Annotated in this window: 85 protein-coding genes and 3 tRNA genes; 30 read left to right on the forward strand and 58 right to left on the reverse strand. The window is 63.9% G+C overall.

All coding sequences use genetic code 11. The features are described from left to right. Positions 1-223 (forward strand): integrase core domain-containing protein (locus tag ACQ4WP_RS20765; RefSeq protein ID WP_436523939.1); only part of this gene is annotated, 223 nt, incomplete at its 5' end. Between the two features lie 49 nt (positions 224-272). Here the strand turns inward: ACQ4WP_RS20765 and ACQ4WP_RS20770 are convergent. The 7 genes from ACQ4WP_RS20770 to ybiB form a co-directional block, all read right to left on the reverse strand. Beyond that, positions 273-351 (reverse strand) — tRNA-Ile (locus ACQ4WP_RS20770). Between the two features lie 108 nt (positions 352-459). After that, positions 460-2,700 carry an RNA polymerase sigma factor RpoD gene (rpoD, locus tag ACQ4WP_RS20775; protein WP_436523941.1) on the reverse strand — a complete coding sequence of 747 codons (2,241 nt, stop codon included), beginning with the start codon at positions 2,698-2,700 and terminating at the stop codon, positions 460-462. Positions 2,701-3,164: 464 nt separating this feature from the next. Continuing rightward, a complete protein-coding gene (gene dnaG / locus ACQ4WP_RS20780; protein ID WP_436523943.1) occupies positions 3,165-4,961 on the reverse strand; it encodes a DNA primase in 1,797 nt (598 codons plus the stop codon). Between the two features lie 130 nt (positions 4,962-5,091). Next, positions 5,092-5,544, reverse strand: coding sequence for a GatB/YqeY domain-containing protein (locus tag ACQ4WP_RS20785; protein WP_436523945.1), 453 nt, complete (start codon positions 5,542-5,544; stop codon positions 5,092-5,094). Between the two features lie 195 nt (positions 5,545-5,739). Next, a complete protein-coding gene (gene rpsU, locus ACQ4WP_RS20790; RefSeq protein ID WP_008451879.1) occupies positions 5,740-5,952 on the reverse strand; it encodes a 30S ribosomal protein S21 in 213 nt (70 codons plus the stop codon). A gap of 163 nt (positions 5,953-6,115) precedes the next feature. Continuing rightward, entirely contained in the window at positions 6,116-7,330 is a 1,215-nt protein-coding gene (locus ACQ4WP_RS20795; protein ID WP_436523947.1) for a BaiN/RdsA family NAD(P)/FAD-dependent oxidoreductase, read from the reverse strand. A gap of 56 nt (positions 7,331-7,386) precedes the next feature. Further along, entirely contained in the window at positions 7,387-8,379 is a 993-nt protein-coding gene (gene ybiB / locus ACQ4WP_RS20800) for a DNA-binding protein YbiB (RefSeq protein ID WP_436523949.1), read from the reverse strand. A gap of 158 nt (positions 8,380-8,537) precedes the next feature. Between ybiB and ACQ4WP_RS20805 the strand changes: the two genes are divergently transcribed. Further along, on the forward strand, positions 8,538-9,215 hold the full coding sequence (locus ACQ4WP_RS20805) for a hypothetical protein (RefSeq protein WP_436523951.1): 678 nt from the start codon (positions 8,538-8,540) through the stop codon (positions 9,213-9,215). Between the two features lie 145 nt (positions 9,216-9,360). Continuing rightward, a complete protein-coding gene (locus ACQ4WP_RS20810) occupies positions 9,361-10,422 on the forward strand; it encodes a 3-deoxy-7-phosphoheptulonate synthase (protein WP_353660118.1) in 1,062 nt (353 codons plus the stop codon). A 56-nt stretch (positions 10,423-10,478) separates the two neighbouring features. Here ACQ4WP_RS20810 and ACQ4WP_RS20815 read toward each other — a convergent pair whose 3' ends face one another. Continuing rightward, complete coding sequence (locus ACQ4WP_RS20815) at positions 10,479-10,886, reverse strand: nitrite reductase (NAD(P)H) small subunit (protein WP_436523953.1); 408 nt, start codon at positions 10,884-10,886, stop codon at positions 10,479-10,481. Between the two features lie 210 nt (positions 10,887-11,096). On the opposite strand from ACQ4WP_RS20815, the gene tsaD reads away from it, so the two are divergent. Next, complete coding sequence (gene tsaD, locus ACQ4WP_RS20820; protein ID WP_436523955.1) at positions 11,097-12,137, forward strand: tRNA (adenosine(37)-N6)-threonylcarbamoyltransferase complex transferase subunit TsaD; 1,041 nt, start codon at positions 11,097-11,099, stop codon at positions 12,135-12,137. A 60-nt stretch (positions 12,138-12,197) separates the two neighbouring features. Here the strand turns inward: tsaD and eutC are convergent, their stop codons facing one another. The 21 genes from eutC to ybaK all read right to left on the reverse strand — a co-directional run bounded on the left by eutC (position 12,198) and on the right by ybaK (position 33,347). Beyond that, entirely contained in the window at positions 12,198-12,971 is a 774-nt protein-coding gene (gene eutC, locus ACQ4WP_RS20825; protein ID WP_436523957.1) for an ethanolamine ammonia-lyase subunit EutC, read from the reverse strand. A 9-nt stretch (positions 12,972-12,980) separates the two neighbouring features. Continuing rightward, positions 12,981-14,369, reverse strand: a complete 1,389-nt coding sequence (locus ACQ4WP_RS20830; RefSeq protein ID WP_436523959.1) for an ethanolamine ammonia-lyase subunit EutB — start codon at positions 14,367-14,369, stop codon at positions 12,981-12,983. 44 nt (positions 14,370-14,413) lie between these two features. Next, positions 14,414-15,877: a TIGR01777 family oxidoreductase gene (locus ACQ4WP_RS20835; protein WP_436523961.1), complete on the reverse strand. Its 1,464-nt coding sequence runs from the start codon at positions 15,875-15,877 to the stop codon at positions 14,414-14,416. Continuing rightward, positions 15,874-16,518, reverse strand: coding sequence for a DUF4166 domain-containing protein (locus ACQ4WP_RS20840; RefSeq protein WP_436523963.1), 645 nt, complete (start codon positions 16,516-16,518; stop codon positions 15,874-15,876). Before ACQ4WP_RS20840 ends, ACQ4WP_RS20835 begins: the two co-directional genes overlap by 4 nt. Beyond that, positions 16,515-17,069 carry a GbsR/MarR family transcriptional regulator gene (locus ACQ4WP_RS20845; protein ID WP_436523965.1) on the reverse strand — a complete coding sequence of 185 codons (555 nt, stop codon included), beginning with the start codon at positions 17,067-17,069 and terminating at the stop codon, positions 16,515-16,517. Before ACQ4WP_RS20845 ends, ACQ4WP_RS20840 begins: the two co-directional genes overlap by 4 nt. Positions 17,070-17,136: 67 nt before the next feature. After that, on the reverse strand, positions 17,137-18,252 hold the full coding sequence (locus ACQ4WP_RS20850) for a fatty acid desaturase family protein (RefSeq protein ID WP_436523967.1): 1,116 nt from the start codon (positions 18,250-18,252) through the stop codon (positions 17,137-17,139). Beyond that, entirely contained in the window at positions 18,249-19,364 is a 1,116-nt protein-coding gene (locus tag ACQ4WP_RS20855; protein WP_436523969.1) for a sterol desaturase family protein, read from the reverse strand. Before ACQ4WP_RS20855 ends, ACQ4WP_RS20850 begins: the two co-directional genes overlap by 4 nt. Beyond that, positions 19,361-19,984, reverse strand: coding sequence for a phosphatase PAP2 family protein (locus ACQ4WP_RS20860; RefSeq protein WP_436523971.1), 624 nt, complete (start codon positions 19,982-19,984; stop codon positions 19,361-19,363). Before ACQ4WP_RS20860 ends, ACQ4WP_RS20855 begins: the two co-directional genes overlap by 4 nt. Before the next feature lie 11 nt (positions 19,985-19,995). After that, a complete protein-coding gene (locus tag ACQ4WP_RS20865) occupies positions 19,996-21,300 on the reverse strand; it encodes a F390 synthetase-related protein (RefSeq protein WP_436523973.1) in 1,305 nt (434 codons plus the stop codon). Next, positions 21,297-22,127, reverse strand: a complete 831-nt coding sequence (locus ACQ4WP_RS20870; RefSeq protein ID WP_436523975.1) for an MBL fold metallo-hydrolase — start codon at positions 22,125-22,127, stop codon at positions 21,297-21,299. The genes ACQ4WP_RS20865 and ACQ4WP_RS20870 overlap by 4 nt, the downstream gene beginning before the upstream one ends. Continuing rightward, the gene (locus tag ACQ4WP_RS20875; protein WP_436523977.1) at positions 22,120-23,157 is read right to left on the reverse strand and encodes an NAD-dependent epimerase/dehydratase family protein; all 1,038 of its coding nucleotides are present in this window, start codon (positions 23,155-23,157) and stop codon (positions 22,120-22,122) included. The genes ACQ4WP_RS20870 and ACQ4WP_RS20875 overlap by 8 nt, the downstream gene beginning before the upstream one ends. A 10-nt stretch (positions 23,158-23,167) precedes the next feature. Next, positions 23,168-24,148: a 3-oxoacyl-[acyl-carrier-protein] synthase III C-terminal domain-containing protein gene (locus ACQ4WP_RS20880; RefSeq protein ID WP_436523979.1), complete on the reverse strand. Its 981-nt coding sequence runs from the start codon at positions 24,146-24,148 to the stop codon at positions 23,168-23,170. 39 nt (positions 24,149-24,187) lie between these two features. Next, positions 24,188-25,096, reverse strand: a complete 909-nt coding sequence (locus ACQ4WP_RS20885; protein ID WP_436523981.1) for an ion transporter — start codon at positions 25,094-25,096, stop codon at positions 24,188-24,190. Between the two features lie 69 nt (positions 25,097-25,165). Further along, complete coding sequence (locus ACQ4WP_RS20890; protein WP_436523982.1) at positions 25,166-26,890, reverse strand: cation:proton antiporter domain-containing protein; 1,725 nt, start codon at positions 26,888-26,890, stop codon at positions 25,166-25,168. Positions 26,891-27,031: 141 nt separating this feature from the next. Further along, positions 27,032-28,276 carry a metal-dependent hydrolase gene (locus tag ACQ4WP_RS20895; RefSeq protein ID WP_436523983.1) on the reverse strand — a complete coding sequence of 415 codons (1,245 nt, stop codon included), beginning with the start codon at positions 28,274-28,276 and terminating at the stop codon, positions 27,032-27,034. A 62-nt stretch (positions 28,277-28,338) separates the two neighbouring features. After that, complete coding sequence (locus ACQ4WP_RS20900) at positions 28,339-29,994, reverse strand: GDYXXLXY domain-containing protein (RefSeq protein ID WP_436523984.1); 1,656 nt, start codon at positions 29,992-29,994, stop codon at positions 28,339-28,341. Next, complete coding sequence (locus tag ACQ4WP_RS20905) at positions 29,991-30,950, reverse strand: DUF2157 domain-containing protein (RefSeq protein WP_436523985.1); 960 nt, start codon at positions 30,948-30,950, stop codon at positions 29,991-29,993. The genes ACQ4WP_RS20900 and ACQ4WP_RS20905 overlap by 4 nt, the downstream gene beginning before the upstream one ends. A gap of 41 nt (positions 30,951-30,991) precedes the next feature. Beyond that, a complete protein-coding gene (locus ACQ4WP_RS20910) occupies positions 30,992-31,282 on the reverse strand; it encodes a DUF427 domain-containing protein (protein ID WP_436523987.1) in 291 nt (96 codons plus the stop codon). Positions 31,283-31,352: 70 nt separating this feature from the next. Beyond that, positions 31,353-32,024 (reverse strand): DsbA family oxidoreductase, encoded by a 672-nt coding sequence (locus ACQ4WP_RS20915; RefSeq protein ID WP_436523989.1) that lies wholly within the window; start codon positions 32,022-32,024, stop codon positions 31,353-31,355. A gap of 89 nt (positions 32,025-32,113) precedes the next feature. Beyond that, on the reverse strand, positions 32,114-32,758 hold the full coding sequence (plsY, locus tag ACQ4WP_RS20920) for a glycerol-3-phosphate 1-O-acyltransferase PlsY (RefSeq protein WP_436523991.1): 645 nt from the start codon (positions 32,756-32,758) through the stop codon (positions 32,114-32,116). Between the two features lie 97 nt (positions 32,759-32,855). Beyond that, the gene (gene ybaK, locus ACQ4WP_RS20925) at positions 32,856-33,347 is read right to left on the reverse strand and encodes a Cys-tRNA(Pro) deacylase (protein WP_436523993.1); all 492 of its coding nucleotides are present in this window, start codon (positions 33,345-33,347) and stop codon (positions 32,856-32,858) included. Positions 33,348-33,384: 37 nt separating this feature from the next. Between ybaK and ACQ4WP_RS20930 the strand changes: the two genes are divergently transcribed. After that, positions 33,385-34,371, forward strand: coding sequence for an endonuclease/exonuclease/phosphatase family protein (locus ACQ4WP_RS20930; protein WP_436523995.1), 987 nt, complete (start codon positions 33,385-33,387; stop codon positions 34,369-34,371). An 8-nt stretch (positions 34,372-34,379) separates the two neighbouring features. Here ACQ4WP_RS20930 and ACQ4WP_RS20935 read toward each other — a convergent pair whose 3' ends face one another. Further along, complete coding sequence (locus tag ACQ4WP_RS20935; RefSeq protein WP_436523997.1) at positions 34,380-36,902, reverse strand: sensor domain-containing protein; 2,523 nt, start codon at positions 36,900-36,902, stop codon at positions 34,380-34,382. A 394-nt stretch (positions 36,903-37,296) separates the two neighbouring features. Between ACQ4WP_RS20935 and ACQ4WP_RS20940 the strand changes: the two genes are divergently transcribed. From ACQ4WP_RS20940 to ACQ4WP_RS20955, 4 genes are all read left to right on the forward strand, one after another. Then, positions 37,297-38,529, forward strand: coding sequence for an efflux RND transporter periplasmic adaptor subunit (locus ACQ4WP_RS20940; protein WP_436523999.1), 1,233 nt, complete (start codon positions 37,297-37,299; stop codon positions 38,527-38,529). A gap of 3 nt (positions 38,530-38,532) precedes the next feature. After that, entirely contained in the window at positions 38,533-41,649 is a 3,117-nt protein-coding gene (locus ACQ4WP_RS20945; protein WP_436524001.1) for an efflux RND transporter permease subunit, read from the forward strand. A gap of 366 nt (positions 41,650-42,015) precedes the next feature. After that, positions 42,016-42,735: an MgtC/SapB family protein gene (locus tag ACQ4WP_RS20950; protein ID WP_436524094.1), complete on the forward strand. Its 720-nt coding sequence runs from the start codon at positions 42,016-42,018 to the stop codon at positions 42,733-42,735. Further along, positions 42,735-43,046, forward strand: coding sequence for a hypothetical protein (locus ACQ4WP_RS20955; RefSeq protein ID WP_436524002.1), 312 nt, complete (start codon positions 42,735-42,737; stop codon positions 43,044-43,046). The genes ACQ4WP_RS20950 and ACQ4WP_RS20955 overlap by 1 nt, the downstream gene beginning before the upstream one ends. Here the strand turns inward: ACQ4WP_RS20955 and ACQ4WP_RS20960 are convergent. Together ACQ4WP_RS20960 and ACQ4WP_RS20965 are read right to left on the reverse strand one after the other, a co-directional pair. Beyond that, entirely contained in the window at positions 43,038-44,435 is a 1,398-nt protein-coding gene (locus ACQ4WP_RS20960) for a sensor histidine kinase (RefSeq protein ID WP_436524004.1), read from the reverse strand. The two genes, ACQ4WP_RS20955 and ACQ4WP_RS20960, sit on opposite strands and share 9 nt — an antisense overlap. Next, a complete protein-coding gene (locus ACQ4WP_RS20965; RefSeq protein ID WP_436524005.1) occupies positions 44,428-45,108 on the reverse strand; it encodes a response regulator transcription factor in 681 nt (226 codons plus the stop codon). The genes ACQ4WP_RS20960 and ACQ4WP_RS20965 overlap by 8 nt, the downstream gene beginning before the upstream one ends. Positions 45,109-45,344: 236 nt before the next feature. Between ACQ4WP_RS20965 and ACQ4WP_RS20970 the strand changes: the two genes are divergently transcribed. The 3 genes from ACQ4WP_RS20970 to ACQ4WP_RS20980 are packed head-to-tail and all read left to right on the forward strand — an operon-like array spanning position 45,345 to position 50,830. Then, entirely contained in the window at positions 45,345-46,469 is a 1,125-nt protein-coding gene (locus tag ACQ4WP_RS20970) for an efflux RND transporter periplasmic adaptor subunit (protein ID WP_436524007.1), read from the forward strand. Further along, on the forward strand, positions 46,462-49,566 hold the full coding sequence (locus tag ACQ4WP_RS20975) for an efflux RND transporter permease subunit (RefSeq protein WP_436524009.1): 3,105 nt from the start codon (positions 46,462-46,464) through the stop codon (positions 49,564-49,566). The genes ACQ4WP_RS20970 and ACQ4WP_RS20975 overlap by 8 nt, the downstream gene beginning before the upstream one ends. Continuing rightward, positions 49,553-50,830 (forward strand): TolC family protein, encoded by a 1,278-nt coding sequence (locus tag ACQ4WP_RS20980; protein ID WP_436524010.1) that lies wholly within the window; start codon positions 49,553-49,555, stop codon positions 50,828-50,830. The genes ACQ4WP_RS20975 and ACQ4WP_RS20980 overlap by 14 nt, the downstream gene beginning before the upstream one ends. A 76-nt stretch (positions 50,831-50,906) precedes the next feature. Here ACQ4WP_RS20980 and ACQ4WP_RS20985 read toward each other — a convergent pair whose 3' ends face one another. The 6 genes from ACQ4WP_RS20985 to ACQ4WP_RS21010 all read right to left on the reverse strand — a co-directional run bounded on the left by ACQ4WP_RS20985 (position 50,907) and on the right by ACQ4WP_RS21010 (position 55,974). Then, positions 50,907-51,095, reverse strand: coding sequence for a hypothetical protein (locus ACQ4WP_RS20985; protein WP_436524012.1), 189 nt, complete (start codon positions 51,093-51,095; stop codon positions 50,907-50,909). An 80-nt stretch (positions 51,096-51,175) separates the two neighbouring features. Then, entirely contained in the window at positions 51,176-52,093 is a 918-nt protein-coding gene (gene xerD / locus ACQ4WP_RS20990; protein WP_436524014.1) for a site-specific tyrosine recombinase XerD, read from the reverse strand. After that, on the reverse strand, positions 52,090-52,590 hold the full coding sequence (locus ACQ4WP_RS20995) for a methylated-DNA--[protein]-cysteine S-methyltransferase (RefSeq protein ID WP_436524016.1): 501 nt from the start codon (positions 52,588-52,590) through the stop codon (positions 52,090-52,092). The genes xerD and ACQ4WP_RS20995 overlap by 4 nt, the downstream gene beginning before the upstream one ends. Before the next feature lie 424 nt (positions 52,591-53,014). Next, positions 53,015-54,295, reverse strand: a complete 1,281-nt coding sequence (locus ACQ4WP_RS21000; protein ID WP_436524017.1) for a TRAP transporter large permease — start codon at positions 54,293-54,295, stop codon at positions 53,015-53,017. Beyond that, entirely contained in the window at positions 54,292-54,864 is a 573-nt protein-coding gene (locus ACQ4WP_RS21005; protein ID WP_436524019.1) for a TRAP transporter small permease, read from the reverse strand. Before ACQ4WP_RS21005 ends, ACQ4WP_RS21000 begins: the two co-directional genes overlap by 4 nt. Positions 54,865-54,981: 117 nt before the next feature. After that, positions 54,982-55,974, reverse strand: coding sequence for a TRAP transporter substrate-binding protein (locus ACQ4WP_RS21010; RefSeq protein ID WP_436524096.1), 993 nt, complete (start codon positions 55,972-55,974; stop codon positions 54,982-54,984). Positions 55,975-56,110: 136 nt separating this feature from the next. Between ACQ4WP_RS21010 and ACQ4WP_RS21015 the strand changes: the two genes are divergently transcribed. Together ACQ4WP_RS21015 and ACQ4WP_RS21020 are read left to right on the forward strand one after the other, a co-directional pair. After that, on the forward strand, positions 56,111-58,123 hold the full coding sequence (locus ACQ4WP_RS21015) for a sensor histidine kinase (protein ID WP_436524021.1): 2,013 nt from the start codon (positions 56,111-56,113) through the stop codon (positions 58,121-58,123). 39 nt (positions 58,124-58,162) lie between these two features. Continuing rightward, on the forward strand, positions 58,163-58,747 hold the full coding sequence (locus ACQ4WP_RS21020; RefSeq protein ID WP_436524022.1) for a response regulator transcription factor: 585 nt from the start codon (positions 58,163-58,165) through the stop codon (positions 58,745-58,747). Between the two features lie 97 nt (positions 58,748-58,844). On the opposite strand, the gene ACQ4WP_RS21025 is transcribed toward ACQ4WP_RS21020, so the two are convergent. Further along, positions 58,845-59,672, reverse strand: a complete 828-nt coding sequence (locus ACQ4WP_RS21025; RefSeq protein ID WP_436524024.1) for a siderophore-interacting protein — start codon at positions 59,670-59,672, stop codon at positions 58,845-58,847. A 22-nt stretch (positions 59,673-59,694) separates the two neighbouring features. After that, positions 59,695-60,243 (reverse strand): PadR family transcriptional regulator, encoded by a 549-nt coding sequence (locus ACQ4WP_RS21030; protein WP_436524026.1) that lies wholly within the window; start codon positions 60,241-60,243, stop codon positions 59,695-59,697. 221 nt (positions 60,244-60,464) lie between these two features. Here ACQ4WP_RS21030 and ACQ4WP_RS21035 point away from each other — a divergent pair, with 221 nt between their 5' ends. Continuing rightward, on the forward strand, positions 60,465-60,842 hold the full coding sequence (locus ACQ4WP_RS21035) for a DUF3052 family protein (protein ID WP_436524028.1): 378 nt from the start codon (positions 60,465-60,467) through the stop codon (positions 60,840-60,842). A 7-nt stretch (positions 60,843-60,849) separates the two neighbouring features. Here the strand turns inward: ACQ4WP_RS21035 and queG are convergent, their stop codons facing one another. Further along, a complete protein-coding gene (queG, locus tag ACQ4WP_RS21040) occupies positions 60,850-61,941 on the reverse strand; it encodes a tRNA epoxyqueuosine(34) reductase QueG (protein ID WP_436524030.1) in 1,092 nt (363 codons plus the stop codon). A gap of 88 nt (positions 61,942-62,029) precedes the next feature. Between queG and tsaE the strand changes: the two genes are divergently transcribed. Genes tsaE through ACQ4WP_RS21055 form a run of 3 tightly spaced genes read left to right on the forward strand, consistent with a single transcriptional unit; the run spans position 62,030 to position 64,730 of the window. Continuing rightward, entirely contained in the window at positions 62,030-62,518 is a 489-nt protein-coding gene (gene tsaE, locus ACQ4WP_RS21045) for a tRNA (adenosine(37)-N6)-threonylcarbamoyltransferase complex ATPase subunit type 1 TsaE (RefSeq protein ID WP_436524032.1), read from the forward strand. Beyond that, complete coding sequence (locus tag ACQ4WP_RS21050; protein WP_436524034.1) at positions 62,482-63,879, forward strand: N-acetylmuramoyl-L-alanine amidase; 1,398 nt, start codon at positions 62,482-62,484, stop codon at positions 63,877-63,879. The genes tsaE and ACQ4WP_RS21050 overlap by 37 nt, the downstream gene beginning before the upstream one ends. Positions 63,880-63,893: 14 nt before the next feature. Further along, complete coding sequence (locus tag ACQ4WP_RS21055; protein WP_436524036.1) at positions 63,894-64,730, forward strand: D-hexose-6-phosphate mutarotase; 837 nt, start codon at positions 63,894-63,896, stop codon at positions 64,728-64,730. On the opposite strand, the gene ACQ4WP_RS21060 is transcribed toward ACQ4WP_RS21055, so the two are convergent. Beyond that, positions 64,727-65,635, reverse strand: a complete 909-nt coding sequence (locus ACQ4WP_RS21060; protein WP_436524038.1) for a carbonic anhydrase — start codon at positions 65,633-65,635, stop codon at positions 64,727-64,729. The genes ACQ4WP_RS21055 and ACQ4WP_RS21060 overlap by 4 nt on opposite strands. On the opposite strand from ACQ4WP_RS21060, the gene ACQ4WP_RS21065 reads away from it, so the two are divergent. Continuing rightward, positions 65,634-65,837 carry a hypothetical protein gene (locus tag ACQ4WP_RS21065; RefSeq protein ID WP_436524040.1) on the forward strand — a complete coding sequence of 68 codons (204 nt, stop codon included), beginning with the start codon at positions 65,634-65,636 and terminating at the stop codon, positions 65,835-65,837. The genes ACQ4WP_RS21060 and ACQ4WP_RS21065 overlap by 2 nt on opposite strands. A gap of 99 nt (positions 65,838-65,936) precedes the next feature. On the opposite strand, the gene ACQ4WP_RS21070 is transcribed toward ACQ4WP_RS21065, so the two are convergent. Then, the gene (locus ACQ4WP_RS21070) at positions 65,937-66,587 is read right to left on the reverse strand and encodes a VTT domain-containing protein (protein WP_426072108.1); all 651 of its coding nucleotides are present in this window, start codon (positions 66,585-66,587) and stop codon (positions 65,937-65,939) included. Positions 66,588-66,856: 269 nt separating this feature from the next. Between ACQ4WP_RS21070 and ACQ4WP_RS21075 the strand changes: the two genes are divergently transcribed. From ACQ4WP_RS21075 to ACQ4WP_RS21115, 9 genes are all read left to right on the forward strand, one after another. After that, positions 66,857-67,795 (forward strand): peptidylprolyl isomerase, encoded by a 939-nt coding sequence (locus ACQ4WP_RS21075; protein ID WP_436524046.1) that lies wholly within the window; start codon positions 66,857-66,859, stop codon positions 67,793-67,795. Between the two features lie 100 nt (positions 67,796-67,895). After that, positions 67,896-69,803 carry a DNA mismatch repair endonuclease MutL gene (gene mutL / locus ACQ4WP_RS21080; protein ID WP_436524048.1) on the forward strand — a complete coding sequence of 636 codons (1,908 nt, stop codon included), beginning with the start codon at positions 67,896-67,898 and terminating at the stop codon, positions 69,801-69,803. A 126-nt stretch (positions 69,804-69,929) separates the two neighbouring features. Further along, entirely contained in the window at positions 69,930-70,877 is a 948-nt protein-coding gene (miaA, locus tag ACQ4WP_RS21085) for a tRNA (adenosine(37)-N6)-dimethylallyltransferase MiaA (protein ID WP_436524050.1), read from the forward strand. Between the two features lie 240 nt (positions 70,878-71,117). Beyond that, a tRNA-Met gene (locus tag ACQ4WP_RS21090) sits at positions 71,118-71,194 on the forward strand. Between the two features lie 61 nt (positions 71,195-71,255). Continuing rightward, a tRNA-Met gene (locus tag ACQ4WP_RS21095) sits at positions 71,256-71,332 on the forward strand. Between the two features lie 181 nt (positions 71,333-71,513). Next, positions 71,514-72,041, forward strand: a complete 528-nt coding sequence (locus ACQ4WP_RS21100; protein WP_436524052.1) for a sigma-70 family RNA polymerase sigma factor — start codon at positions 71,514-71,516, stop codon at positions 72,039-72,041. Continuing rightward, positions 72,038-73,042, forward strand: a complete 1,005-nt coding sequence (locus ACQ4WP_RS21105; RefSeq protein ID WP_436524054.1) for a FecR family protein — start codon at positions 72,038-72,040, stop codon at positions 73,040-73,042. The genes ACQ4WP_RS21100 and ACQ4WP_RS21105 overlap by 4 nt, the downstream gene beginning before the upstream one ends. An 82-nt stretch (positions 73,043-73,124) precedes the next feature. Continuing rightward, a complete protein-coding gene (locus ACQ4WP_RS21110; RefSeq protein ID WP_436524056.1) occupies positions 73,125-75,605 on the forward strand; it encodes a TonB-dependent siderophore receptor in 2,481 nt (826 codons plus the stop codon). Positions 75,606-75,687: 82 nt separating this feature from the next. Beyond that, entirely contained in the window at positions 75,688-77,247 is a 1,560-nt protein-coding gene (locus tag ACQ4WP_RS21115; RefSeq protein ID WP_436524058.1) for a histidine-type phosphatase, read from the forward strand. A 56-nt stretch (positions 77,248-77,303) separates the two neighbouring features. Here ACQ4WP_RS21115 and ACQ4WP_RS21120 read toward each other — a convergent pair whose 3' ends face one another. The 7 genes from ACQ4WP_RS21120 to ACQ4WP_RS21150 form a co-directional block, all read right to left on the reverse strand. Further along, a complete protein-coding gene (locus ACQ4WP_RS21120; protein WP_436524060.1) occupies positions 77,304-78,602 on the reverse strand; it encodes an MFS transporter in 1,299 nt (432 codons plus the stop codon). A gap of 517 nt (positions 78,603-79,119) precedes the next feature. Then, on the reverse strand, positions 79,120-79,443 hold the full coding sequence (locus tag ACQ4WP_RS21125) for a thioredoxin family protein (protein WP_436524062.1): 324 nt from the start codon (positions 79,441-79,443) through the stop codon (positions 79,120-79,122). Between the two features lie 18 nt (positions 79,444-79,461). Further along, entirely contained in the window at positions 79,462-80,157 is a 696-nt protein-coding gene (locus ACQ4WP_RS21130) for a fumarylacetoacetate hydrolase family protein (RefSeq protein WP_436524064.1), read from the reverse strand. A 76-nt stretch (positions 80,158-80,233) separates the two neighbouring features. Next, the gene (locus ACQ4WP_RS21135; RefSeq protein WP_436524066.1) at positions 80,234-81,529 is read right to left on the reverse strand and encodes an MFS family transporter; all 1,296 of its coding nucleotides are present in this window, start codon (positions 81,527-81,529) and stop codon (positions 80,234-80,236) included. A 153-nt stretch (positions 81,530-81,682) separates the two neighbouring features. Further along, positions 81,683-82,885 (reverse strand): 3-oxoadipyl-CoA thiolase, encoded by a 1,203-nt coding sequence (pcaF, locus tag ACQ4WP_RS21140; protein WP_436524068.1) that lies wholly within the window; start codon positions 82,883-82,885, stop codon positions 81,683-81,685. Between the two features lie 41 nt (positions 82,886-82,926). Beyond that, on the reverse strand, positions 82,927-83,568 hold the full coding sequence (locus ACQ4WP_RS21145) for a 3-oxoacid CoA-transferase subunit B (RefSeq protein ID WP_436524070.1): 642 nt from the start codon (positions 83,566-83,568) through the stop codon (positions 82,927-82,929). 10 nt (positions 83,569-83,578) lie between these two features. Beyond that, positions 83,579-84,277, reverse strand: coding sequence for a 3-oxoacid CoA-transferase subunit A (locus ACQ4WP_RS21150; RefSeq protein WP_436524072.1), 699 nt, complete (start codon positions 84,275-84,277; stop codon positions 83,579-83,581). 165 nt (positions 84,278-84,442) lie between these two features. Between ACQ4WP_RS21150 and ACQ4WP_RS21155 the strand changes: the two genes are divergently transcribed. Beyond that, entirely contained in the window at positions 84,443-85,270 is an 828-nt protein-coding gene (locus ACQ4WP_RS21155) for an IclR family transcriptional regulator domain-containing protein (RefSeq protein WP_436524074.1), read from the forward strand. 31 nt (positions 85,271-85,301) lie between these two features. Here the strand turns inward: ACQ4WP_RS21155 and ACQ4WP_RS21160 are convergent, their stop codons facing one another. Genes ACQ4WP_RS21160 through ACQ4WP_RS21175 form a run of 4 tightly spaced genes read right to left on the reverse strand, consistent with a single transcriptional unit; the run spans position 85,302 to position 87,418 of the window. Further along, complete coding sequence (locus ACQ4WP_RS21160) at positions 85,302-86,159, reverse strand: ChaN family lipoprotein (RefSeq protein WP_436524076.1); 858 nt, start codon at positions 86,157-86,159, stop codon at positions 85,302-85,304. 43 nt (positions 86,160-86,202) lie between these two features. After that, the gene (locus ACQ4WP_RS21165) at positions 86,203-86,634 is read right to left on the reverse strand and encodes a DUF6691 family protein (RefSeq protein WP_436524078.1); all 432 of its coding nucleotides are present in this window, start codon (positions 86,632-86,634) and stop codon (positions 86,203-86,205) included. Continuing rightward, a complete protein-coding gene (locus tag ACQ4WP_RS21170; protein WP_436524080.1) occupies positions 86,631-87,056 on the reverse strand; it encodes a YeeE/YedE family protein in 426 nt (141 codons plus the stop codon). The genes ACQ4WP_RS21165 and ACQ4WP_RS21170 overlap by 4 nt, the downstream gene beginning before the upstream one ends. 8 nt (positions 87,057-87,064) lie before the next feature. Beyond that, entirely contained in the window at positions 87,065-87,418 is a 354-nt protein-coding gene (locus ACQ4WP_RS21175; RefSeq protein ID WP_436524082.1) for an ArsR/SmtB family transcription factor, read from the reverse strand. A 331-nt stretch (positions 87,419-87,749) separates the two neighbouring features. On the opposite strand from ACQ4WP_RS21175, the gene ACQ4WP_RS21180 reads away from it, so the two are divergent. Further along, a complete protein-coding gene (locus ACQ4WP_RS21180) occupies positions 87,750-88,154 on the forward strand; it encodes a hypothetical protein (RefSeq protein ID WP_436524084.1) in 405 nt (134 codons plus the stop codon). A gap of 84 nt (positions 88,155-88,238) precedes the next feature. Here ACQ4WP_RS21180 and ACQ4WP_RS21185 read toward each other — a convergent pair whose 3' ends face one another. The 4 genes from ACQ4WP_RS21185 to ACQ4WP_RS21200 are packed head-to-tail and all read right to left on the reverse strand — an operon-like array spanning position 88,239 to position 90,984. After that, a complete protein-coding gene (locus tag ACQ4WP_RS21185) occupies positions 88,239-88,418 on the reverse strand; it encodes a hypothetical protein (protein ID WP_436524086.1) in 180 nt (59 codons plus the stop codon). Continuing rightward, the gene (locus tag ACQ4WP_RS21190) at positions 88,415-88,816 is read right to left on the reverse strand and encodes a DUF3224 domain-containing protein (protein ID WP_436524088.1); all 402 of its coding nucleotides are present in this window, start codon (positions 88,814-88,816) and stop codon (positions 88,415-88,417) included. The genes ACQ4WP_RS21185 and ACQ4WP_RS21190 overlap by 4 nt, the downstream gene beginning before the upstream one ends. Further along, on the reverse strand, positions 88,816-89,403 hold the full coding sequence (locus tag ACQ4WP_RS21195) for a DUF1697 domain-containing protein (protein WP_436524090.1): 588 nt from the start codon (positions 89,401-89,403) through the stop codon (positions 88,816-88,818). The genes ACQ4WP_RS21190 and ACQ4WP_RS21195 overlap by 1 nt, the downstream gene beginning before the upstream one ends. 15 nt (positions 89,404-89,418) lie before the next feature. Next, positions 89,419-90,984 carry a sensor histidine kinase gene (locus ACQ4WP_RS21200; protein WP_436524092.1) on the reverse strand — a complete coding sequence of 522 codons (1,566 nt, stop codon included), beginning with the start codon at positions 90,982-90,984 and terminating at the stop codon, positions 89,419-89,421. Between the last annotated feature and the right edge of the window lie 313 nt (positions 90,985-91,297).

A 91,297-nucleotide genomic window follows, 5' to 3' on the forward strand; every position in this document is an offset into this window, starting at 1 on the left:
TCACGGACTGATTTGCTCCATGACAGATGGCTACGACTGTTATCAGAATGCGCTGGCCGAACGTATCAACGGCATTCTGAAAGGCGAGTTCCTGCTGAATCGACCTGCAGACCTGAAGCAGGCGAGCAAAATGGTGGCGCAATCGGTGCGGATATACAACCAGGAACGGCCGCATACGGCCCTGCAATACAAAACGCCCGATGCGGTGCATCGGGCGTTCTAACAGCAATAAATACTGTCAACCTATTTTAGGACTGGACACTGCTAAATTCTGGTGGGCCTCCCGTGAGTCGAACACGGCACCAACGGATTATGAGTCCGCTGCTCTAACCAAGCATGAGCTAGAGGCCCGGGGACTGCGGCGTGGCGGCGCTGTTGATGCCCGCCTCGCGCGGCCGTTTTGGAAACGGACACGCGAGGATAGGGGTATCAGGGGCGTACGTCAAGCCCTATTGGCTTCTAGTTGCCTTCCAAGAAGCTTTTCAGCTTGTCGGAGCGCGATGGGTGGCGCAGCTTGCGCAGCGCCTTGGCTTCGATCTGGCGAATGCGCTCGCGCGTCACGTCAAATTGCTTGCCCACTTCTTCCAGCGTGTGGTCGGTGGACATCTCGATGCCGAAACGCATGCGCAGCACTTTTGCTTCGCGTGGCGTCAGGGAATCGAGCACGTCCTTGACCACGCCACGCATGGACGCGTGCAGGGCTGCGTCGGCGGGCGCCAGGGTGTTGTTGTCCTCGATGAAGTCGCCCAGGTGGGAATCGTCGTCGTCGCCGATCGGCGTTTCCATCGAAATCGGTTCCTTGGCGATTTTCATGATCTTGCGGATCTTGTCCTCGGGCATTTCCATCTTGATCGCCAGGGTGGCCGGATCGGGTTCCGCGCCCGTTTCCTGCAGGATCTGGCGCGAGATCCGGTTCATCTTGTTGATCGTCTCGATCATGTGCACGGGAATGCGGATCGTGCGCGCCTGGTCGGCGATCGAGCGCGTGATGGCCTGGCGGATCCACCAGGTGGCATAGGTCGAGAACTTGTAGCCACGGCGGTACTCGAACTTGTCGACGGCCTTCATCAGGCCGATATTGCCTTCCTGGATCAAATCGAGGAATTGCAGGCCCCGGTTCGTGTATTTCTTGGCGATCGAAATGACCAGGCGCAAGTTGGCCTCCGTCATTTCACGCTTGGCCTTGCGCGCCTTCATTTCACCGGCCGCCATCTGGCGGTTGATGTTGCGCAAGTCCGGCAGCGGCAGCACGACGCGCGCCTGCAAGTCGATCAGGCGCTGCTGCAGTTCCTTGACGGTCGGAATGTTGCGGCCCAGGATGGCGCTGTACGCGTGTCCTGCGTTGACTTCGCCATCGACCCAGTCGAGGTTGGTTTCATTGCCCGGGAAGACCTTGATGAAGTGGGCGCGCGGCATGCCGCAGCGGTTCACGGCCACGTCGAGAATCTGCTTCTCGATATGGCGCACTTCATCGACCTGGCCGCGCAGGGTGTCGCACAGCTTTTCCACCACCTTGGCCGTGAAGCGGATGCCCAGCAACTCTTGCGAAATGGCTTCCTGCGCCTTGGCGTAGGGCTTGGAGTTGTAGCCTTCTTTTTCGAAGGCGCGGCGCATCTTGTCGAACTGCTGCGAAATGATGGCAAATTTTTCCAGCGCCGTGCGCTTCAGGGTTTCCAGTTGCTCGGCCGAGAAACCGGCGGCGCCGGAAGCGTTCGCCTCTTCCTCTTCTTCGACTTCCTCTTCTTCCGCTTCGCCTTCTTCCTCGTCTTCTTCGACGGGAGCGGCCACGACAGGAGCGGCGGCGACCGGTTCGCTTTCATCGACGAGGCCGTCGACGATTTCATCGATCTTGATCTCTTCGTTGGCGATGCGGTCGGCGGCGGCGATGATCTCGGCGATCGTCACGGGACAGGCCGAAATGGCCTGGATCATGTCTTTCAAGCCATCTTCGATGCGCTTGGCAATCTCGATCTCGCCTTCGCGCGTCAGCAGCTCGACCGAGCCCATTTCGCGCATGTACATGCGCACGGGATCAGTGGTGCGGCCAAAGTCGGAGTCGACGGTCGACAATGCGGCCTCGGCCGCCGCTTCCGCCTCGTCATCGCTGGTGACGACGGCAACGTTATCGGACAGCAACAACGTTTCCGCATCGGGCGCGTGCTCGTAGACGGCGATACCCATGTCATTAAAGGTACCGATGATGCCTTCGATAGCTTCCGGGTCGACGATGTTTTCAGGCAAGTGATCGTTGATTTCCGCGTAGGTCAGGAAACCGCGTTCCTTGCCAAACTTGATCAGGGTCTTGAGTTTCTGGCGCCGGCGCTCAAGCTCTTCCTCGCTCGCTTCCGTGTCGGACGAGAAGGCGTCCTTCAACAGCGCGCGCTCCTTCGCCTTGCGATCCTTGGCCTTGGCCTTGTCGACGGCCTTCAGTTCGGCCCGCTCAACGGCGTTCAGGGCGGCGACTTCATCATTTTCTGGCTGGAATTCTTTTGGTTTGCGGCCGCGGCGGCCCGGCACTTTTACCGACGGCAAGACATACCCGGACGTATCGATGGCCGCCAGGGTGGCAGCATCGGTAGTCTGGCTGACCACGGGCGCGCTGGTCACGCGCGCTTCTGGCCGGTCGAGCGCCTTTTCGGCTTTCGTGGTAACTTTAGTGGGCTTTGCAGCCGCTTTGGATTCGGGTTTCTTGATTGGCACAGGCGCTTTCGATTACACAACGACTTGCTTTACGGTGGATTAGGATAAAGTTTGCTGCCAGTTCCCTGTCTACCTGCGGGAACCACCATCTTCGAACCTGCCGACAACGCAAATTCGACACTGTTACGTTACTTACACCTCATCGGCCACGATCCGCGGGAAGCGCAGCAATTCCTGTCCACCAGCTGTTGCCAGCCGCCTCGGCAGAAATTCCTGCATCGACCGCGTTGGGAGCGAGAGCCTGGCGCGGCTTGCCAGCGTCTGCGAGCCTTGCCCGCAACGCCGCAAACGCCAGTTGGCCCTGGCTGCCGACACGATCCACCGCGCCGATCAAGAGCCTAACTTATTGAAAACAAATACTATTTACGAAACAGAACTAGCTTGCCAAAGCACACAATACTTAGCATTTAATTATAGCACGCGAAAAATGTTTTTCCAGTGCGCGCCATATCCTCAGGACAAGGTTATCGATTCACTAACTCGGCATCGCGTTCGCGCTCCAACTCGCCTTGCTCCTGCATGATTTCGCGGTAGCGTACACCAATTTTCTCGGATGGCAAACCCGACGCAAACAATTGCTGCAATTCCGCCTTCAAGGCATTCAATTTGATCTCGCGGATGGTGCTGACCAGCCATGACAATTCGCTGTCGTAATCGGATTCCGTGCCGGCCGCGATCTCGCCGATGATCTCGTCGTATTCGCTGCCCAGCTCCTTCAATTGCTGCGCCAGCGCGGCAAAACTGCCGTGTTCGCCCAGCGCCTGTCCCACGGCCACCAGCTGCCCCAGGCTGTGGGCTGCATCCGGTCCCAGGTGCTGGAAAGCGGTCAGAGCAGCCTCGTCGATACGCATGGTCAGGGGCGGATGCGCCACCAGCATGCGCATGATCTTCAATTCCAGGCCCACGGGCACGGGGCGGCCCGATTTCGGCGGCGCGCGACGCGCCACGGCAACCGGCTTGGCCAGCTCGAACAGGGCTTCGATCTCGGCCGGCGTGGACTGCGTCAGCTGCGCCAGGCCACGCACGATTTGCAGACGCAAGGACGACGGCGCCATCAGCTGCAGCAGGGGCTTGGCGTCGAACTGCACGCGGGCACGCCCTTCCGGCTCGGACAGATCATGCTCGCCCGACACTTCTTTCAGCAAAAATTGCGACAGCGGCATGGCTTCATGCACCTGCTGCTCAAAACCTTCGGTGCCGAATTCGCGGATATAACTGTCCGGATCATGTTCCGACGGCAAGAACAGGAATTTGATGGTTTTATTGTCCGTCACGTGGGCCAGGCTCGCTTCGAGCGCGCGGCGCGCGGCGCGGCGGCCTGCCTTGTCGCCGTCGAAGCTGAAAATCACGTTATCGGTCTGGCGCAGCAGTTTTTGCACGTGGGTGGGCGTGCACGCCGTGCCCAAAGTCGCTACCGCTTGCGGGAAACCCATTTGCGCCAGCGCCACCACGTCCATGTAACCTTCCGTCACCAGCACATAGCCAGCGTCGCGGATGGCCTGGCGCGCCTCGAACAGCCCATATAGTTCGAATCCCTTGGAAAACAAGGGGGTTTCCGGCGAGTTCAGGTATTTCGGTTCGCCATGGTCAAGCACGCGGCCGCCAAAGGCGATGACCTGACCCTTGGTATTGCGAATTGGAAACATTATGCGCTCGCGGAAACGGTCGTAGCGCTTGCGGTTATTACCCTCTTCATCGACCTTGTCGATTACCAGGCCGGCCTCGGCCAGGGCCACCACGTCGTAGTCGGGGAAGACGGAGCGCAAATTGTCCCAGCCACCGGGTGCGAAACCCATGCCGAAGCGAGCGGCCACTTCGCCTGTCAAGCCTCGGTTCTTCAGGTAGGCGATGGCTTCCGGCGCGTGGCGCAATTGCCCCCGGTAATAATCGCACGCCTGCGTCATGGCGTCGGACAGGGCCATGCTTTGCGCCTGGATTTGCGCGCGCTGAGCTGGCGGGATCTTGTCGTCCGCTTCCGGCACCACCATGCCCACGTTCTGCGCCAAGTCCTTGACGGCATCGACAAATCCCATGCCCGAATACTCGATCAGGAAGCCGATCGAGGTGCCATGCGCGCCACAGCCGAAGCAGTGATAGAACTGCTTGGTGGGGCTGACGGTAAAGCTGGGCGATTTTTCACTGTGGAACGGACACAGGCCCATGAAATTGGCGCCACCTTTTTTCAGTTGCACATAGCGGCCCACGACATCGACGATATCGACGCGGTTGAGCAAATCGGAAATGAAGGATTGAGGTATCACTGGCTAGGGCGGGTCTTGTTATAGGTCAGACTATACTACCGCACGTGGCCTGAGGTTGAGCCAGGTCAACGTGTGGGCTGTTAACAGGCTGCCAGCGCGACGACTGGCAGCCCTTGCTACTATTGAATGCTTACGCTGCCGGCGTCAAGGCTTTCTTGACCAGCGCGGACACCACGGTCATGTCGGCGCGGCCCGCCAGCTCCGGCTTGACGATGGCCATGACCTTGCCCATGTCTTGCGGACCGGCGGCGCCCGAGGCGGCCACGGCGGCAGCCACTTCGGCCGCCACTTCTTCATCCGACAGGCCGGCAGGCATGTAGCCGGCCAGGTGCACCAGCTCGGCTTTTTCAATGTCGGCCAGGTCGGCACGGCCACCGGCTTCGAACTGGGTGATCGAATCCTTGCGCTGCTTGATCATCTTTTCCACGATGGCCGTCACGTGGGCATCCGTCAATTCGATGCGCTCGTCGACTTCCTTGCGCTTGATTTCCGCCAGCAACAGGCGAATCGTGCCCAGCTTGCCCGCTTCCTTGGCGCGCATGGCGTTTTTCATGTCTTCGGTAATTTGTTCTTTCAAGCTCATGGCAATCCTCGTGTTGGTAAGTGGGGCTCGGTGCTCGTGTGCGCAGACTAAGCAGGCAGCCACAAAAGCGAAAACCCGCTGCGGCGAACCGGAGCGGGTATGCGACTCATCTGAAGTATCACTCCAGGCGAATCAAAACAAAACCCGTGGCGAACAATGCGCCGAACTACCCGGGTTGGTTCTGACTGAACAGTCTTAGAATAATTTTTTCGGCAGTTGTTGGCTGCGGATGCGTTTGTAATGACGCTTTACAGCAGCTGCCAGCTTGCGCTTGCGCTCAGCTGTTGGCTTTTCGTAGAATTCGCGTGCGCGCAATTCGGTCAGCAGACCCGTTTTTTCGATGGTGCGTTTGAAGCGACGCATTGCGACTTCGAACGGCTCGTTTTCTTTAAGGCGAATAGTGGTCATGTAAAATTCAAACCGTTGAGGTGGTGTATAGGAAGAGATAGATAGTAGCAGCTTTTATTCGGAAAGGGAAGCCCCTCCCCCACTTGCGTGCGGCATGCAGCCTGCGATCACTGCCGGAATGTGGCGTAAACCACGCACCGGGAACCCCATATTACAGAGTAGCTTACTGCAAGGCAATACCTGCCGCCACGCCGGAAGCCCAGGCCCACTGGAAGTTGTAGCCGCCCAGCCAGCCCGTCACGTCGACCGCTTCGCCGATGAAATACAGGCCCGGCACTTTATTCGCCATCATGGTCTGCTGCGACAGTTCGTGCGTATCGATGCCGCCGCGCGTCACTTCAGCCTTGCGGTAGCCTTCGGAACCGTTCGGCACGATGGACCAGGCATTGATGGCTTGCCCCAGCTTGCGCAGCTGGGCGTCCGGCATGTCAGCGATACGCGCGTCCGGCGCCAGGCCGTTGACGGCCAGCAGGCAGTCAGCCAGGCGCTGCGGCAACCATTGCGCGACGATATTGCCCAGCTGCTTCTTCAGAGTGCCCTTGCCTTCGATGAGGGTTTGCGCCACGTCCACTTCCGGCAACAAGTTGATGACGATGGGCGTGCCCGGCAGCCAGTAGCTGGAAATTTGCAGGATCGCCGGGCCCGACAGGCCGCGGTGCGTGAACAGCAAATCTTCGCGGAAACGCGCGCCTGTTGCCTTGCGGCCTTTCAGGCTGCCCGTCTCCACATCGACTTCCAGCGCGATGCCGGACAGTTCCGCGAATGGCGCCCAGCTGGCCGCATCGAACGTCAGCGGCACCAGGGCCGGACGCAGTTCGACCATCGCCAGGTCGAATTGCCTGGCGATGCGGTAGGCAAAATCCGTGGCGCCGATCTTCGGGATCGACAGGCCGCCCGTGGCGATGACGATGCTGGCCGTCTCAATGTCGCCGCCATCCGTCTGCAGCACGAAGCCGCCATCATCTTGCTGGACAACATTGTCGATCTTGCACGGCATACGCCAGTGCACGCCGCCAGCGGCGCACTCGTCCTTGAGCATGTCGATGATCAGCTCGGCCGATTCGTTGCAAAACAGCTGGCCTTTGTGCTTCTCGTGGTAACCGATCCGGTATTTTTTCACCAGCGCAAGGAAATCCTGCGGCGTGTAGCGCGACAGCGCGCTCTTGCAGAAATGTGGGTTTTCCGAGAGGAAATTTTGTGGGGTGGCGTTAATATTGGTGAAATTGCACCGTCCACCACCCGAGATGCGGATCTTTTCGGCCAGCTTGGCCGCGTGATCGATCAATACCACGCGCTTGCCTTGCTGGGCGGCAACAGCCGCACACATCATGCCGGCCGCGCCCGCGCCGATCACTGCCACATCAAATTGTTTTGCCATAAGAATTCCGCTCACCGCTGATTACAAAGACGCCATTGTAAACTGCGGCGACGCGGCTAGCGCGGCCGTGCTGCAATCTGCCGTGATGCCATCAGGCATTGCTCCACCTGCTCGGCGATCGATGGCGGCACGGGCACCTCGCCGCGCAGCACGGCAGCGATCCATTCGGCCGTGGTGGCCGCATCGCGCTCGGCCGGCAAATGCGGCAACTCTTCCACCAGCAACTGTTTTTCCACCAGCACCGTACGCAGGGCGCCATGGAACCAGTCGATCTGCTGCGCCTTGTTGGCGTTGGCCACCGTCTCGCCTTCCGTGCCGCGCATCAGGAAAGCGTCGCCGCGTCCCGACGGAGATGCCGTCAGGAAATATTCACCGAGCATTTCCAGGTATTCCGGATGCGTGTACGACACCAGACGCAGGGCGGGTCCGGCAAACGGCTGCATGATTTTCACCAAGGTATGTGTGGAATTGCGCACCCCCAGCACGCGCCGCAGCGACAGCATGTGTGCCAGGCGCGGCGCCAGTGACGCTATCGGCAGGAAGGCAACTTCCCCGCGCGCCATGGCGGCCTCGGCTTGCGCATGGTCCAGCGAGGCCGGCACGCCCAGCGCGGCCAGCACTTCGGCCGTGGTGATGCGGCCCGGGTCGCTCGTCACGCCATGCACGAGCACGGGTGCGCCCGCGCGCGTCAGCAGCAGCGCCAGCAAAGCCGTCAGATTGGCCATCTTGCGCGCGCCGTTGTAGCTGGGAATGATGATCGGGGCAAATTCGCCGGCCGGCGCGGCCAGTGGGGCGAACGAGGCTTCGGCCGCGTCGAGGAAGCCGGCGATCTCGTCCACGGACTCGCCCTTGATGCGCATGGATAACAAAATGCCGCCCAGTTCCAGGTCAGACACGCGGCCCTCGAGCATGGCGCGGTACAGGGCACGAGCATCGTCACGCGTCATGCTGCGCGCGCCGTTCTTGCCGCGTCCTATTTCCTTGATGAAACGTGCAGCGGGAAATGGCTCACCGGCCACATCGGTATGGGGGATGGATACAGTCGTCATGGCGCCAGCTTACACGGATTTTTTCCCCTGCAGACGGGCTGATGGACGGCGTAGGCGCCAATGCAACAGTCTCTCAACATATTTCTTTGGGGAATGTGCAGCGCGACTGCATCCAGACGCGCCGCCGCTACGTATAAGACTGCACGGGAGGACTCATCATGGAACACGCGATCAAACAGGAAAGCGCCTTCGTCGGCATCGAAACGAGCAAGCTGCTGCTGAAAGCCGTGCTGCTCTCAGGTGGCGAAGTGCTGTGCAAGGTGCTGGAAAACGACGTGGCCGGCTACCGCTGGCTGCGCAGCTGGCTGCAAAGGAACGACGTCACCATCATGGGCTTGCGCGTCTGCATGCGCCTGGACGCACCGTATAGCGAGGTCGCCGCCCGCGTGCTGGCCGACATGGGCATGCTGGTCTGCGATGCACAGTCCGCGCAGCTGGAAGAATATATCCGCAGCCAGGGCTTGCCCAAGGATGCAGCGCACAGCGCCGCGGTGCTGGCCAACTACGGCCAGGACAGGCGCCCCGCGCGCTGGACGCCGCCCTCGCCCGCCTACGTGGAACTGCGGCTATGGCTGCGCCGCCTGCACGCCATGGAAGGCGTGCGCCAGCAGGAGTCGGCGCGCCTCGATGCATCTCTGCGGGCCGGCCAGCATGCGCTGCACGCCCTCGTGCGCCAGCAAATCGCCTGCCTGGACGCACAGATACGCCAGCACGAAAGCGCCATCCTCGAGCATGTGCGACGCCACCCCGGCCTGCCACGACCGCCTGAACTGGCCGGCAACTACCAGCGCATCGCCCGCTACACCTTTGGCGCCAGCCTGGCCGGCGGCCATTGAGTGCACAGGTGGGGGGGCGGCGTGCCGGCCCTGCCATAAAAACAACTCATGCATTCCCGTTTTGGCCCCATCCCCGCCGCTAGGCCGCATTTCCGCTACACTATTGCCTCTTAAAGAACGCAATAGCGAAAGCCGAGCCAGAATCATGAATACGCCAGACATCGAAAATATCAACGTCACCTCCTTCGCGCCCATGCCGACACCGGCCGAACTGCACGCCAAGCTGCCACTGTCGGAGAGCGCCTTCGACACCGTCAGCCGCGGCCGCGAAGCGCTGCGCAACATCATCGACCGCAAGGACCAGCGCCTGTTCGTCGTCGTCGGTCCGTGCTCCATCCACGACCCCGTCGCCGGCCTCGATTACGCGCGCCGCCTGAAGGCGCTGCAAGAGGAAGTCAAGGATACGATGCTGCTGGTGATGCGCGTGTATTTCGAAAAACCGCGTACCACCACGGGCTGGAAGGGTTATATCAACGACCCGTACATGGACGACTCGTTCAAGGTCAACGAAGGCATGGAAAAGGCGCGCCAGTTCCTGCTCGATGTGTGCGAACTGGGCCTGCCCACCGCCACCGAAGCGCTGGACCCGATCTCGCCGCAATACCTGGGCGACCTGATCGCCTGGACGGCCATCGGCGCGCGCACCACGGAATCGCAGACGCACCGCGAAATGTCGTCCGGCCTGTCGACGCCGGTGGGCTTCAAGAACGGCACCGATGGCGACATCAGCATTGCCGTGAACGCGATCCTGTCGTCGGCGCACCCGCACTCCTTCCTGGGTATTAACGCCGAAGGCAATGTGGCCATCGTGCGCACGCGCGGCAACGCGTACGGCCACGTGGTGCTGCGCGGCGGCGATGGCCGTCCGAACTACGATTCGGTCTCGATCGCTATCGCCGAACAGGCGCTGGCCAAGGCCAAGCTGCCGGCCAATCTGGTCGTCGACTGCTCGCACGCGAACAGCTACAAAAAGCCGGAACTGCAGCCGCTGGTGATGGCCGACGTGGTCAACCAGATTCGCCAGGGCAACCGCTCGCTGGTGGGCGTGATGATCGAATCGAACATCGTCAGCGGCAACCAGAAGATTCCGCAAGACCTGTCGCAACTGACCTACGGCTGCTCCGTCACCGACGGCTGCATCGACTGGGATACGACGGCCACCATGCTGCGCGATGCGCATGCGCACTTGTTAAGCCGCCCGGCGTAAGGCTCTCGCGGATACGAAAAACGGCGCCCTGTGCGCCGTTTTTGCTTCTCCCTTCATTATGCCATCTGCACATGCGGCAGCACGGCGAACGATCCCGCCAGCGCCTGTTCGGCCTTGCTGGCCGGGGTATTGAGTTCATTGACGTCCAGGTAGATACGCCCGTCCATGATGCGCACGGCGTACATACGCGCCATGCCCTGCACCGGCGCCACCAGGCGGCCCGAATCGAGCTCGATGATCCAGCTGTTCTTCGGCCCCATCAGGTTTTTCTCCATCAGTACTCCGTGCGCCAGCGGACCGCCCAGGCCGGGCACCGTGTCGAGCAGCGCGTACACCGCGTCATCCACCGTGCGAAACAGCGCCACGCCGGGCAAGTCCTGCCAGGCCAGGCCCCGCTGCACCATGCGCGCGCCGGCCAGCGGCATGTCCTTCAGGCGGCAAATCATTCTCCATTGTTCCGACATTGCTAGCTCCCTTGAGAAAGGCACACGCCTCTCTAAGCAAGAGCGGTGCCAGTGCCGACACAGGCGCAAAGCAGCCAGAATCGCGGGTACAACCGACCCGCGGCGCACTGCGCAAGTGCACACTGCCGCCGAAATGGTGCGCCGGCCGCACGGTGGAGTGCCCGGCTTTCCTTTACAATGGCGGATTACTCCTCCCTATTTAGCACCTTCATGATTGTTCTTGGCGTCGAATCCTCCTGTGACGAAACCGGCCTGGCCTTGTACGACACGCAACGCGGCCTGCTGTCGCACGCCCTCTACTCGCAAGTAGCCATGCACGAGCAATATGGCGGCGTGGTGCCGGAACTGGCGTCGCGCGACCATATCCGCCGCGCCATCCCGTTGCTGGAAGAAACCCTGGCCAAGGCCGGCATCACCCTGCCCGAGATCGACGCCATCGCCTACACGCAAGGCCCGGGCCTGGCCGGCGCGCTGCTGGTCGGTTCCTCCGTTGCCTGCAGCCTGGGCCTGGCCATCAACAAGCCGGTGCTCGGCATCCACCACCTGGAAGGCCATCTGCTGTCGCCGCTGCTGGCGTCCGAGCCGCCGGAATTCCCCTTCATCGCGCTGCTGGTGTCGGGCGGCCATACGCAGTTGATGCGCGTCGATGGCGTTGGCCAGTACACGATGCTGGGCGAAACGCTCGATGATGCGGCCGGCGAGGCGTTCGACAAGTCGGCCAAGCTGCTGGGCCTCGGTTATCCGGGCGGCCCCGCCATTTCGCGCCTGGCCGAATTCGGCGACCCGCTGGCGTATAAACTGCCACGCCCGATGCTGCACTCGAAGGATTTCAATTTCAGTTTCTCCGGCCTGAAGACCGCCGTGCTGACGGTGGTGAAGAACCATGAAGAAAAAGTCATCGCCAATATCTGCGAGCAGGACAAGGCGAATATCGCGCGCGGCTTCGTCGACGCCATCGTCGACGTGCTGACGGCCAAATGCGTGTCAGCCCTGAAGCACACGGGCTTGAAGCGCCTGGTGATCGCCGGCGGCGTGGGCGCCAACGCGCAGCTGCGCGCCTCGCTCAACGCGGCCGCCGCCAAGAAGCGTTTCAAGGTGTATTACCCGGAGCTGGAATTCTGTACCGATAACGGCGCCATGATCGCCTTTGCCGGCGCCATGCGCCTGCAAATCAACCCGAACGCTGCCAAGCACGATTATTCGTTCAATGTGCGCCCGCGCTGGCCGCTGGACGAAATCCGCGAAGTTTAATCGTTTGGGGACAGTCCCGCCGGGCCTGTCCCCTGCCGTTTGTCGTTTTTTCTCCAGCGCCTACTTCGCCAGCAAAAAATTCCGGCCCACCGCCACGCTACCCTCTTCCACCGTTTCATCCTTCAATGCCACGCCCGACAGCTGCCTGGTAAATGCCTGCGACAGCAGGTAGTGCAGCCGGTACGCCGCCTGCGCATACGCCAGCCCCTCGGGGCGCACGTTCGAAATGCAGTTGCGGCGCTCGTCCAGCAAGCCCACTTTTGGCGCCCATGTCAGGTACAGGCCCAGGCTATCCGGAGAACTCAGGCCGGGCCGCTCGCCGATCAGCACCAGCACAGCCTTCGCTTGCAGCAATTGCCCCACCTCGTCGCCGATGGCCACCCGCCCCTGCGCCACGATATGCAGCGGCGACAGCGTCCACGCTTCCAGCGCCAGCCGTTCGCGCAAGGCCGCCAGGAACGGCGCCGCGTGGCGCTGCACGGCCAGCGCCGACAGGCCATCGGCCGCCACCAGTGCCAGGTCGACTCCCGTAGCACCGACCTCCAGGCGCGCGTGCGAAGCGTCGTCGAGCCGGCGCCCCAGGTCGGGCCGCTGCAGGTAGACGGCGCGCGTGGCGGCGGCGCTGTGCAGCTGCACGCAGTCTTGCCCCTGCGCGGCCAAGGCGCGTGCCAGGGCCTCGCCGTCGAGCGCCAGGTGCACCGCGTCGCGCGCCTGTGCGTGGGCCAGCTGAAACGCCAGCTGTGCGCGGGTCGGCACGCTCACGCCGCTACGTCCCAGCGCGATGCGCGCCGCCGTATGCGCGCGCAGGGCCTGCCACGGCCTGGTTTCGTCCATGCTTCCTCCCTAGTCGCCCAGGCGCAGCAGGGCAGCCTGGAAGGCCGGTGCCAACACCGTGTTCAGGCGACCCAGCGCATCCGTGATCCGCATGCGCGCCAGCCAGGCTGCGAATTCTGGCGCGGGACGCAAGCCCAGCACGCGGCGCGCGTACAGGGCGTCGTGGAACGAGGTACTCTGGTAGCCAAGCATAATGTCGTCCGCGCCCGGCACGCCCATGATGAAATTACAGCCGGCCACGCCCAGCATGGTCAGCAAGGCGTCCATGTCGTCTTGGTCCGCCTCCGCATGGTTGGTGTAGCACACGTCGCAGCCCATGGGCAGCCCCAGCAGCTTGGCACAGAAATGGTCTTCCAGCCCCGCGCGCATGATCTGCTTGCCATCGTACAGATATTCAGGGCCGATGAAACCCACCACCGAATTGACCAGAAGCGGTTGATACGCGCGCGCCACCGCATAGGAGCGCGCCTCGCACGTTTGCTGGTCCATGCCATGGTGCGCGCCGGCCGACAGGGCGCTGCCCTGCCCCGTCTCGAAATACATGACGTTGTTGCCCACCGTGCCGCGCCCCAGCGACAGGGCCGCCGCCTGCCCCTCGGCCAGCAGCGACAAGTCGATGCCAAAGCTGCGGTTGGCCGCCTGCGTGCCCGCCACCGACTGGAACACCAGGTCGACGGGCGCGCCGCGGCGTATCGCTTCCAGGGTATTCGTAATGTGCGTGAGCACGCAGGACTGGGTGGGAATCTGGTACTGGCCAATGACGGCGTCGAGCAGGTGCAGCAGCGAGACCACTTGCGCCACATTGTCGGTGGCGGGATTGATGCCGATCACGGCGTCGCCGCTGCCCAGCATCAGCCCATCGAGGATGGAGGCGGCGATGCCGGTGGCGTCGTCCGTCGGGTGGTTCGGCTGCAACCGCGTGGATAAACGGCTCTCCAGGCCCAGGGTATTGCGAAAGGCCGTGACGACCTTGCACTTGCGGGCCACCAGCACCAGGTCCTGCAAGCGCATCAGTTTCGACACGGCCGCCGCCATTTCCGGCGTGATGCCAGCGGCGACGCGGGCCAGCGTTTGCGTATCCGTTGCGTCATCAAGCAGCCAGTCACGGAAATCGCCCACACACAGGTGCGCGATGGGGGAAAACGCGGCGCGCTCGTGGCTATCGATGATCAGACGCGTGACTTCATCGTCTTCGTACGGCACCAGCGCCTCGTTGAGGAACAGCGATAGCGGCACGTCCGCCAGCGCCAGCTGCGCCGCCACCCGTTCCTGCGCGCTGGCGGCCGCCACGCCCGCCAGCACATCGCCCGAACGCAGCGGCGTGGCCTTCGCCAGCAGCTCTTTCAGGCTGGTGTAGGCATAGGTATGGCTGTCTATCGTATGGCTGAAGCGGGGCATAGATTGTGCTCCAATGCATCTCCAATGCCCCATTCTACGCCAGGCTACAGGCTGCGCAGCGCGCCTTCCAGCTGCGGATGGCGGAAAACAAAATCGTCGGCCAGCATCCGGCGCGGGGCGACCCGCTGGCCTTCCAGCAGCAAGTCGGCTTGCTCGCCCAGCAAGGCGCGCATGACGAAGGCTGGCGTGGGCATGATGCTGGGGCGGTGCAGCACCGCGCCCGCCACCTGGGCGAAACGGCGCTGCTCGATGGCTTCCGGCGCGCAGAAGTTATACGCGCCGCTCACCGCACCTTCTTCGCTGCGGCGCGCCAAATGGGCCATGCCGCGTATCACGTCGCGCACATGCACCCACGTGACCCACTGCTTGCCGCTGCCCAGCGGGCCGCCCGCGCCGAAGCGTATCGGCAGCAGCATCTGCGGCAGCGAACCCTGGTGGCCGAACACGAGGCCAAAGCGCATGCAGCCCACCTGCACCCCATATTGCTGCGCCTGGCGCGCGGCCACTTCCCACTCCTGGCACAGCTGCGACATGAAGATGGCTTGCGGCGCGCTGTCTTCATCGAGCTGCGTCGTGTCGCCCCGCGGCTGCACGCCGTAGTAGCCGATGGCCGACGCCGACAGCAGCACGCGCGGCTTGTGCTGCGCGCGGGCGATCCACGCCACCAGTTCCTGCGTCAGCGCGACGCGGCTGCGGCGCAAGGCGGCTTTGCGCGCTGGCGTCCAGCGCTTCCCGACGATGCGCGCGCCGGCCAGATTCACGACCATGTCGATGCGTTGCGCATCCGATAATTCGTCCAGCGCCGCGATGCAGCGCACCTGGCCATCGAACGTCCACGCGGCCTGTTTCGGCTGGCGCGTCAGCACCGTCACCGCATGGCCATCGGCCAGCAAGGCGGCCACCAGTTGCTGGCCGATGAAACCCGTGGCGCCCGTCACCAGCACGGTTTGCGGCGTGGCGGCAAAGCTCAGGTGCTCCTCTTGCTCTGCCTTCTCCTGCACCTTGCGCCGGCCCAGCTGCCACACGGCATACGCGTCGCGCAGGCCGGACAGGCCCACGCCCACGCCGCACAGCGCGAGGAAGACGCTGAGCCAGCCATACGGCTGCCACACGAGGGCCGTCGGCAGGTTCGCCCACTCGCTGCTGTTCAGAGCCAGCAGGGCGATGAAGGCGCCTGCATTGATCGCCAGCACCGTGTGCGTGACCCGCTCCGTGGCGGGCAAGAGGCGGGTCTGGTCTTCCACCACGAAATCCCACAGGGTCAGCACGATTTCCACGCCAAAGACGATCACCAGTACCCAGGCCCAGGCGCCATGCCATTCCCATGCCGCCAGGCCGACGAACAGCAGGCTGTAGATCAGGGCGCGGGTCGCGTGGATGGTCAATTCCAGGCGCGCCGAGGCCTTTTGTGGCAGCGCCTCCGTGATTTCATGGTGGTAGATGGTGTCGAAGGCGCCCAGGCAGCCTTGCGCCGCCATCAGTTGCAGGGCCAGCAAATGTGTATTCATGGTGTCTCCTTGTGATGCTCCGGTGCAGCGGATTCGCGGAACACGCCCACTTGCGTAAACGTGGTGCCGAACAGGGCGTGGCGGATCTCGATGCGGATGTTGAACTGCTGCGGCGTCTCATTGCGGTGGCACAGATAGGTCTTGCCGGGCGTGAGCACGCCGAGAAGTGGCATCCGCCAGCCGAAAAGATCCCAAAAATAACCGTCGCTGGTGAAGTGCAGGTTGCCATCCTCGACATGGAGCAGCAGCTTCATGCCCAGGCCCATGCCCACGTATTCGAGTACTTCGCCCTTCTCGCTTTCGGCCATGTAGGACGTGAAGCGGATCGGCGCGCGGCCGTGCAGGCGGTAGGTGCGCTGCTTGAAAATGTAGACGCAGCCGGGGCGCGAATAGACTTCGATATCCACGGGGAAGTCGTGATCGTCATACGGAATCAAGGCGCCGCCGATGAAGGGGCGCGTGAGCCATCCCAGTACCTTGCCCAGGCACGAACTGGTGAGTTCACTGAGTTCGCCCCGGTAGTACAGGGGCTGGCCCGGCGCGGGATTTTTTTCGAAGCGGCGGCGGATGTCCGGGTGCAGGGTGAGCCATTTCTCGCCCATCACCTTCTTGAACAGTTCCCCTTCGGACGGGCCGTTCATGATTTTCCGCGCTTGCCTGGTTTTTCTTCCGGGCTGAGGAACTTGGCCACCTTGCCGCCCATGGACAGCATGCGCTGCAGGGTCGCCGGCGGCAGGTTCTTGTAGTCGCTGTAGGTGCTGCTGAGCATTTCCAGGAAGGCCAGCACTTCGCCCATGCGCGCCAGTGTTTCTGGTGGAATCGCCGTATCGTGCTCGCCCTCGATGGCGCATTCGCGCAGCACCGTCAGGGTGGGGTCAATCTCGCGCCGCTTGCGCTCTTCCATGATGACCCTGAAGATTTCCCACACATCCTGCAGGGCGACGAAGTGGTCGCGCCGGTCCCCCATCACGTGCGTGATGCGCGCCAGGCCCCAGCTTTGCAATTCCTTCAGGCTGTTGCTGACATTCGAGCGGGCCACGTTCAGGCTGGCCGCGATGTCTTCCGCCGTCAGTGGTTCGTTGGCCAGGAACAGCAGCGCGTGAATTTGCGCCACCGTGCGGTTGACGCCCCAGCGGGTGCCCATCTCGCCCCAGTGCAAAATATATTTTTGCGTAGTTGGACTCAGTTCCATGATTTTCTCTTATTTCTGTTATTACAGAAATGTAAGGCAGAACAGAAACCGAGTCAAGCACGATTCGTCAGGACTTTGCGGGTGGCCGGCCCATGGCACGCAGGAAGCGCTGCTGCGAGGCGTGCAGCTGGCCATAGCCCAGTTCGCGGTACACGAGGCCGTGGCGCGGCGCGAGTTCAGCCACGATGCGCGCCAACGCCGGGTAGTGGCGGTGGTTCCAGGTGGGGAACAAATGGTGCGTCAGATGCAGATTCAAGCCGCCCAGCCAGTAACCGAGCCAGCGCAGGCGGCGCGGTTTCGGCGTCCAGTCGCAAGCCGTATAAAACGTGTGCTGGTACCAGTCGTGCGGCAGGGTACCGTCTTGCCCCGGCTGGAAAAACTCCACTTCAGCCCAGTGCGTGCCGAGGATCAGCGCCACCAGTGCGCACGAGGCGATCATCTGGCCCACGAAATACGCGCCCAGCACCACGCCCCAGCCCGGGCCATGCTGCTGCAGCACCCACATGGGCAGCGCCAGCACCAGCGCCACGTGACCCAGTTTCCAGCCCAGGAAAGACAGCCAGCCGCGCCAGCCCTGCAGGCGACTGTGCGCGGCCACGGGCGTCTTGCCGAAGCGGTCCAGCCAGTCGCCATACCAGTTCAAATAAGGCAGCGACAGGGCCGCCACCACGGGCCAGTACAGGTATTGATAGCGGTACTGGGGTGACCAGCGTTGGTACGGTGTCTGGCGCAGGAAGGGATTCGGTTCCGTGTCGAGGTCATAGCCCTCCACGTTGGCATACGTGTGATGAAAATGCACGTGGCGGATGGTCCAGAAATCCGTGTCCACGCCCACGGGCAAGCCCACCAGGCGGATCAGGATGCGGTTCAGGCGTCCCTGGCGGAAGACGGCGCTGTGGGCCGCGTCGTGCAGGGTATTCATGGCCAGCGCCATGGCCGTCACCAGGCAAGCGACATAGCTGCCGACAAAGGCCAAGGTGCTGTCGGCGTTCAAGGCCAGCGCATACAGCCCCACCGTCAGCGTGGTCAGGAAGACGGTTTTCGCATGCAGCCGCGCGTCGCCAAAGCGGTGTTTTCCTTCGTCCGCCAGGTAGGCGTCGGCGCGCGCGCGCAGTTCGCGGCGGAAGGCGGAATCGCGCGCGGGCTGGAAGCGCAGCGGCGGCAAAGGAGGTACAGGCGTCACGCGCGCGTCCCCGCCGCGGCCGGCCACCACAGGCGGCGTGCGCCGTCCAGGCCATGCGCCAGCAGCGCGGCCAGGAAGACCATGCCCCAGGCGTCGCGCGCGCCATACCAGCCCAGGAACAGCAGCGGCAAGGCCACGGCGATGGCGACCCAGGCGATGGCGCCCCAGCGGCGCGCATCCGACAGGCCGCCCATCGCCAGGGTGCCGCCAAAGATCAGCGCGAACAGGATGGCCTGCTGCGCGCCCGCCAGCGCCGCTTCATGGTTGACGTAATAGATCACCAGGCCAAACAGGATCACGCCGCCGCTGCCGATGAACAGTTCGGGCACCTCGAAAGTGCCGCACGATTGCCAGTGGGGGAAGCGCGCGCGCAGCCATTTGAACAGCTTTCCGTTACTGGCCAACAGGGGGTTGTGCGTGGGTGTCATGCCCTTCACGCCATAGCGCATTTCCACGCCCTGGAGTTCGGGCTGGAAGCTGCCGAACAGCCTGTCCCACAGCAGTAGGGTGCCACCGAAATTGCGGTTGATGTAGCGCTTGTCGGTACCGTGGTGTACGCGGTGGTGCGAGGGCGTGACCATGAATTTGTCGAGGATGCCGGACTTGTTCACCAGCGCATTGTGGTTATAGAACTGCACCGTGTAATGCAGGGACGAGACGACGAGGAAGATTTCCAGCGGCACGCCCAGCACGGCCAGGATGGCGATGAAGGGGAAATTCGTCAGCGACGAATACCAGGAATTGCGCACGCCCAGCGACAGGTTGAAATGCTCGCCCTGGTGGTGCACCACGTGCACGGCCCACAGCAAGGGGATTTTATGGTGCAGCCGGTGCATCCAGTAAAAGCACAGGTCCCAGGCAAAAAAAGCGAACACCCATTGCGCGGCCACCGGCCACCGGTCGACGATGTGCAGGTTCACATGGCGCAGCAGCAGGGCGAAGGCCGCCACTTCCACGCCGCGGAAGACCCACATCAGGATGTGGCCGGAATTGAGGTTGAAGATGACGTCCTTCCACGGCACAGGCGTCTTGCGCACCCATTTCAGGATCAGCAGTTCGGCCAGCACGAAGGACAGCATGACAAGAAAAGACAGGGCAAAGGGATTCATCATGATGCGGTTTCAGTAGAAATGGCGCGCCGGGCAGCCCAGAATACCTGCATTTTCGCCAGCATGCCGCCAGCCACGCCCACGGCCAGGCCGGCGGCCAGGTCGATGCTCACATGCCGGCGCAAGGCGATGATGGCGTAGCAGATGGCCACGCCCAACACCACGGCCAGCGCGGAGCGCAGCAGGTGGCGTTTGTCGCACAAGGCCCACACGCACAACAAAGTCAGGGCGCCATGCAGCGATGGCAGGCAGTTTTGCGCGGAGTCCGCCGCCTGCAGCATGCGCAGCGCCTGCGTGCTCCAGGCACTGCCGTCACCCACGGGCGGATACGCGAGGGTGGTCGGGTACAGCAGGAAGACCACGCCGCAAGCCAGCGCGGAAAGCGCCATGGCGCGCGCCAGCCAGCGCACGCGGGCCGCATCGGCCACCAGATAGGCGTACGGGATCAGGATGAAGAAGGACAGGTACAGCCAGATGGCGGCGTCACTGTAGGCAATAGCGCGGTCGATGCCCGTTTCAGGCAAGAGTACCCCCTGCCCTTGCAGCAGGTCGCTGGAAAAATACACGAGGCCGACGCTGCCCCAGCCGGCCAGCAGGTGCAGCAGGCGGCTGCGTACAGTCATGGAAGAGGAATTCATGCGCTTGCAAGGCGCCGGATGCGGCGCCGTTTCATGGTGGGGTCAAAGGGAGGCAGTTCGGCGCTCGTCGTCCAGGCCAGGCCATCGACCGCCACACCGAGGCCCTGCAGCACCGTTGCCAGGTGCGCGCGCAGGGCGGCCAGGCCAGCGTCGTCCAGGGCTGCATGCAGCTGCAACGAACAATCGCCCGACTGCTGCAGGCGGTAGTCGGCATCCGGCGGCAAGGCTTGCGCGAACGCCCGCGTCAGCACGTCGGCAAACACGGCGACCGGTGCGCCGCCGCGCGCCGATGGCAAGGATGGCAAGAACAGCATGTCGTCGCAGCGGCCCTCGATGCCATCGATGGCGCGTGTGGCGCGGCCGCACGGGCATGGCGTAGCGCGCGCGAGCAGGATATCGTCCAGGCGATAGCGCACGATGGGCTGCGTAATGCGCGTAAAGTCGGTAATCACGGGCACGAAACGGCGCCGTTCAGCGTCCAGCCACTGCGGCTCGATATGTACGTATTCCTCGTTCAGGTGCAGCACGCCGTGTTCGCAACTGCTGGCGAGGAAACCCTCGGTGGCCTGGTAGATTTCATGCACGGCGCCGAACGCCTGCACGATCAGCGCGCGGTCCTGCGCTTCCAGCACTTCGGCCACCGAGATGACTTTTTTTGGCGCCAGCGCCAGGCTGCCATCGATGACGCGCAAGGCCAGCTGGCGCAGCACCTGGGCCGGCGCGACGATGACGGTGGGTTGATATTGCGCAAGCTGCGCGCACAGGCTGTCGAACGGTTCGAACAAATCGTAAAAGGCAAAGGTCAGCCACGGCGAACGCACGGCCGTGTACAGATTGCTGTTCGCGCGCAGGAACAGCGCCACCCGTTCTCCGGAAAACAGGCCGTCGGGCAGCGCCTTGGCCAGCATCACGCCCGCCCATTGGGCCTTTTCGCGGGGACTGACGGTAAACACGGCGCGACGCGACGAGGTGCCCGACGATAGCCCCACAGTGATGTCGCCCACGGCGGGCGTGAAGTCGCGGCTATGCTCGGCCGCCATGGCCGCGTCCATCGCCTGCGCCAAGGTAACTCCTTCGGTGTTCATGGCATCGAAGTGTTCCAGCATCAGCGCCTTGTTCATCGTCGGCCATTGCGCCAGCGGCAGCTTGCGGTACGGCGCAAAGTAGCTGCTGCGCGCGCACAGCACATCGATGAAACGGGCCAGCTGCTCCTGCTGATAGGCGTCGAGCTGCGCGCGGTCCGCAAAGCGCAGGCGGCGCGTGCGCCAGTACGCCAATAACAGCCAGAAAATACGCTTCACTGGCGACCCGCCACTGCAATATAGTCGACGGTGTCTTCATGCGTGATGCGGATCTGCGCATTGCCTGACTGGTGCAACTGGTGCAAGCGGTTCAGGGTGGCGTAATACGGCGCGCGCTTGTGCTGGATGATGAACGACAGTTCCGATGGCCCGCGCAGCTGCCGGAAACTTTCCGGCACCCAGGCCGCATCCGACGCCAGCAAGGTCCAGCCGCCGTCCTGCAGCACGAAGGCGCCGAGATGGCCGATGGCGTGGCCCGGCAGGTCGACGATATAAATCTCGCCCGTGCCGCTGACGTCGCGCCCGTGCGTAAACGGCAGCAGGGCCGCCGGCAAGGCCGTTTCGGGCACGCTGTCCACGAAAGCCAGGCGGTCGGCAATGTCGGACGGCAGCAGCTCGGGCACGAAGGCCTGGCGCACGGCGGCCACGCCGGACAGGCCGCGCACGGCGTCCCAGCCCGGTTTTGAGGCCATCAGCCGCGCGCCGGGAAAGTCGCGCAGGCCGGCGATATGGTCGGCGTGGAAGTGCGACAGCAACAAGGTGTGGATGTCGCCGGGTGAGACGCCATGCGCGCGCAGCTGGCCGTGCAGGGATTCGTGCGCATCGAAGGAAATCGGCGTCACCCACGCGTACATGCGGTACACGCCTTTCGACGTGGCGGCGCGGAAGTGCTCGGCGTAACCGGTATCCCACAGGTACAGGCCAGCGCGCGTTTCGATCAGGTAGGCGCGCGAGGGGAAGCAGCGGCTGGCCAGCCCGCTGCCTTTCAAGACCATGCAGGACGGGTGGGTGCAGTGGCCGACGCGAAACGCGGTAATGCTAGCCATTGCGCTCCTTGCCCACCTTGTGCGCCGCCGCTTCCTGGCGCATCCACTGCGCCGTCAGGGCGATGCCTTCCTGCAGGCTGACGATGGGACGGTAGCCGAGCACCTTGCGCGCCTTGGCATTATCGAGCGTCATGTCGAAACTGAGCGCGCCAATGCTGTAGGGCGTGAGGGAAGGCTCGCGGCGTGTAAAACGCGAAGCGAACTGCATCAGGCGCGCGGCCAGCGCGAGCACGCGGTAGGGCACGCTGACGATCTGGAACGGCTGCTGCAGATGCTCGCAGAACAGCGTGCGCAAAATGTCGCACAGGCGCGCCGGTTCGCCATTCGTGATGTTGAAGGCGGCGCCGGAAGCGATGGTCTTGTGCACGGTGGCCAGCCACATCGCGTGCACGACATTGTCCACATAGGTGATGTCGATGGTGGCCGCGCCGCCATTGGGCAGCGGCAGCTTGCCGCCGCGCTGCTGCAGCACGCGCGCCAGGCGCGGGATCAGCACCTGGTCGTGCGGGCCGAAGATGGCGCGCGGGCGCAGGATCACGCAGGTCATGCCGCGATGGCGGTCCACCGACTCTTGCACCAGTTTTTCCGCCATCGCCTTGCTACGCGCATACGCGTTGACAAAGGCGTCGGGGCGGAAGGTTTCCGGCACTTCGTAGCGGTTGTGGTAATCGAAATAGATGGCCGGGGTGGAGATGTGCACGAAGCGCGCCACGTGCAGGCTGGCGGCCGCGCGCAGCAACTGGCCCGTAGCCGTCACGTTGGCGGCGATGAAGTCGCGCTCGGGGCCCCATGGCGAGGACAGCGCGGCGCAGTGCCAGACGGTATCCATGCCGCGCACCAGCTCATCGACCTGGCGCGGCGATGCTTGCGCCAGATCAAGCGCGACGAATTGCGCACCCATGCGCTCCAGTTCGCGACCCACGGCAGCGTTGCGGCCCGTGGCGCGCACTTCCACGCCCTGCGCCAGCAGGGTGCGCACGGCATTGCGCCCCAGCCCGCCCGTCGCTCCCGTGACCAGTATCCGCCTCATCACACCACCTTCACAGATCAAGAATCATGCCGCCGATGGTCAGGCCCGCGGCCGTGCCCATCATCAGCAAACGCTGGCCTGCCACGGCCCGCCCCGTCATCACCGCCTCGTGCAGGGCGGTGGGCAAGGACGCGGCCACCTGGTTGCCATGCGTTTCAAAGATCTTGATGATTTTAGCATCGGGAACGTCGAGGATGCGCGCCGCATGCGCGAGGCCCAGCGGACTGGCCTGATGCGGCACGACCACATCGACTTTTTCCAGGCCGGCGCCCGATTCCGCCATTAATTCCGCGAGGAAATCCGGCATCACCTTGACAGCTAGGCGGAACACGGCCTTGCCATCCATGCGGAACAGATAGTCGCCCGGTTCGCAGCCGTTGCGCGGGTTGCGCTCGGTGCCGCCGCCGCGGATTTCGCAGTAACGCCGCCCTTCCGGATACGTACCCATCTTGTAGGCGCGGATGCCGGCGCTGCCATCGCCCCGCTCGACGATGACGGCGGCGGCGCCGTCGCCAAAGATCATCGACGCTTCCGGCTCGCTCCAGTCGACCCCGCGCGAAGCGAGGTCGGACGAGACGATGGCGATGCGGCGGTAGGCGCCGCCCGCCAGCATGGACGCGGCCACGCGGAAAGCGGCCATGAAACTGAGGCAGCTGGCATTGACGTCGAAGCTTTGCGTGCCGGGCGGCAAGCCGGCATGTTCGGCAACGAAGCAGGCCGTGTTGGGCAAGGCTTGCTCGGGCACGCCGCAGGCGCAGATCAGCAAGTCGATGTCGGATGGACGCAGGCTGGCGTTCTTCAGCGCGTCGAGCAGGGCGGCGGCGCCCAACTGGCTTTGCGACTCATCGGGCGCGGCGACAAAGCGCGACAGCACGCCGCTCTTGCGCAGGGTGTAGCCAGCCGGATGGCCCAATTTCAGGTCCAGGCTTTCGGCGGTGACACTGTGAGACGGCACGGCTTTGCCCGTCGCGATCAGGCGAACTGGAATCATGTTGGCCTTAAAAAAAGTAAAGTAAATGCGGTTTATGAATTAATCGCGTGCCAGCGGCGGCAAATCTACACCGCAGCTCTTGCAAAAATTGGCATCATCATCGAGCCCTTCTTTCAGGCACGTGGGGCAGGTACGCGTGGTGACCAGCTTGGAACTGCGCTGTACCGTCATTTCGGCGCTGATAATGCCGGTAGGCACTGCAAGGATGCCCCAGCCGAGCAACATCATCAGGGAAGCGATGGTGCGCCCGATGTCGGTGCGCGGCGTAATATCGCCGAATCCCACCGTGGTCATGGTGCTGATGGCCCAGTATATCGACGTGGGGATACTGCTGAAACCGTTATCCGGCCCTTCCACGACATACATCACGGTGCCCAGCAGAAAGACCACCATCATGACGAAAGACAAGAAAATGAGGATCTTGCGCCGGCTGGCCAACAAGGCCCGCCCAAGCACCGTGTATTCATGCACATAGGACGTGAGCTTGAGGATACGGAACATGCGCAGCAGGCGCAAAATGCGCACGTCGATCAGCACATGCGCGCCCGGCAGCAGCAAGCCGATGTAGGTCGGCACGATGGCCAGCAAATCGATAATGCCGAAAAAACTCTTGGCGTAGCGCACCGGATGCTTCAGGCACGACAGGCGGGCAAAGTATTCGATGGTAAATAAAATGGTGAAAAACCACTCCAGCGCCGTCAGCCAGGTGCCATAGCGCTCGGCAACGGAAGCGACACTGCTGAGCACGACCACTGTCACGCTGATCAGGATGGCGGCGATCAGCAGCAGGTCGAAGGCGCGGCCCGTGCGCGTTTCCGCCTCGAAGATGACGGTGTACACCTGCTCACGCCAACCTCGCTCGGGCTTGCCAAATTTTTGCTGCGTTTCCTGCGCCGCCAGTTGCTGCGGCGTCAAGGGTGCCGCTCCGCTCTTCGTCGCGGCTTTCATGTGGGTAGTGTGCTCATATACTATTATTGTATAGATAATTTACAAAGCACGACGACACGCATGCTTGCACTACGACAGCTTTTTCGCCAGCAGCACGGCATTACGCCGGTCGCGCTCGGCCTGCACGATGTCCGCCGTGCGCGCCTCCGACAGGCCCACCGTGTGCAGCACGGTGGCCGTCAGCTGCAGCGCCGATTCCAGCGCCTCGGGCACGACCAGGGTGGCGCCCGCCTGTATCAAGGCCACCGCATGTGCCTCGTCGCGCGCGCGCGCATACACGGGCAACTGCGGATATTCGCGGCGGATCGATTTCACGGCATGCAGCACGGAGGCCGCATGGTCCATGGTCAGCACCACCGCGGCGGCCCGGTCCGCATTCACTTTCTGCAACAATTCCGCACGCGAGGCATCGCCAAAATACACGGGAAAGCCGCGCGGATGCAGGGTCGTCACCAGGCGCGCATCATTTTCAATCGCCACATACGCGATATCCTGTTCCGTCAGCACCTTCGCCAGCAACTGCCCCACCCGGCCGAAACCGGCGATGATGACGGTGCTGCCCTGCGGCGGCGGCGCGCCATGCGCCAGGTCGGCCAGCTGATGGTGGTGGCGCTTTTCCCACCAGTTGCCGAAAGCGCGCGCCGCCTTGGCCAGCGCCGGCGTGGCAAACAGGCTCAGGCCCACCACCAGCATGACAAATTGCGCCACCTGCGGACCGATCAACTTCGTACCCAGCGCATACGCGACGACGATGAAGGCAAATTCGCCGCCCTGCCCCAGCAGCACGCCCGTTTCCACGGCGCGCCCCCAGTGAAAGCCGCCGAGGCGGAAAATCACGCTGATGACCAGGGTTTTCACCGCAAACAGGCTCAGCACGGCCAGGGGAATCAAAATCGGCGACTTGAGGATTTCGCGCACGTCGATCTGCATGCCCACCGACATGAAGAACAAGCCCATCAATAAACCCTTGAAGGGCTCGATCGTCACTTCCACCTCATGGCGGAATTCCGTTTCCGCCAGCAGCAAGCCGGCCAGCAAGGCGCCCAGCGCCATCGACAGGCCCGCCAGATACGTCAGGCCCGCGATGCCCAGGGTGCTGAGCAAGGTCAGGGCCATGAACACGTCGGGCTGGCGTTTCTTGACGAAAAACTGGAACAGCGGACGGATCACGCGGCGCCCCAGCAGATAGATCAGCAGGATGGCACCCGCCGATTTCACGGCAGCAAAGCTGAGCAGATACGCCAGATCGTCGCTGCGCCCACTGGCGAACACATCGATAAGGATGAACAGCGGCACCACCATCAAATCCTGGAACATCAAAATGGAAAAGCCCGCCTGGCCGGCCGGCGTCTGCAAGGAGCGCTGGTCGGTGAGCAGCTGCATCACCACGGCCGTCGACGACAGCGATAGCACCAGGCCCAGCACGATCGACGCTTCCAGCGACAAGCCGAAGTAGTACGCGACGCCGCCGATCAGGCAGGCGCTGACGGCCACCTGCCCCACGCCCGCGCCGAATACCCAGCGCCGCAGCGCCCACAGCCGTTCCGTCGACAGTTCCAGGCCGATCATGAACATCAAAAACATCACGCCCAGCTCGGCCAGGCCGCTGACCTGCTCGGCACGCACGAACGAAAAATACGTCAGCCACGTGAAGTCGCCTGCCCACAGGCCAAAGCCGAACGGGCCGAACAGGGCGCCGACGGCCAGGAAGCCAAGCACCTGGTTGACCTTCAGGCGTTGCAATAGCGGAATAAAAATCCCGGCCAGGGCGAGAAACAGCAGGGTTTCTCGCAAGTAAGGTAAGGCGTGCTGCTCTTCCAAAATAGTTCAGTCCATGTCAGTGACGGCATCCATGCCGAATTGGCAATTGTCGCACGCACGGGTACGGCGAAGTAAGCGCACACACGATATTTTTTCCACAAGGCAATATCTACGCTATTCGCGCCCCTGATCGGGCAGCGCCAGCATGTCGGCACGGGGGCGGTCCCAGCCCGGCACGTAGGCGGGACACGGGCGGCTACGGAAGTGCTGCAGCTCCACGGTCGTAAAATTGGGCAGCATGCCGGGATTGAAACGCACATCCGTCAGCTTGTCCGCATTCAATCTGGGCATGCGGGCAAAGCGGAACCAGGCGTCCACAAAGCAATTGTCCGACTGCAAGGCGCGCAAGGAGGCCAGGCTTCCCGCCGCCTGCGCGGACACGGCGATGCCAGGGGCCAGTTGCTGTCCTTGCTTGCTAGTTTCGGCCAGTCCGGCCGGGCAGGCGGCGGGCGCCAGCGACTCGGGCAGCAGGCTCAGGGTGCCACGCCGCAAGGTGTACACGTCTGTCTTGCTGTCGAGCGAGACATAGATCCAGCACAGCGGATTGCTGGGAAACGCCGTCATCGCCACATCCCACACGCGCGTGCCGGGATCGAGCCGCTGCACGGCCGCCTCGATGCGCGTACGGCCGACGGCCGAGGCCACGCCCTGCGTGCCAATAAAAGTGGTGGCCAGCGCGAAAGCCAGCAGCAGCGCTCCGCGTCCCCGCTCGCCGGCCCGCCCTTGCAGCACGGCCAGGACCACGCCCAGCCCCAGCAAGACAACCAGCGAGGCGGGCGCCAAATAGGTTTGATAGGTGAAGAAACACAGGGCCGCCGCCAGCGCGGCCAGCAGCACGCTTTTGACGATGCCGTAGTGCAAGGACATGATCACGGGCACGCCCAGCAGCACCCAGAACATGGGTTCGACAATGAAGACCATGTCGCCATACAGCCAGCGGCTGTCAAACGGGTAAAACGGGTGCAAGCCATAGGAATTAAGGAAATCCATGCCCATGTGCAAGCAGAATCCCAGCAGCAAGCAGGCCGCCAGGCCCAGCCGGGCAGGCCCACTGCTTTTCAGCAGGCGGCGCGCACCGGGCCACAGCAGCCATAGCAGGGCCAGCAACAGCAGCGCCTGCGGCAAGGCCAGCAACAAGGTATGCGTGTGGCCCCGGTGGTGCAACATGTAGCCGAACGGGCGCGGCAGCAACCGGGTGAGCACCAGGTCCAGGTCGGGCGCGTTGCTGGCAAACCAGGCCGTAAACAGAAACAGCGCGCGCCGGGTGCGCTGGGCGGGGGCTTGCGGCTCGGGCGGCAGGCTGCGGTGTACCAGTTCGCCGACCCCGAGGCCGATGACCGAATGCGTAATATTATCCATCGGGCAATTTTACAGGATGGCCGTCCCGGCGCGAACTTGCACTACTACTTGCGCTACAACTGCTACAGTTTCTCCAGCTCCGGGCCACGCATGCCCACCAGCAAGGCACGGCCGTCGGGCAGCACGCGGAACTCTCCATAGCGGGCCTTTTCCCAGCGCGCCGCGTCGCCTTCCTTGAAGAACCAGGCATCGCTGACCAGCACCCAGCGCCCATCCTTCGGCGTCAGTTCGAGCAGGAATTCCCCGGGCGCCAGAGCCTCTTTGGTGTACGGGCGCAGCAGCTCGGCTACCCCACGCACATCGCGCCGGGCCACCACGAGGGGCCGGCCAAGCGCCCTGTCCACGCTGGCCAACGTGGACAGGACGCCGAGGTTGACGAAATTAAGGCTCATGTAGTCGCCCTGCATCAGCGAACGGGGATCGACGGGTTCCAGCGCCACGAAGATAGGCTCCCCCTTGGCAATCAGCTGCTCTTTTTGCCAGATGCCGCCATTGGCGACCAGCAACACCAGCAGCAAGCCTCCCAGCACGGCCAGGCGCGCGGCGCGGCCTCCGGCAGCCACGCCCGCCGGCCGGCTTTCCACCAGGTGCAGTACCGCGCCGCGCGTGGCCAGCCACGACAGGGCGCACAGAAGGACGCCAGCAACGGCCAGCAACGCCGCCTTGCTGGCCAGCGGCCAGGCCAGCTGGTAATAAAAGCTGCCGAGTATCCACGCCGCCGCCAGCGCGGCCGCCACGGCCACGCGCGAGCGCCCGCTCGTCAAACAATACGCGAGGATCAGCAGCACGGGCCCCAACGCCGGCATGAACCACGCCAGCACGACCAGCACCAGCGCCACGCCGATGGCGGGTAACTGGCGCAGCGCCGGCCAGCGCCACCCCGTCCAGGCAGCGGCCGCCGTGGCCAGCACGAGCGACACGCCATTCAACACCTGCGCATACCAGGCAGTGGCCTGGTGCCGGGTCACTTCGCGCGCCACGTCGCCGGCAACACCACCGCCCAAGGCACCGCCCAGCATGAAGGTCATACCGGACCAGAAGACCAGGCCCAGCAAGATTGCCAATACCCATCCCGTCGACAGCGATTCCAGGAAGGCGGCAATGGGTGCGCCGCGGCCGTCGTTGAAAGCCTGTTTCTGCAGCCAGTGCGCACCCAGCCAGAATGCCAGGGCCAGCATCCAGGCCAGATACAATTGCGTGGGGTCGTTCTCGAAAATCCACTCGCGCGTGCTATCGACGATGCCCAGCCCCAGCAAGCCGCAGGCGACCAATCCCAGCAGCACGCGCAGCCAGTCGCGCGGCAAGGCGGCTGCCACCACCAGGCATGCCAGGCACAGCAGCGAGGAAGCCATCTGCGCCGTGCAATCGCGGTACAGCGCATAGCCCAGCAAGCCGCCGCCCACCAGCAGGCAGGGCACGGCCAGCTGCTCGACAAACAAGGGCACGCCGCGCATGCGGATCAGCAGCACGGCGACCACCAGCACGATGGCGGCCACGACATACGCGCCAGGACCGTGGCGCACGACGCTTTCCAGGCCCACGCCTAGCGCAATCATCAGGGGAATGGCGGCCAGCCAGGCGCCAAAGGCCGTCATCAGCACGAGCGGCCACGGCCGCACATCCTGCACCGGCCGGCCGGTACCAGGCGGCAGCAGGCCGGCGCGCGTGGCGTCGTCGATCAGGGTGGCGAGCGCATCAGCGCGGTTCACGTTATTCATGCTGCCTCCCGGCGCGTGCGCCACAGAATGCCTTGCACAGTCAGCGCCAGCAGCACGGCGGCAAACAAGCCCAGCATGGCCAGCACGCTGACGTCATCGCCATGGCCATTGAACAGCAAGTGCGTCAGCCCTCCTACCAGTAAGGTGTTGATACCGAGCGCGACGGCGCTCAGGCCGAACACGTCAAAGAACTGGCGCGTGGCCAGCAGGACGCCGGCGATGGCCAGCAAGCCCAGCCCGGCCCAGTACGGTGATTCGATATCATTGCCGAACAGGGCGCTGACGGCCGCGCCCGTGATGAGGATGGTGGCCAGCACCAGGCCCAGGCGCAAGGCCCAGCTGCCCGCGCCCGTCCAGCGCGCCAGCAGGGGCGACACAAACGCACACGCAGCCAGCACGGCCAACCAGCCGCTGACGAAAATGGACAGATCGGTTGAATCGATGCGCCAGCTGTGGTGCGCATGCGCCTGCATCCACAGGGCGGCGGCCGTGGCCAGCACCAACATCCACGGCGTCCACAGCACGTCACTGCGCGCCACCAGGCACAGCGGTAAAGCCAGCGCGGCCCACAGGGCGAACAGCTGCCACGGATCGGCGCCTGTCTGGTAGGTCTGGCCGAAATACGCGAACAGGCCACCGATGGCCAGCAAGGCCAGCAGCAGCAAGGGCACGCGCGCCTTGGGCACGGCAAACGCGCCCACGCAGGCGGCGGCAAACACGCCTTGCAGCAGAGCAAAACGGCCCATGCGGCCCAGGTCTTCCCAGTTGGCGGCGACCCAGCAGATCAAGCCCATGCCCAGCAGCGCGGCACCCAGCACGGCTACGCCGCGCGGCAGCCAGTAGGCCAGGCGCGCAGGTTCGCGCTGGAAGCCGGCCACTTCCTGCAACTGCCGGGTTTGTTGGGCATCGAGCGCATAGTCCGAGGCAAGTTGATACACGGCGAGGCGTAAATCCATCGTCTGCTTTCTGTTTATTTTTAGTATTTTAGTATGGCGCGTCAGCGCTCGACGCTCACGCCGCGCCAGAAGGCGACGTGGCCGGCAATCTGCTTGGCGCCATCCTTGGGCTGGGGGTAATACCAGGCGGCGTTGGCATTCGTCTGGCCATCGACGACGAGGTCGTAATAGCTGGCCGTGCCCTTCCATGGGCAGATGGTCGTGTGACTGCTCGGACGCAAGTAGTTCTGCGTCACCGCCGATAAAGGAAAATACACATTGTTTTCAACGATTTGCACCTGATCGTCGGCCGCTTGCGCGATGACGATACCATTCCAGCTGGCTGTTGGCATTTGACTATTCTCCCTCTGGAGCGAGTGTAGCCGAAAATACCCGCCATGGCGCGCGCCATTGGCGCGCCGTTCAGCCGCCGCTGATGAACTGGCGCAAGGCTTGCTCAAACACCTCGGGCGGCTGGCCGCCGGAAATCAGGTGGCGCTCGTTGATGATGACGGCGGGCACCGAGTTGATGCCGTTCTGCTGGTAGAACTGCTCTTGCGCGCGCACCTCGTCCGCGTAGGCGCCGGAGGCCAGCACCTCGGCCGCTTTCACGGTATCGAGCCCCGCCTTGCCGGCCACGGCCAGCAGCACCTCGTGCGAGGACGGATCCTGGCCTTGCGTGAAGTACGCGTCGAACAGCGCCATCTTGAGTTCTTTCTGACGCCCTTGCAGCCCGGCCCAGTGCAGCAAACGGTGCGCATCGAAGGTGTTGTAGATGCGGCCGCGCTTGTCCATGGCAAAGGTAAAGCCCAGCTGCTCGCCGCGCGCGCGGATCGCTACACGCGACTGCGCCATCTGTTCCGGGGTGGAGCCGTATTTGCGGGCGATGTGTTCGCCAACATCCTCGCCTTCGGGCGGCATACTGGCGTTCAGCTCGAAGGGTTGGAAGTGGATGTCAGCCTGGACCGTATCGCGCAACTTGTCCAGCGCCTGCTCCAGCGATTTCAGGCCGATCACGCACCAGGGACAAGAAACGTCGGAGACGAAGTCGATACGGATGGGGGTGGGAGTGGCGGAGCCAGGGAGGTCAGACATGGTGGGCAGCCTTTGCGCGAGTCGGTGGCGGCCGCACCGCGCGGCGCCGCAAGGTTGGGGTCAGACCCGGCGGGTCTGACCCCGGCATTTTACCTCTTCTTCGCGGGCGCCTTGGCCGCGTCCTTCTTGCCGCCGATCTTGCTTTCCTTGCCAGAGAGCAAGTTCGCGACATTCTGGCTGTGGCGGTAAGCCAGCAGCACGCTCATGACGATGACGGCCAGCAAGATGGGATCGACGCCAAACAGCAAGCCATAATAAAACGGCGCGAACAGGGCCGCCACCAGGGCTGCCAGCGAGGAATAGCGGAAAGCATAGGCGATGATCAGCCAGGTAGCCAGGGTTGCCAGGCCCAGCCATGGATTGATGCCCAGCAACACACCGAGGGCCGTGGCCACGCCCTTGCCGCCGACGAAGCGGAAGAACACGGGCCACAAATGGCCGAGGAAAACAGCGATGGCCACCAGCGCCACGGCCGTGTCGCCCACGCCCAGTGCGGTGGAAAAATGCTCAGCCAGGAACACGGCCAGCCAGCCCTTGGCGCCATCGCCCAGCAGGGTCATGATGGCGGCGCCCTTGTTGCCGCTGCGCAGCACGTTGGTGGCGCCCGGATTTTTCGAGCCATAGGTGCGCGGATCGGCAATGCCGTAGACCTTGCTCATCACCACGGCAAACGATATCGAGCCGAGCAAGTAAGCGGCCACTGTCATTGCCACGGTAGTGATTACTGGATTCATTTCTTCCCTTTATTATGTTTATTGCACCAGCGTCGAGGCTGGCGCAGCAGAATATACACCAGCGCCCAGTCCAGGAACAGGGCGGCGTCCCGATTTCTTAATCTTGCAGGGCGCACTGCACCGGCTTGGCGTTCAGCAAATCGAGCAGCACCTGTGGCGCCAGCGAGACCAGAAAACCGCGCCGCCCGCCATTGATGTAGATACGCGGCAATTCCAGGATCGACGCTTCCACGTAGACGGGCATGGCCTTCCTGGTGCCGAATGGCGAGGTGCCGCCGATCATGTAGCCGGAATGGCGCTGCGCCACCTCGGGCTTGCACGGCTCGACGGACTTGCAGCCGATGCCGCGCGCCAGGTTCTTGGTCGACACCTTGCAATCGCCATGCATCAGCACGATCATCGGCCGCGCCGCCTCGTCTTGCATCACCAGGGTCTTGATCACCGCGTGTTCCGGCACCCCCAGCTCGCGCGCCGAGACGCTGGTGCCGCCGTGCTCCTCGTAGGCATACGGGTGTTCTTCAAAGGAAACTTGATGCTTGCGCAGCAACTGCGTCGCCTGGGTTTCGGAAATATGCTCTTTTTTAGCCATGCGTGATACGCTGATCGTTCAGTGAGGAGTACTAATTATGCAGGAAGAAATCCGCTTTGCCACATTCAATGTCTGCAACCTGGCCCCGGCCGGGGCGAAATTGTATGACAACCTGGAACCGTTGAGCCCGGCGCAATACGCGGCCAAGGCGGAGTGGACGGCGCGGCAAATCGACCTGCTCGACGCCGACGTGATCGGCTTCCAGGAAATTTTCTCGCAAGCGGCCCTGCGCGACGTGCTGTCGCGCACGCGCCACTACCGCGACGCCACCCTGGCCGGCTACGATGCGATGGATGCGGCAGGACGCATGCTGCCCACGGTGGCGCTGGTGTCGCGGCTGCCGCTGGCCGGCGCCGGTGTTGCATGGACGAATTTCCCGGCCGGCGTGAGCGTGCCCGCCGATAGCCATGCCACCGATGACAACGCCTGCCGCTTCGCCCGCGCACCGCTGCATGTGCAGGTGCACTTGCCTGGCGGCCAACTCATCGACGTGGTGGTGGTGCACTTGAAGTCGCGCCGGCCAGACTACCGCCATGGCGACGGCAACGATGCCGTCGCCTACGCGCTGGCCAACCTGCGTTCGCTGCAGCGGCGCGGCGCGGAAGCCGTGGCCCTGCGCGTGCTGGCAAGCGAACTGAGCCACAGCGGCCGTCCCCGCATCGTGCTGGGCGACTTCAACGACATCGCCAATGCCGTCACCACGTCCATCGTCATGGGGGCGGGCGCGCCGTGCGAACCGTATGGTGACATGCCGGAAATGCGCGCGCGCCTGTATGACGCCAACGCCATCCAGCTGCGCCAGGATGGCTTGCGCCACGTGGGCTACACGAATATCCATGACAGCGCCTACATGACGATCGACCATATTCTCGTGTCCGAACACTTCCACGCCGCCTCGCCGCGCGCCATCGGCGTGGTGCAGGAAGTGAGCTGCCTGAACGACCATTTGCTGCTGGGCCTGCCGCACGCATCCGACCATGGCCAGGTGCTGGCGCGCATCAAGCTGCTGGGAAACATTGATTAATGCAACAACTAATGTAACAAGGTCGCCAGCGCACTGCCCTCGACTTGCGCGCTGGCATAGCGCCCCTGGTATTGCTGGCAGCCCTGCGCCCGCAGATAGGCCAGCTGCTGCGCCGTTTCCACGCCTTCGGCAATCACCGTCAATTGCAGCTCGCGCGCCATGGCGATGATGGTGGCGGCGACGGCCGTGTCAGACTCGCCTGCCGCAGCGGGCAAGAACGATGGGTCGATTTTCAGCTTGTCTACCGGGTAATGGCGCAGATTGGCCAGGCGCGAATAGCCGGTGCCGAAGTCGTCGATGGCCAGCCTGGCGCCCAGCGCGCGCAGCTGCGCCAGCACGCCGGCCAGGCGCGCGCCGCCCTTCATCAGCAGCGCTTCCGTCACTTCCAGTTCCAGGCAGGCGGCAGGCAAACCCGACACGGCGAGCGCATCTTGCACGCTGAGCAATAAATTATTGTGCAGGCATTGCGCCGGCGACAGATTCACGGCCACGCGCCAGGCCTGGCCCGCATCGTGCCAGGCGCGCGCGCGCAGGCAGGCGTGGCGCAGCACCCAGTTGCCAATCGACACCATCAAGCCGCACTCCTCGGCCACGGCGATGAAGCGCTCGGGCGGCAGCACGCCCAGTTGCGGGTGGCGCCAGCGTAACAGGGCCTCTGCGCCGAGAATCTTCCCGCTGGCGATATCGAGCGCGGGCTGGAACTCCAGCACGAGCTCATCGCGGCCCAGCGCGGCGCGCAAGCCTTGCTCCAGGCTGGCCCGCTCGACAATTTGCGCATTCATCTCGGCATTGAAAAACTGGAAATTATTGCGCCCGATTTCCTTGGCGTGGTACATGGCGATGTCGGCGTTGTGCATCAGGGTGTCGATGCTGTCGCCATCGCTGGGAAAGATGGCCACGCCGATCGAGGTCGACACATGCAGTTCGTATTCGCCCAGTTGATAGGGCTGCGTGACGGCATGCAGCAGGCTGGACGTCACATGGGCCACCTGGTCGATGCCGCCCACCTCGGCCAGGATGATGACGAACTCGTCGCCGCCATGCCGGCTGACGGTATCGACGCCGCGCACGCAGCGCACCAGGCGCCGCGCCACTTCCTTGAGCAACAGGTCGCCCACGTGGTGGCCCATGCTGTCATTGATGTGCTTGAAATGGTCGAGGTCCAGGTACAGGATGGCCAGCATGCTCAGCTTGCGCCGCGCGGCCGCAAGCGACAGCGACAGCCGGTCCAGCAGCAGCACCCGGTTCGGCAAGTCGGTGAGGAAATCGTGCTCGGCCAGGTGGCGCGTGTGCTCCTCGTTTTTCTTGCGCTCGCTGATATCGCTGAGTATGGCCAGGTAATTACTCAACTGCCCCTGGCTGTCGCGGATGGCCGTCAGCGACAGCCAGGCCGGATAGCGCCCGCCCTCCTTGCGCGGGCCCACGATATCGCCTTGCCAATAGCCGTTGGCATCGACTTCGTCCCACACGTGCTCGAAAAACGCCGGCGCATCCGGCTCCACGCCGTGCAAGACAAAGGGCTTGTCCAGCATGTCGTCCAGGCTGTAGCCGCTGATCTCGCTGTACGCGGGATTCATGCTGACGACGCGCTGCTGCGGATCCATCACGACGATGGCCTCGCGCGCATGTTCGACCACCTGTGCCGACAGGTACAGGGCCCGCTCGGCCAGTTTGCGCGAGGAAATATCGCGGATCACGGCGTAAAACAGATAGGTATGGTCGAGCGTGACGGAAGTGAGCAGCACTTCGCTCCAGAACAGCTGGCCCGTGCACGTCTGATAGCGCCAGTCATAGCGGAAGTTGCCGTCGGCATGGGCCTGCGCCGCCAGTTGCATGCCACGCAACGATGACAATACGCCATCGGGCTGATGCAAGGGCGAAAAGTCGCTGAGGCGGCGCCCCAGCAGCCGTGACCGGTCTTCGCATTGAAACAGGGCAATGGCGGCCGGGTTGGCCTCGGCGATGTACTCGTCGCGCAGCAGTACGATGGCATCGGCGGACTTGTCGTACAACTGGCGAAAATTGTCGCCCATCTGCAGCAAGGCGCCCTGCGCGGCGCTATCCTGGCCGCTGGCCGTGATGTCGACATCGATGCAGACCACTTGCCGCACTCTTCCTGACTGAATGACAGGAAACACGGTGGAACAGATGCAGCGCGGCGCGGCCCCATCGGCGTCCAGCTTCCACAAGCGTGTGCTGCGCGCCTTGCCGCTCTCCCACACGGTCGCCAGTTCGCCGGAGACATCCTCGGCCAAGCTGGCGGCGTCCGGCAGCGAGGCGGCCACCCTGGCCCACGGCTGGCCCAGCGCCAGCTCCGCTGCCACGCCATACAGGCGCGCCGCGCCAGTACTCCAGTAGCGCACAATGCCGTCGCGGTCGATGCCGCGCACGGCCAGACCAGGCGCCTGTTCGACGGCAGCAACAATGATGGACAGCAAGTCCAGTGCCTTGCCGGCCGGCCCGCCATGCGGTTCGGCCGCGGCAAGCAGGCGCCCCGGCGACGGCGCGGCTCCGACAATCCGATCAGACATCAGGCCCCCGTGGCGCGGCCGCACGACAACCGGCGAGCGAATGGCCTGTCCGGTGGCGCAACCATCCCGACCATTCTTGCGCGCCGGCGAATCGGCTTCTTGAGGATGCGCAAGCATTGTGACGTGCGCGGCGTCCATGCCGGCAGTTGTCTTTGGTCGCCGTTTTTTGCATTCCAGCCCCGATTTTGTGCAATCTGTCGCACGGCGATGGCGGCCGGACTTGAATCTTCCTAAAGTGGCAACATGCGCATCGCCGTGAACGGCCGCAGCAGCAGGCGTGTTGTCTGCGGCCGCCACGGTGATGCGCTACCCGAATTCCCCCCGGCCAGCGACAGGCCGGGTCCGCACCGAGACCTGGCGCCGAGCCCCTGCGCCGCTCCTGACTAAAAAACCTATGAAAAACGAGACCCTGCCCCCCGCCTCTCCCCTTGCCGCCACGCGCCGCCGGCGCTGGCGCACCCCCGTGCTGATCCTGGTCGTACTGGGCCTGGCGGGCGGCGGATGGACCGTCATGCAATCGAAGCAGCAAGCCGCCAAGGCTGCCGAATTGCAAGCGAGCAAGAAGAAGGAACAGGCCAAGACGCCCGTGCATGAACTGGCGCAGGGAGACGTGGCCGCCATCGATGCACGCGCGCTGGCCATCAGCCTGCCCCTGTCCGGTTCGCTGGCGCCCGTGACCCAGGCCACCATCAAGGCCAAGGTCTCCGGCGTGATCCAGGAAACGACCTTGCAGGAAGGCCAGCAAGTGGCCAATGGGCAAATCCTCGTGCGCCTGGATGCGGCCGACCAGCGCGCCCGCCTGACGCAGCAGCAAGCCATGCTGGACGAAGCCCAGGCGCGCCTGTCCATGGCGGCCAAGAATGAAGCGAACAGCCAGGCGCTGCTCAAGCAAAAATACATTTCGCAGACGGCTTACGACACGACACAAAACTCGGTCGACCTGGCGCGCGCCAACGTCAAGTCCGCCGCCGCCATGCTCGATATCGCCCGCATCGCGCTGGCCGACACGGTGATCCGCGCACCGATGGCCGGCATCGTCAGCAAGCGCCACCTGCAGGCCGGCGAAAAAGTCTCGCCCGACATGCCCGTCTACACCATCGTCAACCTGGCTCAGCTGACCCTGGAAGCGCCCGTGCCCAGCGCGGAGATTCCGCGCATCAAGCTGGGCCAGGACGTGCACTTCAAGGTCGACGGCTTCGGCGCGCGCGACTTCGCCGGCAAGGTCACGCGCATCAACCCCACCACCGAGAGCGGCTCGCGCGCCATGCTGGTCTACATCGCCGTCGACAATGGCGATGGCGCGCTGCGCGGCGGCATGTTCGCCAAGGGCAGCATCGTCACCGAGCGCTCGCCCGTGGCGCCGCTGGTGCCCCTGACGGCCGTGCGCCATGAAAAGCAGGGTCCCGTCGTATATGCGCTGGTCAACAACAAGGTGGTCGCGCAACCCGTCACACTGGGACTGCGCAACGAGGATGAAGGCTATGCGGAAGTGACGTCCGGCCTGGTGCCGGGCGCGAAAGTCATCATCGCCAAGCTCGATGGCGTCAAGCCGGGCCACAGCGTGACCTTCGCCGCGCCAGTCAGTGCGCCCGCCGCCCAGGCGGCCGTGCTGGCACGGAAGGATTAAGCCATGTGGATGACCAAAGTCAGTATTCAAAACCCCGTCTTCGCCACCATGGTCATGGTGGCGCTGGTGGTGCTGGGCATCTTCTCCTACCGTGGCCTGGGCGTGGAAAGCATGCCCAGCGTGCAGTTCCCGTTCGCCGCCATTGAAGTGAACTACCCGGGCGCCTCGCCTGAAGCCGTGGAAAACGACATCACGCGCCCCATCGAGGATGCCGTCAACACCGTCAGCGGCATCAAGACCATCCGCGCCAACTCCTGGGAAGGACGCGCCGGCGTCTACCTGGAATTCGAGCTGTCGACCAACATGGACAAGGCCATGCAGGACTTGCGCGACAAGGTGGCACTGGTGCGCCCGCGCTTCCCGAAAGAAGCCAAGGACCCGTTCATCGCCCGCGCCGAAGGCGACAATGAACGCCCCATCGCCACCATCGTGCTGACGTCGACCGGGCATGACCTGCGTTCGCTGTCGACCATGACGGAGCAGATCATCAGCAAGCGCTTCCAGGGCGTGGCCGGCGTGGGGCAAGTCAAGCTGCGCGGCTTGCGCGCGCGCCAGATCCTCATCAGCATGAAGCCGATCGAACTCAATGCCCAGGGCATCGGCGTCGATGAAGTGATCCGCGCCATCCAGGCCACGAATACCAATTTGCCGGCCGGCTCGATCAGCCATGGCGCAGCCGAACAACTGGTGCGCGTGGAAGGCAAGATCAAGGATGCGCGCGAATTCGGCAAGATCATCGTGGCGCGCCGCGCCATCGGCCCCGTCTACCTGGACCAGGTGGCCACCGTCGTCGACGGCGAGCAGGAGGAACTGTCGATTTCGCGCATGAACGGCCAGCAAGCCGTGACCATGGAAATCACCAAGGTGCAGGATGCCAACGTGGTGGAAGTGGGCACCGGCATCCTGAAAGTGGCGGCCGACCTGCAAAAGACGCTGCCGCCCGATATCAAGCTGCGCGTGCTGGACGACGAATCGGAACGCGTGCAAAGCCAGCTCAATAACGTCAAGCGCACCATCATCGAAGGCGCCGTGCTGACCATGGTGATCGTCTTCCTGTTCCTGCACTCGTGGCGCTCGACCATCATCACGGGATTGACACTGCCGATCTCCGTGCTGGCCAGCTTCATCGCCATGAAGGCCTTCGGCTTTACCCTGAACTTTTTGACCCTGATGGCGCTGTCCCTGTGCATCGGCCTGTTGATCGATGACGCCATCGTGGTGCGCGAAAACATCGTGCGCCACCTGGGCATGGGCAAGAACCACTACAAGGCGGCCAACGACGGCACCAATGAAATCGGCCTGGCCGTGATGGCCACGACGTTTGCCATCGTCGCCGTGTTCGTGCCCGTCGCCTTCATGGACGGCATCATCGGCCGCTTCTTCCTGCAGTTCGGCATCACCGTGGCGGTCGCCGTTCTCGTCTCCCTGTTCGTCAGCTTCACGCTCGACCCCATGCTGTCGTCCGTCTGGCGCGACCCCGTCAAGGACCGCTTCAAGTATGTGCCGTGGCTGGGCCGCTTCATGGCCTGGATCGAGACAGGCATCGACCGCCTGCACGTCTGGTATGGCAAGGTGCTGGCTGTCGCCCTGCGCTGGCGCAAGACGACGCTGGCCACGGCCGTCGCGCTGTTCGCGGGCAGCCTGATGCTCGTGCCGATGATCGGCGGCGAGATGTTCCCGGAAACGGACCAGGGCTGGGTCAACCTGCGCTTCAAGACGCCCGTCGGCTCCAGCCTCGCCTACACGGATTCCAAGGTGCGCCAGATCGAAACGGCCCTGAAGGAATTTCCCGAAATCGACAGCCTGGTGGCCAATATCGGCACGCCCGATGGACGCAACGCGGCCGAGGTGAACCTGAAGCTGACGGACATCAAGACGCACAAGCGCCGCTCGCAGCAGGAACTGGAAAAACTGATCCGCGAACGCCTGGCGCCGATTGCCGGCATCACCCTGTCGGTGGGCAACCGCCCCATCTTCATCGCCATCCTCGGCACGGATGAAGGCAAGCTCGATGCAGTGGCGCACCGCCTGATGGACAAGATGCGCACCATCAAGGGCCTGGCCGACATGGAATACAGCCAGGAAGGCGCCAATCCGTCGACCACCGTGAAGATCAACAACGAGCTGGCCAGCGACCTGGGCTTGTCGGTGCAGCAGATCGGCAATGCCCTGCGTCCGTTCGTGGCGGGCGACACGGTCAGCCACTGGCTGGCGTCCGACGGGCAAAACTATGACGTCAACGTGCAGCTGCCCAAATCGGGCCGGCAGAAAGTGGCCGACCTGGCCGACCTGTCGCTGGCGTCCAGCAAGCTCGATGCGAATGGCAAGCCAATCATGATTCCGCTGCGCCAGGTGGTCGACTTCGTGCCGTCGTCCAGCCCGCAGGTGCTGAAACGCCAGGCCTTGCAGCGCCGCGTCGCCATCTATGCGGGCGTGCAGGGCCGCCCTGCCGGCGACGTCGACGCCGACGTGCAGAAAGCCATCAAGTCCATCGACCTGCCGCCCGGCGTACGCTTCGACGTGGCCGGCAATGCGCAGCAGATGGCCGAGACCATGGGCGGCGCGATGATGGCGCTGGGGATCGCCGTGATCTTCATCTACCTGGTGCTGGCGTCGCAGTTCGGCAGCTTCCTGCAACCGATCGCCATCATGGTGTCCTTGCCGCTGTCCCTGATCGGCGTCCTGCTGGCTCTCCTGATTACGGGCAGTACCCTGAACATCTTCTCCGTGATCGGCTTCATCATGCTGATGGGCTTAGTCACCAAAAATGCGATTCTGCTGGTCGACTTCACCAACCAGCGCCAGCGCGAAGGACTGGGGCAGTTCAAGGCGCTGATGGAAGCGGGGCAAGTGCGTTTGCGCCCCATCCTGATGACGACCCTGGCGATGGTCTTCGGCATGCTGCCGATGGCCATCGGCATGGGCGACGGCGGCGAATCGCAGGCGCCGATGGGCCGCGCCGTCATCGGCGGCGTGATCACCTCGACCTTGCTGACGCTGGTGGTGGTGCCCGTCGCCTACACCTACCTCGACAGCCTGGGCAAGCGCGCCGCGCGCTTCTTCGGCGGCGGCGACACGCATGCCCACGCGGATGCCGACGCCGCCAGCGCAACACACTAAGCTTTTGACTGGTCGCCTTCACCGTCCCCGCATTGGCGGGGACGACGCGGCGGCTTCCTGAAGAGAGCTTCAGTTGACCAAAGCGGCCCCACTGGCTAGACTGTCCCCGTTATCAATGATATGGAGTGACTCGTGGGTGCTTGTTCCAGTGACAGTAGTCGATTGACCATCGGCGATCGGCCTTAGGCAAGACGCGCGCATTCCGCCCGCCTGCCCATGGCAAGGTGCGGTATTACCAGCGGCGATGTCCATTCGCCGCCACTTCCCTCCTCATCGTTCCACCGTTATCGTCTGCTGCCCCCTTTCGGGGCGAATTGTCTTCGCCCTCGCACTCGCCTGTTCCTCCCCAGCCGGGAGAAACTGATGGTGGTATTTGACTTTGCGCTGCGCGTTGCCGCAGCATTGACCCTGGGCGCCATGATCGGCGCCGAACGCCAGCTGCGCCAGCGCATGGCGGGCCTGCGCACGAACGCGCTGGTGTCCGTCGGCGCCTCGCTGTTCGTGATGGTCTCCGTGCTCGAAGGTAATCCCGACGGCCATCTGCGCATCGCCGCGCAGGTGGTGTCGGGCATCGGCTTTCTGGGCGCCGGCGTCATCATGCGAGAAGGCATGACGGTGCGCGGCTTGAACACGGCCGCCACCCTGTGGTGCTCGGCCGCCATCGGCGTGCTGTGCGGCCTCGGTTTTGCGCTGGAAGCGGCCATCGGCACGGGCTTCGTGCTGGTCGCCAACCTGGTGCTGCGCCATCTGGCGCAGCGCATCAACGCCCACGGCAGCGACGCGGGCATCGAGACGGAAAGCATCTATCGCGTCACGGCCGTGTGCGAGGCGGAGCAGGAAATCCTCGTGCGCAACCTGATGCTGCGCATGATCAGCGGCATGCCGGCGCTGATGCTGCAATCCTTGCACAGCGAAGACGCGGCGCAGGCGGGGCGCATCGAAGTGCGCGCCGACCTGCTCACGCCCTTGTCCAGCCTGGGATTGCTGGAGCAGATCGTCAGCCAGGTCAGCCTGGAAGGCAGCGTCTCGGCCGTGCGCTGGGCGCTGGTGAATAACGCGGAATTTGTCGCCGAACGGGGAGTGTGATGATGAAAAAATTCTTCCATTGGTTTGCCAGGCGCGGTCCTGTCGTGGCCACCTACCGCCTGACCATCACCTGTCCTGCGGCGCAAGCCGACCACGTGGTGCGCCTGCTGCTGGCCGAACTCAAGGGAGCGGGCCTGGCGCCGTCACAAATGCTGCGCAGCTGGGACGACGCCCGGCAGGTGGTGCGCCTGATCGCCACGGTGCTGTGCCAGGCCGTGCAGCGCGCCGTGCTGGTGCGCTTCGTCAACCGCGCGAGCGCCTGGCCGCAAGTGCGGCAGGTGCGCTGGGAAGGCGTGGAGCCCTCAATCTGACGCGGGCAGGCGCAGGAGGAACAGCGCACCGCCTTCCGGGCGGTTCTGCGCCGCGATACTGCCGCCGTACGCGTGCACGATGGCTTGCGACAGGGCCAGGCCCAGGCCGAAGCCGGGCGCCTCGCCCGCGCGCGCCTGGGCGCCCCGGTAAAAACGTTCAAACAGATGCGGCAAGTCTTCCACGCCGATGCCCGGTCCCGCGTCGGCGACACCCACCAGCGCATGCTTGCCCTCGCGCGCCACGTGCACGGTGATGCTGCTGCCGGACGGTGAAAACTTCACGGCGTTATCCAGCAGATTGGCCAGCACCAGGTCCACCGGGCCGGCCGCCACCCGCGCCTGCACGGGTGCGCCTGCATCGAAAACGATGCGGATGCCGCGCTGCGCTGCCGCCTTTTCCAGGCGCTGCGCGGCCGCCTGCACGAGCGGATTGAGTGCGATGGTTTCCACGGCATTGCGTTCCTGGCCCACGTCCAGGCGCGTGAGCATCAAGAGTTCTTCCACCAGGGTCGTCAGGCGCTGCACTTCATCGAGGCAGGACGCCAGCGCGTCGACATACTCGGGCGACTCGCGCGGGCGGCGCAGGGTGATTTCGATTTCCGTGCGCAGGCGCGACAGGGGCGAGCGCAATTCGTGCGAGGCGTCGGCCGTGAAGCGGCGCTGCGCATCGTAGCCGTGCTCCAGGCGGTCCAGCATGGCGTTCAGGGTATCGACCAGGCGGCCGATTTCGTCTTGCGTGCCGGGATGGGGCAGGCGCTGGTGCAGGCTGGCTTCGCCGATCGAGCGCGCCTGGCGCACCACGTCGTCGATGGCGCCCAGCACGCGGCGCGTGAGCATTTCGCCGGCCAGGCCCACGGCCGCCAGCAAGGCCAGCGCCATGGCGCCAAACAGCACGGTGGCCGCGGCCAGCACGTGATTGGTGTCGTCGAGCGAACCTGCCACCTGCACCGCCAGGCCTGCGCCGGATGAGGGCACGGGAATCGAGACCATGCGCAGCGGCTCTTCGCCAAACTTGGGCAGGGTTTCGAAGACGGTGTCGCCGGCCGCCAGGCGCGCCAGCAGGGCCGGTGGCGCCGGCAGCTGCGCCGCCTCCAGGTTGCGGCTGCGCGCCAGCACGCGACCTTCGCCATCGATGATCTGCACCAGGCGGTCGAGGCGCGTCAATGAGGGCGGCGCCAGGCCCGGCGCCACCTCGTGCACTTGCACGGGCTGGCGCGGCGCGGCCGGCAGCATGGCCATTTCCGTTTCGGCCAGCGCCAGCAGGGCCGCATCGAGCTGGCCATGCACGGCGCGCGACAGGCCCCAGTAGCCGGCCAGGGCCGTGCAGGCGACGATGGCAAGGATGACGGCCAGGTGCACCAGCAGCAATCGCTTGCGAAAGCTAGCCACCGTTGTTTTCCGCCAGGCGGAAACCGCGTCCGCGCACCGTATGGATCAATGGCGGCAGGCCCGGCGCATCCACTTTTCCCCGCAGGTTGCGCACGTGGACATCGATCAGGTTATCGATGCCGATCAGGTCCGCCTGCCATATCTGCTCGGCCAGGCGCGCGCGGCTGACTACCTCGCCCGCCTGGCGCAGCAGGATCAATAAAATCGCATATTCCCTGGGCGTCAGCACCAACGGCGCACCGGCCCGCGTCGCCTGGTGGCTGACGGGGTCGAGCGTCAAATCGGCCAGCGCCAGCACCAGCGGGCGGCTGATGTCGGAGCGGCGCAGCAAGGCACGGATGCGCGCCAGCAGCTCCTCGAATTCGAACGGTTTGGTCAGGTAATCGTCGGCGCCCGTGTTCAGGCCGGCCACCCGGTCGGCCGTGGCGTCGCGCGCCGTGAGCATCAGCACGGGCGTCTGGATGCCACGCGCGCGCAAGTCGCGGCAAAAATCGATGCCCTGCTTGCCCGGCAACATCCAGTCCAGCACGATCGCGTCGTAATCGACGGCGTAGCTTTCGTCCTCGCCCTCTTCCGCGCTATGCGCCACGTCAATGACAAAGCCTTCTTCCTGCAAGCCACGGGCCAGCAGGCGCGCCGCCTTGCGGTCGTCTTCCACCAGGAGGATTCTCATGCCAGCCTTTCGCGTCGCGCCCTGTTTTCCATGCTGGCATTTTACCGCGCTCCACCGCGCGCACACCGAACCTGAAGAATGATTCAGGCATTCTTGGGCGCTTCTTCAGGACCACATTGCTATGCTTTCCCGGCGCTGTAGTGACGCTGCCCCCACCACTTGCGCCCCCTCTGACCGCCCGCCTGGGCACGGCATCCACGCATGCCCCATCACCATCAATAACAAGGAAACACGGGATGAACACGACCACCCGCAACGCCCTGGGCGCCAGCTGCGCCCTCGCTCTCGCCTGCTCGGCCCTGGCCGGCTGCGCCAAACCGACGGCGGCAGCCATGCACGCCGCTCAAACTATGCATCTGGACGACGGCAGCATCGCCGTCGACAAGATGTCTCCGCTGCGCCAGCGCCTGCAGATCGCCGCCGTGCAGGAACAGGAGATCGCCACGCTGACGGAGGCGCCGGGCAGCATTGTAGCCATGCCGGAAAAACTGGTGAAGATCACGCCGCCCCTGGCCGGGCGCATCACGCGTTTGCAGCGCGCCCTGGGCGACAGCGTGAAGGCGGGCGACCCGCTGTTCACCCTGGACTCGGCGGAATTGAGCGCCGCCTACGCGGACGACAGCAAGGCGAAGTCCGCCCTGCTGCAGGCGCGCCAGGAACTGCAGCGCCAGAAAATCCTGTTCGAAGCGGAAATCGCCGCGCGCAAGGAGTACGAATCGGCCCAGGCGACCTACGACCAGGCCGGCAGCGACGCGCAGGCCAGCGCCGACAAGCTGGCCCAATACGGCGCCGGCGCACGCGGTTCGCGCCGCGACTACGTCTTGCGCTCGCCCATTAGCGGCACCGTGATCGCCATGGAAGGCGCCCAGGGCGGCTACTGGAACGATATCAACGCACCCGTCATGACGGTAGCCGACCTGTCTACCGTCTGGCTGTCGGCCAACGTGGCCGAGAGGGATCTGGCGCAGGTGGCCGTGGGCCAGACGGCCCGCATCAAGGTCGATGCCTGGCCAGGCAAGGACTTCGAGGGCAAGGTCGCCTACTTGGGTGCGGTGCTCGATACCGAGACGCGCACGGTGCAGGTACGCGTGGCCATCGACAACCGCGCCGGCACCTTCAAGCCGGGCATGTTCGCCCACGCGGGATTCGCCGGCGCCAGCCGCCGCGCCCTCCTGGTGCCCGCGGCGGCCGTGCTGCAAAGCGGACCCTCGACGCGCGTGATGGTGGAGCGCAGCCCGCTGGTATTCACGCCGCGCACGGTGGAAGTGGGCGCCAGCCATGGCGACCAAATAGAAATCGTCTCGGGCTTGCGCGCGGGCGAACGCATCGTTATCAAGGAAGGAGTGCTGCTCAATGATTGACCGTTGCATCGCCACCTGCTGCCAGCGGCGCGGCATCGTCTGGCTGGTACTGCTGTTCGTCGCCGCCTACGGCGTCTATTGCTGGAAGCAGCTGCCCATCGAAGCGTATCCTGATATCGCCGACGTCACCTCGCAAATCGTCACGCAGGTGCCGGGCCTGGGCGCCGAGGAAATCGAGCAGCAGATCACCATTCCGCTGGAACGCGCCCTGCTGGGCACGCCGGGCATGCATGTACTGCGCACGCGCAGCCTGTTCGCCCTGTCGCTGATCACGGTGGTGTTCGAGGATGGCAGCGATGGCTATTTCACGCGCGAACGGCTGCAGGAGCGCCTGGCCAGCGTGAATCTGCCGTACGACGCCAAGCCGGGGCTCGATCCCTACACCTCGCCGACAGGCGAAATCTACCGCTACACCCTGGAATCGAAAACGCGGTCCTTGCGCGAACTGTCCGAGCTGCAGTTCTGGACCGTGATACCGCGCCTGCAGCAGGTGCGCGGCGTGGCGGACGTCAGCAATTTCGGCGGTCTCACCACGCAGTTCATGCTGGAACTCGATCCCGCAAAACTCGACAGCTATGGCTTCTCGCTGGCGCAGGTCAAGGACGCCATCAATGCCAACAACATCAGCGGCGGCGGCAGCGTCATCGACCGCGGCCAGCAATCGTACGTGGTGCGCGGCGTGGGCTTGCTGCACTCGCTCGACGACATGGGCAACGTCGTCGTCAGCAGCAAGAATGGCATACCCGTGCTGGTGAAGGACCTGGGCAAGCTCGCCTACGGCAACGTGGAGCGGCGCGGCATCCTCGGCAAGGACAACAACCCCGACACCATCGAAGGCATCACCTTGCTGCTGAAGGATTTCAACCCGTCCGAGGCGCTGGCGGGCATCCATGCGGCCGTGGACGATTTGAACGCCAATCTGCTGCCAAAGGATGTGAAAGTGGTGCCTTACCTGGACCGCAGCTCGCTGATCGACGCCACCCTGCACACGGTCAGTTATACCTTGGGCGAAGGCATGCTGCTGGTCGCCCTGGTGCTGCTGCTGTTCCTGGGCAGCCCGCGCGCGGCCGCCATCGTCGCGCTGACGATCCCGCTGGCCCTGCTGATCGCCTTCATCTTCATGCACCATTTTAAAATTCCCGCCAACCTACTGTCGCTGGGGGCGATCGACTTCGGCATCCTCGTCGACGGTTCCGTGGTGGTGCTGGAAAACATGCTGCGCCGCCGCGAGCGCGAGCAGGAGCGGCCCCTCACCTTGCAAGACGCCATCGAGGCGACCTTGCAGGTGGCGCGCCCCATCATGTTCGGCATGGCCGTCATCATCGCCGCCTACCTGCCCCTGTTCGCCTTCCAGCGCATCGAATACAAGCTGTTCTCGCCGATGGCATATGCGGTGGGCGCAGCGCTGGTGGGCGCGCTGGTGGTGGCGCTGGTGCTGATCCCGGGCCTGGCATGGCTGGCCTTGCGCAAGCCGCGCCGCACCTTCCATAACCGCGCGCTGGAAAAGCTGGCGGCCGCGTACGGACGCTTCCTCGAGCGCATGGTGGGCCGCAAGCGCTGGGTGGCGATGGTGTGCGCCGCCTCGCTGGCGTGTCTGGCCCTGCTGGGCGGGGGCATCGGACGCGACTTCCTGCCCTATCTCGATGAAGGTTCCCTGTGGCTGCAGGTGCAGATGCCGCCCGGGATTACCCTGGACAAGGCGTCCGAGATGGCCAGCGAACTGCGCCGCGCCGCGCTGGAGTTCCCCGAAGTGTCGACCATCGTCACGCAGACGGGGCGCAACGACGACGGCACCGATTACTGGACGCCGTCGCACATCGAGGCCAGCGTGGGCCTGCACCCCTACAAGAGCTGGAAATCGGGCCTGAGCAAGCAGCAGCTGATCGCCAAAATGAACGAGCGCTTCGCGCGCATGCCCGGCGTTACGGTAGCCTTCATGCAGCCGATGATCGATGGCGTGCAGGATAAATTGTCGGGCGCGCACAGCGACCTGACGGTGAAAATCTTCGGCAACGACCTCGATGAAGTGCGCGCCATCGCCGGCAAGGTGGCAAATGCCCTGAAGACTGTTCATGGCGCCTCCGACGTGGCCGTGGACGTGGAGCCGCCGCTGCCCAACCTGAAGGTGGAACTGGACAGGGCAAAGGCGGCCCGCTACGGCATCAACGCGGCCGACGTGGCCGACCTGATTGCCACCGGCATCGGCGGCGCGCCCATCGGCCAGGTCTACGTGGGCGAGAAAAGCTACGACATCGCCGTGCGCTTCCCGCCCGCCGCACGCTCCGACCCGGGTGCCATCGCCAAGCTGATGCTCACCGCCGCCAACGGCGCGAGGATTCCGCTGGCGCAGGTGGCAAGCATCAGCACTACCTCGGGCGAAAGCGTGATTGTGCGCGAAATGGGGCGGCGCCACATCATCGTGCGCCTGAATGCCCGTGGGCGCGACCTGGCCGGCTTCCTGGCCGAAGCGCGTCCCCTGGTGGCGCAAGCCGTGGCAGGCGAACACCAGCGCATCAGCGTCGAATGGGGCGGCCAGTTCGAAAACCTGCAGCGCGCGCAAAGCCGATTGGCCCTGATCCTGCCGATGACCCTGGGCGCCATGTTTTTGCTGCTGTTTGGCCAGTTCCGCAACCTGCGCCAGCCCGCGCTGGTCTTGCTGGCCGTGCCGCTGGCCATGCTGGGCGGCCTGGCCGCGCTGCACCTGCGCGGCATGACCTTGAATGTCTCAAGCGCGGTGGGCTTCATCGCCCTGTTCGGCGTGGCGGTATTGAATGCCGTCCTGATGCTGGCGCAGATCAACCGTTTGCGCGCCGACGAAGGCCGCAGTTTGCGCGACGCCGTGCTGGAAGGCGCGCGCGACCGCATGCGCCCCGTGCTGATGACGGCCACCGTGGCGGCCCTGGGTTTGACGCCCGCCATGCTGGCCACAGGCCTGGGCAGCGACGTGCAGCGCCCGCTGGCCACCGTCGTGGTGGGCGGCCTGGTGACGGCGACGGCGCTGACCCTGCTGCTGTTGCCGGCCCTGTATTACCTGATCGAGGCGCACGTACACAAACGCCAGACCGATACCGAAGGAGTGAACCATGACACGTTTTAATGTAGTACTGGCAGCCTGGCTGATCGTCCCATGCGCCGTTGCCGCCCCCTTGAGCTTCGAGACCTACCTGTCCGCCGTGGAAAGCCACAGCCTGGAACTGCAGGCGCAGCAGGAGGGCATCACGTCGGCCAAGGCCGGCATCGGCATCGCCGGCCTGCGTCCCGATCCCGAATTCACCCTGGCCGCCACGCGCGAAACGGTAGCCACAGGTGGACACCGTCCCGTCACGTGGAACCCGGCCATCAGCATGGCCATCGAGACGGGCGGCAAGCGCGCCGCGCGCTTAAAGGCAGCGCAGAGCAATGTCGCGCTGGCCGAAGAGACGGTGGCCGGCTTCAGAAGCGAACTGTATGGCACGGCCGCAGCCGCGTTCACGGAAGCGTGCCGCACGCGCGAAGTCGCCGCGCGCAAGCAGCAGACCATGGCGGCCCTGTCGAAGGTGGTGGAAGCGAACGCAGTGCGGCGCAAGGCGGGCGACGTGGGTGGTATCGAGCTGCTGCAGTCGCGCGTGGAACGCGACCAGTTCCAGGCCGAGCTGGCGCAGGCGCGCAGTGAGGCGGACAGCGCCATGCTGGCCCTGTCGCCTTCACTAGGGCGCCAGTTCGATATCTTGTTTGCGGACGCGCAGCTGGCGTGCGACTTCGCCGCGTACGAGAACAAGGATGCCAGCGTGCTGCTGGCGCAGGCACTCGACGCGCGCAGCGACGTGCGCATTGCCCGCGCAACGCTGGACAATCTGCGCGATGGCGCGGCCCTGGTGCGCGCCAACCGCGCCGTCGATCCCACCGTCACGCTGGGCCTGGCCGCCGCGCGCGGCTACCATGACGGCATCGACGCCAGCGGCAATCCCGTCGATGGCTCGCCCCGCTCACGCGCATTGAGCCTGTCGCTGGCCATCCCCATCCCCCTGTCGCGGCGCGACAAGGGCGACATCGTGCAGGCGGAATCCGGCGTGACACAGGCCATGCTGGCCCTGCGCCAGGCGGAACTGACAGCGGAAACGCAGGTGCGCACGGCGCTGCGGCAGCTGCGTGCGGCGCAGGACAGGCTGGCGCGCTACCGCGACGGCGTGCTGGTCGATGCGCAAAAGGTGGTCGATGGCATGCGTTTGTCTTACTTCAGCGGCAATGCGTCTCTGCTGGAATGGCTGGCGGCGCAGCGTTCGGCCGATGAGGCTTACCAGGGCTATGTGCAGGCGCGCGCCGATGCAGCCATCGCCAGCACGCAGCTGCAACTGGCGATCGGCCAGCGGCCGCGCTTGTAGCGGAAGGGAAGAGAGAACGGGTAGAACGAGGGGGTACCGGCGCGGCGATGCCGCACCGGTCGTCAGGAACGGGGAATTACTGCGGCTGGGCGGGCGCGTCGGCAGCGTCATCGGCGTCGTCCGCTTCCGGCTCATCGCCCTCGCTGCCATCGGTTGGCTTGGGATTGTTCTTCGCTTCCAGCTTGCGCCTGGCTTTTTCCTCGGCTTTCTTCTTCTTTTCCAGCTCTTTTTGCCGTTTTTCGTATTGGAAATTTGTCTTGGCCATTTACTACCTCTTTAGTTTTTAGATGTTACAGATAAGCACATAAGGCACATTATGACGTAATTGAACCAAACACCAAATGTTTAGCCTCGAGGATGATGCTGCGCATGCAGCAGTTTCAGCCGTTCACGGGCCACATGCGTGTAAATCTGCGTGGTGGAAATATCGGAGTGCCCCAGTAACAATTGCACAACACGCAAGTCCGCGCCATGGTTCAGCAAATGGGTGGCGAATGCGTGGCGCAGGGTATGCGGCGACAGCGGCGCCGTGATGCCGGCGCTCAGCGCGTGTTTCTTGATGATGACCCAGAACATTTGCCGCGTCATGGCGCCCCCGCGCCGCGTGACAAACAGCGCATCGTCCATCTGGCCGTCGAGGATAACGCCGCGCGCCTCCTTCAGGTAGCGCTCGATCCACCGCCGCGCCTGTTCGCCGAACGGCACCAGCCGCGTCTTGCTGCCCTTGCCCGTGATGCGCAGCACGCCATCGTTGAGGCTCAGTTCCACGGATTTCAAGTCCACCAGTTCCGACACGCGCAAGCCGCTCGCGTACATGAGTTCCAGCATGGTGCGCTCGCGCAGGCCCAGCGGCGTGCTCACGTCGGGCGCCGCCAGCAGCGCTTCCACCTGCGCTTCGCTCAAGGTATGCACGAAGCGCGCAGGCTGCTTGGCCGAGACCATCTTCAGGCACGGGTCGGCTGCGATATGTTTTTGCCGCAGGGCCAGCTGGTAAAAACGCTTGAGCACGGACAGACGCCGGTTCGACGACGTCGCCTTGCTCTCCTCGTGGCGGGCGGCGAAATACGCTTCGACATCGGCCGTGCACACCTCGTACAGGCCCTCGCGCCCGGGCCGCGCCACTTCCAGCCAGCGCGAAAACAAACGCATGTCGCGCCGGTAGGCGTCCAGCGAGTTTTTCGACAGGCCGTCTTCCAGCCACAGGCTGTCGCAGAATTCATCGATCAAGGTGGCGTTGTCGGGCGCCAGCAGGCTGTTCATCATAGGTAAGCCGCCACGCCTTCATGCGCCAGCAGCCAGCGCTTCACGCCCAGGTGAAAACCGCTGGCATCGTCATGGTGGGCAAAACCGCCCAGGCCGCCAGCGGCCGTGACGCGGTGACAGGGAATGAGCACCGGATACCAGTTGGCGCCGCAGGCCTGGCCGACGGCGCGCGGCGCCGAGGCGATCAGGCGCGCCACATCGCCATACGTGCGCACCTGGCCGCGCGGGATGCCGGCGATCGCCGCCCATACCCGTTGCTGGAAGGCGCTGCCCAGCGTGGCCAGCGGCAGGTCAAAGACATAATCGGGATCGACGAAATAGCGCGCCAGCTGCACGCATGCGCGCTCCGAGACGGCATCCTGCGGCTCCTTCTCGGCGAAATGCGGCGGCAGGTAGACCAGTTCGCATACCTGGCCATCGTGCGCGCGCACGCCCATGGCGCCGAATGGCGCGGCCACGATGGCGCTGAACAGCTCACTGCCCTGTTGTTTTTTCATCTGCTGATCATTATTCAAGTGTGGCATATATACAACCTGCCGGCGCCGCAAACAGCGCCACGGGAATTATGCACCGACTTTGGGCGTGTCGGCGGACGTTTCCCGCGCACGAAAAAAAAGCGCACCAGTCGGTGCGCTTCAAATATTGCTTCACGTTCCCGGTCGTTTGGGTCCGCCGGTGCCGGCTTGTGGCCGCAGACAGCTATGACTCAACAACTTCTGTGAAACGTGTGTCTCCTCAATATATCCCCGGTATCAATACCGTTTTTATAGACCACTCCCCCACCAACTTTGTTACCAATTCTGTATTTCAGCCTTGCTACCGGAGCGTATATGCATATACGTGTTTCCCCTTAAGGCTGCCCATCATAGCGCATTTATTCGGCAGAATCGACTTTTTTGCACCATGACGGGGACAACTATTTTAGTTGTAAATTAAATTTGGCAGCCACAGCGAGATTTGTGGTACGTAGGTAATCAGCACCAGGAAGCCCAGCATCGTCAGCAGCCATGGCATCACGGCCACGGTCAATTCGGAAATGCCCATCTTGGTGATGCCGGAAGCCACGTACAGGTTCAGACCCACGGGCGGATGGCACATGCCCACCTCCATATTGACCACGATCAAGATACCGAAGTGCACAGGGTCGATGCCCAGCTTCATGGCGACGGGGAACAGAATCGGTGCCATGATCAGCACGATGGACGACGGTTCCATGACGTTACCAGCCAACAACAGCAACACGTTGACCACCAGCAGGAAGCTGATCACGCCCAGGCCCTTGCCCGTGATCCACTCGGCCATCGCTTGCGGGATGTTTTCGCTGGTCATCAGGAACGAGAACAGCACGGCATTGGTGATGATGTACAACAGCATCGCCGACATGGCGGCCGAATCGAGCAAGACCTTGCCCACTTGCTTGATCTTCAAGTCCTTGTAGACGAAGACGGCAATGATGAAGGCATACACGGCAGCCATGGCGGCCGCTTCCGTCGGCGTGAACGCGCCCGAGTAGATGCCGCCCATGACGATGACGATCAGCAGCAGGCCCCAGGCGCTCTTCTTGAAGGTGACGAAGCGTTCGCCCCAGCTGGCCTTTTTCATGCGCGGATAATTGTGCTTGCGCGCCAAAAACCACGTGGTCAGGCCCAGCAGCATGGCCAGCATCATGCCGGGAATCACGCCCGCCATGAACAGCTTGCCCACGGAGGTGTTGGTGCTGACGGAATACATCACCATCACGATCGACGGTGGTATCAAAATGCCCAGCGCACCCGAGGTGGTGATGACGCCGGCGCCAAAGCCCCGTGGATAGCCCTGCTTGACCATGGCCGGCAGGATGATGGAGCCGATCGCCACCACGGTAGCGGGGCTGGAGCCGGAAACGGCGGCAAACAGCGCGCACGCCATCACGCCGGCCAGCGCCAGGCCGCCATGCCAATGGCCCACCATGGAGCTGGCGAAGTTGATCATGCGCCGCGCCACCCCGCCATGCGTGAGGAAGTTGCCCGCCAAAATGAAGAACGGAATGGCCATGATCTCGAACTTCTCGATGCCCGTGAAGATCTTCAAGGCCACCGATTCGATGGGCACGCTGGTCATGGCAAACAGGAAGGTCAGTACCGTCAGCCCCAGCGAAATGGAGATCGGCATGCCGGTCAGCATCAGCACCAGCAGCAGCACAAAAATAATCAGCGCGTTCATGCCTTGGCTCCTTTTTCTTCCGCCGTCAATTCATCTTCCAGACCCTCGACATGCGAATGGTCGTGTTTTGGCAAGGCGCCCGTCTTGATGAAATGCACCATGACTTGCAGGAAGCGGAAGCACATCAGGTAGGAGCCCAGCGGCACGGCCAGGTAGACCAGCCACATTGGCACTTCCATGTCGGCCGAGGTCTGGTCCGTGTGGCCGATCGACCACACGAAGCTGGCGCCCAGGGTCCCCACGACACCCGTAAACAGGGCGCCGGCGGCCAGGCCGAAGACGATGAAGCGGTCGCGCCAGCGCGGGTTCATGCGGTTGATCAAGACGTCGACGCCCACGTGGATGCCCGTGCGCACGCCATACGCGGCGCCGAACTTGGCCATCCAGACGAACATGTAGATGCACAATTCCTGGGCCCAGCTGGTATTGATTTGAATCAGGAAGTCTTGCACGACCGGTATCGGCAAGCCTGCCAGGTAGCGGTGCACGACCGCGACGAAGATGATGAAGGTGGCCGCGCCCATCAGGGTCGCGATCAGCCACTCTTCCAGGTGATCCAGAAATTTCATGGTGGACTTTCAAAGAATGCGGGTACACGCACTCCCGCGCAGGACGCGCAGGAGCCGTTCAAGCGAGTGGCAGGGAGCCCTGCCTGGCGCACCAGTCGGTGCGCCAAAGCCAGCTGCTTACTTCGCGCTTTCCTTGTTGATGGCCGAGATCAAGTCCTTGCCGATGCGCGCTTCCATGGCCTTCTGCACGGGTGCCAGCGCCTTGCGCCACTCGGCTTGCTCCTGCACCGTCAAAGTGTAGATCTGCGTCCTGCCCGCTTTCTTGATGGCCTCGAGGGCCTGGTCGTTGTCGCGCTGGGCGATGGCTTTTTCAAACGTGGTCGCTTCGCGCATGGCTTTTTCCAGCTGACCGCGTATATCGGGCGGCAAGCCATCCCAGAATTTCTTGTTGACGATGACGGCATAGCCCAGGTAGCCGTGGTTCGATACAGTGACATGCTTTTGCACTTCATGCATCTTTTGCGTATACATGTTCGACGGCGGATTTTCCGTGCCGTCGACCACGCCCGTCTGCAGCGCCTGATACACTTCCGAGAAGGCCAGCACTTGCGGATTGGCGCCCAGCGCGCGCATCTGCGCGTCGAGTACCTTGGACGACTGGATGCGCATTTTCAGGCCCTTGAAGTCGGCCGGGTTGTGCAGCGGCTTGTTGGCCGACATCACCTTGAAGCCATTGTCCCAGTAGGCCAGGCCCGTGATACCCTTGGGCTCCAGCTTCTTCAGCAGACTCTTGCCGATTTCGCCTTCGGTGACGTTGTACAGCGCCGTCTTGGTGGGGAAGATGTAGGGCAGGTCGAACGCTTCGAATTCCTTCACGCCCAGCGGGCCGAACTTGGCCAGCGACGGCGCCAGCATCTGCACGGCGCCCAGCTGCAGCGCTTCGAGTTCTTCCTTGTCCTTGTACAGCTGGCTGTTCGGATACAGTTCGACCTTGACCTTGCCATTCGTGGCTTTTTCGGCCAGCTGCTTGAAGCGTGCGGCGGCCTGGCCTTTCGGCGTGTCGGTCGCCACGACGTGGCTGAACTTGATGACGATGGGGGCCTGGGCGTATGCGTGGACGCCGGCGGTGGCGCCTATGGCCGCGCACAGCGCGACGAGCATGGTTTTCATCTGCATTTTTGTCTCCTGAGTGGTTTTTTAAAAAACTTTATTATTTATCTATTTGAATATAGTGTCAAAGAAACTGCCCCGGCTATTGTGGTTAACCACAATAGCCAGCTCCCGATAAGCCGCTACCCTGCCAGCCATGCCGACTCCCCCCACCCTTGCGCGCCGCTTCAAGCTATCGAGCCCGATGCGCTGGCTGCTGCCCGTCATCCTGCTGCTGCTGTTCCTGTCCATCCTGTTCTGGCTACCCTGGCAGGCGCGCCAGATGGAGAGCAACGAGCGCCAGGAGCAACTGATCGCAGACACCCTGTGGGTAGAGCAAACCATCCGCTTTCAACTGGCACGCAACGAGGAAAGCCTGTTCAACCTGGGTGTGGACATCGCCAGCGCCTCGCTGGGCGCGGAAAAAGTGCACGAACGGCTGCAGCAAATGCTGCGCAATGGCCGCGAATTGCAGCGCGTGCTGTGGCTCGACACCAGCGGCAAGGTGCTGGCGACCAGCGACAACAGCCTGCCGCATGCCCTGATGTTTTCACCGGCCTCGCTGACGGCGGCTGACAATGCGCGCCGCCTGCACCGGGGGCAATATGCCCAGCCCTCGCAGCAAAGCGGCTTTCCCGACGCGCCGCCGGGCGCCACGCTGATGGATTACCATCAGCCCCTGTTCGATGGCCAGCGCTACGTGGGCAGCCTGGTGGCCACGTATCAGATCAGCAGCCTGCTCGATGAAATGGTGCCGTGGTGGTTTGCCCAGGATAACCAGATTTCGCTGATCGACCGCGACGACAAGGTGCTGGCACGGCGCGCCGCCGCCGGTCCCGGTCACGGCGTGTACACGCACAAGCGCGCGCTCGACGTGCCCGGCGCCACCATCACCCTGTTTACCGACAGCGTAAAAAGCCAGCCCAAGCTGCTGCCCAATTTGCTGGTCGGCTCCGTCATCGCCCTGTCGCTGGGTTTGCTGTGGAGCTTGCTGGCCCTGTGGCGGCATATTTCGCGCCGCCTGGTGGCCGAGGGGGCACTGCGCCAGCAGATGCTGTTTCGCACGGCGATGGAAAACTCGCTGGTGACGGGCATGCGCGCGCGCGACCTGGAAGGCCGCGTCACGTATGTGAATCCAGCGTTCTGCCAGATCGTCGGCTATCCGGCCGAGGAAATCCTGGGCCGCCTGCCACCCATGCCATACTGGGTACCGGAAGCACTGGAGGAATACCAGCAGCGCTTCGTCAAGGCCCTGGCCGGCAATCCCACGCCGCAGTTCGAAACCTATTTCCAGCGCCCCGACGGCACGCGCGTGCCCGTGCTGATCTTCGAAGCGCCGCTGGTGGACAAGAACGGCCGGCAGACAGGCTGGATGGGCTCCGTGCTCGACATTTCGGACCGCAAGCGGGTCGAGGAGCTGAATCGCCAGCAGCAGGAAAAGCTGCAAACGAGTTCGCGCCTGGCCACCATGGGCGAGCTGGCCTCGATGCTGGCGCATGAACTGAACCAGCCGCTGGCGGCCATCTCCAGCTACACCACGGGCGCGCTGAACCTGATCCGCCGCGCCATCGAGCATGGCGCACCCGTCGATCCGAACACCCTGAAGCCGGCGCTGGAGCAGGCCGGCGCGCAGGCGCAGCGGGCCGGCCAGATCATCCGCAGCGTGCATGATTTTGTGCGCAAGAGCGAACCGCAGCGCCAGGATATCGCCATCCGCACGCTGATCGACGGCATCCGCGCGCTGATCGACCTGCAGGCGCGCAAATACTATGTCACCATCCAGGAAGAGCTGCCGCCGGACCTGCCGCTGCTGCGCGCCGACCCCGTGATGATCGAGCAAGTGCTGCTGAACCTGACCCGCAACGCCATCGAAGCAATGCAGGATGCGGCGCCAGGACGGCGTATCATGCGCCTGCGGGCCAGCCACGACGCGCAGCAAGGAATGGTGACGGTGGACGTGATCGATCATGGCCACGGCATTGCGCAAGACGTGGCCGAGCGGCTGTTTTCTCCGTTTTTCTCGACCAAGTCCGAAGGCATGGGCATGGGCCTGAACATCTGCCGCACCGCCATCGAATTTCACGGCGGCGCACTGACCTTCAGCGTCAACCCCGCTGGCGGTACTATCTTTACATTCAGCGTGCCGGCTGCGCCGCGCGCGCCGCACTAAGCAATAACGAATAACGAATAACGACAAGCCGGAGACACCATGCTACACATTATCGACGACGAAGAGGTCGTACGCGACTCGCTCTCCTGGCTGGCCGCCTCGCGCAGCATCGACGCGCGCATCTACGCCAGCGCCCAGCAATTCCTCGATAGCCTCGATGGCAGCTTCGACGCCGCCGGCGACTGCGTGCTGCTCGACGTGCGCATGCCCGACATGAACGGCATCGCCCTGTTCGACCAGCTGGTCAAGCACGACCTGACGGCGCGCCTGCCGGTGATTTTCCTCACCGGCCACGGCGACGTGCCGATGGCCGTCGACAGCCTGAAACGGGGCGCCTTCGATTTCTTTGAAAAGCCGTTCAATGACAACGACCTGATGGACCGCGTGCAGCAGGGCCTGGCCAACTCGCGCCAGGCAGGCGAACTGGCCGCCGTGCATGCGCGCCTGGCCACCCTGTCGACGCGCGAACGCGAAGTGCTGGACCTGATTTTGGCGGGCAAGATGAACAAGGTGGTGGCCGACAAGCTGGGCATCAGCATGCGCACCGTGGAAGTGCACCGCGCGCATATCTTCGACAAGATGCAGGTCAAGACGGCGGTGGAGCTGGCGGGGTTGTTGAAGTAGACTGAGGTCTGGGATCAGACCCCCTCATACGTCGACGTATGATATTGCGTCGATGCGTTTGAGGGTCTGACCCCGGCTTTAAGTTTCAGGTATCTAATCAGTCGTCATGGCGTTCATGGTGCTCCGCCGCCCCATGCTTCCAGTAACTGGCCACATGCAGGTGCTGCTTCGCCACCCCTGCGTCAATAAAGTGCCCGCGCAAGCCCTGCACCTGCGCATGTTCGCACGCCACCCATACGTAGCCATCGCCATCTTGCGGCAGGGCGAGCTGCGCCAACGCTTCCAGCAACAAGGCGCCGCTGCGGCCATTGCGCGCCACCCAGCGCACGTCCAGCTGCGCCGCACTGTCCAACGCGACCTGTTCGCCGTCTTCGACGATTTCAATCACGGCCATCGTGCGCGCCGTGGCCGGCAGCTGCTCCAGGCGGCGGGCGATGGCCGGCAGGGCCGTCTGGTCGCCCACCAGCACATACCAGTCAAAATCGAGCGGCACCAGCATCGAGCCGCGCGGACCACCCACGCCCAGGGTCTGGCCGGGCACAGCTTGCGCCGCCCACATCGATGCAGGCCCGTCACCATGCAGCACAAAGTCGATTTCCAGCTCGCGCCGTTCTGCGTCGTAGCGGCGCGGCGTGTAATTGCGGGCGATCGGACGCGCCCCTTCGGCGTACTGGATGGGATTCGGGCCATTGCCCAGCACGGGAAACACGGGCGCTGTTTCGCCCGGGGCGGGGAAGAACAGTTTGACGTGATCGTCGTGCGCCGGCGAGACAAAGCCGTCCAGGTCCTCGCCGGCCAGCGTGATGCGGCGCATGTGCGGCGTCAGCTGCTCGGTACGCACGACGGTCAGTACGCGCAGTTTCAAGTCGTGCCGCACGCGCTCGATGGCATGCGGGCGCGGTACTGTAAGTGATGCAGTAGTCATTGCTTATCCTTGTAAAGTAGGCTCAGTGGCCGTCGACGATGGCATTCGCCGCCTGTTCCAGCACGGCGGAGACGCGTTCGGCTTCCGCATCGCTCCAGTTGGTCTTATTCAGCAACAACGCATGCTTGAGGGTATGCATGGCCTGGCGCACGCGCTCGGGCAAGGCGTTGCGCGCCTGGACGCGGGCGAACATGTCGAGGCGGGCCAGGATGCCGTCCACCTGGGCGCGGTTCTCGTCGAGATACGCGCGCCCCAGGTCCGTGATCGTGTAGAGCTTCTTGCCGCTGGCGCTTTCGCCCGACGTGACATGGTCCTGCTCTTCCAGCAAGGTCAGGGTCGGATACACGGCGCCCGGGCTGGGGGCATACGCGCCACCGCAACGCTCTTCGATGGCCTTGATGATTTCATAGCCGTGACGGGGGCTGATTTCGATCAGCGCCAGCACGATCAGCGGCAGGTCGCCGCGGCCGAAGACGCGCTCGGCCCGCTCGCCGCGCCCACCGCGCCCGCCAGGACCACCGCCCATGCCATCACCGCGCTCGTCGAAGCCGCGCGGGCCGCGGCCGTGCATGAAGTGTTCGTGGCGATGTTCGCCGTGGTGGTGATGCTGCTGGCCGCAATGGCCGTGATGATGGTGATGGCCGCCGTGGCCGTGTTCTGCGTGGTGTGAGTTTCTCATGTTTTCTCTTTAAAGATATATCGTTAGTAGGTATCGCCATTTTATAACGATATATCGATAAGTCAAGGGGGAATTTGTTATGCTCGTCTTTCCAGCATCTACACGCCCATGCCATGCCTGACAAAACCGCCTTTGACAAAATGCTTGTGAAAAATGCGCAGGCGCTGGCCGTGCTGAATGACGGCGGCGAACACGATGCCCTGCTGGCGCAGTTGCCACCGGAGCGGCGGGTACGGGAAGGAGAAAGCGCCGACTGGATCCTGCTGTTCGCGCGCAGCCGCGCGGAACTGGAGCAGTTCCTGCCGGTGGCGCAGGCGCGCCTGGCGCCGGGCGGCGCGCTGTGGGTGGCGTACCGCAAGGGCGGCGTGAAGGCGGGCAGCGACATCCACCGCGACGATATCCGCCATTTTGCGCAAACCGTGGGGCTCGTCAGCGTGACGATGATCGCCATCGACGCCTGCTGGTCGGCACTGCGCCTGAAGCAGGTTTAAACGAAAATCAAACGATGCCGTGCAGCGCCAGCGCCCATTCCACATGCTCGCGCACGATGACCGACGGGTGTTCACGGCGCGACAGCAGCGCCGCGACGATGTCGGCCTGGCCTCGGGTCTTGGCGGCCGCGTTGCCCATGCCGACGGCCAGGTTGCGCAGCCAGCGCTCATGGCCGATACGGCGAATCGCGCTGCCTTCCATGCGGCGGTTGAATTCATCTTCCGTCCAGGCGAACAGTTCCACCATGCCGGCGCTGCCCAGGCTGTGGCGCTCGTCGAAATCGGGCACCACGGCGCGCTGGGCGAACTTGTTCCACGGGCAGACGGTCTGGCAATCGTCGCAGCCATACACCTTGTTGCCGATCAGGGGGCGCATCTCGACGGGAATCGCGCCCTTCAATTCGATCGTCAGGTAGGAGATGCAGCGGCGCGCGTCGAGCTGGTACGGCCCCAGGATGGCTTGCGTCGGGCATACCGTGATGCACGCCGAACACTGGCCGCAGCGCGCAATCTCTGGCGGGTCCACCGGCAGCGGCACGTCGATGAGGATTTCGCCGAGGAAGAAGAAGGAGCCGCCCTGGCGGTTGATCAGCAAGGTGTGCTTGCCGCGCCAGCCCAGCCCTCCCTTTTGCGCCAGCTCGACTTCCATCACGGGCGCCGAATCGCTGAAGACGCGGTAGCCGAAGTCGCCGATCTCGCCCTTGATGCGCTCGGCCAGCTGCTGCAGGCGCGAACGCATTACCTTGTGATAGTCGCGCCCCCGCGCATACACGGAGATCACGGCTGCCGCGGGATCGGCGTCGCGCGCCGCCTCGTGTGCGCGCCAATCCTGGCCCAGCGCCGGCGGCAGATAATTCATGCGCGCGCTGATGGCGCGCACCGTGCCCGGCACCAGTTCGGCCGGGCGCGCACGCTTCATGCCGTGGCTGGCCATGTAGTCCATTTCGCCGTGGTACCCTGCGGCTAGCCAGGCTTGCAAGGGCGCTTCCATGTGCGACAGGTCCACGTCGGCGATGCGCACCTCGGCAAAACCCAGCTCGCGCCCCCATTCTTTAATGGTGCGCGCCAGGACGACAAGATCGGTGACGGTGGCAGACATAGGGGACTTTACGGAAAACGGCAGGCGCGCGGGCGGTTACAATGACAGCAGCCTCTATTTTATGCGATATTACTCACACCAATCGACAATGACCGAACACTTCACAGCCCACCTCCACGACGAAGCCGGTACCGCCGCGCTGGGCGCCGCACTGGCGCGCGCACTGGCGCCGGGCCTGGCAATCTACCTGCACGGCGACCTGGGTGCCGGCAAGACAGCCCTCACGCGCGCCCTGCTGCACGCGGCCGGCCATGCGGGCCATGTCAAAAGTCCCACCTATACGCTGTCCGAACCGTACACGGTGCAGCTCGATGGCCAGCCCATCAACGTCATCCACTTCGACCTGTACCGCATGGGCAGCGCCGAGGAATTCCTCGACGCCGGTTTTCGCGAAGACTTCGATGGCCGCAATATCTGCATCGTCGAATGGCCGGAGAAAGCCGAACCGGTGCTGCCGCCGGCGGACCTGAATGTTTATTTGAGCGTTGCGGGTACAGGACGTGATGTAGAATTGCAAGCGTCTTCTGAATTGGGTCTGTCATGCCTTCACCGTCTCAAATTCGCCCCGAACCTTTGATCTCCTCGCCCATCACCCGGCGCACGGTACTCAAGGCCGGCGGCACCCTGCTGTTGTCCGTGTTCGCGCCCATGTCGGCGATGGCGGCGCAAATTCTCGCCGTGCGCGTCTGGCCGGCCGAGGACTACACGCGCGTCACGCTGGAAAACGACAGCATCCTGAAGGCGACCCACTTCATCGTCAAGGACCCGGAACGGCTGGTGGTCGACATCGAAGGACTGGAACTCAATCCCACCTTGAAAGGCCTGGTGGCGAAGATCCAGTCGAACGACCCGTACATCAAGCAGGTGCGCGTGGGACAGAACCGGCCCAACGTGGTGCGCCTGGTGTTCGACCTGAAGGAGGAAGTCACGCCGCAGCTGTTTACCCTGCCGCCGGCCGGCTCCTACAACCACCGCCTGATCTTCGACCTGTATCCCGTGCACGAGCCGGACCTGATCGCGCAGATGATCGAAAAGGGCGACTGGTCGAGCGACCCCGCCAAGCCACCGATGGCCGGCACGCATACGCCGCCGCCCGCGCTGCCCCTGCCCGACAGCGGCAAGCCGCCCGTGGCCGTCGCGCCGCCGGTGGCGACCATCGTGCCACCCGTGCCCGATATCCGCCCGGAACAGCGCCCCGAAGCGCGCCCGCTGCCGGGCCAGAAAGTGGTGCGCATGATTACCATCGCGCTCGACCCCGGCCACGGCGGCGAGGACCCGGGCGCCATGGGCAGCAGGGGCAGCCGCGAAAAAGACGTGGTGCTGGCTATTGCCAAGCGCCTGAAAACCAAACTGGAACTGCAACCGAACATGCGCGTCATGCTCACGCGCGACGCCGATTTCTTCGTCCCGCTGGGCATGCGCGTGGAAAAAGCGCGCAAGGTGCAGGCCGACCTGTTCGTTTCGATCCACGCCGACGCCTTCATCCAGCCGACGGCGCGCGGCTCGTCCGTCTTCGTGCTGTCCGAAAAGGGCGCCACCTCGACCGCCGCGCGCTGGCTGGCAAACAAGGAAAACCAGGCCGACCTGATCGGCGGCGTGAACGTGAAGAACCACGACAAGCAGCTGGCCAGCGTGCTGCTCGACCTGTCGACGACGGCGCAGATCAATGACAGCATGAAGCTGGGCAAGGCCGTGCTGCGCGAAATCGGCGGCATCAACCGCCTGCACAAGGGCTCCGTCGAGCAGGCCGGCTTCGCCGTGCTGAAAGCACCCGACATCCCCTCCATCCTGATCGAGACGGCCTTCATCTCCAACCCCGAAGAAGAAGCCAAGCTGACCGACAACGGCTACCAGGACCAGATGGCCGACGCCATCGTCACCGGCATCAAGAACTACTTCGCGAAGAATCCGCCGCTGGCGAAAAGCCGCATGACCTGACAGGACGATCCAGTATGAGCAAGAGCACATTTGGCCAATTGCCGGCCGTGACCATCCGCGCCACCGATGGCGCGCAGGCGACGGTGACTTTATACGGCGGCCATCTGGTCTCCTGGAAAACCAGCGACGGCCAGGAGCGCCTGTTCTGCAGCCACGCATCAAGCCTCGACGGCAGCCGCGCCATCCGTGGCGGCGTACCCGTGATCTTTCCCCAGTTCGGCGCGCGCGGCACGGGTATGCGCCACGGCTTTGCGCGCGTGGCGACCTGGCAGCTCGCGGCCAGCGGCGAAGCAGATGGCGCCGCCCATGCGGAATTTACCTTGCAGCACACGGATCTGCCGGAGGCGATCGGCGCCACCTGGCCCTACGCCTTCACCCTGCGCCTGCGCGTGGCAGTGCAAGACCAATCGCTGGAGCTGAGTCTGTCCGTGCACAACACGGGCGAGCAGGCGTTCCCGTTCTCGGCCGCCCTGCACAGCTATTTTGCGATAGATCAATTGAGCGAGGCGCGCGTTGGCGGCTTGCAGCGCGTGCGCTATTCGGACGAGACGCCGCAAGATGCCTTGCAGGCGGAAGAGTTATTGCAGTTTACAGACAAGCTGGACCGCATCTACTACCAGCTGCCGGGCGCCTTGCACCTGCAGTCTGGCAGCCACACCCTGCGCCTGGAGCAGCAGGGCTTTACGGATGCCGTCGTGTGGAACCCGGGTGCGCAAGACGCGGCCGCCCTGCCCGACCTGGCCGACGACGAATACCAGCGCTTTATCTGCATCGAGCCGGCCCTGATCCAGCCCGACCTGTTGGCCGCCGGCGCCGAATGGAGCGGCCGCCAGCGCCTCGCATTTATTTAATTCGATTCCTTGATGATGCGGCCATTGGCAGGCTGAATGGGCCGCGCATTCAAGGGATACAAGCGGCTGAACAGCGCCATCTGCGCCGGCGAGGCCTGGACCGGCTGCTTCATCACCAGCCACAGCACGCCTTCGCTGCAGGGCGGCTCCGTCATCGATCCCATGTAGGTGTAGTAATCGCGCCGCGCCGGCAGCATCTCGGCCGGGTCGAGCACGATGGTGGGATGCATGGTCTCGAATTTTTCCAGCGGCAGGTTGTTCCACACCGTCTGGATGGTCGCTTGCGGCGCGCCCCGCTCCAGCAGCAGCGCCAGCACGGCTTGCCGGCCTTCCGCATCGCGGTGCACCAGGTGCACCACCATTTCAAAGGCCTTGCCATTGATGCGCTCTTCAGACGGGCGGTGGAAATGGAATTGCTGCAGCTCGAACATGCGGTTCTGCACCGTGATGTAATTGCCGCCACTCACGCCCACCTGCACCGTGTGACCGTTATCGACCACATTGAACGACGATGGATGGTAGTCAAAGCTGATCTGCTCGAGCTCCACCTTCATGCCATCGCGGATATCGATCGGCGACTGGCGGTTGCCATTGCCGCACTTGGCCCAGTCGACATTGATCTTGCTCCAGTTGGCCGGGCCGCTGTCGCCCTCGTACGACCAGTGCGCGCCGCGCGGCACGGGAGGTGGTGGCGGTGGCGCCGCTTTCACCACGGCGGCGCGCTTGGCGCGGGCGGCGGCGCGGGCCGCCTGGGTGGCGCGCATTTCCGCCAGGCGCGCCGCGATACGTTCGGACAGGTCGACTTCGGCCGCTTCTTCCCTCTCGCGCGCCGTGGGCGCGACGACGACAGGCGCCTTGACCTCCTTGCCCTCCTTCCCCTTCACCGATTCGGTCAGGGTTTTCATGGCGGCCGCGCGCGCCGACGCCGACATGGGCGCGCTCGCTGGCGCGGATGCGGCGGCGCTCGCCGAAGCGGGGGCATCTTTGGCGCTCGCCGTGACCGCCATCGCGGCAAGGCTGCAAACTAACAGGGCGCTCAAATGTCGCATGGAAATCCAGAAAGTGAGAATACCCTCTGGTTTACGGCTGGAAAGCAACAAAACTTGAATCAGCGTGGAAGTAAAACAGAAACGACGAAGAAAAAAACTGGATCCGGGGCCGGCTACGGGCTGTGCCGCAGCGCGCTTGCCCCGGATCCATGCGGCCTTACGCCGACTTGCCGACCATGCGCTTGTAGAGTTTCCACATGCCGCCCAGTACCACCGGCACGACGGCGGCGCCCACACCGATCAGCACGATCAAGGTCAGGTGGTCGCGGATCCACGGGATATTGCCGAAGAAGTAGCCCGCCGTCACCAGGCCGACCACCCACAACAGCGCGCCCGTCACGTTGTACATCTGGAAGCGCGCATGCGTCATGTCGGAAATACCGGCCACGAACGGGGCGAAGGTGCGCACCACCGGCACGAAACGGGCCAGGATGATGGTCTTGCCGCCGTGCTTTTCAAAGAATTCATGCGTGCGGCGCATGGCATCCTTGTTGATCCAGCGGTAGTCGTGGGTAAACACCCTCTGCCCGATGGCCTCGCCTATCCAGTAATTGAGCGTATTGCCCGTGATGGCCGCTGTGACGAGCAGGAAGATCAGCAAGCCCAGGTGCATCTGTCCCGTCGCGCAAAACGCGCCGGCGATAAACAATAAGGTATCCCCAGGGAAGAAAAACAGCACCACGAGGCCTGTCTCGCAAAAAATAATGGCAAACAGCACTGCATACACGAGGGTACCGTACTGCTCGATCAAGAGACCCAGCGTCTTGTCGACATGCACGATCATGTCGAGGAATTGCACAAAATCCATATATTTTTCCCTAAAGGTAGCGGCGGAATCATACACCACCCGGCCAGCGCAACGGCAGTCCCCAGCCCGATATTTCAGGATTAATTATGCGGCGCCCGTGCGCGTGTGGCAATTTAAGTAAAGGTTAAGGAAATACCCGCGCCAACTTGCTCAGGCCAGTCTTCCTTCGTGCATGCCATGTTCGGCCCGTACAATGTTTTTTCAGCGAAATATTGCCATTCCGGTATACACTTTCCGACCGGTGCAATCCGCGCCGACCAGGAGAGAACATGTATCGATACCCACTGAGCGGCCTGACCATGGCCACCGTACTGGGCCTTGCTCATCTGACTGCCCACGCGGCGCCCGTCCAGATCAAGGCGCCCGCCGAACTGCCTGCCAAGGCGACCTTGGCCGACGTGATCAAGGCCTCGAAACCGTCCGACTGGCGTCCGCTGGACCCGGACAACACCCTGTACCTGGAGATTCCCGCCGGCCGCGTGGTAATCGAGCTGGCGCCCGACTTCGCGCCCAAGCACGTGGCCAATATCAAGGCCCTGGTAGCAGAACAGTATTACGACGGCCTGGCCATCACGCGCGCGCAGGACAACTGGGTGGCGCAGTGGGGCGATCCGAACGAGAAAAATCCCAAGCCCATCTTGCATGCCCAGCGCACCCTGCCCGGCGAATTCACCGTGCCCTTGAAAAACATCAAGAGCTTCACGCGCCTGCCGGACGTCGATGGCTATGCGCCGCAAGTGGGCCATTCGAACGGTTTCCCGTCCGCGCGCGATCCGAAGTCCGGCACGGCCTGGCTCACGCATTGCTATGCCACCGTGGGCGTGGGCCGCGACAGCGCCAGCGACAGCGGCGGCGGCACGGAACTGTACGCCGTCATCGGCCAGTCGCCGCGCCACCTGGACCGCGACATCACTGTCATCGGCAGAGTCGTCTCCGGCATGCCATTGCTGTCGACCCTGCCACGCGGCGCGGGCCCCATGGGCTTTTATGACAGCCCCGAGAAAAACGTCCCGATCAAGGCCATCCGCCTGGCCGCCAGCGTGCCTTTGGCACAGCGCGCGAACCTGGAAGTGATGCGCACCGACAGCGCCGCCTACCAGGGCGTGCTGGAAGCCCAGCGCCACCGCGGCGGGCCGTGGAGCAAGGTCACGGCCGGCCACGTCGACCTGTGCAATGCGCCCATACCGGTGCGCAAGGTGGGCAAGTAAGACAAGCCGCAAGGCAAGGACTGGGGTCAGCCCCCCGGATGCGTTGGCGCCACGCTTTGCGTTGGCGGCGTTGAGGGTCTGACCCCGGTATAATCGCAGCATGAACGCTCCCATCACGCCCCACCGCCCGATCCAGGCCCTGCCTGACCAGTTGATTTCGCAAATCGCCGCTGGCGAGGTGGTCGAGCGGCCATCGGCCGTGGTCAAGGAGTTGCTGGAAAACGCACTCGACTCGGGCGCCACGCAAATCACGGTGCGGCTGGAAGAGGGGGGCGTAAAACGCATCGCGATTACCGACAATGGCCGCGGCATCGACAAGGAACAGTTGCCGCTGGCCCTGGCGCGCCACGCCACCTCCAAGATCGCCTCCCTGCACGACCTGGAAAACGTGGGCACGCTGGGCTTTCGCGGCGAGGCGCTGGCCTCGATCGCATCGGTGGCCGCCGTCACTCTGACCTCGCGCACGGCGGACGCTGCCCATGCGTGGGAAATCGTCGGCTCGCACAATGGCAGCGTCTCGCCGTCGTCCGGCGCGCACGGCACCACGGTCGACGTGCAAGACCTGTATTTCAACACGCCCGCGCGGCGCAAGTTCCTCAAATCCGAGCAGACGGAATACGGCCACTGCGCCGAAGTGGTGCGCCGCATCGCCCTGGCGCGGCCCGACGTGGCATTTTCGCTGTCGCACAACGGGCGCACCATCGACCAGTGGAATATCAGCGAACTGGCCAAGCGCAGCGCCCACATCCTCGGCAATGACTTTGCCGAGGCGCGCCTGGCGCTGGACGAATCGGCCGGCACCCTGCGCATTCACGGCTTTGCCGGCTTGCCGACGGCATCGAAGGCACGCGCCGACGGCCAGTTCTTTTATGTCAACGGGCGCTTCGTGCGCGACAAGCTGCTGGTGCATGCCGTGCGCATGGCTTACCAGGACGTGCTGCATGGCGACCGCTTTCCCTCCTACGTGCTGGCGCTCGACCTCGACCCGGCCCTGGTCGATGTCAACGTGCACCCGTCGAAGATCGAAGTGCGCTTCCGCGACAGCCGTTCCGTGCACCAGTTTGTCTTCCATGCCGTGCAGCGCGCGCTGGCGCAGACCTCGGCCACGGCGTTTGGCAGCGTGCCGGCGCCGCTGCCGGCCGCCTCCACCCTGAGCGGCGATACTGCCGGCGCGGGTTTGGGTGGATCTGGCATCTGGCGTCGCGAGCAGACGCAGACCTCGTTCGGCGCGCAATTTACGAATACCTTCGCGCCAGCAGCGCCCGGCGCGGCCCGTCCCTTCTTTGCCGATGCGCCAGGTGTGGCCCAGGACACGGCGGCCTACGGCGCCCTGTTCGGCGGTGCCGCTGCCAGTTCGCCCATCACGCAGGTGGAACCGTATATCGCCTCGTCCGAAGCGATGGCGCGCGAAGAGTATCCGCTGGGCTTTGCCCTGGCCCAGCTGCACGGCATTTACATCCTGGCGCAAAACACCAAGGGACTGGTGCTGGTCGACATGCACGCCGCGCATGAGCGCATCCTGTACGAGCAGCTGAAAAACGCGCTGCAGGCACAAGTCTCGGGTCAGGACATGCAGGTACAGTCGCTCCTGATACCCGTGACGTTCTACGCGGACGCCATCGAAGTGTCGACGGCGAATGAAAACCAGGACACATTAAAAGCGCTGGGCTTCGACATCGCCGCCCTCTCGCCCACCACCCTGGCCGTGCGTTCCGTACCGACCCTGCTGAAGAACGCCGACGCGCAAACGCTGGCGCGCGACGTGCTGCGCGACGTGCGCGAATACGGCGGCTCGCGCGTGCTGATCGAGCGCCAGAACGAATTGCTGGGGACCCTGGCCTGCCACACGGCCGTGCGCGCCAACCGGATTTTGTCGGTACAGGAGATGAACGCCCTCTTGCGCCAGATGGAGAGCACGGAACGCGCCGACCAGTGCAACCATGGCCGGCCCACGTGGGTGCAGGTCGAGATCAACGCGTTAGACAAATTATTCCTGCGCGGCCAATAAAAGAGCCTGAAATTCCGGGGTCAGACCCGCCGGGGGATGCGGCCCAATGGGACGTATCCCGATCTCGAAGAGACTGACCCCAGCCTTTGCCTTGGGGTTTCCATCGCAAGCACATCAAAAAGTATCATGAAAAACACTCAACACCTCCCCCTGGCCGTCGCCATCATGGGCCCCACGGCCAGCGGCAAGACGGCCAGTGCGCTGGCCATCGCGCAAGCCATTCCGTCCGAGATCATCTCCGTCGATTCCGCCCTCGTCTACCGGGGCATGGATATCGGCACGGCCAAGCCTTCGAAAGAAGAACTGGCCCAGGTACCGCATCATTTGATCGACATCATCGACCCGCTGGACGCCTATTCGGTGGCGCAGTTCCGCAACGATACCCTGCGCCTGGTGAGCGAAATCTCCGCGCGCGGCAAGCTGCCGCTGCTGGTCGGCGGCACCATGCTGTACTTCAAGGGCCTGACCGATGGCCTCGATGACTTGCCCGGCGCCGATCCTGCCTTGCGCGCCCAGCTGGAGCAGGACGCGGCCGCCATCGGCTGGCCCGCCATGCATGCGCGCCTGGCGCAGCAAGACCCTGTCACGGCCGCGCGCCTGGCGCCGCAGGACGCGCAGCGCATCGGCCGCGCGCTGGAAATCATCGCCCTGTCCGGCCAGCCCATGTCGGCCCTGCTGGCCCTGCGCGAAAAAACCGTGCTGCCATTTCAATTACAGTCGTTTGCGCTGGAGCCATCGGACCGGGCCGTGCTGCATGCGCGCATCGCCACGCGCTTCGACCTCATGCTGAAAGACGATGCCCTGGTCGATGAAGTGGAAGGGTTGCGCCGGCGCGGCGACCTGCATCCGGGCCTGCCATCCATGCGCTGCGTGGGCTACCGCCAGGCCTGGGAATATCTCGATGGCCGCATCGACCGCGCCACCTTGCGCGAGACGGGCATCATCGCCACGCGCCAGCTGGCCAAGCGGCAGCTGACCTGGTTGCGCGCCATGCCGGAACGCCTCGTCATCGATTGCCTGAGCGCTGATCCGGCCAGCGCCATGCTGGCACAAATCGTCCCTTTGCTAAAATAAGCGTCGCCACACAACAACTGGCCAGGCGCTAGGCTCGACTTAGGCTGCGCGCCATGCCGGAACACCTCGTCATCGATTGCCTGGGCCTTGACCCGGCCGCGTCCATGCTGGCGCAGATCCAGCCCTTGCTGACGCCGTTACAAAAATAATCATGCCGTCGCCGGCGCGTGAGAAATCCGCACATTTTTTTGCGCCAGCATTGACAAGGAAATGGGAAGACTGGATAATGCTCGGCTGTTGGGTGATATAGCTCAGTTGGTTAGAGCACAGCATTCATAATGCTGGGGTCGGTGGTTCAAGTCCACCTATCACCACCAAAGAACAAGGATCATGGTGTTGCCATGGTCGCAACGAGCATCCGGTCTGACCGGTCTGTTTGGTGATATAGCTCAGTTGGTTAGAGCACAGCATTCATAATGCTGGGGTCGGTGGTTCAAGTCCACCTATCACCACCAAGAATGTGCAGCATTGATGAACCCGCCCCTGCCTCGCGCAGCGGCGGGTTTTTTCATTTATGGGCTGCCTCGCGTGCGGCCTGTAAGCAACACCTGCCCCATCCGCCAGCATTGGGGATTGTGGCAAGCCGCCACTGGCGCTTACAATGAGAACAATTCTCATTTATATTATTCATCACTCATGTCCGCCATCCAGCCCAGCCTGCAACAGCAAGTGCAATCGCTCTACAGCGAGCATCACGGCTGGCTGCTCGGCTGGCTGCGCAAAAAACTCAGCTGCCCGCATGGCGCGGCCGATGTGGCGCAGGACACGTTCGTGCGCATCATCGCCTCGCGCGACGCGCTGTTCGGCATGCGCGAACCGCGCGCCTATCTGTCCACGACGGCGAAGCGCTTGCTGCTCGACCGCGCGCGCCGGCAAATGCTCGAACGCAGCTACCTGGCGGAACTGGCCCTGCTGGCCGACAGCCTGCCCGGCGCGCCCTCGCCCGACGAGATCCTGATGGCCGTGCAGGCGCTCGAGCAGATCGCCATGGCGCTGGCCGGCTTATCGGCCAGGGCGCGCGACGCCTTCTTGCTGCACTACCTGGAAGAACAGCCGCAGGCTGCGGTGGCGGCGCAATTGAAGGTATCCACGCGCATGGTGCAAAAATACCTGGTGCAAGCCTTGCTGGCCTGCCGCCACGCCTGTCCGGCCATGGCGGCATGAATCGCCCCCGCACCGATGTGGCAGCCGAGCAGGCCGCGCACTGGATCGTGCAGCTCAGCGCCGACGATCCGGCCGAGCGCAACACCGCGCAGGCCGGCTTCGCTGCGTGGAAGGCGGCCGACCCGCTGCACGCGACAGCGGCCGCCGGCATGGAAAACCTGCTGCGTCAATTGAACGCCGTGCGCGAACCGGCCGGCGGCGACCATAGGCCCGCGCGCGCCGCCCTGGCCGCCATCGCCCAAAAGCGTCCCCGCCAGCATCTGCGCCAGCTGGCTGCGGCCAGCGCCGTGACCATGCTGGTGCTGACCGGTACTCTGGTCATCAGCGAGCGCCCCGCCTACCTGCTGGCCGACCTGCGTAGCCCCACAGGACAATGGCGCACGCACACGCTGGACGATGGCAGCCGCCTCACCCTGGGCAGCGACAGCGCCGTCAACGTGCGTTTCATTGCAGGCGAGCGGCATGTGGAGCTGGTGCGTGGCGACATCCTCGTCGACGTGGCCAAGGATGCGCAGCGCCCCTTCATCGTCGACAGCAAGCAGGCGGCGATCCGCGCCCTGGGCACGCGTTTTAGCGTGCGCAGGGAAGACGGCGCCACCATCTTGAGCATGCTTGAATCCAAAGTGCTGGCGCAGGTGCCGCAACATCCGGCTGTCGTGGTGCAGGCGGGCCAGCGCGCGCGCATCACGGACAATGGCGTGGGGCCGTTGACGGCCATCGATGCGGCCAGCGTGCAGGACGCGTGGCGCGCACGCCAGTTGGTGGTCGACGACTTGCCGCTGGCCGAGGTGCTCGACGAGCTGGCCCGTCACCGCCCCGGCCAGCTGCATTACGACCGGGCGCAGATCGCCGGCATCCGCGTGGCCGCCGTGCTGCCGTTGGACGACACGGACAAGGCGCTGCAACTGTTGATCGACAATTTCCCGCAGCTGCGCATCCGCATGCTGACGCGCTACCTGGTGATGGTCGACGCTCCCGCCCGCGGCCTCGCAAAAAAATAAATATATATTCTTGCGTTCGCGGTTCCACTTTGCGCATCTCGTGCGTCAAGGCAGCTGAGATCAATCAAAAAAGGCTGTCACCATGTCCGTTCAAGTCCTTGCCGTTTCATCCCCGAACACCCTGCGCACGCGGCTACGCCCGCTGGCCGTGGCGGCCATGCTGCTGGCCGGCGCCGGCCTGCATGCCCAGGCAGTCGCCCAGGCTGTGCCGGCTGTCGCCAGCTACGCCATCCCTGCCGGTCCGCTGGCCGGTGCCCTGAACCGCTATGCCCAGCAGGCAAACGTCTCCATCGTCATCGATGCCTCCAAGGTCCAGGGCTTGAGCAGTGCCGGCCTGCAGGGCAGCTACGCCATTGATGACGGTTTCGCCGCGCTGCTGCGCGGCAGCGGCTACGCCATCGGCAAGACGTCCACCGGCTATGTGCTGGTGGCCGCGCCGGCGTCCACGCCCACGGCGGCGGCCAGTGCCGCTTCGGCGGCCGAGCGCACCATGCCCTCGATTACCATCGTCGGCCAGGCCGAGCAAGGCGCCACCACGGAAGGCAGCGGCTCCTACACGGCGCGCAAGATCAGCATCGGCAAGGGCGAGCAAGCGATGAAGGACATCCCGCAATCGGTCAGCGTGCTGACGCGCCAGCGCCTGGACGACCAGGGCATCAAGGACTTGCGCGAGGCGGTCAACAACGTCACCGGCGTGGTCGGCGTGCATGGCGTGGGGCCGGGCGTGGTGATCACGGCGCGCGGTTTCCAGATCGACCAATGGCAATACGATGGCGTGCCGATCGACCGCAATACCTATGCACTGGGTAACTGGGGCCAGGAAAACATGGTCATCTACGACCGCCTGGAAGTGCTGCGCGGCGCCTCCGGCATGCTCGTTGGCACGGGCAGCCCCGGTGGTTCCGTCAGCCTGGTGCGCAAGCGCCCGACCACCGCGCGCAGCGTCAGCATGACGGCGCGCGCCGGTTCGTGGGACCATTATGGCGCCCAGCTCGACGTCAGCAGCCCCTTGAATGCGGACGCCAGCCTGCGCGGACGCGTTATTGTCGATGAAGACGACAGCCACTCCTTCGTCGACCAGGTGTGGAGCAAGAACCGCACCCTGTATGCGGCGCTCGACTATGACCTGGGACCGGCCACCACCCTGGGCCTGGCCATCAGCAACGTCAACGACCACGGCCGCCCCACCTTCATCGGCCTGCCCCGCTATGTGGACGGCAGCGCGCTGAACCTGCCCCGCTCCACCTTCACGGGCGCCGACTGGAACCGCAGCGAGGCCAGGCAAACCAACGTTTACCTCGACCTGGAACACCATTTCAATAGCCAGTGGAGCCTGAAGGCATCGGCCGTGAACATGCGGGAAAACACCAGTTCCGCGCACCAGCGCCTGGCCATGCCCATCCGTCCAGACGGCAGCGGCGCGAGCTATGGCGACTTTGCCATGGATTTCGACAACCGCAAGCGCGGTATCGACGCCTACGTACGCGGCAAATTCGACGGCCTGGGCATGGCGCAGGAAGTCCTCGTGGGCGCCAGCTATGTCACGCTGGCGTCGGACGACCGCTTCGCGCGCGCCTGGGAAGGAGGGGCAAACGTCTTCAACATCAACCACCACCGTCCATGGCAAGATCTCGACACTATCGCCGTGCGCCCAATGGGCGTGACCAGCGACAGTACCTACGAAATACGCCAGAAAGGCCTGTATGGCAGCTGGAACGGCCAGTTGAGCGGCAAGCTGAAAGCCGTGCTGGGCGGACGCTTCAGCTGGTATGACTTCCTGTATGCGACGCCCGCAGGTCCTGGTGAACAACTCAACGCCAGCGCCAAATTCACGCCCTCGGCAGGACTGATCTACGCGCTCGATCCGCAATGGTCGGCCTACGCCAGCTATGCCGACATCTTCACGCCGCAAAGCAACCGCGACGTGCAAGGAGAGGTCCTCAAGCCCATCACGGGCAGCAACTACGAGGCGGGCATCAAGGGGGAACTGATGGATGGCAAGGTGAACACCTCGCTGGCCGTGTTCCGCTACGACCAAAAGAACCGCGCCGTCACCGACTATGCCGCCGATCTCGCGTGCGACGGGCAGTACTGCTCGCGCGCTTCGGGCAAGGTGCGCAGCCAGGGCCTGGAAGCGGAAGTTTCCGGCGAAGTGGCGCGCGGCTTGCAACTGTCGGCCGGTTACGCCTATACGACGACGACCTACCTGGACGATCCGGACGAGCAAGGCAAGGTCTTTTCCACCTGGACGCCGAAGCACATGCTGCGTGTCTGGTCGAGCTATACCCTGCCCGGCGCCTGGGACAAGTTCAGCGTGGGCGCCGGCGTCAACACGCAAAGCCATACGCTCGATACCGCGTACAAGTTCAAGGTTGCCGGCTTCTCGATCTGGAACGCGCGCCTGGCCTGGCAAGCCACGCCGCAAATGGCCCTGTCAGTCAACGTCAACAATGTTCTCGACAAGCGCTATATCATCCCGGCCTACAACAACACCGGTTCGAACAACTACTATGGCGACCCGCGCAACCTGCAGCTCACCCTGAAGTACACGCCGAAGTGGTAGGCTGACACGCTGCGGTGACGGATTCCGTTTTTTTTCGTTCAGTGCTAGGCTTGTATTCAAGAAACCATCCGCCAAAAAAACCATGTCCCCACCGCTTCCCCTGTCCAGCATGCTGCTGGCCCTGGCCTGCTGCGCCAGTCCCGCCCTGGCCTTCGACGGCTACTATCAAACCAAGACGCCCTACGCGCCGCAACAGGACCCGGCCACGTATGCCGCGCCACCGGCCGGCTTCCAGCCCATCTTCACGCAGCTGGTGGCGCGCCACGGTTCGCGCGGGCTGACCGGCATGAAGGGCGACGCGGCCCTGTATGCGATGTGGAAGCAGGCCGCCGCGCAGGATGCCCTGACGCCGCTGGGACGCGAACTGGGGCCCGACATCCTGGCCCTGATGCAGGCCAACGCCCTGCTCGGCCATGGCGTGGCCGGCATCGAGCAGCCCGGCTATGGCAATCTGTCGCAGACGGGCATCGAGGAACACCGGCAGCTGGCCGCGCGCCTGCTCGCACGTTTGCCCACGCTGTTTGCACAAGTGGGACAGGACGCTGCCACGGCGCCGCGTCAGCTCGTCACCATCCATTCCGGCGTGGACCGTGCGCGCGACAGTGCGCGCTTTTTCACGCAGTCGCTGCTGGAACACGCCCCGGCGCTGGCGCCGCTGCTGTACCTGCCGCCCGCGCCGGCGCCGTACCCGCAGGGACGCACACCGGTGCCACAACCGGATGGCGTCAACCGCTTCCTGCTGTATGCGCACAAGCTGGCGCCACATACGGATTTTGTGGCCGATCGCGCCAACCCGTATGCCACCACCTATGCCGCCAGCCAGGCTTACCAGCACTACATCAGGACCAAGCGGCTGGACACCCTGATGGCTACCCCCGCCAGGCAGCCGGCAGCAACCAAGCATGCGCGCCAGGTGCTGGAGCGCTTGTTCACGCCCGCCTTCCTGGCGCAGTTTAACGGCGGCGCCACCAGCTATGCGGATACGGGCAGCTACACGTTCACCAGCGCGGACGGCAAACTCACGCGCACCCTGAAGGGCAGCGGCAAGACGGCCATCCGCAGCATGAATGCGGCCGCCACGACGCTGTATCAGCTGTACGCCATCGCCGCCGGCATGCGCCACGAGGTGAAGGCCGATTTCAGCCGCTACATGCCGGCCGACGATGCGCGCTATTACGCCTCGGTGGCCGACCACGAGGATTTTTACAAGAAGGGGCCGTCCACCACGGACAGTGCCGGCGTGACCTGGCGCTTCGCCGTGGCGCTGCGCGAGGATTTTTTCCGAGAGGTCGATGCGCTGGCCAAGGGCGACCTGCGCCATGCGGCCAAGCTGCGCTTCACGCATGCCGAGATGATCATTCCGCTCGCCTCGGCCATGGGCTTGCAGCAGGCGCTGTCGCCAGAGACCAGCTACAGCCATGCAGACAGTCCGTGGCGCGGCCAGAGCGTCTCGCCGATGGCGGCCAACATGCAGTGGGACGTGTACCGCAACGGCGAAGGACAGCTCATCGTGCGCCTGCTGTATAACGAAAAGGAAACGCCATTCAAACCAGCCTGCGACGGCGCCCGCATCGCCCCTGGCAGCGTATTCTACGACTACGCGGGACTGAAAGCCTGCTACGGCCACGCGGCGGCGCAATAAAAAAGCCGCCAGCTGGGCAGCTGACGGCTTTCGAGGGATTCAGCTAGCGCGGGCATTTATTCCCACGCTTCCTTGCCTGCCCTCGGCTTTCCCACCATCAACAGCGCGCCCAGGGTCAGCACGGCTGCCAGTGACAGGTAGTAGCCCACGTATTGCAAGCCGTAGTTGGTGGCCAGCCAGGTGGCGATGTACGGCGCCAGCGAGGCGCCCAGAATGCCCGCCAGGTTGAAGGTCAGCGACGCGCCCGTGTAGCGCACTTCGGGCGGGAACAGCTCGGACAGCATGGTGCCCAGCGGTCCGTAAGTCATGCCCATCAGGCCCAGGCCGACAGCCATGAAGAGCGTCACTTCCCAGGTCACGCCCGAGCCGAACATCGGGGCCAGCACCAGGCCGAAGATGGCGATGGCGACGGAGACCCAGATCATGGTGGCGCGGCGGCCGCGGCGGTCGGCCAGCACGGCCGAAAACGGAATCGTCAGGGCAAAGAACAGCACAGCGAACAACTGCACGACGAGGAATTCCTTGCGCGTGAAGCCCAGCTTGGTCGTGCCCCAGCTCAAGGCGAACACCGTCATCAGGTAGAACAGCACGAAGGTGGCCAGGGCGATGATGGTACCCAGGAACAGCATGCGCCCATGCTGGCGGAACACGGTGGCGACGGGCAGTTTGACGACCTCGTTCTTGTCGATGACTTTCTGGAAGTCCGGCGTTTCCGTGATCTTCAGACGCACGTACAGGCCGACGATGACCAGCAGCGCGCTGGCCAGGAAGGGGATGCGCCAGCCATAGCTGAAGAACTGCTCATCGGTCATGGTTTCGCTCAGCAGCAGGAAAATGCCGCCCGACAGGAAGAAGCCGATGGGCGCGCCCAGCTGCGGGAACATGCCGTACCAGGCGCGCTTGCCAGGTGGCGCGTTTTCCGTGGCCAGCAGCACCGCGCCGCCCCACTCGCCGCCCAGGCCCAGGCCCTGGCCGAAACGGCACAGTGCCAGCAGCAATGGTGCCAGGGTGCCGATGGCGGCATACGTGGGCAACAAGCCGATGATGACAGTCGAGATACCCATGGTCAGCAAGGCTGCCACGAGGGTGGCCTTGCGGCCGATGCGGTCGCCGAAGTGGCCGAACACGGCCGAGCCGATGGGGCGGGCAAAGAAGGCGATGGCGAACGTGGCCAGCGACTGCAGCACGGCGGCCGACGGATCGCCGGCAGGGAAAAACAGTTTCGGGAACACCAGCACGGCGGCAGTGGCGTAGATATAAAAATCGAAGAACTCGATGGTGGTGCCGATCAGGCTGGCGAACAGCACCGTGCCGGGGGAATTTTTCTTGGGGGGGGTGCTCCGGGGCTTACTCATTTACTGCGCTCCTTGGGGAGGGTGTCTAAAGGCCATTCTCTGGATGTTTTTTCAGGCAGCAGCACAGCACGTTGTCTAGGCGCGCGGTTCACCTATCATAGCTGTGCGCGGGCGTATTTGCTGCGAATTTGCTATTAAATTCGCAAACAAATTCCACGCCGCAACACGCCGTTGTTAACGGCAGACAACGGTATACCAACGCGCGTCATCGCGCCGTGATCAGTGCTGATTTAGAGAAACAACGGTCGTGCGCCATCCGGTTATCCGGGGCACGGCAGGAAAGGCGTCAGGGGATGGGCGACGTGTATCAGGCCCGGCGTATCGCCAGGCATTCCGTACCAGACCCGCGCGTCGGCATCGCGGCATCGGTCATTTGTGGTGAATCCTTGCCTGCGGCCCCTCCGGGTGGAGCGGGCCGGCGATGATCGCGCCTACATCCCGAAGGATGCGGTTGATCTTGCTGTAAGCGGCTTATCATACGCGCAGTGGTGCACTGCGGCAAGATAATGCAAGCCAGTTACGCCTCAATCAGGGCAAACGCCCTGGCGATCTCCGCGCTGTCGAGCGGGCGCACGAGGCGCGCCACTTCCTGGCCATCTTTCAAAAAAATCAGGGTCGGCCACAGTTTCACCCGCAATGAACGCCCCAGCGCGCGGCCGGGGCCGTCTTCCACGCGCAGGTGCGGCACACCGGGATGCTGTGCAAACGCGGCGGACAACGGCGCCTGGGTGGCGCGGCAGTGGCCGCACCAGCCCGTGCCAAATTCCAGCAGGGCCGGCCCCGTCAAGGCGTCGATCTCGGCGCGCGTGGGTTGCGCTACGGAATAAGTGTCGTTCATCATGCCAGTCTCCTTGACAGCTTAGACCACTTTCATGCGCAAGGTGCCCAGGCCATCGATGGCCCCCACCAGCGCGTCGCCGCGCTGCACGGCCGCCACGCCGGCCGGCGTGCCCGTGTAGATCAGGTCGCCCGGCTGCAAGCTAAAGTAGCTCGACAGGTCAGAGATGGTTTCGGCCACGTTCCAGATCAGCATGTCGATGCTGCTGCCTTGACGCAGCTCACCATTCACGTGCAGGGTGATGGCGGCATGGCTGATGTTGCCCGCCTGCGCGGCCGGGGTGATGGGGCCGATGGGCGCCGAGTGCTCGAAGGCCTTGCCCGTCTCCCACGGACGGCCCTGCTTTTTCGCTGCGCCCTGCACGTCGCGGCGCGTCATGTCCAGGCCTATCGCATAACCCCAGACGTGGCTCAGCGCATCGGCCACGCCGATATCGCTGCCGCCCTTGCCGATGGCCACCACCAGTTCCATCTCGTGCTGGCAATCCTGCGTTTGCGCGGGGTACGGCAACTCGCCCGTCGTGCCGGCAGGCACGGGCAGCACGGCATCGGCCGGCTTCATGAAGAAAAACGGCGCCTCGCGGCCCGTGTGGCCCATTTCCTTGGCGTGGTCGACATAGTTGCGGCCCACGCAATAGATGCGGTGGACAGGAAAAGTATCAACGCTGCCGGTAACGGGAACGCTGGGCTGGATCGGTGCGGGAATAACATACGGCATGAAGACTCCTGATCGGCACGATAAAAAGGCGGTGATGAAAGAGGGACACCGCAGTGTCCCCCATTTTACGGCAACATTACTTCAGCAGGCCCGAGCGGCTCGGGTCCGGCATGCGGATGGCGACGATGAAGGAAATCAGGCACATGACGGTCACGTACCAATAGAAATACTCTTCCACGTGCCAGGCCTTGAACTGCAGCGCCACGTATTCGGCCGAACCGCCGAACATGGCGTTGGCGACCGCATACGACAAGCCCACGCCCAGCGCGCGCACTTCGACGGGGAACATTTCCGCCTTGATCAAGCCGCTGATCGAGGTATAGAAACTGATGATGGCCAGCGCGATGATGATCAGGCCAAACGCCGCGTATGGGCTGGTGATGTCTTTCAGGGCATGCATGATCGGCAGCACGCACAGGGTGGCCAGGCCGCCGAAGAACAGCATCGAGGTACGGCGGCCGATGCGGTCGGACAGGGCGCCGAACACGGGTTGCAGAATCATGTAGACGAGCAGCGCGCAGGTCATGACGGCGCTGGCCGTCTTGGTGTCCATGCCGGCCGTGTTGACCAGGTATTTCTGCATGTAGGTGGTGAAGGTGTAGAACACCAGCGAGCCGCCAGCCGTAAAGCCCAGCACGGTGATGAAGGCGCGCTTGTGCTTGAGCAAGCCGCGCAGGCTGCCCGCGTCCTTGTCCTTGCGCTCGCTGGCGGTAGTCGTTTCCGTCAGGGATTTACGCAGATTCAGCGACACCAGGGCCGCCAGGGCGCCGAACACAAACGGGATGCGCCAGCCCCAGGCACGCAATTCTTCCAGAGTCAGCAATTGTTGCAAGACCACCAGCACCAGCAATGCCAGCAATTGGCCGCCGATCAGGGTCACGTACTGGAACGAGGCAAAGAAGCCGCGCCTGCCCGATTCCGACACTTCGCTCATGTAGGTGGCGCTGGTGCCGTATTCACCGCCCACGGACAGGCCCTGGAACAAACGCGCCACCAGCAGCAGGAACGGGGCGAAGGCGCCGATGGTTTCATACGTGGGCAGCACGGCGATCATCAAGGAACCGCCGCACATCATCAGTACGGAAATCATCATCGACTGGCGACGGCCGTATTTGTCGGCGATGCGGCCGAACAACCAGCCGCCCACCGGGCGCATGAGGAAGCCGGCGGCAAAGATGCCGGCCGTCTGCAGCAGCTGGGTGGTCGGGTTACCGGAAGGGAAGAAGGCGTGCGAAAAGTACAGCGCGCAGAACGAGTAAATGTAGAAGTCGAACCATTCGACCAGGTTACCGGAGGAAGCGCCAATGATGGCCTTGATGCGCTGCTGGGAAGTCAGCTGCGCAACGTCATGCGGAGTATCGTGGGATGTCATATCAATCTTCTTGTTCGTGTAAAAAAGCCAACGCCAGCCGGGTTGCCCGGACTGGTTTTGCATCATACGCGCTGGATCGGGGTCAAAAAGCCGCCCGGCATACGGGTTAATACGTAGCGTCGGCAACTTTTTCCTGCCTGCGGGCGCGTGGAATCAGACCCGTTCCAGCACCAGCGCGATGCCCTGCCCCACGCCGATGCACATGGTACAAAGCGCATAGCGTCCACCCGTGCGATGCAGCTGGTTGACGGCCGTCATGGCCAGGCGTGCACCCGAGGCGCCCAGCGGATGGCCCAGGGCAATCGCGCCACCATTCGGGTTGACGCGCGGGTCGTCGTCGGACAAGCCCAGCTGGCGCAGCACGGCCAGGCCTTGCGCGGCAAACGCTTCGTTGAGTTCGATGACGTCGAAGTCGGCCAGGCTCAAACCCGTCATGGCCAGCACTTTCAGGGTGGCGGGCGCGGGGCCGATGCCCATGATGCGCGGTGCCACGCCAGCCGTCGCCATGGCCACGACGCGGGCGCGCGGCGTCAGGCCAAAACGGGCCGCGTTGGCTTCGTCGGCCAGCAGCAGCGCTGCCGCGCCATCGTTGACGCCGGACGCGTTACCGGCAGTAATCGTGCCATCCGCGCGCACGACGGGCTGCAATTTGGCCAGGGTGTCCAGCGTGGTGGCGCGCGGATGCTCGTCGCGGGCAACGACGATGGGATCGCCCTTCTTTTGGGCGATGCTGACGGGACAGATTTCGCTATCGAACACGCCCGCCTGCTGCGCCGCCAGCGCTTTCACCTGGCTGGCCAGGGCGAACGCATCCTGGTCAGCTCGGCTGATGCCGAACTCGACAGCCACGTTTTCCGCCGTTTCCGGCATCGAGTCGACGCCATATTGGGCCTTCATCAGGGGATTGATGAAGCGCCAGCCGATGGTCGTGTCTTCCATTTTCATGCCGCGCGCAAAGGCGCTGCCGGCCTTGCCCATGACAAACGGTGCGCGACTCATGCTTTCCACGCCGCCAGCGATCAGCAAGCCCGCTTCGCCGCTCTTGATGAAGCGTGCGGCGCTGCCGATGGCGTCCAGGCCCGAGCCGCACAAACGGTTCAGGGTGGCGCCCGGCACGCTGTCGGGCAAGCCGGCCAGCAAGGCCGCCATGCGCGCCACGTTGCGGTTGTCTTCGCCCGCCTGGTTGGCGCAGCCGTACAGCACGTCGGTAACAAAGCTCCAGTCCACGTTCGGATTGCGCGCCATCAAGGCACGGATGGGCACGGCGCCCAGGTCGTCGGCGCGCACCCCGGACAGGCCGCCGCCATAGCGGCCGAATGGCGTACGCTGAGCGTCGCAGATATAAGCGTGGTGCATGTTTTTTCCTCCAAGAAAGTGGTTTGCGTATTGATGGTGAATTAACGTCCGTCCATCAGCGGCACGGCCGTCAAGGCTTGCAGCTGCTCGAAACTCAAGCCATCGGCCAGTTCGACGACGGTGGCGCCGTTTGGCCCCAGATCGAGCACGGCCAGGTCGCTGTAGATGCGGCTGACGCAGCCTATGCCCGTGAGCGGATAGCTGCAGGCCTGCACCAGCTTGCTTTCACCGGTCTTGGTCCGCAATTCCATCATGACCCAGGTTTTTTTCGCGCCGATGGCCAGGTCCATGGCCCCGCCCACGGCGGGAATGGCGTCGGGCGCGCCCGTGTGCCAGTTCGCCAGGTCGCCCGTGGCGGACACTTGAAAAGCACCCAGCACGCAGATGTCCAGGTGGCCGCCGCGCATCATGGCGAAGCTGTCCGCATGGTGGAAATAGCTGCCGCCCGCCAGCAGGGTGACGGGTTGCTTGCCAGCGTTGATCAGGTCGTAATCTTCCTCGCCCGGCGCCGGTGCCGGGCCCATGCCGATCACGCCATTTTCGCTGTGCAGGATGATGTCGGCGCCAGCCGGCAAATGATTCGCCACCAGGGTCGGCAAGCCGATGCCCAGGTTGACCACGGCACCTTCATGGATGTCGGCCGCCACGCGGGCCGCCATTTGGTCTCGATTCCATTTTTGCAATTGATACTCCTCAGGCTGCTTTGAAGCCGGCGGGGCCGGTGGCCGTGCGCGGCACTTGCACGATGCGCTGCACGAACAGGCCCGGCGTGATGACGTGTTCGGGATCGATGCTGCCCAGCTCAAGCACCTCGTGCACGGAAGCAATGCTGACTGTCGCGGCCATGGCCATGATGGGACCGAAGTTGCGCGCCGTCTCGCGGTAGGTCAGGTTACCCCAGCGGTCGCCCTGCTCCGCCTTGATCAGGGCAAAATCGGCGTGGATGGGCGACTCGAACACATACATGCGGCCATCGATCTCGCGCGTTTCCTTGCCCTTGGCCAAATCCGTGCCATAGCCCGTGGGCGTGAAAAAGCCGCCGATGCCAGCGCCGGCGGCGCGGATGCGCTCGGCCAGATTCCCCTGCGGCACCAGTTCCAGTTCCAGCTTGCCCGCGCGGTACAGCGCGTCGAAGACGTGGGAATCGGCCTGGCGGGGGAAGGAGCAAATGATCTTGCGCACTTGCCCGTTTTTCAACAGGGCGGCCAGGCCCGTGTCGCCATTGCCCGCATTGTTGTTGACGATGACGAGGTCGCGCGCACCTTGGGCGATCAAGCCGTCGATCAGCTCGGCCGGCTGGCCCGCGCCGCCGAAGCCGCCAATCATGACGGTGGCGCCATCGTGGATATCGGCCAGCGCATCAATAACGCTGGAACGCAGTTTGTCGATCATTGCCTGTCTCCTCCAAATAAACCCATCAACCATTTGTTCTTAAAACGAACAAATATTCGCATTTAGAACTTGTTCGTGAGAATATGCCTGATCGGCGCGCTTGTCAATTTGCCGTTTTCGCCAGCGCCATGGCTATAATTGCCACCTTGCCCCATTGGAATCGCCATGACCGACCGCAGCAGCACACCCCTTTCCGCCGAAGCAAGCCTTGACGCCGACGGCGCGCCCCGTCCCGGCGACAGCTATGTGCAATCGTTTGCGCGGGGCTTGGCCGTCTTGCGCAGCTTTGGCGCGGAGGCGCCGCAGCAGACCTTGAGCGAAGTGGCGGAGCGGGCGCAGCTGACGCGCGCGGGCGCGCGGCGCATCCTGCTCACCTTGCTGCATCTCGGTTATGTGGAAGCGGACGGGCGCCTGTTCCGCCTGACGCCCAAGGTGCTCGACCTCGGTTACGCCTACCTGTCATCCTTGCCCGTGTGGACGCAGGCGCAGCCGCTGCTGGAAGAATTGATGCACACCTTGCGCCAGTCGTGCTCGGCCACCGTGCTCGACGGTGACGACATCGTGTATGTGGTGCGCCTGTCCGCGCACCGCACCATGTCGATCAACCTGGGCATCGGCAGCCGCCTGCCGGCCTACTGCACTTCGATGGGCAGGGTATTGCTGTCGGGCCTGGCGCCCGAGGCGCTGCGCGAACGGCTGTCGAAGATGGCGCTGCTGAAAATCACGCCGGCGACCAAGGTCGATATCGAAGTCTTGATGGAAGAGATTGCGCAAGTGCGGCGCCAGGGCTGGTGCCTGGTGCAGGAAGAGCTGGAACAGGGCTTGATCGCCCTGGCTGCGCCCGTGTTCGACCGGGGCGGCAAGGTGGTGGCGGCGATCAATGTCAGCGGCCAGACGGCGGGGCCGTCCGTGGCGCAATTGCTGGAACACAGCTTGCCGAAACTGCTCGATACGGCAAGCCGGGTCAGCGCCCTGGTGCGGGTGCAGCAGTAAGTATTACTGCTTGAACCTCATTTCTTGAACCTTACTGTTTAAACTTCGCGCACGGGTCCGGGCGCGGCTGCGCCGGCATCGTTTGCGTCAGGTCGAACGTGCCCTTGTAGCCGCTGCCGTCCTGCTCCAGATAGCCGATGCTGCGCACGTTCAGTTGCGGGTCGGCCAATTTCAGCCAGCGGGGCACGCCGATATCCTTGCGCACATGCGCATTGCCGGCGATCAGCACCACATCGCGCGGCGCCTGGTCGCGGATCAGCTTGGCCATCCAGATATCGCGCGCCACCTGGGCGTTGACGACACCTTTGATCATCATGTCGGGCAGCATATTGCAGCGGGCCGCCTGGACTTCCTTCTGTTGCCCTTCCAGGATGTCGGCCGGCACGGGCGCGGCCAGATAAGTGGCCACCATGGCGGGCGGCATCGCCGATTGGATGCCGTCGCGCACGATGCGCGAGGCATCGGCTGGCGACAAATTGCCGGCGACCAGGGTCAGCTGATAGCTGATGACCAGGTCCAGCACGGGCCGGTACAAACTCCAGTCCCAGCGCGGCTGTTCCATCACGCGGATGATGCAGTCGGGGTCGGCGCAATCGCGCGCGGCGCGCGTCAGCAAGGCCTGGTTTTCGCGGTCGAACTGCTGCATGACAATGACGGGACGCCAGCCGGCCGCCAGGCGGCGCTGCAACTCCTCGACGCGCAGGCGGTGGCCTTGCGCATTGTCATGCACTTCACCCAGCAGCAACACTTGCGGATTGGGCAAGGTGTCGGCCACGGGCGCGGGAGCGGGCGGCGCTGTCTTCTTCAGCAAGCTGCCGCAGGCGGCCAGCGCCAGCACGCTGCACAGCAGGGCGGCGTGCGCGCTGGCGCGGGAAATCACGGTCTTCATGTATGCGGGTATCCAGAGTGACGATGCGCCAGATTGTACCGTCTCAGGCGGGCGCGGGTAGCTTGCGGCGCTCCAGCACTTCAAACAGGGCCATGCCGGCCAGCATGGCGCCGACAAATATCCACGCCTTCGGCTGGCCCGCCAGCAGGGACACGAGGGCGGGACCGGGACAGAAACCGGCGATGCCCCAGCCTGCGCCAAAGGCCAGGCTGCCCAGCAGCAAGCGCCGGTCGATGCGCCGCGCCGCCGGTAATTGCATGGGCTCGCCCAGCAGCGCTGTGCTACGCCGTCCTGCCAGCCAGAAGGCAGGCAGGGCCACGGCGATGGCGCCGCCCATCACCAGCGCCAGCGACGGGTCCCAGGCGCCGGCCAGGTCGAGGAAACCGAGCACCTTGGCCGGGTTGCCCATGCCGGAGACGATCAGGCCCAGGCCAAAGACGAGGCCACTCAACAGGGAAAGGAGTAGCTTGTTCATAGGTGGCGCAACAGATACACGGTGAGGAAACCGGCCGCCATGAAGGCCATGGTGGCCGCCAGCGAACGCGGTGACAGGCGTGACAGGCCGCACACGCCGTGTCCGCTGGTGCAGCCGGCGCCATAGCGCACGCCCACGCCCACCAGCAAGCCCGCCACGATCAGGGCCGGCGTGGCCGCGTCGATCTGTACGGGCGGCAAGGCTTGCCACAGCGAATACAACAGGGGCGTGCCGATCAGGCCCGCAAGAAAAGCGATGCGCCAGCCCAGGTCGCCACTGCGCGGACGCAGCAGGCCGCCGAGGATGCCGCTGATGCCGGCGATGCGCCCATTGAACAAGATCAGCAGGGCTGCCGCCAGGCCGATCAGCATGCCGCCGGCCAGCGAGGCCCACGGCGTGAAGTGCTGCCAGTCTATGCTCATGGCAGGGCTCAGTCCGCTTCGTCGTTGAACAGGGGGCGCGGCGCGCAAAATTGCGCGTACAGCACTTGCAGCACGGCCAGCACGGGTGCGCTGGCGACGCGGTAATAAATCTGCTTGCCGTCGCGCCGCGTGGCCACCAGCATCTCTTCGCGCAGCACGCCCAGCTGCTGCGACAGGGTCGGCTGGCCGATGCCCAACTTTTGCTCGAGGTCGCTGACACAATGCTCGCCCTGCGAAAGCTGGCACAGCAGCATCAGGCGGTCGGCATTGCCCATGGCCTTGAGCAGCGAGCTGGCTTTGTAGGCCGAGCCGCGCATGGCATCGAGGTTGTATTCGGCGTGTTGTATTGCAACTGTCTCCATCTTGCCCTCCCACAGGCGGTCATATTGATCATCATGCGATATACAATATACTAATCAATATACTGTTTTCCTGCTGGCGATTCGCACAAAAAAACAACAGTGTTTTTCAACGATAGCGTGCTCATGCAAAGTGTGAGGCAGCGATAGCCTTCGCGTTATCAAAATGATAAATATTCGCAATTTAAAGCAAATATACGTAGCAAAATTGACACGATTTGTGCTGTAATAAGACCTCATCAGAAAAATCGTGATGCGCCTCTGTACAGGCGCATTGTCCGTCCAGGCGCAGGCCGGAATCGGCCGCGCCGCGCGGTGAACCAGGGAGTCAAAGATGAAGATATTTCAGCCGCTATGCGTGGCCATGCTGGCGCTGTCGTCCAGTGCATGGAGCGTGGCGGCAGTCAGCGACACGACGGTGGGCACGCTGCAAGATGCCAGCGAGCGTGTGATGATCGATGAAAGCATCAGCTTGAATAACAATCCCGGCTGGGAAACGCCGGACTTGCCGTACGCGCGCCTGCTGGCCAGCAGCACCGCGATTACGGTGCCACACTGGAGCAGCGGCGCGCGCCATGGCGCCTTGGCGCCACCGAAACCCGCCACGGCAGCACCCGCCCAGCAAACCAGCATGCCGGCGCCCGTGCCGGAAGCGAGCATGGTCTCGATGCTACTGGTGGGGCTGGGCTTGCTGGCCTTGAGCGTGCATGGTGAAAAACAGGAAAAATTCGATAATTGAGTCCATTCAAGCGACTTGATGCCGCTGCAGCAAAAAAATTCCGCCTTGCGCGGAATTTTTTTTGGCTGCCTTACTTGTAAGGTCTCACTTGTCCAGCAAACGGCAGACCCGTTCAATGTTGCCCACCGGAATGCCCGATTTCAGGGCGCGCGCGATGCAGCCCGCCTTGTCCGGCCCTGAAGCGGACATGAGCACGAAGGCGATGCCCAGGGCGCTGACGGCGACCAGCAGGATCAGCACGCCCTTGACGATATCCCAGTTCATGGCGTCTCAGCAATCTCATACGTGAAAGCATAATAATGCTTGCCGTCTTCGATGCGGATGGCCAGGCTGCCCGACAGCCCTTGCAACTGGCCCGTCCCCGTATCGGGCACCACGCTGACGGACAAGCTGGGCAGGCCACGCATCATGCTACCGCTGTGTTGCAGGTAAAAACTGCCGTGGCGCCCGTCCAGGATGCCCTCCACCCGTTCCAGCGCCACATAGCCTGCCGAACCAGCCACGGCGGCGCGCACGCTGAGCATCTCGCCCTGTGCGCTGGCGTCGAGAGCGCCATGGTAGCGCTTGGCTAGCGACAAGCGTCCCAACCCCGACTGCGCGGCCGTGTCCGACAAGGTTTCCGGGCTGATCTTGACGTCGAATGCACCGGTAATGGCAGGCATCAGTACTCCTTGGTAAATGAGGATGTGGCTGCCGCATCCGGCCCGTTCAGCAGCGCATGTAATTTTTGCATGGTGGCCCAGTTGCGCGAGGTGACGCCATCGCCCAGCAGTACGCCGAGTTCCGCCACCACCTTGCTGGCCAGCACGCCATTGGGACACCAGGCATACGCGGCCCATCGCCCCAGCGCCAGCGCTTCCGGCTGCCACGGCCGCTGCAATAACGGCGCCAGGCGCTGGACATCAGCCGGATTGTTCAGCACCAGCGTCAGCAGACGGGCCGCATCGGCCGTCGGCGCCAAGATGTTTTGTTCGATCAGTTCGGCAAACTGGCTGGCCGACAGTACCGTCACCCGGGCCGCCACGCCCAGTTTCAGCACCAGCGCTTCTTCGATGCGGGCAGCGGCCTCGGCCGGTGCCACCTTGCCCCCGTCATATACGACGTTACCACTGTTGAGCACGGTGCGTACCTGCGCAAAACCCAGGTCGCCCAACAGCTTGCGCAGGTCGGCCATGGCCACGCGCTTGGCACGGCCCACATTGATTCCGCGCAAAAGCGCCACTTGCTGACTGTTTTCTAGCTGTGCCATGTATCTTCTCCTTGCCTATGCCTGGCTGCTGGTGCTTTCAGGTAACGGCGTCACCGTGGGCAGGCGCAGCAGGAACGTCGCGCCCTGCCCCAGCGTGCTGCTGACCGTGATGGTGCCGCCAAACTGCTTGGCAATCAAGTTGAACACGATATTCAAGCCCAGGCCCGTGCCGCCCTGTCCGCGCCGCGTGGTGACAAACGGGTCAAACACGCGGTCGAGCAGGTCGGGCGCGATGCCGCGGCCGTTGTCGCGCACCTGCATGGCGATCCACTCGCCGTCGCGGCGCACGTCGATATGGATGTTGCCAGCCGTGTCCGCATCGAAGGCGTGCTCGACACAGTTCAAGACCAGGTTGGTCAGCACCTGCGCCAGCGCGCCCGGATAGCTGTCGAGCATGATGTCAGGCGGGCAATCGATATTGATGCTGATGCGCGTCTTTTTCAGGGTCGGCTGCAGGCTCGATATCACTTCCCCGATATAGTCGCGCAATTCGAACAAACGGCGCGCCTCGCTGACCTGGTCGACGGCGATCTGCTTGAAGCTGTGGATCAGATGCGCGGCGCGGTAGGCATTGTTCATGATCAGCCGCGCGCTTTCGCCGGCCGTTTCCAGGTAGCGCACGATATCGGTTTTCTTCACGCCGCCGCCGGCCACCGCTGCGCTGATGTGATCGGTGGCTTCCTTCAGCACCGAGGCGCTGGTCAGCGCGATGCCGACCGGGGTATTGATTTCATGCGCCACGCCCGCCACCAGGCTGCCCAGCGAGGCCAGGCGTTCCGACTGCAGCAGCGATTCCTGCGCGCGGCGCAACTCGTCCATGGCCTGCGCCGTCTCCTGCTGCGAGCGGCGCGCCATGTCTTCCGCCTCGCGGCTGCCCTCGATGATGGACTTGAGCTTGCGCTGCACGGCATTGAAGCCGCGGATCACGTCGCCCAGTTCGTCGCGCCGGTTTTCCGGCAACTCCTCGACCTCATCGCTGCCGCGCGTGGCCAGGTCGATCAAGCCGTCGCGCAACTGTTTCAAGGGCCCGAAGACGATGCGCAGGCTCAGCGCCAGGGCACCCACCAGGATGATGTCAAGCAGCAACACTTCCAGCACCTTGCGCCGCACTTCGCTGCGCAAGGCTGCATCGATCTGCGCGCGGCTGAAATTGACGATGACCTTGCCGACGATCACCGGCTTGCCCCCCGTGGCCGCCGCCACGGCGTCACGGAATACCAGCGGCGCCTCGACGGGCGTGCCGCCCATGGCCACGTCGGCAGTCAGCGGCGCGAGAGTGCCGGACGCGTCGCGCACTTCGCCCGCAAACAGGCCGACCGAGGCGTCGTAGACGCGGATGCCGACCAGTTCCGGCGGCAGCATTTCGGCTGCGACGATGCTGTCGACCTTGGATTTATCGAGGTCCCACAGGGCCGAAGGCAAACTGGTCTGCAAGCGCGTGAGCACGCCGCTGCGCAGGCGCGCACTGCCCGATTCGAGTTCCTGGCTCAGGGTATATTGGGTGTAGGTACCCGAAATGCCCAGCACCAAGGTGACGATCACGACAAAAAGCAAGGTCAGCCGGACTTGGATACTCACCATCGATCAACACTCCCCGCGCCAGGCCGGTCGCCGGCCCGCGGCGCGGGCGCAGATACGTCAGCGGACTACAGCCTGAAGCAAATGTACGGTATGACATGCTTAATGGCAAGATTTACAGCAACGCCGTTTTTCACCGTGGTCTTGATACAGGTTGAGACATTGCGTCATGGCAATGGTAATATCCCGCAATCATCTAAGGAGAATGAAATGGACGCCTCCCTCCCGATTCAGGCGATTCGGGCGAAGTAGGTCTGGTAGCGGGTAGCACGATAGGGGGGATCCTCACGGGCCTACGGCGTCAAAGCGCCTAAAG

The organism is Janthinobacterium lyxosi (genome assembly GCF_051380665.1).
Lineage (GTDB): Bacteria > Pseudomonadota > Gammaproteobacteria > Burkholderiales > Burkholderiaceae_D > Janthinobacterium.

Bases quoted from the DNA above. Each gene is read 5' to 3' on its own strand.
- ACQ4WP_RS20785 (WP_436523945.1), bottom strand. From the start codon at position 5,544: ATGAGCTTGAAAGAACAAATTACCGAAGACATGAAAAACGCCATGCGC.
- rpsU (WP_008451879.1), bottom strand. From the start codon at position 5,952: ATGACCACTATTCGCCTTAAAGAAAACGAGCCGTTCGAAGTCGCAATG.
- ACQ4WP_RS20795 (WP_436523947.1), bottom strand. From the start codon at position 7,330: ATGGCAAAACAATTTGATGTGGCAGTGATCGGCGCGGGCGCGGCCGGC.
- ybiB (WP_436523949.1), bottom strand. From the start codon at position 8,379: ATGACGACTGTATCCATCCCCCATACCGATGTGGCCGGTGAGCCATTT.
- ACQ4WP_RS20805 (WP_436523951.1), top strand. From the start codon at position 8,538: ATGGAACACGCGATCAAACAGGAAAGCGCCTTCGTCGGCATCGAAACG.
- ACQ4WP_RS20810 (WP_353660118.1), top strand. From the start codon at position 9,361: ATGAATACGCCAGACATCGAAAATATCAACGTCACCTCCTTCGCGCCC.
- ACQ4WP_RS20815 (WP_436523953.1), bottom strand. From the start codon at position 10,886: ATGTCGGAACAATGGAGAATGATTTGCCGCCTGAAGGACATGCCGCTG.
- tsaD (WP_436523955.1), top strand. From the start codon at position 11,097: ATGATTGTTCTTGGCGTCGAATCCTCCTGTGACGAAACCGGCCTGGCC.
- eutC (WP_436523957.1), bottom strand. From the start codon at position 12,971: ATGGACGAAACCAGGCCGTGGCAGGCCCTGCGCGCGCATACGGCGGCG.
- ACQ4WP_RS20830 (WP_436523959.1), bottom strand. From the start codon at position 14,369: ATGCCCCGCTTCAGCCATACGATAGACAGCCATACCTATGCCTACACC.
- ACQ4WP_RS20835 (WP_436523961.1), bottom strand. From the start codon at position 15,877: ATGAATACACATTTGCTGGCCCTGCAACTGATGGCGGCGCAAGGCTGC.
- ACQ4WP_RS20840 (WP_436523963.1), bottom strand. From the start codon at position 16,518: ATGAACGGCCCGTCCGAAGGGGAACTGTTCAAGAAGGTGATGGGCGAG.
- ACQ4WP_RS20845 (WP_436523965.1), bottom strand. From the start codon at position 17,069: ATGGAACTGAGTCCAACTACGCAAAAATATATTTTGCACTGGGGCGAG.
- ACQ4WP_RS20855 (WP_436523969.1), bottom strand. From the start codon at position 19,364: ATGATGAATCCCTTTGCCCTGTCTTTTCTTGTCATGCTGTCCTTCGTG.
- ACQ4WP_RS20860 (WP_436523971.1), bottom strand. From the start codon at position 19,984: ATGACTGTACGCAGCCGCCTGCTGCACCTGCTGGCCGGCTGGGGCAGC.
- ACQ4WP_RS20870 (WP_436523975.1), bottom strand. From the start codon at position 22,127: ATGGCTAGCATTACCGCGTTTCGCGTCGGCCACTGCACCCACCCGTCC.
- ACQ4WP_RS20875 (WP_436523977.1), bottom strand. From the start codon at position 23,157: ATGAGGCGGATACTGGTCACGGGAGCGACGGGCGGGCTGGGGCGCAAT.
- ACQ4WP_RS20880 (WP_436523979.1), bottom strand. From the start codon at position 24,148: ATGATTCCAGTTCGCCTGATCGCGACGGGCAAAGCCGTGCCGTCTCAC.
- ACQ4WP_RS20885 (WP_436523981.1), bottom strand. From the start codon at position 25,096: ATGAAAGCCGCGACGAAGAGCGGAGCGGCACCCTTGACGCCGCAGCAA.
- ACQ4WP_RS20895 (WP_436523983.1), bottom strand. From the start codon at position 28,276: ATGGATAATATTACGCATTCGGTCATCGGCCTCGGGGTCGGCGAACTG.
- ACQ4WP_RS20900 (WP_436523984.1), bottom strand. From the start codon at position 29,994: ATGAATAACGTGAACCGCGCTGATGCGCTCGCCACCCTGATCGACGAC.
- ACQ4WP_RS20905 (WP_436523985.1), bottom strand. From the start codon at position 30,950: ATGGATTTACGCCTCGCCGTGTATCAACTTGCCTCGGACTATGCGCTC.
- ACQ4WP_RS20910 (WP_436523987.1), bottom strand. From the start codon at position 31,282: ATGCCAACAGCCAGCTGGAATGGTATCGTCATCGCGCAAGCGGCCGAC.
- ACQ4WP_RS20915 (WP_436523989.1), bottom strand. From the start codon at position 32,024: ATGTCTGACCTCCCTGGCTCCGCCACTCCCACCCCCATCCGTATCGAC.
- plsY (WP_436523991.1), bottom strand. From the start codon at position 32,758: ATGAATCCAGTAATCACTACCGTGGCAATGACAGTGGCCGCTTACTTG.
- ybaK (WP_436523993.1), bottom strand. From the start codon at position 33,347: ATGGCTAAAAAAGAGCATATTTCCGAAACCCAGGCGACGCAGTTGCTG.
- ACQ4WP_RS20930 (WP_436523995.1), top strand. From the start codon at position 33,385: ATGCAGGAAGAAATCCGCTTTGCCACATTCAATGTCTGCAACCTGGCC.
- ACQ4WP_RS20935 (WP_436523997.1), bottom strand. From the start codon at position 36,902: ATGTCTGATCGGATTGTCGGAGCCGCGCCGTCGCCGGGGCGCCTGCTT.
- ACQ4WP_RS20940 (WP_436523999.1), top strand. From the start codon at position 37,297: ATGAAAAACGAGACCCTGCCCCCCGCCTCTCCCCTTGCCGCCACGCGC.
- ACQ4WP_RS20945 (WP_436524001.1), top strand. From the start codon at position 38,533: ATGTGGATGACCAAAGTCAGTATTCAAAACCCCGTCTTCGCCACCATG.
- ACQ4WP_RS20955 (WP_436524002.1), top strand. From the start codon at position 42,735: ATGATGAAAAAATTCTTCCATTGGTTTGCCAGGCGCGGTCCTGTCGTG.
- ACQ4WP_RS20965 (WP_436524005.1), bottom strand. From the start codon at position 45,108: ATGAGAATCCTCCTGGTGGAAGACGACCGCAAGGCGGCGCGCCTGCTG.
- ACQ4WP_RS20970 (WP_436524007.1), top strand. From the start codon at position 45,345: ATGAACACGACCACCCGCAACGCCCTGGGCGCCAGCTGCGCCCTCGCT.
- ACQ4WP_RS20975 (WP_436524009.1), top strand. From the start codon at position 46,462: ATGATTGACCGTTGCATCGCCACCTGCTGCCAGCGGCGCGGCATCGTC.
- ACQ4WP_RS20980 (WP_436524010.1), top strand. From the start codon at position 49,553: ATGACACGTTTTAATGTAGTACTGGCAGCCTGGCTGATCGTCCCATGC.
- ACQ4WP_RS20985 (WP_436524012.1), bottom strand. From the start codon at position 51,095: ATGGCCAAGACAAATTTCCAATACGAAAAACGGCAAAAAGAGCTGGAA.
- xerD (WP_436524014.1), bottom strand. From the start codon at position 52,093: ATGATGAACAGCCTGCTGGCGCCCGACAACGCCACCTTGATCGATGAA.
- ACQ4WP_RS20995 (WP_436524016.1), bottom strand. From the start codon at position 52,590: ATGAAAAAACAACAGGGCAGTGAGCTGTTCAGCGCCATCGTGGCCGCG.
- ACQ4WP_RS21000 (WP_436524017.1), bottom strand. From the start codon at position 54,295: ATGAACGCGCTGATTATTTTTGTGCTGCTGCTGGTGCTGATGCTGACC.
- ACQ4WP_RS21005 (WP_436524019.1), bottom strand. From the start codon at position 54,864: ATGAAATTTCTGGATCACCTGGAAGAGTGGCTGATCGCGACCCTGATG.
- ACQ4WP_RS21010 (WP_436524096.1), bottom strand. From the start codon at position 55,974: ATGAAAACCATGCTCGTCGCGCTGTGCGCGGCCATAGGCGCCACCGCC.
- ACQ4WP_RS21015 (WP_436524021.1), top strand. From the start codon at position 56,111: ATGCCGACTCCCCCCACCCTTGCGCGCCGCTTCAAGCTATCGAGCCCG.
- ACQ4WP_RS21020 (WP_436524022.1), top strand. From the start codon at position 58,163: ATGCTACACATTATCGACGACGAAGAGGTCGTACGCGACTCGCTCTCC.
- ACQ4WP_RS21025 (WP_436524024.1), bottom strand. From the start codon at position 59,672: ATGACTACTGCATCACTTACAGTACCGCGCCCGCATGCCATCGAGCGC.
- ACQ4WP_RS21030 (WP_436524026.1), bottom strand. From the start codon at position 60,243: ATGCACGGCCGCGGCCCGCGCGGCTTCGACGAGCGCGGTGATGGCATG.
- ACQ4WP_RS21035 (WP_436524028.1), top strand. From the start codon at position 60,465: ATGCCTGACAAAACCGCCTTTGACAAAATGCTTGTGAAAAATGCGCAG.
- queG (WP_436524030.1), bottom strand. From the start codon at position 61,941: ATGTCTGCCACCGTCACCGATCTTGTCGTCCTGGCGCGCACCATTAAA.
- tsaE (WP_436524032.1), top strand. From the start codon at position 62,030: ATGACCGAACACTTCACAGCCCACCTCCACGACGAAGCCGGTACCGCC.
- ACQ4WP_RS21050 (WP_436524034.1), top strand. From the start codon at position 62,482: ATGCCTTCACCGTCTCAAATTCGCCCCGAACCTTTGATCTCCTCGCCC.
- ACQ4WP_RS21055 (WP_436524036.1), top strand. From the start codon at position 63,894: ATGAGCAAGAGCACATTTGGCCAATTGCCGGCCGTGACCATCCGCGCC.
- ACQ4WP_RS21065 (WP_436524040.1), top strand. From the start codon at position 65,634: ATGGCGGCCGCGCGCGCCGACGCCGACATGGGCGCGCTCGCTGGCGCG.
- ACQ4WP_RS21060 (WP_436524038.1), bottom strand. From the start codon at position 65,635: ATGAAAACCCTGACCGAATCGGTGAAGGGGAAGGAGGGCAAGGAGGTC.
- ACQ4WP_RS21070 (WP_426072108.1), bottom strand. From the start codon at position 66,587: ATGGATTTTGTGCAATTCCTCGACATGATCGTGCATGTCGACAAGACG.
- ACQ4WP_RS21075 (WP_436524046.1), top strand. From the start codon at position 66,857: ATGTATCGATACCCACTGAGCGGCCTGACCATGGCCACCGTACTGGGC.
- mutL (WP_436524048.1), top strand. From the start codon at position 67,896: ATGAACGCTCCCATCACGCCCCACCGCCCGATCCAGGCCCTGCCTGAC.
- miaA (WP_436524050.1), top strand. From the start codon at position 69,930: ATGAAAAACACTCAACACCTCCCCCTGGCCGTCGCCATCATGGGCCCC.
- ACQ4WP_RS21100 (WP_436524052.1), top strand. From the start codon at position 71,514: ATGTCCGCCATCCAGCCCAGCCTGCAACAGCAAGTGCAATCGCTCTAC.
- ACQ4WP_RS21105 (WP_436524054.1), top strand. From the start codon at position 72,038: ATGAATCGCCCCCGCACCGATGTGGCAGCCGAGCAGGCCGCGCACTGG.
- ACQ4WP_RS21110 (WP_436524056.1), top strand. From the start codon at position 73,125: ATGTCCGTTCAAGTCCTTGCCGTTTCATCCCCGAACACCCTGCGCACG.
- ACQ4WP_RS21115 (WP_436524058.1), top strand. From the start codon at position 75,688: ATGTCCCCACCGCTTCCCCTGTCCAGCATGCTGCTGGCCCTGGCCTGC.
- ACQ4WP_RS21120 (WP_436524060.1), bottom strand. From the start codon at position 78,602: ATGAGTAAGCCCCGGAGCACCCCCCCCAAGAAAAATTCCCCCGGCACG.
- ACQ4WP_RS21125 (WP_436524062.1), bottom strand. From the start codon at position 79,443: ATGATGAACGACACTTATTCCGTAGCGCAACCCACGCGCGCCGAGATC.
- ACQ4WP_RS21130 (WP_436524064.1), bottom strand. From the start codon at position 80,157: ATGCCGTATGTTATTCCCGCACCGATCCAGCCCAGCGTTCCCGTTACC.
- ACQ4WP_RS21135 (WP_436524066.1), bottom strand. From the start codon at position 81,529: ATGACATCCCACGATACTCCGCATGACGTTGCGCAGCTGACTTCCCAG.
- pcaF (WP_436524068.1), bottom strand. From the start codon at position 82,885: ATGCACCACGCTTATATCTGCGACGCTCAGCGTACGCCATTCGGCCGC.
- ACQ4WP_RS21150 (WP_436524072.1), bottom strand. From the start codon at position 84,277: ATGATCGACAAACTGCGTTCCAGCGTTATTGATGCGCTGGCCGATATC.
- ACQ4WP_RS21155 (WP_436524074.1), top strand. From the start codon at position 84,443: ATGACCGACCGCAGCAGCACACCCCTTTCCGCCGAAGCAAGCCTTGAC.
- ACQ4WP_RS21160 (WP_436524076.1), bottom strand. From the start codon at position 86,159: ATGAAGACCGTGATTTCCCGCGCCAGCGCGCACGCCGCCCTGCTGTGC.
- ACQ4WP_RS21165 (WP_436524078.1), bottom strand. From the start codon at position 86,634: ATGAACAAGCTACTCCTTTCCCTGTTGAGTGGCCTCGTCTTTGGCCTG.
- ACQ4WP_RS21170 (WP_436524080.1), bottom strand. From the start codon at position 87,056: ATGAGCATAGACTGGCAGCACTTCACGCCGTGGGCCTCGCTGGCCGGC.
- ACQ4WP_RS21175 (WP_436524082.1), bottom strand. From the start codon at position 87,418: ATGGAGACAGTTGCAATACAACACGCCGAATACAACCTCGATGCCATG.
- ACQ4WP_RS21180 (WP_436524084.1), top strand. From the start codon at position 87,750: ATGAAGATATTTCAGCCGCTATGCGTGGCCATGCTGGCGCTGTCGTCC.
- ACQ4WP_RS21185 (WP_436524086.1), bottom strand. From the start codon at position 88,418: ATGAACTGGGATATCGTCAAGGGCGTGCTGATCCTGCTGGTCGCCGTC.
- ACQ4WP_RS21190 (WP_436524088.1), bottom strand. From the start codon at position 88,816: ATGCCTGCCATTACCGGTGCATTCGACGTCAAGATCAGCCCGGAAACC.
- ACQ4WP_RS21195 (WP_436524090.1), bottom strand. From the start codon at position 89,403: ATGGCACAGCTAGAAAACAGTCAGCAAGTGGCGCTTTTGCGCGGAATC.
- ACQ4WP_RS21200 (WP_436524092.1), bottom strand. From the start codon at position 90,984: ATGGTGAGTATCCAAGTCCGGCTGACCTTGCTTTTTGTCGTGATCGTC.